We start from the raw sequence: 82,576 nt of genomic DNA on the forward strand, positions 1-82,576 counted from the left end.
CGGCCAAGGCGCTCCTTGCGCTTGCTGCTCTGCGGACTGCCTCCCGCCATCACGCCTCCTCGCCCGAGTGCATTCACTGTCAGTCTGCCGTGCCGTCGCGGCAAGAGATCTGCGAATCGCACTTTTCGGAGTCAGGGATATGCGATCCTGCCGCTATCAGCAATCAGACCGGTCTGAATTGCCCAGTGCGATCACTGGAGATCGCGCCATCGCGTGGAGGTCCTGATGCAGCGTCGGCTCCCGACACACCTCAGCGCGCCGCCACCGCACCGCACCCCTGGCCCAGGGGGCATCGCCGCAGCACCCGCGCGCAGCACGCCACCGGAAGGGGACCGTCTTCGCGGTGGCTCGCCCGCCCGCCCCGCTGACGGCAACGGCGCTCGGGAGGCCCGGCGATGACGGCGCCGGTTGCGCACCGCGAGCCGCTGCTGGCCCATGCCGCCGGCCACGCCCGGATGGTGGCGGCCCGCTCCTGGGACCGAGACGGCGTCGCCTGCGTGCGCGTGGGCGAGACGGTCGATGTCCTGCGGGTGAGCCGCGAGGTCTGCCGAAGCGTCGTGGCCGGCCTGCGCTGGCGGGCCGCCGCCTACCACGAGCCGCACACCCAGCTGTTCGTTCTCCTGCTGCCGCCGGGCTCGCTGGCCACCTGGGCCGCCAGCCCCGGCCTGCAGATCGCCGAACTGCATCCGCTGGTGTTGGCCCCCGAACCGGGGAGCGAGGTGTACCTGCCCGACCCGGCCCCGCGCGAGCACAGCCCGTGGCTGACCCCCGCACCGGTCCTCACCAACCCGACCGCGGCGCGGGCCCAGCTGCTGGCCGCACTCCGCCCGGCCGCCGAACTGCCCGGCGCCCTGGGGGCCTTGGCCGGCCGAGCCTATCGCCGGCACGCGCCGCAGCGCGCGGTCCGCGTCGCCCTGTATGCGCGCACCACCCCGTCCGGGCCGGTGGAGCACTACCTGGAGGACTGCCGCCGCCACGCAGCCGGCCACGGCTGGCGGGTGGCCGGCGAGTACGTCGACCGCATCCCGCACGGCTTGCTCGACCAGCCGCGCTTGAACGACGTACTGGCCCACATCGAGGCAGCGGGCTGCCACCGGGTGGACGGCCTGCTCACCTGCGACACCTGGGCGGTCACCGCCAGCCCGATCACCTGCGCCCGCATCCGGCACCGCATCACCGCCGCAGGCGCGTTCTGGAGCACCACCGCGAAAGTGGGGGAGCCGAGATGAGCCCCGCACTGCTGCCGCCGCGACCCTCCGCTGACACCCCGGGAGCCGGGAACGGCGAGCTGTGCACCCGATGCTGCGCCATGCCGGGCGAGGCGAACCCCGAGGCTGCCAGCAATTTCACCCTGGCCGCCTTGCACGGACGCCGCGGGAAGACGGCCGCAGCAACGGTCGCCGCGCTCCTGGCCCGGCACACCGCGCTGCGCCACCCCCACCGCCCCGCTCGCCTGGAGCTGGCCATCGGCGCGGACTTCGTGCGCATCACCATCGATGCCGCTCTGCCCGCGGCCACCACCGACCAGGCCGAACTGCGCCGCACGTTGACCGAGGCCGGCGAGCTTTCGCGACGGCTCGGCTACGCCGACAACAACACCACCCACCGCGCCCGCGTGTGGGCCGAGGTACGCATCGCCCGCCCCGCGCGCCGAGCACCGCACCCCCGCGCTGCCACGAGCGCCCCGAACTCCCCTGGATCGAGCCAGCCGTGAGCCTCCAGTTAGACGCCCACCACCCGGGAACCCCGCTGCGCAGCGTCCGGCTCATGGTCGACGCCGGGATCGTGGCGATCACCGGCCTGCGAACCATCCCCGAGGCCCACGCCTTCGCCGCCGAGGCGATGGCGGAATACGCCCCGATGCCGGTTGTCCCCGGGCCGACCGGGCCCCGCCCCCACCGGCGGTTCACGACCGCCGCGCCGCACCGCGCCAAGCCGCCCCAGCTGATGCTCCTGGCTCAACTGGGCATCGCAATGCAGCCCGCAGTCTTCGCGCTTGCCGATGCCCGCCGCGCCCTGCTGCACCTGAACTACCGCCAGCCGTGGTCTCTGGAGCTGCTGACCGACCCGGACCGCTGGCTCCGCCCTGACCTCGGCGGGCCCATCGTGACCGCGCCGGCGCACCAACGCGCCCTGCTGCGCCTTCCCGCCATGGCCCCGACCGATCTCACGCCGTCCGAGCGGGTGGTGCTCACCTGCCTGCGGCGTGAACTGGGTCGCCGCAAGCGCGCCCTCGCGCTGCCCCCGGGCCACGCCCTCTTGATCGACAACCACCGCTATCCGACCGCGACGGTCACCGGCCAGCTGGCCACCGTCGCGGTCGTTGCCGGCGACCGGAACGAGGACGGCATCGAACCCGGTTTCCCGTTCCCTTCCTCCCTCCTTCGCTCGACACCCACATCCCCCGGAGATCGTGATGAGCTCATTGATTGAGGACCACCAGCTGGCCCGCGGCCAGCACTTCGGCGCCCAGGCCGTCGAGCAGCTCCGGATCCACGGCCTGGTGACCGTGCCCCGCGTGCGCGGGCGCAGTGCGGAGATGCAGCGCCGACTGGCCGGCGCGGTGCTCACCTCGCTTTCCGGTCTGGGCGACCCGACCGAACTGGTGCCGATCGACCGGGGCGATCCGATCGGCCTGCGCAGCTACCAGGCTCACCTGCCGATACCGCCGCGGATTCTGGTCGTCACCCATGCCGCCAGGACCGAGGCGCCGATTGCCTGCCGCGTGCTGGACGGGGCCGCCCTGATAGCGCACCTGAAGCGCACCTGTCCCGGCGCAGCCAACTCCTTGGCCCGGCCCGGCAGCGCGAAGTTCCGCCACCTCCCGACCACGACGCCGTGCCGCACCGTGCTGACCTATCCGGGGCCGGCGCACTATTCGGCGATCATCACGCCGATGGCCTCCCGGCGTGCAGTGTTCCGCCTGGAGGAAGCAGCCCGGATGGACCTCAGCCCCGCTGTGCAGGGGCATCTGGCGGCGGTGGAGGACGCCATCTGCGAGGTGCAGGAGGACGTGGAGGTGATGCCCGGCCAATCGATGATCGTCGACAACCACCGCTGGGCCCTCGGACCCCTGGCCAAAGGGCTTGCGGTGCTCGCCGGTGTGCAGCGCACCCTCGGCGTCGGCGCGCTGCTGCCGTTCACGCCGTATCGGCCAAACTCCCTGGAGGCCCGGCGGTGAACCAACACCTGGCCGCTCGGGCGGTGAACTGGCGGGAGTTCCTGCGGTTGCTGCAGGCCGCCGACCGCAGCTACAGCACGAGCAGCGGGCTGGTGGCGCTGCGGGTGGGCGACGTCTTCAGCGGAGTCTCGCTGCCGGCCGAGTTCTTCCACCCAGTGATCAAGCGCTTGCAGGGGCGGCGCGAGCCCATCGGGCCCGTGCTCAACGACGCGGCCGCGCATGCCGTGGTGTTCTTGCTGGCGGCGCGCGCCGCCGAACGCCTGGCCTGGCCCGCAGCCGCCGGGGTCCGGGTCCTTGCCGCGAATGAGGTCGTGCTGTGCCCGCCGCCCGGGTTCACCGTGCGGGGCCGCGACTGGCTGGTGCCGCCTGGCGGCCTGTCGGCCACCGACCCGGCGGTGCTGCATCAGGTCCTGGCCGCCGTTGTCGGTGACCACCGGAGCCAGACGCCCGGCTGGCCCCAACCATGAGGCTCGCGACGCCAAGTCGCGGCGGTGAGTGCGACCACGATGCCCGTCTCGGCGGGGTGCCGAATGGGCTGGTCCACACGGGCTGCTCAGGTTTGGAGGAGTGCCCGGACGTGCTCGGCGCAGCCCCAGGACAGGGTGACGCCGGCGCCGCCGTGTCCGTAGTTGTGCACGATCTTGCCTTCGCGTTCGACGCGAACGGTGGGGCGGGTGGGGCGCAGCCCGATCCGATGCTCAAGGATCGGTGCCCCGGCCAGTCGGGGTTCGACGGCGATGCAACGCTCCAGGATGGCCTTGGCTGCCGCCGGATCGCCGGCGGTGTCGGCGCTGCCGTCGATGGCGGTGCCGCCCAGTACCACGGTGTCGCGGTGCGGGTAGATGCACAGCAGGTCGGGCGAGGTGCCGGTGTCCTCCTCGAAGAAGTCGATCAGGCCGGGGTTGGCGACCACGACGTGCTGGCCGCGGATCGGGCGCACGGTCGGGTCGTCGGCCAGCGTGCGGGCGCCCATCCCGGTGCAGTTGACGATCGACTCGGCCTGGGCGGCGGGGTCGGCGAGGCCGCTGACGGTGTCGCGGACCAGCACCGCGCCGGCATCGGCCGCTCGTTTGGCGAGGTAGCGCAGGTAGCGGGGCATATCGATCAGCGGTGTGGTGTAACGGTGCCCTCTGGCGAAGCCGGCGGGCAGTTCCTCGGTCCGAAGGGGCCGAAATCCGGGGAGCGTACGCGCCCAGGCGGGCGCGGTGGACACGCCGCGCGAGGCGTCCGTGCCGGAGGCCAGGCGTACTCCGCTGCCGGGAGCGGCGGTGGCCAGGTCGGTGAACACCGCAAGGGAGTGGCTGCTCCACCTGGCGACCTGGTCGGCGGGCTCGACCAGGTAGGGGCCCCAACTGGCCCCGGCCGCGGCCGAGGTGGCACCGGGAAACTTCGCGGCCACGACGGTGACGGGACGGCCGGCCTCGGCGAGCACGACGGCGGTGGTCAGGCCGATGACGCCGGCTCCGAGGACGATCACGCGGCTGGGGCTCATGCCGGGACGCTAACGCGCGGGATGCTGCCGGTGGTAGAGGTCGAGCGCGCGGCCGAGGCGGGGGGCGAAGTCGGCGGCGAACGGGTTGCGTGTGCGGCGGGTCAACTCGTTGTGCAGTTGGGCCAGCAGACTGGCGCTTCGGGGCGAGTTGACCCTCTCCAAGCGGGCGAGGGCACCTTCGGCGGTGGCGCACGCGGCCTCCAGCTCGCCGGCGGCCAGCTGGCCGAGTGCCAGCCACGCTCCTTCGTACAGGGCGCGCCGCTGGCCGTAGGTGGTGGGGCCGATGTTGTGGGCGCCGGTGGCCAGCAGTGCGGTACCTCGCCTGAGGGCGCGGCGGGCGGCCGCGGGCCGTGCTCCGTCGTGCAGTTGGGCCCGGCCGAGGCAGATCAGGGCGTAGCCGGTTTGGGCGTTGAGGTGGCTCGGGGACAGGTAGTACATCCACCGTGGCTCAACCTGCTGCTGCGGCGGCGCATCGAGCAGGGTGCGGGCCTGGTCGGCGGCGCGGGCGGATCGTTCGGCGGCGTCGTTCAGCGCGCGGGCGTCGGCGGCATGGTTGCGGCTGGCGGCCTGGAAGGCCAGGTCGGCAAGGATGTGGGCGGCCAGGGCGCGATCCGCGACGGCGTCGGCAGCGTGCAGCGCGGAGATGAAGTAGCGCTGGGCCAGTCCGTGCCGGTCGGCGTCGAAGGCCATCCATCCGGCGAGCTGGCCGATCTCGGCGAGGGCCTGGATGAGGCGGGTCTCGATGTGCGGTCGGTGACCGCCGTCTTTGATCAGCAGGGCGACGGCGCGCATCTGCGCGCCGACGTAGGGAAGGTGGCGGGCGCCGCCCTGCTCGTCATCCAGTTGCTGCAGCAGCGGCAGGGCGGCTTCGACCTGGTCCACCAGGGGGCCGGCGGCGGGCAGGTCGGGATGTGCCCCTGTTCGGCCGCGGGGGGCGGGCACGGTGGCGTCGAGGTAGACGGCGACGGCGGCCAGCAGGCCGGCACCGGTCGCGGCCAGCACGGTGTGCCGGTCGGTCAATGCCTCGGCCACCCAGGTCTCCACGATGTGGTCCAGCCCGTCTCGGGTGAACGGCTGCACCAGGCCGTCCGCAGCCTCCGGCAGCCGTCGGATCGCCTCGCGGTCGCGACCCCACAGGTCGCGTGCGAGCACCGTCCGGCCCAGGTGGTCGCCCAGCAGGCGCGCGGTCAGGTCCGGCAGCGGAGGGCGGGGGACGGCTCCGGCGTCGCGCCAGTGATAGGGGGCGGTCTCCGCAACGGTCCCGGCCCCCAGCACCGCATTGATCTTTCGGGCCAGTCGGCCGGGACTCCAACCGGCCTCGGCCAGCAGCTGCGCCAGCAGCAGGTTCGGCTCGCGCACGCGACGCGGCGCCATAGCGACCCCTTCCTGCTGAGGCTGCGTCAATGCCCCTCAGTCTGCCTGCGTGTTTCAGCCGAATGCGCAGGTTCGCGGGAAGTTGAGGAAGTTGAGCGATCCATCCCCTACAGGCCCGGCCGCAGCCCCGGTGGGCTTGCAGCCGTGAGCACAAGGCGTCGCACAGCACCCGCCCATGGACTTCCCCTCGGACCGGAGGGCCGGAAGCCGAACGGCCGGCACGATGCAGGCCAAGTCGGCGGGGTGAGCCTGCCGCATATGGAGGAAATGGCCGCGGAACTGGCCCTACGCATCGCAGCGGACGGTCAGCCGTCGCTCGTGGTCGGGGTGTTGCGCCATGGCATGGTTCCGGCCGTACTGATCGCTGACCGGCTGGCCGTCGCCGGGGTCCGAGCGTTCGACCCCGGGCAGCTGGACCCCACCACCCCTGAGGCCGATGAGCCTCCGGCCTACCGCGAACTACGCAACCTCGGCGCGGTGGGCCCCGTCCCGGACGCCGACGTCCTGGTCATCGCCTGGACCGATCCGGAGGGACACGCACTGGCTGCGGCCCGCCGCACCCTGGAGGCCGCCGGGGCGCGCCGCGTGCGCACCGCCGTATGCCTGGGGCCGCCCCCACCCGACAGTGTGGACATCGGTCCAGCGACTCCTGTCTCCCCGTCTTCCCCCACCGGTCTGGATCCGGCGCGATCCAGGCCGGGCGACCACGCCGCCGCCGACCGCAGCCCCGAAAGCGAGGAGGGGTGATGAACACCCGCCGATACTGCGCCTCCAACCGTCCCGATCCGATCGCCAACGCGCTGCGATGGCTTGCCGCCACCAGCACGCTGCCGGCCCTGGTGCTGGAGGACTTCGCCAACTCCGGCCAGTCCCCGCTGGTCGTCGGCACCCTGTTCGACGTCCTCAAGGTGCCCGCCCCGGTCGGGACGCGGGTGCTGGAGCAGCTGCAGCAGCGCGAGGCGGCCATGGGACCGCTCCTGGCCGACAGCGACACCGGCTCGGTCTACATCCTCATCCCACCCGGGACCGCCGGATCGTGGCAGGCGGGCGGCAGCGCCTACGACCGGGCGGCGGCCACCACCCTGCTGGTGCCGATACCCGGCACCACCCGCTCCGGCCGGCACTGGCTCAACCCACCAGACGGCAGCGGCGAACTGACCGACCCTGACCTGCTCGCCGAGATCGTCGCCGCGCTGCTCCAAGACGCCGAGCCCGCGGATCCCGGCGCCGCGCTGCCCGCCAGCATCCACCCGCTGGCCCGCGACACCGTGAAGGAGGCGTGATCGCCCATGGCCGCTCCAGATCTCGCTCCCGCCGCATGCGCACCGGACAGCCGGCCGGCCGTGGGCCGCTTCGCAGCCGGCCTGCTCCCGCATCGGGTTGGCGGCCGACCCCGATTCCAACATCCCCTTCGACAAGGACCTTTGATGGCGCCGACGAGACCCGCGCATCAGCCCGGCTCCGAGCAGCGGGTGCTGTTCGACCCGGCCGGCCCCGATGCGGCACTACGCGCGGCGCTGGCCGAAGCCGCCGTCGGACACTGGGTGCTGACGCGGGACCTGCTGGCCGCCACCGGAACCGACTGGGGACTGCGGGCCTCCCGCACTCAGGTGCTGGCCGCCGCCGCGCGCCGCACCGACCTGGTCGCCTCCTGGCTCGCCGAAGAACCCCACAACCCCGACGCGCAGGTGATGGCGATGCGGGTGGCCGCCGAGCGGGCCGTTTCCTTCCACCGGATGCAGCACATCGACGCCCCCCGGCTGCGCGCGGAGGCAGAGCAGGCCGCCTGGGCGATCGTGCAGCGCATGCCGAGTGATCCGCTGCCCTATATCTGCCTGCTCACGCTGGCCCAGCTCGATCCCGGGCAGCCCGAGCATCAGCATTCCGGCCCCGATCAGCTGCTGCCCGCAGGCCCCTGGCGGCTGCTGAACGAAGCGCACGCGCGGGACCCGTTCAACCGCGAGGCGTACATCAGGATGTTCCAGTTCTGGTCCAGCCGCTCCATGCCGGGTGCGGCCTACCAGTTCGCCCAATGGGCCGCCGAGGTTGCCCTGCCCGGAACGGCTCCGCTGGTCCTGCCCCTGTATGGGCATGTCGCCTCCGAACAGCACGGCTCCCGGCCCGGGGTGGCGGACCTGTCCCGCTCGCACTGGCGCGGCGCCTGGCAGGTGCGCGCGGATACCGACCGGGCCCTGAATCAGTGGTTCGCCTACGGCCGAACCCGGTCGATCGCGGACCTGTCGCACCTGGCCTACGCCCTGACCCGCGCCGACCGCCTGGCCGAGGCGGCGCGGGTGTTCGCCGCGATGGGGCCCTATGCGCACTCCCAGCCCTGGGCCCAGCTGGCTCCCCGCCCGGAACTGATCGCGGACGAGATCAGCCGAGCCCGCGAGCAGGCGTATAGCGCCGCCGAGGCCGCCGACGGGCAGCAGCAGTGGTGACCGGGCCTGGTGCCGCCCGCGGACCCCCGCTCAACGCCGGACCTCAGGCGCATCCCACGGCGCCATCTCTGTCCCCGCACGACTTTCTCCTGCACGGAGGTATCCGTTTCGATGTCCCGTCCCTACGAGTCCGCCTCGGCGAAGTCCGAGGAGCAGTACTTAAGAGAACTCGGCTACAAGCAGGTCCTCGACCGCCGGATGGGCGGCTTCGGGAACTTCGCCATCTCCTTCTCCGTGATCAGCGTCATCTCCGGCTGCATGCAGCTGTTCGGCTTCGGGCTGACCACCGGCGGCCCCGCGGTGATGATGTGGGGCTGGGTGCTGGTCGGCGCCATGGTCCTCACCATCGGCGCCTCCCTGGCCGAAGTCACATCCGCCTATCCCACCAGCGGCGGCCTGTACTACATGGCCGACCGACTCGGCGGCAAAGCCGCCGGCTGGTACACCGGCTGGCTCAACCTCCTCGGCCTGCTCGGCGGCATCGCCAGCATCGACTTCGGCGCCGCGACCTTCGTCAGCGCCTTCGCCCAGATCCAGTGGGACCTCACCCCCGCGCCGGGGCGCACCTTCGCGCTGTTCGCTGCCATCCTGCTGCTGCACGTCCTGATCAACCTGACCGGCATCCGTATCACGACGATCCTCAACAGCATCAGCGTGTGGTGGCACCTGTTCGGGGTCCTCATCATCGTCTTCCTGCTCGCCGTCATCCCCGCCCACCACCGCTCTCCCGGCTTCGTGTTCGCCCACACCGTCAACGGCACCGGCTGGCACAACAACCTCTACGTCGCCTGCTTGGGATTGCTCTTGGCGCAGTACACGTTCTGCGGCTACGACGCCTCCGCGCACCTGTCGGAGGAGACCACCAACGCCCGCCGCGAGGCCGCCCGCGGCATCGTCCGCAGCATCTGGGTCTCCTGGATCGCCGGGTTCGCGCTGCTGGCCGGGCTGTTGTTCGCCCTCCAGGACTACACCGGCACCGTGGGCAGCTCAACGGGGGTGCCGCCGGCGCAGATCTTCCTGGACGCACTCGGCGCCACCGGCGCGAAACTGCTGCTGCTCGTAGTGATCGCGGCCATGCTGTTCTGCGGGAACGCCGAGACCGCCGCCACCGCGAGGATGATCTTCGCGTTCTCGAGGGACGGCGCCCTACCGGGCAGCGGCTTCTGGCACCACGTCAGCCCGCGCACCAAGACCCCCACCCGGGCGGTCTGGCTGGGCTGCACCGTGGCCGCGGTGCTCGCCCTGCCTGCCCTGTGGTCGACGACCGCCTACGGCGCCGTGACCGCGATCAACGTGCTCGGTATGACACCGGCCTACATCATCCCCGTCATCCTGCGCCGGCGGGCAGGCCGCCGGTTCCAGGCGGGGCCGTGGTCGCTGGGCCGCTGGTCGGCGCCGATCAACATCATTGCGATCTGCTGGGTGGTGGTCGTCACCGTGCTGTTCTGCCTGCCGCAGAGCTCCCCGGTGACGCCGAAGTCGTTCAACTACGCGCCGATCGCCCTGGCCGCAGCCCTGCTGCTCGCGGTGGTGATGTGGCTGGTCACCGGCCGCCGCACCTACGCCCTGCCGGCCGCCAAGGCGGAGGATCCGATGGCTGTCGAGGAGGTCGTGTGATGGCCGAGTCCCCGCGCGCCCGCTACGGCGGCACCTTCGTGGAGGATCTGGACGCCCTGATCAGCAACGAACGCATCGACACGGTGCTGCTGGCCGTCCCGGACGTCTTCGGCCGGCTCAAGGGCAAGCTGTTCGACGCGACCGACTTCGCCGCCCACGAGTTCACGGGCACGGCCGAGGCCTGCGCGTATCTGCTGTCGACCGACCTGGACATGGCTCCGGGCCACGACGTGGCGTTCGCCTCCTGGAGCACCGGCTACGGCGACATGGTGCTGCGCGCGGACCGCGAAGCCGTCACCGCGCTGTCGTGGATGCCGCACACCGCGCTGGTGTTCGCCGACCCCGTGCGGGCCGATGGGTCGCTTCTGGAAGTGGCGCCGCGTCAGATCCTGCGCGAGCAGCTCGCGCTGCTCGCCGCTGAGCACGGCCTGATCCCCTCGGTCGGGTTGGAGATCGAGTTCACCTGCTACCGCGGCACCTACGAGCAGAACGCCGAGCACGGCTTCGGGCATCTGGTGCCGGCGGCCCGTCACAACCTGGACTATTCCCTCGACCACCCGCCGGAGATTTCGGCGTTCGTGCGTCGGCTGCGCCGGCATCTGGGCGACACCGGGCTGCCCTGGGAGTCACTCAAGACCGAGGCCGCACTGGGGCAGGTCGAGGTTGCCCTGCGGCACGGGGACGCAGTGGCGGCCTGTGATGCGCTGCTGCTGCTCAAGCACGCGGTGCGCACCCTAGGTCCCCAGCTCGGACTCAGCCCGACCTTCATGGCCGCGCCGCAGACCGGCGTCGGCTCCGGCCTGCACCTGCACCTGTCGCTGACCCGCCACGGCCAACCCGACCATCCCGTGCTCGCGGACACGGACGGGGAGCTGTCGGACCAGGCACTTCAGGCGATCACGGGTCTGCTGGAGATCCTGCCGGAGACCGGTCCGCTGTGGGCCCCAACCCCCAACTCCTACAAGCGCCTTGTCCCAGACAGCTTCGCCCCGACCGCCGCCTCGTGGGGAATGGACAACCGCACCTGCGCGATCCGCATCGCCGGGCACGGCCCGAACCGGCACCTGGAGATCCGCACCGCCGGCGCGGACGCCAACCCCTATCTCGCGCTCGCCGCCGTCCTGGCGGGCATCCGCTACGGGCTGATGGGTCCGGCCAAGCCGCCCCCGCCGGTCCAGGGCAACGCCTACACCGATGCCGCGCTCGCGCCGCTGCCCGGGAGCCTGGCGGAGGCGCTGGCGCGGATGCGCCAGGAGACGACGCCCCGGGACCTGCTCGGACGGCACGTGATCGGACACCTCGTCCAGGTCGCCCAGACCGAACTCGATGCCCTCACCGGCCAGGTGAGCGACGTGGAGCGGCTCCGGTACTTCGACCGCATCTGACCCACCACCAGACGGGGAGCCCGCCCCACCGCGGGCTCCCCCTCCAGACGGCGGTCCGTCGCCCTCGACCATCGACGGCCCGCCCCCTCGGGGCCGCCGGCCCCTTGCCGGTTCCATCACCGGCTCCCCCCACAGGGGCCGGCGGCCCCACTCCCACCAACCCTCACCGCACGACGACGACTTCGAAGGACGTTTCCCGATGAGCTGGCCTCCCTACGACCAACCCGCGATCACGCCGACCGACCTGCACACCGACCGGGCCCATCCGGCGCGGATCTACGACTACGTGATCGGCGGCAAGACCCACTTTGCCGCCGACCGCGCCGCCGCGGAGAAGATGCTTCAGGCCTGGCCGGCCCTGCGGTCCTCGATGCGCGCCAACCGGGCCTTCATGCACCGCGCCACCCGCTGGCTGGTCCGCCACGGCATCCACCAGCTGCTGGACATCGGCACCGGCATCCCCACCAGCCCCAACGTCCACGAAGTCGCCCAAACCCTGTACCCGAAGGCGCGGGTGGTCTACTCCGACAACGACCCCATCGTGCTGGCCCACGCCCGCGCCCTGCTGCGCGGCACGCCCGAGGGCCGCGTCGACTACGTCCAGGCCGACATGAGGCTCCTGCCGGAGCTGCTGGCCGCCCCCTCGGTCCGGCAGACCCTGGATCTGACCCGGCCGGTAGGGGTGCTGCTTCTCGCCGTGCTGCAGTTCGTGAACGAGCAACAGGCCCGCGACATCCTGCGCGGCCTGGTGCAGGCGCTACCACCCAAGAGCTACGTCGCCGTGACCCTGCCGACCGCCGACTCCGCCGGAGCCGCGGCCGATCGGGTGGCCGGCCACTACACCGAGGCCGGGATACCGGTGGTGATGCGCACCGCCGCCCAAGTCGCCGACCTGCTGACCCGATCGGGTCTGGACATCGCCCCACCCGGCATCAAGCTGGTGCACCGCTGGAACCCCGCCCCCGACGCCAACACGGCCGAGGCCGACGACGCCGTGGTGGCGATGTACGGAGGGGTCGGCCTCAAGCCGTAGCCGCTGATGATCTGCCACTACCTGTTCATGCGCGTGGTCGTGCCGGGTTTCTTCGCCGTCGCGATCCTCAACGCCCGCCGCCAGGCCCGCCGCGCCCAGGCCCACGACCCGGACGCTTCGCGCTCACCGGACGCGGCACGGCGCCACGCCACCCTCGGCTGCGCCGGCCTCGGCAGCCTGGCCGGGCTGCTGTGCATCCTCGCCGGCCTGATCACCCACCTGCCCTGATCTCCCCTCACGCCGAAAGAGCCTCATCCGATGACCCTCGTGCTGCTCACCGACCACCCCGGCTGGGACACGCCTGCCGAAGGGGATACCGAGCGTCTGCTCTTCTTCGACGGTCGGCTGCGGCTCTTGCAGTGGGACGGGGCGCACCTGCGCGACCGGATCTTGGACCAGACCCGGCAGAGCGATCCCCGCCTCAAGCCGACAGTCCCGCTGTTCCGCACCTCAGCGGCGCGGCTGCCCGCCCGTCTGCCGCAGCCCGTCCGCGACGCGCTCTCGGGACTCACCTGGGTGGTCCGGGTGCCCAACCCCAGCCTGTGGGACGCCATCACCGCTTCCCTGATCCGCACGGCCTGCCCGGCCCCCGTCACCGCCCGAGCGGCCTACCGCCTCTGGTGCCGCCTGTTCGGCGCGGTCCAGCTACCCGATGACACCCTCGCCCACTGCACCCCCGCGCCGGCCACCGTGCTACACCTGACGCCCCACGATGCGAACCGAGCCCGCCTTGAACGTCTCCTGGAACCGCTGCAGCTGGCAGCCCACCTCTACCTGCGCCGCGCCGGCTCGCTGGAGCGAATGACCGGCCACGCTCTGATCACCTGCCTGCGCCGCGACGGCGGGCTGGGCCACACCCCAGCGGCCTGGGCGGCCGCCGACTACAGCGGCGACCTGTCCGTCCACCCCCTCGACAGCCAACTGGCCGCCGCGATCCGCCGCCTTGACCCCACCTACGCCTGGCCGGCCGAGCCCCGTGCGCTCGCGACGGAGTGGACCGCCCTTGGCCCCACGCCGCGAGAGTTGAGTGCCCTGAACCTTTTTGCCCTCGCCGCCCACTCGACCGCAGGATCGGAGGGCACACCATGCGCGCACACCCCGAACCACCACTGACCGGGCCGCCCCCGGTCCACGCGCGGGTGCGTGCCGATCCGTGCGTGCGGTCGATGAACGACGTGGGCACCGCTCACCCGCTGTCGCCACCGGAGGCGGACGTTGATGCCCGCGCCGCCGCCGCGCACGGCCGGAGGATCTTGGCGGCGGGGCTGTCCTCGCACCCGTTGGGCCTTCGCTGCCGCATGCCCGGCTCTCCTCCTGGGGCGCCGCGTTGGGACGGGATTCTCGAGCGCAATGCCCTGGCCACGATGCAGCTCGCCTACGAACTGGGCGCCACCGTCCTTGACGTCGGCACCACCGCCGCCTCGCAGCGCCTGGCCGGCCACTTCCTCCGCAACGTCGTACGCGACCAGGTCGTGGTGGCCGCCACCATCCCCGCCACCCGAATGCTCAGCCCGGATGCGCACTGGGCACCCACCCCCTTCCGCCGCCGCCTCCACCGCTTCCTGACCACGCTGAACACCGACCACCTCGACATCCTCACCCTGAACGTCACCGACCTCGCCCACGCCGAACCCGCCCTGATCGGCGCCCAGTTGCAGGCCGTGCATCAGCAAGGGCTGTTCCAGCACCTCGCCCTCGCACTGCCCGAGTCCCCTCACCGACCGCCCCGGCCCAGCAGCCGCACGGCCATCCACGGACCCGCCCTGATCCACGCCTTGATCCACGCCGCGGCGCCCGCCTGCCTGGTCGCCGACTGCAACGCCCTCACCGCTCCCGGCCCGACCGGATGGGATCCGGTTGCCCTGGCGAGTGAGCACGGCCTCGCCCTCCTGGCCACTGATCCGCTGGCCCACGGCCTCCTGCTCGGCCGGGGCGCCCGTGCCCCGCAGACGGTGGTGACCGATGGCGGACACAAAGGAGTCCGGAGCGGCGGGCACGAGCGCGCGGAGACGATCAACCGCTACCTGCCGGCGATCCACCGCAGGTTCGGCATCTCCACCCAGGACCTGGCGCGCGCCTTCCTCCGCATGACGCTGCAGCGCCATCCGCGGGCCGTGGTGCTGTGCGACCTGACCGCCGACTGCGGGATGGAGTATGTCACCGACCTCGGCACCCCCCTCACCGACGACGACACCGCCTTCCTTGCCAGATGGAGCGCACGGCTGCGCCGCCGCCTGGCCGACCTGGGGCGCCCGACCACTACCGCGCCCTCGTGACCAGGTATGGGACCCCCGACCAAGGGGGAGCCGCTCCTGCCGGACGCCCCCGCACCGCGGTGGTCCCACCGAGACCTCGCACCCCCCCCGCCAACTGTGCCAAGGAGTAACCGCGATGACCGCGATCCCGCTGACCGTCGGCCAGCTGTACGCACACGTCTGCACTGAACGCGCCACTCGTCCCGTGCTGCTGATCGACACCTGCCTGTGGATGCGTGAAGAGGCAGACGACCGCTACTGGCCGACCGGCCCCGGCGCCGTGCCCACCGAGGGCGATGAAGACCACCACCAAGGTCCCCGCACCGGACTGCTGGTCATCGCCGCCAGCCAACACGCCGTCGGCGCCGAACGCACCGGCCTGGGCGCCTCCGTAGAGCTGCTCTTCCGGGACTTCGCGGAAGTGGCCCACACCCTGGTCGAAGAGATCCACCTTCACGATGAGGACCCGCCGGTGGAGGCCGCGCTGCTGGCGAGCCGACTCGGCCCGCGCCTGCACCTGGCCCTGCTGCACCCGGATGCGCTGGCCGACACCTGGCGTACCTACCGCGAGACCAGCGGCCCCGCGCTGCCCCCGCTCGCCGCCATACCGCCCAATGAGTCGGCCGCACTGGAGATCACCGACGGCACGCCGGCGGTGCTGCAGCCGATGGCGTTCGAGGTGGCGTGCCCGGACCATCCGTGGGGACCCCAGGCACCCCGGCTGGTGCTCTATCGCAACCGCGAGCACCAGGACCAGTGGGCGCTCGGTACTGCGGGTACGGGAGCAGCGTGGATGGAGCAGGTGTGGACCGGGAGGGAGTGGGTGCCGGCCAGCACTCCCTATCTGCAGTGGTGGTGGGCCAGCTACCAAGAAGTCTCCACCGAGGCAGCCCGTCTGGTCGGCGCCCCCGCCCGTTTGATGGGCCGCGGCACCCTGCCCGCTCCCCGTCGCCCGACCGCCCGTCGCGACGGCCTTCGGTGAGGACACCCGGAAGCTGTTGCGTATCGATCACCGCAGCCCGGGTGTTGGAGCACCCGTGACCACTCGCGCCCCCGAACCACCGCCGGTCCGCGGGTGCTGCCGCTATCGGGGTGGACGCCGAGCGGCGCCAGGCCGCCGACCGCGCCGGCATCGGTGCCCGCGCTCAGGCCGTCGCCGAGCTGACCGTCCACCTGGAGTCCGCCCATTCGCCCCACGAGCACCGCCGCCGATGGCACGAGGCGTCTGGTCACGGCGCCCCAGTGCATGGCGAAGCCACGGCTTGCCGCGAAGCGCCTGCGCCGGACCCGGACCATTCCACCGTGCGGTAGCCCGGCTGGATGGCCTGGCTGCTGCTAACGCACCGCCACACCTTGTGATGATGCGCCCAGGTGGCACGCGTCCGGGCCCGCCGAAGGCGGTGCGATGTCCGGCGCGTCCTCGTCCTGCTCCGCTGCCGAACCTTGCACCGATTCGGCGTGGGCCAGGAAGGCGCCTTCGGGCCCGTACAGCGCCGCGAGGACGATGGCAGCCGCCGCCGCGGCGGGCAGCTCCTCGAGCGTGCACCGCCCGACCACGCACTCCTGGATGATGCAGGTCAACTCCGGGCCCCATGGGCTGGTCGCGGGATCGCGCAGGGCGATGGCCTCCAGGCCGTCCAGCACCGCCTCGTGGTCCAACACAAACGGTGTGGTGCTGAGGGGATGGGCGATGGCCAACTGCCAGTTCGGAGGATTGCCGAGGGCCTCGGCGCGCCACTGCGTCTTCGGGTCAATGGCGGTGGGGCGCAGCCAGGGGAGGGCAGATACGCCGCGAGCAGCCATACGCTCGGTGGCGTTCGGGGTGAACATCACGAGGTCCTTTCGAGGGTGACGGTATCGGCGCAGATGGCGCCGTGGGCACGTTCGAAGTCCAGGAAGTAGCGGCGCGCGGTGCCCTCGCTCAGGTCGATGCGGTCGGCGAGTTCGCGCCGGGTCAAGAGCCGGTGGTTGCCCTGCCGCTCCAGGTACAGCTCCTCGGCGCGCTGCTTCTTGCTGCCCGGTCGGACCGCGCTCTCCTCGCCGTTGGCCGGCGGGGCGACGCGGGAGGCGTCGGCGGCCGCAGGGGATGGACCGGACGGTGGATGCGGCGCCCGCTCGGCGGTCTGGGCGCCGGCAGGGTCTGCGGCGCGGGGGAGCTGCTGCGGCGGCGCGCTCTCCTGCTCGATCGTCGGCAGCGGGTCGGCCGGGTTCTCGCAGGCGGGAGTGGAGTCGGGCTGCAGGAGCCCCAGGCGCAGCAGACGCAGCGGTCGCAGTTCGGCGACATCGGCGAGGTGCCTCCAGCGGCGGCCGTGGCGGTCGCGCAGTTCGGCGACGATCAGCGCGCGGCGCTGCTCGCGCTCGAGCGCGTCGGCGAGCGAGGTGATCTGCCACAACTGCATGCACCGCCAGATCCGCCAGGTCTGACGCGGCGCCAGCACCCAGCGGATCAGCCGGACCGCCTCGGGCCGGCCGGTGCCGCTGGCCGCCGCCAGGGCATGCCGTGCGGCCTCGACGACGATGACCGGGAGGATCGGCAGGACCGCGTGCATGGCGGTGCCGATGGGATCGGGCCAGTCCAGGGCGCCGTTGAGGACGACAGTGGCCACCGTCAGCAGCCAGGCGGTGTAGCGCAACGGCCGGTACGGCAGCTTCAGCCACGTCAAGACCACGTCCAGGCAGAGGATGACCGTCACCGCGACGTCCAGGGCCAGCGGATAGACCGTCGCGAACGCACCGAAGCCCTTCTGCACGGCCATGGCGCGCAGCGCGGTGTAGCTGCCGACCCCGCCGATCGCGGCGATGGCCAGCGCGCCGAGCCCCACCGTGGCCGCGGCGGCCGCCCGCCCGGCTCGCCAGCGGCCGGCTACGGTCGTGGCCGGCCGCGCCTGCGGGTCCTGGCGCCATGCGGTCACCGCCATCGGTCTGCACCTGCTTCCTGTTGCTGGGCCTTCACCCGCTACAGGTGTCGCCAACGCGCCCGGTGTGACATCGCAGCCCCAGGTTTTTTCTCCCGCCCCGTGCCGTGCCGCGACCTCGCGCCGCCTTCGCGCCCCCCTGGAGGGCCTGTTGGTCGGGCGGCGCTGGGCCCGTGGAGAAAGAAATCTGCGGCCCGGATGTCACACCGGACGCCTCCACGACACCTGTAGCGGACGAGAGCGCCGCACGCGCCGGCGCACCGACACAAGGAGAGCTCGATGAGCGCCCACTTGCACGATGCCGCCGCCGTCCTGCACATCCCGATTGGCGTCGACTACGACCTGGACCTGGTGCTGCCCCTGGCCGTTGGCACCGGCCACGTAGCGATCTCCGGCCTGGCCGCCAGCGGAAAGACCGAACTGGCCCGGCACTTCGATTTGGCTGCCCGCTCCATGGGGTGGGGCAGCACCGTCCTCGACGGCCTCGGAATGCGCCCAGCGGCCTTCCTCCAGGCCCTCGAGGCCCACCATTGCCCGAGCGAGCACCGCCCCCGGATGCTGGTGGTGGACCATGCAGAGCGCGTCCCGCTGGCTGGCAGCAGCATCCTTGCGGCCCTGACCCGCACCCGCGGGATGCACGTCGTACTGATCACCTCGCCCTTCGGCACCGACCCGGGCCGCAAGTTCGCCGATCGCATCTGGCTGGGCGCCCCGCCCCAGAGCCGCGATCTGCAGTCCTTCCTGCACGCCCACGAGGAGGCGCGCGTGGAGGAGTTGCACAGCTGGCGGGAGCCCGGCGACCACCCCCGCACCGCGGTGTGGCGCACCGCGGCCGGCTCCCTCAAGCCGTTCACGCCCTACCCGCCGCTGCCGGTGGCCGCGTGAGCGCCCCCGGGCCCCGCCGCCCCGAGCAGGACGTGCCGAAGGAGGCCTTCGCGGTGCCCTTCGATGGCGACACCGAGCGCCTGGCGGCCGAGCAGCGCCGGGTGGATGCCACCTTGGGCCGCTACCGCCAGGCCCTGCCCGCCGGGCGGGCGGATGATCCGCGCACGGTCGCCCGCCTCGGACGCGCCCCCCAGGCCACGGTCTTCGGCTGGTGGGTGTGGGACCTGTCCGGCCAGGCACCGCTCCTGGTCGAACTCGGCGTCCTGCCGCCGCAGCCGAGCCTGTGCGCCCGGGCGGCGCGGCGCTGGATGCGGCGCGGGCCGGCCACGCTGGTGCAACTGGCCGCCGGCGGACCGGCGATCAGCACCGGGCGCCTGGGCGCGCTCGGCCTGGCCGCCTACGCCGGTCTGACCGCGGTGGGCCTCGGCGCGCCCCTGCCGGTTGCCGCCGCGGCCGCGGCGGCCGCCGGCCTGCTGCCGGCCTCGGCGGTGCGCATCGCCGACCGGCTGGCTCGCCGGCGCGTGCGAACCCTCGCCCACCCGCCCGCCGTCCTTACGGCTCTGGCGGCCGGTCAGCGGGACCTGGTCCAGCTTGCCGCCGGCTGCCCGCAGGACGCCGAGCTGGGTGCCGTCGCCGATCTGGGGGCGCGCCTGCTGTGGGACGCGGCAGCGCTGGCCATCCGCACCGGCGAGGAACAGCCGCAGCCGGTCGGCGCCCGCCACCCGGTCACGGCCCGCCTGACGGCCTACCGGACGGAGATGGACGCGCTCGTCCGGCTCGCCCACGACCGGCTCGCCGCCCATCTCGAGCGCGAGGAGCTCTTGCACCGGCCGCTGGCCGAGGCTGCGGCCGAGCGCGTCCTGGACGCCGGCTACCTCGAGCCCGCAGTGCTCCGCCGCACCGCCGAGGACCTGGAGCGCGCCACCGCCGCCATCCGCCACGGCACCCGCCGCCTCCACACCAAGCCCTGATGGTCCGATGCCGACCCGTCGCCGAGAAAGGCCCGTGCCGATGACCACCACCGTGGCCCGCCATCTGCGCCCCGTCCCGGTCGACCCCGGCGACTGGCCGGCCCGACCCCATCCCGTCCCCGGCGGCTACGCCTTCGACCTGCCCACCCGCCACCTCCGGTTCCATCTCCACCTGCCCACGGGCCGCTTCACGATCGCGTGGCACCGCCTTGCCGCCGGGCAGCCGGCTGCGGAGGACTTCCCGCCGCCGGGGCCCGGCACCAGCGTCTGGGTGCCCGACGCGACCCTCACCGCCCCGCCCGAGCACTGCCCGAACATGGTGTGGCCGCTGGTCGGACACCGCACCGCCGACCAGGCGAACCACCTGATTCACCGTCTGGCGCCCACCGCCGCGCTGCTGCTGGCCACCCTGATCGACCTGCCGGGATGCCCCGCTGCCCTCGACTGGAGCTGCACCGCGGCCGCCGCCTGCGAGGCGATCGCCGAAGCCTGCCGACGCAAAGAGGCGGCCTCGGCCGACTTCGACCCGTGCGCCCACCATCCGGACCTGGTGGACTGCGCCGAGGCGATGGACGCAGCCCCCCACCTGATCGAGCCCGCCTGGCGCAGCGCCGGGACCGCGGAGCTGGACCGCGCCGCCCGCCAACTCGCCGCCCGACGGCTGGATCAACCGCTGGCCCGGGCCATGCAGCTGCGCTGCGGCAGGCCGGTGCGGCCCGGCGCGAGGCTTGTCGGAGCCCGCCGCTGGCTGCACGCCTACCGCGACGCCGCGCGGACCCGCGGCCCGGTGCCGATCGCCGCCACCACCTACTTCGCCGCCCGCCCCGAGCCCGGCGCCGCAGGCCTGCCGGCCGATGCGGACGACGTCGCGCTCGCCGCCCGGGCGGCCGCCGCCGAGCAGGCCGCCGCCGAAGGCGGCCACACCGTGCTGGATGCCACCGCCCATCTGCGCGCCGGGCGCGCCGCGGCCCGCGCGCGCATCCGCGCCCGCCTGGATACGGCCGCCGACGCATCGGCGGCGGCGCCGCGGCTGGCCCAAGTCGGCCTGGCCCTGCAGATCCTGGCGTGGAACGACCCGCAGGACGGCGCCGACGATGCCGAACGGATCGCCGGCGTCGCCCGCCGCGCCGGCCTGCAGCCTCAGATGCTGAGCGCCGTGCGCGCCCGCGCCCTGGCGCCGCCCACGACGTCCACCGCCTCCCGGCAGACGTAGCCGCGCCCGGGCCGGACCGCCCGTCCTGGTCGCGTCCGCGGTCGTGCAACAGGGGACACACCCATACCCCATGAGTTGCTAATACTCTCTTGGCTATGTATTGTGCTGCTCGTTGGGCGCTCCCGGCGACCGGGAGCCGCGTCCACGACCGACGCCCCCCATCCCCCCCGATCCCCGTTGTGGAGGCCTCCGTTGACCACGTCACCGCCACCCACCGACCACGGCCCGTTCGGACTGGTCGTGGCCGTCCCCGCCACCACCGCCGAGGCCCCGTTCAACGCCAACCTTCGCGAGATCCTCCTCGCCACCGTCCCCCTGGCCATCCGCCAACAGCCCGACCTGGGCCGCGCGGAAATGATGCGCACCGCCCAGAAGTTCGCCCGCCAGATCGGCTCCCACGGCGACGACCTCCAGTTCGGCGGCCGCCACCGCGGCGCCACCCTGAGCGCCCTGATCTCCGGCTTCGCGCTCTTGTCCCGCGCCGAAGGCGGCGTGACCGCGCTCGGCGTCCACGCATGCCGTGCCCCCCACGAGGGCTGTCCCGGCGCGCACTGACGTCCGCTGCCGAACACCCGGCCACAGGAAAGGACCGGCTACATGACGATCACCGTCCAGACCATGCCCCTGGACAGCAACGGACACCGTCTCAGCCACGGAACCACCATCAACGTCCATGCCCGCGACGCCGACGGCACGGTGGTCTGGCACACCGGCATCTCGGAGGCGTGCACCGTCTGCGACACCGCACCCCGCCTCGTCGCCGCCGACGGCCGCGTCCGCGCACAGGATCCGTGCGCCTACCCGGACGGATTCACCACGACCATCACTCTCGATGTCCCGTCGGGCCGGATCGCGGTCGCCGACGACCTCCGCGACGCCTTCCCGCGGGACCGCCGCGACGTCGCGGACTACAACACCCTCCTGGGGCAAGCCCAGGCCACCCTGGCGATGGCCGACCTCGGCTGCGCCTACGGCGCGATCGACGACACTTGCCCGGGGCTCTACCGCACCGGGCAGGACCGGTATGTCATCGCGACCCCCGCCTACGACGCGAGCGACAACCCGACACTGCCCGACACCGACCGGCTCGCCACCATCGTCACCGACCTGTGGGCCTACTCGGTCGCCGACGCTGACCTGTGGATGGCTCGCGGCGGCCGCATCGACCGGATCGGGCGCAGCGTCACCCTCGTCGACATCCCGCCGGGCCGCTACGAGTTCACCCTCCACACCGGCGAACGCGCCTTTCCCTGGGACACCGTCGACGAGGCCACCCTCGTCTACGCCGACATCAAACGCGTCACCCGATGACCGCCCGCCGCTTGCTGACCGAGACCGAGCGGAAGGTGCTGGCCATGGCCGCCCGCACGTTCCGCACCCCCGGCGCCCGCGAGGACGCCGTCCGCCGCGAACTCCGGATGTCGCCGACCCGGTATGCCCAGGTCCTCAACGCGCTCCTGGACCGCCGCGAAGCCCTGGAAGCCGCCCCCGTCCTGATCAACCGGCTGCGCGGCCGACGCGAACGGCTCCGCGCCCATCGCGGGGACTGACCCGCACCGCTGCGCCCACCTCGACACGCCAGCGGCATCGCACGAACCAGGCGCTCCTGACCCGACGCCAGGCCGCCGACACGACGCCCCACCTGAAACCCGCGCCGCCCTGACTAGCCGACCGTGGGCTACCCACCCCTGCCCTCCCGGATCGCAAAGGATCACGCCATGCCTACTCCCACCCCGGACTTCGCCTCGACCCTGGCTACCGCTCTTGGACCGCAGTGGATGACCACCGCCACCGGATCTCCCCACCTCCCGTACCTGTTCACCCACCCCGATGGCGAGACGATCGAATTCTGGACCCCCTTCGACAGCAACCGCTTCCTGTTCGACGGGCGACTGCCGAACGACCCGCACGACGCCCGCGTCGACCGCGACAGCCACGACCTGAGGTTCGAGTCGATCAGCGTGGCCGACACCCGGACCGCAAGCGCCATGGCCCGAGAGATCACGCGACGTCTCCTGCCCCCCTACCGCAAGGCCCTGGTCCAGTATCAGCTGCGACTCGCCCTTCAGCGGCAGGCCAACATGCAAATCGCCGAGGCGGCCGAGCAGATCGCCGACGCGATCGGCACTACCCCCAGCCAGCCCCAGATCACTCCCAACGGCCCACGATCCGTGCGCTTCAACGGCACCGCGCGCCCCGCCCCCGGCAGCCGCACCCACCCCTTCCACGCCTTCGCCCGCGCCACGATCGACGCCAACGAATATCACGGCACCGCTCTGGTCGATCTGGAAGCACGCGAGTTGACGCCCCGGCAGGCCGCGGCCGCCCTCCAGGCCATCGCCGCCGCCGACCAGCCCGCCCAAACCATCCCCGCGCCTCGCCCCGCCGCCGAGAACTAACCCCTGTCGACCCAGGCCGCACCCCTGCCCGCAGCGCGGTGACAACTACCTGCCCACCGAAATGACAGTAGGTCCGCTGTAGCGCCGGGCGGTGAGCGCCCCCCCAGGGCGCCCACCGCCCCGCACCCGACCGACACCCCGAGGGGAACCAGACCATTCACGGACTGCTGTGGTACGCCCAGATCGCCAAGTCGTCGGGCACGCGATGGGAGATCCACCTCAAGCCGATGTGCGCCCAGATCCGCGGCGATAGCACGCAGGCCCAGTGGGTGAACAACGCGACCCAGACCACCCTGGACACCGACGAGCTTCGGGCCGCGCTCAGCGACCCCGTCCATGTCTGCGTGTGCTGCCACGAGCTGACGCAGCACCAGTAGCGCGACCGGCTGCCCCGTTGACGCAGCGCCCGCCGTCCGCCATCGGCGCCTCGGCGCCCGACCCCTCAGAGGATGATCCGCGTGAATGCGAAGGGAATCCGCGCCGCCACCGCCAGCGCGCGCGCCGTCGCCCTGATCAGTGCCTATCGCAACCCGTTCACCAGCAGCGACGCCGAGGTCATCGCCGACATCATCGCCGACCTGGTCCTGTACGCCGACAGCGTCGGCCTGGACCCGAACGACCTCGTCGCCAACGCCATGGGCCACTTCGCGCACGAACGCGACGACGCCTGACCCAGGCGCGCGCCGCACCGACCCGAGGAGAGCTACCCTGCCCGATCACCGCACCACCGACCGCGCCCGGATCGAAGCCGCAGCGGACTTCGTCGAGTACTGGCAGCGCCTGCTGGTCGAGCTGGTCGACACCTACCACTGCTCCATGACTTGCACCGAGGCGGAAACGGCCGCTGACCTGCTTAGCGCCTTCGGCAAGGACCAGGCCGCCGAAGACCTCCTGATCGCCCACACGGAGCACGACGACCCCATTGCCGCCCGCTCCCACCGCACCGCTGAGCGGGACGCATGAGCACCGACTACGAGCGCCAGTCTGCGGCCCTCACCGGATCCCCGGCGACCAGATCCACGAGTTCGCCGAGCCCACCGATGTCCTCGACTCCCACTCCCTCCAGCTGCTCTGCGACCTGAACTGTTCGGGAGGCGTCCTGACCGGCACCAAGACAGAGCTGCGCACCCTCGCCCTGCAGCATCGACGCCCCGCCCGAGGACAGCCCCGACGGCACCGCCCAGACCCACATCGACCCGCGGAAGTTCCACCCCGGCAACGGGCTGCCCGCCGGCGGCGACGATCGCCGCCGCTAACCCCGACGGGCGCCGCGGCCACCGCGGCCGTGGCGGCCGGACCCTGACCCGCCCTCAGACCGCGAGGACACCATGCCTCACCTGCCCACTCTGCTCACCTACGGCCTCGGCGCCGACTCCACCGCGGTGCTGCTGGACTTCCTGGCCCGCCCGACCTTCCACGGGCTGCGCCCCGACCTGTCCGACCTGATCGTGGCCACCGCCATGACGGGCGATGAGTGGGACGACACCATCGCCGACGTCGAGCGCCACATCCTGCCGCGCCTGCGCCGCGCCGGCGTCCGCTACGTCCAACTCGCCCGCGGCGGACCCCGCGACGCCGACGGCATCCTGGTCCTGGACGACTCCCGCGCCCCCACCCGCCTGTACCCGGCCGGCCCCTGGCGCCTGTCGGACGAGCTCACCGCAGCCGGCACCGTTCCCATGGTCGCCAACGGTCATAGGACATGCTCGCTGAAGTTCAAGGGATGGCCGCTGGACAAGTGGGCCGGCCAGGAGTTCGGCGCCCGCCCCTACCGCCGCGCCATCGGCTACAACGCCGACGAGCGCGGCCGCGCAGAAAAGGACCGCCGGCTGACCGCGCAGGCCCGCACCGCCTGCACGCCCATCTACCCGCTGATTGAGATGGGGTGGGGCCGTGCGCGGGTCGAACAGATCCTGCACGAGCGGCTCGGCGTGATCCTCAACAAGAGCTACTGCGCGCAGTGTCCCTTTAGTGGCGTGGCCGCCTCCCGCGAGCGCCACGAGGCCCGGCTGCGCCGCTTTCCCGAGCACGCCGTTCAGGTGCTGGCCATGGAGTACACCGCCATGGCGCTGAACGAGAACTCCAGCCTGTACGCCACCGCCTCGCTGTACGGGCGGCTCGCCGAGGATCCCGCCAACGCCGTCATCCTCGACAAGTTCGACGCCCATCTGGACGCCGTTGACTGGGCGGTCTACGACGTCCGCCGGATCTACAACGCCAAGCGCACGCCCGGGTGCCGCGCCGAGCACGGCCCCACCTGCCGCACTCCGGCCCCCGGGTGCCGCGACGAGCACGCCAAGGGGCCCGCCTGGCGGGCCGTCACCACCCTCTACACCGGGCCGCGGGACACGGCCGAGCTGCTGGTCCGCAAGGTCGCCCACAAGCACCAGGCCCCGTTGCGCCGTGGGGAGACCAGCAGCATCGCGCGCGCCCACTACCTGGAGCACATCGCCGACACCTACCCTGCCGCCCACGGTTGCATCGTGGCCGCGCCCGCCGGCGCCAAGGACAAGCAACGGCCAGGATTCGCCCGGCGCTGGCGGCAGATCACCGGAGGCGTCGGACTGCCGTATCGACCGCGGGAAGCCGCCCACAACGCATCTTCGTAAGCGGAAGGTCGAGCGGCGCGCGGCGATCCGAGCGGAGAATGCCTTCCATCGCGCGGATCGCCGCGCCCGGAGCCCTGCGGGGCGCTACGGCTGACGCCTCAGCCGTCCCGTCAGGTGGCCGGCGAGCGGACGGAACCGGCCTCGCCTGAGTATCGCGGTCAGGTCGGGCACCGCCTCCGACGGGGCGATAGCTCTGCTCCAGTCGAAGGGCCGGCGCCGCAGCGCGAAGAACGGGTCGAACCCGGCGGCAGCGACCTTGCGGTCCTCGACGCGCAGCAGACCCCGGTGGTGGCTGTAGCGCAGGCACAGCGGGGCTGCCGGCGGGTGGTTGAGGTACTCGGCCCACCGGCAGCCGGTCGGGTGCGGGCAGGTGTCGATCCCGCTGTTGCACCGGTGGCACAGCAGGCCGCGGACTGCCCCGGCGAAGTGATCGTGGTCAACCTCGGTGCCCAACCGGGACCCGCACGCTCCGCACATCGGCCCGAACTCGCTTGTCAGTCGGGCGCGCAGCCGCCCGGCCTTGGTCGTGCTGGGCGGCGGCGGCCACTGGCCGCAGCGGACCTGGTGCGGGCAGCGCTCCCGCAGGGGAACCTCGATCGGATCCCGGACCCGGTCGGTCAGCGTCACCGTCCAACCGTGCGCGCGGACCCCGTCGTGTCCCGGCGCGGCGGCGGAGCCGCGCGGTGGCTGCAGGCGATAGCGGATGCCGTCGCCCCACCAGTGGCACCACTGGCGGTGCTCAAGAGGCCCAGCCGCGGGCCCGCCAGGGTCGCACAGCATCCGCGGCCCGGTCCGCAGATGGTAGCGGCCGTCGTCGCCCAGCACGGCCACCCGCGGCGTCACCGCCTCGGGTGTCAACTCCGCGTCGACGGGGCAGCGATACCGGCTCTGCTCACACACCAGCTCCTCGACCTCGGTGTAGTCGCAGCACCGAAGATGACGCCACAACAGGTTCTCCCTGCGCGGCTCCGGCAGGTCCTCCAACGCCTCCGCGGCCGACGGAGGAGGGCCGTGGCCGAGGCAGCCCTCGCCGCGGCCGGCCGACCGGTGATGCGGATCGTGCGACACCAGCGGCACCGGCGGCCGACGCCGGAACCAACCCTGCCGCGGGCGAGCGGAACGGGTCGTCATCCCGGTCACGCTAGGCCCGCCCACCGACACCTCCGAGGTGGCGGCGTGCGGATCCGCAGCCGCCTCCTACAAGCGCCCCCTGGGCGGGTCGCCGTCTCTCGCCCGGGATCAGTGTCAGTGGTGCGCGGCATAGTAGAGGGCATGCAGTGGTTCCCCGAACGCCAACACACCCGGCGCCGCGTCCCCTTGAGGCTCGACGTTCTGCCGCTGGCGGTCCTGCACGTGCTGCTGTGGATGTGCCTTGGCATTCGGCTCGCGTCATGCTCGGTATACCCACGCGCACTGCCGCGGCTCGAATCGCCGCTCGCCGCTGCCGCCTGCAGTTGAGATCCCTCTCCCGTTGCCCTGGGCGCGGGGAGGAACCACGCGTGCCCCCGTCCGGGAGGGCTTTCGGCGCCTCTCACGCCCCTCGACGGTCCTTCGAGGGAAGTCTCTATGCGCAACAAGATCAAGGCTGTCTTCCGGCGCGTCATCGACGCGCGACGCGATGAGCACGAGGCGGCAGTGCCCGACCCGGCCTCGGTGGCCGCACAGGAAACTCACAAGCCTGGGCTGCGCAGTTCCATCGCCCGAGGGCTTGCGGAGGGAGCCGCGCGCGAAGCGGTGCGCGAGATCATCGAATTGTTCTGGGGCAACTGACCACCCGGTGCCTGGGGCGATCCGCCGCCGCGGATCGCCCGGGGCCGCGTCACGGGACCGCGGCCAGAGGGGTGTTCGGCGCCAGCGGGCGCCGTGGCCGGACCCGTGCCTCGTTGAAGGAACGGCAGCTCCGGCCCGGCTCGGCATCTGCTCACGCGGCGCGCAGCCGCCCCAAGGAATCGCCGGCGTTGGCCTGCGAGCGTCGCGGCGGTGCTGCCGGCCCATCATGCCGAGGCGCGGCGACGGCCGTGCAGCAGCTCCTCCAGGAGTTCGACGGTTTCCTCCTGAGGGTCGACGCCCAGCTGTTCGTTGATGGCATTCAGCCTGAGCATCGCACGGTGGAGTCCTTCGCTGTCGCCGCTGGCTGCGTGGATGCGGAACAGGTCTTGGAAGAGCAGTTCTGCGTCCGGCAGGGCGCCGAGGCCCTTGGTAGCTGCCGCCGCGGCGGTGCGGTAGTCGCCGGCCTCCAGGCGGCGCACCGCCAGCTCGTGGGCGACATCCAGGACCGAGGAGACCATCTCCTGGATGACCGGTTCGGCCCAGGCGTAGCGGGCGGGGTCGATGCCTGCGAACGGCCGCCCTCGCACCAGCGCCAGGGCGCGGGCCAGTGCCAGGTCCTCGGCCTCGCCGCTGCGGTGCATGCCCTGCTGGTACAGCTCCTGAAAGAGCATCCAGTCGCAGGAGACCAGCGGCCCCAGGGCGTAGGCGCCGCCGGTGATGGGCGGCAGGTAAGGCTGGGCCGGCTGGTCGTCGGTGGCCTCGGTGGTGCCCAGCCAGCGGCGCAGCTTGGAGATCGTGGTGTTGCGGGTGCCGGCGGTGACGCGGCGGCCGGGGGAGACGGCCTCGTCCATGGCCTGGAAGGTCAGCCCGGGGTTGAGGACCATCCACGCGGCGGTCTCGGTCAGGGCCCGGGTGCGGCCGGGCTCCACGGTGCCGCGGGCACCGGCCACCTCCACCGGGCCGAGCAGCAGCACGGTGGGATGCGGGCTGTCGGGGACCGGCTGCTGGAGGGCAGTGAGGATGTGCCGCGCAGCGTCCTGATCCGCCTGCGGGACCGGGCTGTTGTGCGCGAGCGAGAGATGCGCAGCGCGGCCAATCGGCCCCTCGGGCTCGGCCTCGTCGGGTTGCTGCGAGACGGCTCCCGGCGACGCGGCGGCCTCCGCGTCTGCAGCATCGGGCAGGGTGGGCGCCGCGGGTGGGGAGACGGCGAAGCTGTCGTCGTCCTCGCCCTGCGAAGCGCTCGGAGCGTTCCGGGTATCCAGATCGCCAACGGGAATCGGGTCGATCCCGCCATTCCCTGCCTCCGCGCTCCCGTGGGGGAACGGCTGAGGGGCGGCGGGCCGGGCCGACTCGGGCTGCGCCCAGCTGGGCGCGGGCACGTCATCGGTGCGGGCCGCGGTCTCCAGCAGTGCCAGGAGCTTGGCGTAGGCGTCGGGCTCCAACCGCTGCAGGACCACCGGGATGTCCAGGCCCGGCAGGTCGAAGGCGGCGTCGGGCTCGGCCGGCAGGATCCAGGTCCCGGCCACCTGCAGCGCCGGATCGGCGGAGGCGACCACGGCGACCGCGCTGCGCGGCTGCTCGCTGACCATGGCGGCCAGCTGGGCAGCGTCGGTAGAACCGAGCGCGGCGCCGGACAGCAGCACAGTCGGGGTGAAGGCGTCGGCGCCGACAGCCTCCAGGCGGGCCTCGCGCAGGCTTGCGTGCGGGCTCGCGGCGAGGGCGTCGCGCTGGAAGGAGGCGTGCACGGCCAGTTCGGCGATCGCCGGGGCGGACGTCGCATAGTGCGTCAGGTGCGCGAACGGCTCCTGGAGTTCGCTGCCCGTACCGGTGACCACCACTCCGATCCCGTCGGTCAGCTGGCTGGCGGCCAGCTCGACCGCCAGCGCCAGCAGCACCTCGTGGACCTGGTCCTGGTCGCCGTCCAGCTGCAGGATGCCCAGGGCCTCGAGGTCGACCAGGACCGGGTCCCCGGTGTCCTCGGTGTGGCCGATGCTCACCAGAGCCGGATAGGGCGCGGGCAACTCCCGCGCCTCGGCCGCGGCGAGGATCTCGGTGCTGCGCGGGGGGCACAGCCAGTGCCCCAGGTCGCCGTCGACGGCGCGGAACGGCGGCAGCGGCGGCGCCGGTTCAGCCAGCCGCAGCTCGACGCCGTGGGCGGACAGCACGGCGGCGGCGATCTCGGGCAGCGGCCGTCCGGCCTGCTTGAGGTGGGCCGCCAGGGTGCGCAGCGCCCGGTCGACGAGCTCCACCTCCATCAGGGGCTGTTCCGCGACCCGCATCTGCTGCTCGAAGTCGCCGAGCGGTCCGTCGGGCATGGGAATGCGTTGCTTGTGGCGGCGGCGCCGCTGCTGGACCAGGCGACGGGAGCCGAGCAGCAGCAGCACGGAGGCGGCCAGCACGCCGCCGGCGGCCGCGGCTTCCACCACGCGTGTATCGGAGTGAGCTTTGACCTGCGCCCGCCCGGCAGCGGAGGGCGCCGGCGTGGCGGGGGACGCAGACTCGGCCGGTTGGCGCGGGTCGGCAGGCGGCCGGGAGGCGCTGCCTGGCGTGGCCGCGGGCGAGTGGGGAGCCAGACCGGCGCCCGCGTGGCCCGTGGTGTGCGGTGCCGGTGTGGTCGGGGCGGCGTGGTGCTGCGACGGTGCGGGGGTCGCTGCGGGGATGCGTGGGTCGGCCGGCCGCGACGTCGTGGGCGCGGGGGAGTGGGTGGTGAGTCCGCCGGCGCCCTGCTGCGCGGGCGAGGAGGCGTGCGGCCGGGAGGCGGCAGGACCGGGTGTGTGCGAGGGCGCCGGCGCCGTCTGGTGCGGTACGGGTGCGGTGGGCCGCGTCTGCCGGTGGGGGGCCTGGGCCGCCGGCGGCTTGGCGTGCGGCAGCTTCAGGATCCAGCCGGGCAGGATCAGGTTCGGGTTCTTCAGGTGGTTCAGGTGCGCGATCTGCGGATAGCGGGCCGGGTCGCCCAGGCGGGCCTTGGCGATGCTCCACAAGGAGTCGCCCTGGCGGACCGTCACCTGGGCGGCGGCCGGCGGCACCGGGACGGTGGCCGCAGTGACGTCGACGTGGTCCGCGCCCAGCATGCCCCCGGCGCCTGGTGTCGCGGCGGGGGCCGCCGACGGCGCGTGAGGGGGCGTCGGGAGTGCGGCGGGGGTGGTGGCCGTCGCGGAGGTTGCGGTGGTGGGCAGGGCCAGGACCCAGCCGGGCTGCAGAGCCTGACCCGCGTCGAAGACCTGACCGTCGGCCATGACCGCGCCTTCGTTGGCCTGCGCGATCTCCTTCCAGCGCTGGCCCGCGCCCAGGTGCTGCTCGGCGATGTCCCACAGCGTCTCGGTGCCCGCCACCGTGTGAGCCGGCCCCACCGTCGCGGCGGCGGGCACGGCGGGGGTCTGATGGGTGCGCGCGGCCCCCGTGCCGGCCTGCGGAAGCGCCGAAGCGGTCGCGGCCTGGGCCGGGTTGGCTGCCTGGGCCACCGGCGATCCGAAAAGGATCAGGGCGCCCAGCAGGGTGGAGGCCAGACGTCGCGAGCCGCCGAGCATCGGCAGCCGGCGGATCCGCACCCCGGCCAGAAGCGCAGCCAACTCCAAGACGGTGGACAGCGCAAAGACGGCCCAGGCGATCCACCCGACCAGGCTCAGGACGGTCAGCAGCACGCTGCCGTCGTCGATGGAGGTGAAGGAGGCGAGCAGCTGGGTGAAGGCCGGCCCGCTGGTGGGCAGGTGACCGAACCGCAGCAGGGCGTACGGCAGGCCGCCCAGGAGCGCGGCAAGCGCCACCAGCGCCCCAACGGCGGCCGGCAGCGCCCGAAGCCTGCGACGGCTACTGGGAAAACCCGGGTGGGTCACTGGCGTACTCCTCCGATGCCGTACACGAGCTCCGCCCGGCCCTGCCCAGACACCTGCCAGTTGATGCCGAGCATGCCGATCAGCTTGGGATGATAGGTGTCGTGCACGGCCACCGACAGGGTGCGGCCGCCGTCGGCGATCCCCACGGTGCCCTGGACCCCAGCGGAGGTCAGGTAGCGGCGCGCGGCGGCGGCAGCCTGGTCGCGATCGACCTGGACGGAACCGTCGGCGATCGCATCCGGCACATCCAACGCCTGCGCCCCGGCCCGGGCGGCCTCCTGGGCCAGCGACTTGGCGCGGTCGACGGCCTCGGCCTTGCCGGCGCCATCGACCGCCAGACCGATGATCGCGAACAGGCCGATGGCCGTCACCGCGAGCAGCAACGAGATCGCTCCTCGCTCACCGGCCAGCCGGGCCGCTGCTCGGCAGCGGGACAGCCGCTGGGTGAGCAGGTGACAGATCCTCATCAGCGCTCCCGGTAGGCATCGACGGGCGAGGAGAAGGTGGAGGCAAGCGTCACCGATCCCGGCAGCGGCACCCCGAACATCACATCGGAGAGGTTCTCGGTGCACCGCACGCCGGCCGTGACCATGCCCGAGGTGCCCAGCGGCGTGCTGAACCCGTTGACGTTGATGTTGACCCCGCTGTCGGCGCACTTCAGGTGCTGCTGGCCAAGGACCTGCACGGCCATCGCATGGCCCCGCGCCGAGGCGTCGCCGGCGGTCCGCGCGAGCGAGGCCTCGCGTGCTGCCGAGCGGGCCGCCAGGTCGACCGCGCTGCGGGCCAGAGCGACCCGGCCGGCCATGATGGCCAGCCCCAGAATCCCGAAGATCACCGGGGCGAGGATCGCCGCCTCCAGCGACAGGCTCCCGCGCGATCCCGCGCCGCGTCCGTGCCTGATCAGCCGCATGGCCATTCCCCCCGTCATCCGTTCTGCTTGCCGGTGAAGACCTCGCGCGGCCCGGACGCCGACTGGCTGATGTGCACCACCAGGCCCGGCACGATCGTCGGCATCGCGCCGGTGACCGTCACCCTGATCTGCCGACCGCCGCTGATCCCGATGTGATAAGTCGTCAGCCCACCCACCTGGGACAGGTACTGGCGGGCGGCGATCTCCCCCGCTCCCAGCGAGGCGCCGTCCAGGCGGGCCGCGTCCACGCCCTGCTGGGCCGCGTGCATGGCCACATCCCGGGAGTAGAACCACAGCGCTGCGTGGATGGTCATGAACAGCACCAGCAGCACCACCGGAACGACGACGGCCGCCTCGATGGACGCCGAACCCTGCTCCCTGCGCCCCACTGCGGGCACCAGACGCGCCGCAAGGCGGCGCACCGCAGCGGATGGCCGCGACGTGTCCAGGTGCTGGGCCACGGATGTAGTCCCTTCTGCGGGTCGGCCCGCACGGGGCGGGGAGACAAGGAGGCCGGGCTGTGTCGAGACGTGCGGCCTAGGGAATGGCGTCGGCCTTCGCGCGGGCCTTGGCGACCAAAATCCCGGCGACGATCCCCGCGATGACCACCAGCGTGGCGACGACGATGGCCAGTTCGGTCGAGATCGCCCCCTTCTCCCGCGCCGTGTCCCGTGCGAGTTGCGCGCGGCCCTTCAGCGCGGTCCAGGCGATCAGCAGTAGTGCGTTCATGAACCCCTCCAAGGATTCTGCGTGCGTCGGCGGAGAGACCGCCGAGTTCAGCTGTGGATCAGGGCGTTGGCCACCGGGTAGCCGATGTAGACGGTCATCAGCAGGACGAGCATCGTCACCGGGAAGATCATTTTCTCGCTGGCGCGGTTGGCCTCCGTCTCCTCCTGCGCCGCGGTGGCCACGCGCAGCGACCGGGCCTGGGCGTGCAGGGTCTGCTGGACCGCGGCCCCGTCGTCACCGGCCAGCGAGACGATGTCGGCGGCGTCCCGCAGCTCCGGCAGCGCCAGCTCCTCCGCCAGGTGCTGCAATGCCCGCCACGGGTGCACGCCCTGCAGAGTCGCCTGCGACAGGGTTTCCCGGATACGGGCGAAGACCCAGGAGTCGCCGGCGTTCGAGGCGCGCTCCAGGGCCTGGGCGGGACCGGCGTCCGCAGCGCGCTCGAGCGCCACCAGCTCCAGGAAAGCGGCGATCGCGTAGCGGAAGTCATTGCGGCCCTCGCTGGCCTGGCCGCGCGCGGACAGGTCGGGGATGAAGTAGAAGAGCACGGCCAGGCCGACCGCGACGAACCCGGGCACCGACCAGCCCAGGGACAGCCCGGCCACAGTGAGGACCGCATTGCCCAGCAGCGGCAGGAGCAACCCGTAGAGCCCCGCGGCGACCTGGGTCCCCAGGTGCCGCTCGGGAGTGCGGCCCAACAGCTTCAGGTCGCGGTCCGGGACGCGCACCCGCAGCCCGGTGTGCGCCAAGACCACGAGGCCGATCTTGTCGAGCATCCCCGCCGCGGTCTGCGGGCCCGGCCGCGCGGCGGCGATCGTCCCGCTGTGCTGGGCGGAGGCGTCCAGCCGGGCCAGCACGTCGCCCACATCGGGGCGGCTGGGCAGCAACTCCCGCAGCACCACCAGCAGGCCCAGCCCCACCAGTGCTCCGGTCACCATCGCGGGTACCGACCAACCCATCACCGACCCGCCTCCTCAAACCCCGCCTGCCGGTCCGCAGCGCTGTCGGTGCGCGTGGTCCGATCCAAGATCCTGGGAGCGGGCTTGAGCGCGGCCATCCGCCGCATCCAGCCCAAAACCGCAACAAAGGCGACCGCCAGACCCGCCATCACCGCCTGCCCCACCGGCGTCCGGTACGGGGTGATGTAGTGCGTGGCCAGGGACACCGCGAACACACCCAGGCACATCACGGTCAACCAGCGGGCATTGGCCCGCGGCTTCTCCCGATCCGCCTCGATCTTGCGGCGCATCTCCACCTGCTCAGCCGTCGACTTCGCCTGCCGCAGCAACGCCTGAGACAAGCCGGAGGAGTGATCGTTGGCATGCAGCCACAACAGCGCGCACACGCTGTCGGCCGCCGCATCATCCAGCTCATCAGCCAGCGCTCGATACGCATCCGCCGGCCGCCACCCGGCGGTCAACCGGCGCGCCAGTGTGGTGACCGGCTCGGCGATCGGCTCCGGCACGGTGTCCAGCGATCGGACGATCGCCTGCTCCAGGCTGATGCCGGCCTCGTGGATCGAGCCCAGACGCCGCACCCAGTGCTCCAGCGCCTCCAACCGCGCGATCGCCTTCGTCGCATTGCCGCCCGGACGCAGCAGCGCCGGCCCGAACAGCACCGTGATACCGACGATCACCCCGGCCACCGGGATCCCGGTCACCGCCCACACCACCACCATCGCCGCCAACGCCGCGACGCCCAGGGCCCGCAGCCGACGGGTGCCCGAAACGCTGCCGCCCTGCGTGGCCCGCAACCACAAGCGCACCGCTCGCCGCTCCAACGGGCCGCGGCGCCGCGCACTCTCCCGATCCGCCCAACCGACCAAGCCCGCGACGGCGGCGAACAACCCACCCAGCAACGCCGCCCCGCACAACGCGGTCAGCAGCATCTGCAGCGTCACATCGGCCCCCTGAAGTCCATCGCCCGCCAGCGGCCCACACCCGGCTGCGCAAGCAGGCGCCTGTCGAACCCGACCCGCTCCAAGTCGGCGAGGCAGTTGGGCGGCACATAGGGCACCGCCCGCGGATCGCGCTCCCCAGCCTTGAAGACGAACTGCGTCGCAGGCTGACCGGAATCGCCCAACCCCGTCACCTCCAGCACCTCCGAGACAAACCGGTGCCGACGCCCGCCGAGCGGCGTCTCATCGACCATCCGGAGGATGACGACGAAATCGATGGACTCCGCCAAGGCCCTGAAGGCGTTGTCGATGGTGGTGTTGGAAAACTGCGCGCACAGCCGCGCCAACCGAGGCAGAGCATTGCGGCCCGTGTTGATGTGCATGGTGGCCATCGAGCCACCCTCACCGGAGGTCATCGCCTCCACCATCTGCGGCGCCTCGGGGCCACGCACCTCGCCCACCATGGTCCGCTGATTGGTGTGCCGCAGGGCATGCCGAAACAACTGGTCGAGCGGCACCTCGCCGGCCTGCCGGCCGTCCGGCAGGAACTCGCCGTTGCCCTCGCGCGCCTCGAAGGAGATCACGTTCGTGCGGCCCTCGTCCTTGTGCAGCCACAGCTCCCGCTCGGTCTCCAGCGTCACCACCCGCTGCTCCATGGGGATCTGACGCGCCATCGCCCGCAGCAAAGTGGTCTTGCCGACCGCCTGGCTCCCGGCGATCACGACGTTCTTGCGGGCCAGCACCAGCGCCGCCAGGAACGCGGCCAGCGTCTCATCGATCGTCCCCCAGGCGACCAACTGCTCCAGGCCGTGGTGGAGGATGCGATGTCGACGGATGGTCACTTCGACCTGCTCGGTCACCCAAGCGGCCGCCGCCAACCGTGAGCCGTCCGGCAACCGCAGGTCCAGCGTGGGCCGCGCCGGCGTCCAGACCCGCTCCTGGCCGGCGCGCCGAGCCAGACCGCGAATCAGGTCGATGACCTCCTGCTCGCTGCCCGCGATCCGGCCGACCGGCTGGTGAGGCCGGTCGTAGTAGTCCACCGTCGCCTCGGTGCCGCGGATATAGATGTTCTCGATGTCCGGGTCCCGCAGCAATGGCTCCAGGCGTCCGGCCCGGAAGATGGAGTTGAAGACGGAATCGATCAGGTCCCGCTCCGCCTGCTCCGACAGAGCCCGTTTGCGCTGCGACTCCTCGGTGGCCCAGCGCGCGACCGCGTTGCGGATCAGGGCCCGGCCGCGCTGCTCCCGGTCCTCTTCCGACAAGGCAGCCCCGTCGTGATCCTTCTCCTCCGCGACCATCTGGTCCGAGACTTGGCGCTGCAACTCCCGCACCACGTCCGCGGTGAAGGGGCGCACCTCCGGCTCGACCACCGCGGCGGGCAGCGCCTGCGGCTCGGGCCGAGTGGACACACCGGCGAGCGCCGCCCGCACAGCGTTGTGAAGGTCCTGCGCCTGCCCCGCTGCCGGCGTCTGGCGGGCTGGCGGCGGGGGAGGAGCGACCGGCTGCGGCGGCAGGGGGTAGGCCGGGATCGGCAGCGCCGCCCCGGTGCCGGCCGACCCGTTCTTGTACGGATTGCGGTTGGCGCCTTGGGTGTGGCCGTTGGCTGCCTGAAGCGGCCAGCCGCGTGCGTCCTCCTCGGATTCAGCCACCGGACACCCCCCGGGCCTGTGCCAGTGCCGTGGCCACCTCGCGCGGCGAAAGCCCGACCGCCCGGCGGGCCGGCAACTGCACCGGTTGCTGCTGGCGGGCGTTGGCCACCGCGTTGCACATCGCCTGCCCCACCTGGGCCGCCGCCTTCATCAGCGGCGAGCGCTTCGGCGCGGGCGCGCGCCGACCGCGACCGAGCGAGAAGACCTTGGCGCGCTCTTCGTCCCACGGCAGCTGCAGCACCATGTTCCCGCCCAGGCCCAGATGCTGAGCCGCCTCTCCCGCAGTCACCGGGCCGTTGTCGAGCATCAGCAGGGCCGGCGGAAGCCCAGCTGGTGCGTGCTGCCGACGCGCAGCAGTCAGCGACGCCAGCACGGGCCGCGTCGCGGCAACCGACGGCAGATGCGACTGCGCCACCATCATCACCAGATCCGACCGGTAGACCACCGCGGCCGGATACTCCTCCGCCAGCTGCCCGGCACTTTGAATGACGCGCCCGGCATCCACCAGCACATCCAGTCCAGCGCTCTCCAACCCGGCGAAGACCGCAGACAGCGGCTCCCAGGTACGCACCAGCCCCTGCGCCTGCAGCGGATCCGTCAGCCCCGGAAGCAGCAGCCGCCCCTCCTCCAACGTAATCAGGTGGTTCTCAAAGGCCTCGGCCAGCCGCCCTGCACGATGCGCCTCCGCCAGATGGTGAAGCCCCCGCTCCACACCCAAGTCGCCCTCGAAGAACCCGGCGCGGATGGTGCCGCCAGCCGGGTCGGCCTCCACCAACAGCACCGGCCGCGGCCACGTGAAGGCCAGCGCGAGGGCGGTGGTCGAGGTCCCGTAGCTGCGGGCTGAAAGCAGGGTGATCACGCTCATGGTGCGTCAGCTCGCATCCGTGATCAGCGTGACACCGCTCGCCGCCTCGGACGCCACCTTCGGCCCATCACTGGGATCGACCGCCACGTCCACCACGCGCGCCCCGTTGGAATCGGCCGCGCCGACACGCAGCACCACGCCCTGGATCGACCCGGCACTGCCCGATGCCTTGCTTGACCCGCTCCCGCTGCTCGCGCCGTCCCCGGTGTTCCCGGACGCAACGATCAGCACGTGCGTGCCCGGAGCGGGGGCCTCGCCCGGAAGCTGACCAGGCTTCAACTGCAACCCAATGGTCTGCTTGCCGGCCGTCAGAGGATTCGTGCTGGTCGTCGAGGCCGGTGTCAGCAGGCTCCCGGCCGGGATGTCGACTGCGGCCAACTTGCCGATCACCGTCTTGGCCTGGGACAGCGGCACGGTCTTGACCGAGGGATCCGACGGCAGGTGAGCAATGCGCAGGTCCGCCTTGCTGATGGTCTGTCCCACGTGCACGGTGGTGGCCACCGCCAACACCTCGTCCCGATGCCCGGCCTGCGTGACCAGGGCAGTGCCCCCCAGCGCGCCCACGACCACCAGGGCCAGGCCGAGCGCGGTCACCCCGGGCCGGCGCCGCCGCCGCGGAGCGGGCGCGGGCGCCGCGGTGGGCGCGGCGCCCAGGAACTGCTGCGGCGGGACCTCCGCCGTCTTGTCAGCACGCACCTCGTAGACCTTCCTGCCAGGACGTTCTAGTTGTTGAGGGACTGGACTTCGGCGACCTTGGCCGCAGCTGCGGCGGTGCGGTTCTGGTCGTTCAGCTGGCCGGTCTCGCCCGTGGTCGCCGTCCAGGTCACCGACCAGTGCGTCGTCACCTGGACCCGGAAGTTGCCGGTCTGCTGGTAGCGGTAGCCGCACTGCGGCGACATCGCGTTGCCGTAGGACTTGCTGTAGGGCTCGCCCGGCTGCGTGCAGGGCACGCTGTCGCCGTCGCCCATGTCCCACAACGCTCTGGTCACCTTGGCGGTCACGGTCACCGAGATGCCGCCGGCTGCGGCGGTGCCTGTCTGCGGGCCCCACCCGGTGGGGCTGTCGTCGATCCACATCCACACTGGCATCCCCACGATTCCGGCCTTGCCGTTGTTTGGGGTGAAGTGGATGCCCGGGGCCGCGAGCTTCATCTTGTTGAAGGCCTGTTGCGCCAGCACTGCTGGGTCTGGAGGAGCAACCTTGCCGGGCGGATTCGCGAGCATCACGATGACGGACGACTGCTGAGTACCACCGGCGGAGTAGCAGGTCTTCAGGTAGGGGCTCGCCTTGGGATCCTTCTTCGGGAGGGTGACGCCACGCCCCTGGGCCGTGATGTCGGAGGCATTCGCCGGGCGGTAGTAGCACATGCCTACGGCGTCGCCCAGGTAGGGGTCCTTGCACGGCAGGTTGACGGCCTTCAACCCACATGAGCTCGTTGACGATGAGCTCTGTTGGTCGTGCTTCCCCGGCCTGGAGGGCGTTGGGCTGCCTGGCTTCCCCGGAGAGGTGGCTCCGTAACAAACGAAGCCCGAGCTAGAGCATCCGTGCGGCGCGGTGACCCCGTCATCACCTGTGGCATAGCTGGGGCCCATGTTGCAGGAGATCGCTAGGGCGAGCATGAGAATGGCCGCCGTCGAGCCACCCCGCCTTGTCAACATGATTGGTTCCGGTTCGCCAGGCGTTCCGCGACGACCCATTGGCCGGTTGTCGAGCGACGCATCGTAGCCTCGACGACGTACTTGAGTGGTTGCTGCGGGAGGGTTACTCGTTTCCCGGTCGACTTGAGCGTCGGATACCAATGCCGGCTGTCGAAGCACTGACGAACTGTCGCCTGCGGTGGCCGGTGCTTCATATCCACCGAAGAGACCTGCTCGTCGGTTACCACCGGTTGTCCCTGCCAGATCACACCATCGCGCTTGTCGGCAGCAAGCTGCTCCAGGATCGCGGTCAGGGCATCGCCTCCTGTGACCTGCATGAGGCGTGTGCCCTCTGGACTGTTGGTATGGAGCGTCGTGACCACGGAACTGGTGTAGTCGTCCAATGCTCCGGTGATCTTCGCGTCCTCGGAGGCTGAAGGCGAAGGACTGGGCGATGCAGATGCACTCGGCGTGCTGGAGTCCTTCGACGAGACCTTTGCACCGTTGCTGCTGCAGCCGGTCAGGCCGACCGCGACGCACAGGGCCCCGACCGCTGCCACGACGCGGATGTTCGTGGTGCGACTGGTTGACGTCACTGGTCCCCCTCGTGGGTGGGTGCAGGTCGGGCTGGCTGGCCGGCTGGTAGGGAAGCCGGTGCCGTGGGCTTGAAGTCGGTCGCTCGCGCCGACGGCGGCGGGCGGGTCATCTGAGCCTCTGGGGCATGGCGCTGGCGCGGCTGGGATCGGAGGCCGGCCCCCGGCCGCGGACGATGCGGATGGCCTGGTGCGCCGCGTAGACGGCCGGCGTCGTCACCTGGAAGGAGTCGCTGCTGAACAGGCCGGCGAGGGTGTCCGCGACGTCCGGCTGCAGGGCTACGCGGCCGAGTTCGAGCATCGGGTAGCCCTCGACATGCGGGACGACGTCGCTCTGCTCGAAGCCGGCGCGCAACCTCATCCACGACAGGTCGTGAACCGGCCGGTCCAGCAGATCGGTCGGCAGGACGCCGAGCTCGCGGGCGAGTGCGAATAGGCTTCGCGGCTCGGGAAGATGCCGGCCCATCTCGTAGCGGATGACGGCGTGACGGTCCTTGCCGATCCTCGCGCCGAGGGCGTGCTGGGACAGCTGCAGGGCGGTGCGGCGCTCGCGCAGCAGCTGCGCTGAGAAACCTCGGACTCCGCGCGACCCCATTTGGCTGTTCCCTCCCCGTGCCAGCCACGCCCAGGCACGCGCTTGCGCCGGGACGGACGTGTGCGCACTGCGGTGAAACTGGTCACCCCCGTGGCAAACAGTGGAGACACCGTTTCAGCCATCACGGTGTGCTGTCAATCATCTGCCCTCTGCATCAGCAGACGCACGTGCATTTGCAAGTGAACATTCAACGGCCCTGGTTGGACAGTGAGTTGACCCCTCATCACGAACACATGGTCGACAGCTTAGGGGTGGCTGGAACTCTCCAATGCGGGCGGCCGGTGCGGAGGCGGTTGACCGGCTGATGCCCCTTGTGCGGGCCCTCGGATCCGGAGCCCGGACAGCGCGAGCCGCCCAGGACCGGGCGGAGGGCGCGGTCCTGGGCGGCTTGGCGGGTCGGCTCAGCGGGTGATCTCGACGCACACGGCGATCGTGTCGGTGGGTGCCGCGTCGAGGCGGTCGTTGCACTCCTCGATGTAGGCGCTCGACTCCTCCTCGGTGCAGTTCACCCGATCGGTGAAGGCCGGGTCGATGCTCCAGTTGCCGTTCAGGTCGACCATCGCCGTGGCGGGGAGGGCACGGCGGGCATGCCGCTCGGCGAAGGCGTCGGTATCCAGTGCGAGCGCCGCGTCGAGGTCGACCAGCAGCCTGGGGTGCAGCGCTTTGCGTGCCTGGGCCGCCTGCGGCTGCTGGGTGAACTGCTGCTCCGCGCGGTGCAGCGGCAAGGCCTCCGGGGCGGCGCGGTGCCGGGTCAGGAAGCTGCGCCACGGGGCGCCGGTCGGCAGGTGCTGCGAGCGGGCGAGGAAGCCCGCGTGGCGGTTGGCGGCCCAGCGCCGGGCCTGTGCCCGCGCCTGGAGGAGGTCCAGGAGGTGGAGCGGGCCGCCTGCGACTGCGTCGCGGGCGGGCTGGGTGCGCAGCAGCCGCGGGTCGTCGAGGTTGGCGGCGGGGGGATGGAAGTGCCCGGCGTAGCGGCCGCCGGGGATCCAGTGCTCCCACTGGCCGATGCGGTCGGGATCCGCGCCGTCGTCGGCGAAGGGCTCTAGGGCGCTGGTGAGGGTGTCCGCGAGGGCGTCGGTCGGCGGCAGGAGGACGAGCGCGGAGAAGTGCGACATGGTCAGCTCCGTTGGATGTGGCGGTCGGTGAGCCCCGCTGACCGGCTCTCGACTGCGCGGGGCGGGGAGAGGTGGCACCGTTCGGCAGTCAGCGCGCGTCGCACGCTTGGCGGTCGAAGTTGCAGACGACGACCTCCACGGCCGGGCTGACGCCCTGCCAGTCGTCCCGGTAGGCCGTGGTGTCGATGCCGCAGTTGTGGTTCATGCGGATCCCGGTGCTGTGCTCGAACCGCTCGCAGTCGCGGTCGCGCTCCTGGAGGAACCGGTGCCGACCGCTGTAGCGGAACGGTGCGCTCTGCTGCGGGCTGACGAAGACGCCGCGCCGGGCGAGCCGGGACGCCGTGGCGATCGCGTGGTACTCAAAGCGGCGGCTGGAGCAGCCGGGAGCGTCCCGGATGCGCGGAATCGGTCCGAATGGGGGGTTGGCGATGGCGGTGTCGAACGGCCCCAGGTCGGTCCGGTCCACCAGGTCCAGGACGTCGCCGCAGATCCACTGTGCTTCCGGGAGGATGCGGCGGCCGACCTCGACGTAGGCAGGGTTGCGCTCGACGCACACGAACTCGCGCGGCGCGCGGCCCAACGAGCGGCGGCCCCAGGCGTCCTGGCAGGACCAGGCCAGTGCGCCGATCCCGGCGCACAGGTCGATGATCCGGTCGCCGGACACGTGCAGTGCCAGGTCGTTGGCGAGACCGAGCGGGGTGAAGAAGGCTCCGTCCAGGCCGTTGCGAGCCGTGGAGGAGGCCTGGAAGTCCGTGAGGACTTGTTCCTGCTCCTCGCGGTCCAACGGCTTGTCCGAGGCGATCAGGTCGCATGCTGCGGCGTGGCGGCGCTCCAGGTCCTTCGTCAGCTTGTTGGCCATGGGATGCGCCTCAGTCGGTCACGTCGAGCGGATAGCCGTCCTCGCCGAGCTTGCGGAGGTCGACCAGCGACCGCACGGTGCCGTCCGGTCGATCCTCAGGGAGCAGCTCGATAAGTGCGGCGAACCGGCGGACCATCGCCTGCAGTTCGGCCTTGGTGCCGAGGAACGTCGCGCCGAACTCGAAATCGACGGCGGACAGCGCATGGGTGAATGCGGGTTCCGCGACGCCGACGTCGAAGGCGTAGCCGGCCGGGATGGCTTCCGCGGTGTTCGTAGCGACGCTGGCGGCCATGTCCGTGATGGTGAATGCCATGAGTCCTCTCCCGAGGCAGGGGCATCGGCGGCAGCAAAGCGCGCCAGTGCAGCAGACGAGGAGCGGTGGGAGGCCGAGCCGCCTCCACCGAATGCTAACAATACATAGACTAGAAAGAATTAGCAACTATGTAGTTGTAGGGAACCGCGCAGAGCCGCAGGTCCGGGGCGGTCCAGGGGCGAAGCAGGGATCACCCGCCCGCAGCGACCGGGCGGGCCTGTCGCCGCGTCAGCTGCGCCTTATCTGGGGTGCGGTGCGGTGCGGTCTACGCGAAAGCGGGGTGCACGGGCTCAGGTGCGTCGGCCGTACCGGCCGGAGCCCGGGCGGGTGGTGGCGAACGCGTCGACGGTGCTGCGCAGCCACATCGCCTCGTGGACGCGCGGCCGCAGGTCGTCGCCGCGGGTCCGGTCCGGTGCCGGGATCTGGCCGCGGGAACGGTAGGAGTCCATGGTCTCGATGCCCAACGGCTCGCCCCGAGTGGCCAGTCCCAGGATGCGGCCGAAGTCGCGCAGGGTCAGCAGGTCGTCGGGGTCGCCGGCCGGCGGGGGGACGATCGCGGAGGTTCCGGCGCGGGCGCGTCGCGCGGCGCGGGGATGGCGGTCCGCTGCCCAGGCGTCGACTTCCTCCACCGACCAGGTGCCGTCTGAGCCCGGGGCGGGGAAGGCCGGTTTGTCGGCACCGGCGCGCTCGTCGTGCTCAGCGCGGGCGCGCATCCATGATTCGCCGCGCATGGTCCGGGCGGTGACGCCGTAGCGGCGCGCGAGCTGGGCTACCTGGGCGTCGCGGGGATGGTGCTCGGCCGCCCAGGCGTCGACCTCCTCCGCCGGCCAGGTGCCGTCGGCGTCCGGGGCGGGGAAGGCCCGCCGGGCGGCGCCGTCGCGCCGGTCGCGCGTGGTGCGTGCACCCGCCCAGTTGGGCCCGGCCGCGGTGCGCTCGGGCAGCCCGAACCGGGCGGCGAGGTCCGCCAACGTCAGCCTGGTGGCGTCGTCCCGCTCCGAGGCGGGCTCGGTCTGCGCCGGCGCGGCGGCGCGGGGCTTCGGTCCGTACTGCGGCCGGTTGACGCCGACCCAGGAATCGGCGGCCTCCACGGGCCACCAGCCCTCGGCCTCCGGGGCCGGGAACCCTGCTGTGCGCGCCCAGGCCTGGACGGTCGCCGGCCTGACGGCGTAGCGGCGCGCCAGACCGTCGACATCCAGGACGCCGGTCGTGGGCACGGGACGCTTCGGGGAAGCCGGGGCGGGAGCGGGGCGCTCGCCGGATGCGCGGCGCCGGCGGAACTCCCGCGGCCGCTCGATCTCCTTGTAGGCCGTGGCTCGGCGCCACATGGCCTGGGAGACCTGCGGCTCCAGGCCGTCTGCGCGGGTGCGGTCGGGCGGGGTGAAGTCGCCCTTGGAGACCGAGGAGCGCAAGGCGGTGACCTTCGGCGGCTCGACACCCAGCGCCTGGCCCATCAGCTCGGCGATCTGCGCCAGCGTCAGCAGGTCATCCGGTGCGCCGGCGGGCAGGCCGAGCGGGTTGTCGCCGGCCTGACCGACGGCCCAGAAGCCGGGGCGGTGCGTGCGCACCCAGGCGTTGACCGCCTCCGCCTCCCGCAGCTCGCTCCCGCCCGCCCCGGTGGCGATCGCCGGGGGGAAGTTGGCCTCCTTGGCCCACTGCCGGGCCGTCCACGGCGTGACGTGGTACCGCTCGGCGATCTCGGCGAGCGAGGTGCGCTCGCTCGAACCTGCGGGCAGCATGGCGCTCTCCGATCGGGCTGCTGGTTCTCGGCCGCGGCCGGGGACTGCAGTGAACCCGCAGGCCCCGACAATCAGCAAAGTACAGCCACCCGAGAGGATAGGCAACTGCAGGGGTGGGTGTCCCTACGCGCCGGCGGTCCAGCGCCGACAACCCGGCATACCCGGGGGCAGATTGGGGCCGCGGCGCCGCGAGACCGCCTGGGCGCAGCGGTGATGACGGCCGCGGGGCGCCGTCGGCGCCAGGCGGTGGATGCAGTCCTCGCAGCTGGTCCCGGGCAGGAGCGGCAAGCGGGTCGCCGGGTGCACGCCCCGGTCGAGCAGCATGCGGACGCTTCCGCGCCCGGGCGGGATCTCATGGTGTGCGGACATGCGGGGTCTCCTTCGGCGGGTGGAGGCGGCAGGCCCCCGGGCGGGGGTGCCGATGGGTCGTCAGATCGCGGCCGGGATGGGGCGGTCCGGGCCGCGGGGTGCGGTCAGCGGCTCGGGTGGGCGGCGTGTGCGACCGCCGGGTACAGGACGGGGCGGCGCGTCCGCGCCCGGAGCGCGGCCTCCGCCCGTGCGTGGACCTCGGCCTCGATGCCGTCGATGCCGTGAAGGGCGTTGGCGCAGGAGACCGTGACGTTCGGGCCGAGGCGCCAGAGCACGGCGTTGACCGCGCAGCATGCCGCGCTGATCGGGTCGAGGTCGTTGAGCCACCAGTGGAACTGCGCCGGGTCCAGGCCCTGATGACGCAGCGTCGCGGCGGCGGCCCGCACGATCGTGCCGGTGCCCGCGCACGGCTCCAGGAACCGGGCGCCGTAGGGCGGGGGAGGGGACAGGAGGATCTGGGCGTGGGCGTCGGCGGCGCGGGCCGGGGTGAAGAACGCCCCGCTCTGCTGGCGCTCGGCTCGGCTGCGGAAGCGCTGGAGCAGGAGCCCGAGCACGTCCTCGCTCTCGCACCGCCGGATGTCGCTGCAGTACTCCAGCAGCCCGGCGCGCACCAGGATCCGTGTGAAGTTGGCGAGCCCGGCCGTCTGCGTGCGGTCCGCGTCGGCCAGCCAGCGGTGCAGTGGGCGGGTGAGATCGGCCAGCGTCGGCGCGGCGAACCACAGCCCGTTCCACACCCTTAGCAGCACCGCGGCGACGCCGTCGTCGTCCAGCGGCAGCAGCGCCGAGCCATGGTCCGGGCCTTCGGCCGAGCGGGGCGCGGCGAGGGCGACGGCGGCAACCACACCTACCGCCGCGGCGGGCCCGCCGGCTCCGCCGTGGTGCTCGACCCACCATCCGTGGGCCTGCTCGACGATCTGGTGGGCGTGGGTGCCGCCGTCATCGGGGGCCAGGGCCCGGCGCAGCCCGGCGGGCGGGATCCCGTAGAGGGCCATCTGAACTCCAAGGGGGGAGAGAGGGAGGGTGCGGGAGTCCCTGGGGAGGCGGGCGGTCGCTCGACGCCGCCGACCCTGGGGTCCCGCTGCACGCGGGCGGCCGCGCAGGCGGCCTGCGCGCGGCGGGCGGGCTATCGCGGTGGGTGGGCCGGGAGCTTGACGAGGTTGACCGGGCCGCGTGAGACCCGGACCGGGCGCCCCTTGGGGCCGTTGACGTGCTTGGTGACGGTGACGTCGGCGTGCGTGCAGCCGCCGGTTGCGTGGGCCCGGGGGTTGAGGCACTTGTTCTGGCGGTAGGGGGGCACCGTCCACCGCTCCTCGGGCGTGGAGGCGGTTCGCCGCGCCGCGGTGGGCTGGTGGTCGGCCTCGGTGTCGACTGCCGGGGTGCGCGGCCGGTAGGTGCCCACCCGCACGTCCCCGTCACCGGTGATCCCGGCCCGCCGGTCGCGCTTGCGCTCGGCGCGATCGCGCTGCACGACGGCGGTCTCCACCTGCGCCTCGGAGCCGTCCCGGGTCATCAGCTCCCACAGGCGGTAGACGGTGCGGGTCCACATGCCGGTGGTGCCGGTCGGCGTTCCGGCCGGAGGAAACGGCAAACCCAGCGGCATGATCGTCTCGTTGTCCCACACCAGCCGGGGGCTCCCGGGGGCAGAGAGCTCGCGGACCAAAGCGCCTGCGGTGGTGGGTTGCCCTGAGGAGTCCAGTACGAGCGTGCCGGGGTCCATCGCCCGAAAGGCGGCGGTGCAGTCGGTGTAGAAGGTCAACCAGATGCCGCGGAATCCGGGCGGGAGCAGCAAGGTGCCGCCGACGGTGTTCGTCGACCACCGCACCCTGCTGTCGGCCGGGTCGGCCTGCCACAGCCCCCAGGAGACCGCGACGATCGGGGCGCGCAGCGGCGACCCACTGAAGGGGTTGTTCATCGGATAGGTGCCGATCGGGGTCTGAAAGACCATCAGGCCGTTGGGGGAGACCGGCCGGTCTGCGGTGATCACCTCCTCGGGGGGTGTGGCCGCGGCGGCGACGGCGGCCGCCGTGGTCTTGGCATCCACCAGGTACAGCCGCGCATCGGCCAGCCGCTCCGCCTCCTGGGCGCCCAGCACGGCGGCGGAGGCGAGGTCAGGGTTCGCCGCTCCGGCCACCAGCGGGTTGACCGAGTTCTGCCCGAGCGAGATCGCGGTCGCCAGGGGAATCCGGGCCTCCTCGGCGCGCTGGTACTCCTCCATGCGCTGCCGTAGTTCGACCAGCTCGCGCGGGGTGGGAGGAGTCCACAGGCAGGCGTCCGAGGCGGTCTCGGCGCGAGCGCCGGAGCCGACCTGGTGGGCGGGAGAGAAGGACTCGGGCATGCGGATGCACTCCTGACGGACGATCAGGCGGATTGCGGGCGTGCGGGCAGCGGCCCAGCAACGACAGGGGCCGGGACGCGGAACCTCCGGCGCCCCAACGATTAAACGAAACAATACAGCTGTGAACCTCGTGATGGCAAGAGGTGCATGTTCGACACACCCGATCGCAGCCTCATGTGATCGCCAAATCTCCAGCTCATGACGGCATTTGAAGCGGCTCGGCTCTGCGGCTCGGCGGAACGCCATTGACGAAGAAGTGCCATTATGGCAATCTCAAGTCTCGTCGGGGCCGCCGAACGGCCCGCCAACCCCCGCCCAATCCCAGGAGCTCCCATGCCCTCCACCAGCCCCCGCACGCCCGAAGCGCCCCTCAGCCCCGCCCAGACGGACCGGGCCGGCGGTGTCCTACTGGGTGCCGCCGCCGGTGACGCCCTCGGTGTGCCCTACGAGTTCGCACCCGCCCTCCGACCCCACCAGCAGCCGCAGATGGTGGGCGGGGGACTGGGCCCCTACGCCCCCGGCGAGTACAGCGACGACACCCAGATGCACGCCGTCATCGCCAAGACGACCGCGCGCGGCGTCGACCCGCGCACCGCCCTGGACGAGATCGCCCTGGGCTTCCACGCCTGGCAGCAGCACGGCGCCACCGACATCGGCGCCCAGACCAGCGCCGTTTTGACCGGCGCCCGCCGCCGCTCCGACCACCGGCGCCAGCCGGCCCGCGCCTTGATCGCGCACGCCATCGACCACACCCACCGCACCTCCCGCGCCGCAGGGAACGGCTCGCTGATGCGCACCGGCATCCTCGGCCTCACCCACCTGAACGACCCGGCCGCCACCGCGCGCACGGCGATCGCGGTCAGCAGCCTCACCCACCCCGACCCCGACTGCGTCGCCGCATGCATCCTGTGGAGCGAAGGCGTCCGGCAGGCCGTGCTCACCGGTTCCTTCCGCGGTGTGCGCGACGGCCTGGCGCTGCTGTCGCCGGAGCAGGCCCGCATCTGGAGCGCCCGGCTGGATGAGGCCGAAGGCCGCCCGCCGCACGCCTTCACCCCCAACGGCTGGGTCGTCACCGCACTGCAGGCCGCGTGGTCGGCCATCACCCGCACCCCGATCCCCCGCCACGACCCCGCCGCTGGCACCTTCCCCGCCCAGCACCTCCAGCAGGCCCTGGAGGCCGCCGTCCGCGCCGGGAACGACACCGACACCGTCGCCGCCATCGCCGGAATGCTGCTCGGCGCCCGCTGGGGCGCCTCGGCCGTCCCGCTCGCCTGGCAGCGCACCGTGCACGGCTGGCCGGGCCTTCGCGCCGCCGACCTCACGCGCATGGCCGTGCTGACCGCCCAGGGCGGCTGGGACGACAACTGCGGCTGGCCCACCGCCCGCCGCCTCGCCCCGGCCCCGTCCGAGCGGCAGCCCTGGACGGCAGCCCTGCCCGCCGACCCCGGGCTCGTGCTCGGCAACCTGGCCGCCACCTCCATGGACGGCCTCTCCGTCGATGCGGTGGTCTCCCTGTGCCGGGTCGGTACCGGCCCGATCCTCCCCAACTCCCCGAACGCCGAGCACATCCCGGTCTGGCTCACCGACCGGCCCGGCGCCGACGCCCACCCCGCCTACGTCCTGGACCAGGCCGCCCGCACCGTAAAGGCGCTGCGCCGCGAGGGCAAGCGGGTGCTGCTGCACTGCGCCGCCGGGCGCAGCCGCACCGCTGCCGTCGCCGCCCGCTACCTCGTCCTGACCGCCGAATTGACGCCCGATCAGGCCCTGGCCCAGGTCCGGGCCACCGTCCCCGTGCCGCTGCTGTTGCACCACAACCGCGACCTGTACGGCGCGCTGTTCCACCTGTCCGGGCACACGCCTCCGCTCCTGACCCAGGCCCTGCCCGCGCTCCCTACCCCAGCCGCGCGCCGCCGCCGGGTCTCCCGGCCCTCCTGGCTGCGCCGAACCACCGCCCGCTGACCCGCCCCCCTTCCAGCCCGGCGTCCGGCCGCTGCCCCAACCCAGCGGCCGGACGCCGCCCACCGCCGTCACAAGGAGCCACCGTGCCCACCACCAGCCCGACACCGATCGAGGCCATGCTCCGCCCGGTCACCGAAGCGGTCGAAAAGCAGCTCCCGTTCATGGCCATCGCCGAGCAGGAGATCGAGACCGCCTGCGCCCACGCGCCGGACGAGACGACCGCGAAGCGCCTGTGGAAGTCCTTCACACTGCTGCGCCCCATCGCAGGGCTGGAGCAGCCGCTGCTCTACCGAGTCCACTGCCGCGAGATCCTGGCCCGCTTGGCGACCGGGTGCGCGACTCACCCGGCCACCGACGCCGAGATCATGTCCGTCGTCGTCGCCGTCAGCAAGCAGGTACCGCTCCGAGCCTCCGCGATGTGCCTGCTCTTCCGGCTCGCCGAGCGCAGCGCGCCCGAGATCGCCGCCATCTGCAGCCAAGCCATGGACCTCGCGGCCTACGAGTCCGTCCACGGCTCCGAGGCCGATGCGCTGGAGGAGGACGCCCGCCGGCGCCTCAACCAGCCGTGGCGCGGCTGAGCGGACGCCATCCGCCGTGCGCTACCTGGCCACACCCTCCGGCCCCGAGGCCCGCGCCGCGATGAGCGCGGGCCTGCTGGGGTGCATGACCACCCCCGCCCAGGGCAACCGCATCCCCGAAGGCGCCCTCTACGCCTGCGACAACGGCAAGTTCGGCAAAGGCTGGCCCGGAGCGGACGCGTGGATGGCGTGGCTCGCCGCCACGGTCGACCACTACGGCGCCGAGCGCTGCCTGTGGGCCGTCGCCCCGGACGTCCCCATGGACGCCGAAGCCACCCTCGCCGAGTCGATCCCCTGGCTCGCACCGATCCGCGCCCTCGGCATCCCCGTGGCCTTCGCCGCCCAGGACGGCTCGGAAGCCGACGGCCTGATCCCCTGGGACGAGATCGACGTGCTCTTCCTGGCCGGTAGCACCGAGTGGAAGACCAGCCCTGCGGCATGGCATCTCGCGCACACGGCCAAGTCGTTGGGCCTCGCAGTCCACATAGGCCGCGTCAACAGCCTCCGCCGCATGCGCCTGGCCGAAGGATTCGGCTGCGACACCGTCGACGGCACGTTCCTGGCCTACGGCCCCGACACCAACCTCCCCCGTCTGCGGTCCTGGCTACACGCCCTCGACACGCAGCCGTCCCTGTTCGCGTCGCCACGGCCACAGAAGTCGCGCGAACGCCACGCGTAGGCGCCCAGACGGGGCGGCCCATCTCACATGTGTGTGTTCGCGGGGCGTCCGAGCGGCTGCAGCACGTCTACCATCCACTTCGGCTCCAGTCGGCGGCGCCGGTCGGACCAGTGCGCCATCGCAAGAGCTTCCTTCAAGATCAGACAGGCAGCGTCCGGGTCGCTGGCCGTCGCGACGAGATCCGGAACACGCTCAAGGACGTGCGGCCACAGCGCTGGGCCATGACTGTACTTCGCCTCGTCGACAGTGCAGGCCAGGACGGGAGTGGGGCGTTGCAGACCCGCGCGCAGCGTCCGACGGATCTCCTGCTGCGCACCCTTGCAGCAGCCCAGCACCAGCACGCGAGCGCCCAACTGGGGTATCGGCGTGTCCCTCCAACCCAGACCAACCCACCCGGGCTGCACCCAGCTGTGCGCATCGACCAGCAGAAAGGGACGCGGTGCTCGGAAAGCGGCCGCGAACGTATCCGGATCATCCGTCGACAGCTCTGTCACCGCGTACGGCTTGGCATCGAGGACTTTCCGCATCGCGTCGACGATGGGGCCGTTGATCTTGTCGCGTGCCGGGAAGAGGACCAACGGCCTGCCGACGGCCTCATTCCTGACAGCTCCCTCATCCGCCACACTGCGCGGCTGCCCGCTTCGGGTCGCTGTGTTCCCCACGCCCATTACCCCCGCTCAGGACACCAAGTCGCCGACTAAAGCCGGTTTGCTGATCCACCGTCATTTGATGCACGCTGGGCAAACCTTACCCGGGAGCAACCCTGAGCGATCCGGCGCCGCGGCCGCGGCGTCCGAAGCCACGACGCCAAGCCTCTCCTAGTCGGTGTGTCCTCGCCGCGGGCCACGCGGCCGCGAGCGTACGTGCCTCGCCACCGTCGACCAGGACCACATCGGGTCGATGACCGGCGGGGCCAGACCATCACCCGGAACGCGGTCAGGCGGCGGGATCTGACGGCGGCTCTGGTAGCTGCGCATGGTGTGGTAGCGGACCGGTTCAGCGCCCCAGGCCTCGCCCAACACCCGGCCGAACTCCAGCAGGTCCATCAGGACGCCGGCATCGCGATCAGGCAGGGCCGGAAGCCCGCTGCCGGCGACCGCCGGCCGGTGCTCGCGCACCCACGCCTCGACGTCCGCGCCCGGGTAGGTGGGTGAGGGGCGGCCGCGGCCGCGCCGTATGCCGTCGGGGGGCGGGAACTCGGGGTCGGCTGTCCAGGTCTGGACGCGCCGCAGGTCGACGCCGAGGTGCTCGGCGAGCTGCCGGGTCGTGACGCTTCCTTCCAGCCGGCGTGGTTGAGCGTGTGGCTCGACGGGCTGCGCGGCCGCGGAAGCGTCGTGGCCGGCGGCGTCCGCGCTGGCGGTGGCGGGTTCGACGGTCGGGGCGGGGGGCCGGGTTCCGGCAGTTTCGGCCGCGCGCGGCCGGTGGCGGCGCACCCAGGCATCGACCGCGTCGACCGGGTAGTACAGCGTGCGCGAGGACAGGGCACGCTGGGGCTGCGGCCAGTCCTCGGCCTGGGACCAGCCGTGCACCGTCTTGGGGCTGACGCCGTACCAGGCCGCCGTCGCGGCCACGGTGGTCAGTCCCGGGGGCAGGTCCGCGGTCGCTGGTGCCGGCGCCGGGTCGGATCCGGACCTGGATGTGTCGCGGAGCGCGGACGTCTGCGCCGCCTGGTGAGCGGTCAGGACTGCTGCAGAGGTGGTGGTGAAGGCCCGGGCCAGGGCGTCGGCGACCGGCGGGGCCAATCGTTTGGTCGACCCGGACTCGGCCATGCCGTAGCCGCGGCGGGTCAACCCCGCCGCGTCGGCGGCCTCCTGCTGGCTCAGGCCGGCCCGCGCCCGAAGGTCGGCGAGGGTGGGCGTGGGCCGGGTGCCGCCGGAGGTGAGCCGGGCCGGGTCCACGTCCAGCGCGTCCGCCAAGCGGGCCAGGCTGGCGCCATGGGGGGTCCGCTCCCCGCCTTCGTAGGCGCGGATCGCGCGGGCCTGCACGCCCGAGGCCGCGGCGAGCTGGGGGATCGTCAGGCCGTGCTGCTCGCGCAGCGTGCGCAGCGACGCGGCGACCTGGGACATGGCGGACTCACCTTCGACAGCGGACAGTGCAGACATTAACGCAATTATGTATCACGAAACCTTAGACTGCAACGGGGGCGGCGAGCCGGTCGAGGAGGCCCTGGGCCCGCTGGAACGCGACGGCCTTGTGTCCATAGGAGGGCCACCGCAGATGCATGAACTCGTGTGCCAGCACCTGGTCGGCCTCGCCGCAGGTGGGCACCAGTGCAAGGTTGACCGCCAGCAGCGGGACCGGCCGGCGCTGCTCCACCGGCCCCCAGTACACCTGGGCCGCGCAATTGTCGGCGAACGTGATGCCCGTGGCCGCCGCGTAGGCCTGCAGATCCACCATCAGTTCACAGTCCCGCTCGGCCACGTCGACGAAGTGCGCGACGCGTTGGCGCAGCCAGGGAAAGCCCAAAGGCAGGCGGGCCTGACTGGGGCTCAGCGGGCTGCGCAGTGCCCGGGTACGGGCCGTGGTGAGCGGGTGGCCGCGCAGCTGGCTCATGTCGGTCTCCTCAAGGTGTCACGGCGGGGCAGGGGCGGGATGGTGGGCAAGCAGGATCATGCGTAGCTTCCGTGCCAGGAGTCGGCGTCCAGCGCGGCCAGGGCCCGGCGTTCGGCTGCGGTGAGGCGGAAGGTGAAGCGGTCCCAGCGCTGGAGGCGGGCCAGTTCTTCGCCGGCGGCCGGTCCCACCGTGGCGACCTGTCCGGAGCGCAGGTGGAGCACGACGGTGTCGTCGACCACCTCGCCGGTGTCCCAGCCGAGGGATCGGCGTCGGACCAGGGAGAGGTTGAACACCGGCCCGTCCTTGAGTGTTTCGCTGCCGCCGAGCAGGGGCCGGATCCAGATCAGGTGGGGGTCCTCGTCATCGATGCGGTGGTGGCGGGCCAGGGCGGCGCGGAAGACCTCGGTGCCGTCCGGTTCGGCGACCGACATCTGGGCGCCGGCGTCGACCGGGTCGCCGCTGGCCGCGTGGTCGCCGGCGATCAGGACGGCCAGGCGCTCGAGCCAGGGCGGCCGGCCGGTGGTGGATGCGGTGGGGTCAGGCAAGGCGGAGAACCTCCTCGACGGGGCGGCTGCCCAGGTGTGTGATGCCGCGGTCGGCGAACTGGGCGAGGAGCTTGTCGCGTTCGCTCGCAGCGGAGCACATGATGCGGCTGGGGGCCTCGGCACCGAGCAGGTCGATGCCGTCGCGGAACATGATCTCGTTGCCGCTGTGGTGGTGCTGCGCGATCTGCAGCGGGTCCCGGGTCATGCCGTGGAGGGCCTTCGCCTTGCCCGGGCTGATGCCGTAGTTGTCCTCGTCGTAGGCGTAGTAGTCCGAGCGGCGCAGCAGCACGCTGGGATCGTCCCACACCAGCCGCCCCGCACCCAGGTGGGCGGGGGAGTGGCTGATGCGCAGGAAGACGCTGTTGGCGCCGCCGCTGTACTTGTCGCTCTGCTCCGACATGCCCACCTCGGTCTGGATCCCCATCGTGGCGCGGCGTTCGGTGGAGGCCAGTACCCCGGTCTTGAACAGGTCCGCGATGCCCAGCCCGCCGACGTCATGGAACAAGGCCTTGCCGGCGAACGCCTTCTGGAACGGCGCGGGATTGTGGGCGACGTCGAACCGAGACCAGGTCAGCCATCGGCCGGAGAGGTTTGGTGTGGGCTGGTAACCGGGGCTCGCCGCCAACTGCTGCCCGCTGCCGTGGCCGGTCGCCACCGCGACCGCCTCGCGCAGCACCTGCACCCGCTGCGGCAGGGAGCGGTGTGCCGCCTCCAGGTGGATGCGCTTGACCTCCTGGTGCAGCGTGTCCCCGTCCAAGCCGATCAGGCTGTCGGCCCGGGACTGGATCAGTTCCTGCACATGCATGTCCTCCAGACCCTGGGTGGTGGCGAACGCCTGGGCCATGCCGGGGGCGTCGCGCAGGTCCTGGGCGGTGACGTTGTTGGTCAGATAGGTCCACTCGCCCTCGGCGGCCGTCATGGGCTTGTTGATGAGGTTCAGCTGCTCCAGGCGGCCGACGAGCTCCTTGCCGTGGCCGGCACCGGGCGGGGCGTGCACCTCCAGCTGGCCGCGCATGCTGAACTCCGTGGTGCTCACGTCGTTGCCGCTGTAGGGGCGGTAGACCGCGCTCCATCCCTCACCCAGATCGATCGCGTACTCGGTGCCGTTCGCCGAGGAGCGCGCTTGGCCGTCCCAGCAGGCGTCGCCGCTCTCGGCCGACAGTTCGGCGTTGATGCGGCTGGCCTGCCGCTGCTGCGCGGCCAAGGTGTCCTCGGGAGCCGGTCCGGGGACCTGTTTGACGACCATCTGGGTGGTCTCGGTGGTGTAGGGGAAGAAGTGCGGCAGCGGCGCGCCCCCGGAGGCGATCTTCGCGCCGATCAGATCGACCTGGTCCTTGTAGTACTGGGCCATGGCCTGGTCCTGCTCGCTCAGCCCGGGGGTGTCCAGCACCGCTTGCACAGCTTTGGCCGCCTCCTGGTGCTTTTCCAGCGTGGACTGGGAGGCCGGGAGGCCGTAGTCGAGTTTGTGCTGCAGCGAGCTGGTGGCGGCCGTGACCTTCTCCGCCAACTGGTGCTGCTCGTCGAGCGGCACACGGGCCTGCACGGTCTCCTCGACCTCCGCCTCGACCATCTGGGGCACCGCCAGCGACTCCAGGAGCCGGCTCTCGGACTCCTCGTTGACGTGGGCCAGCAGCACCTCACGAGGGCCGTCGGGAGCGGCGTAGGCCATCAAGGTCGCCTGAGCGTTCACGAAGTCCGCCCCGCCCACCAGGATGGGAACCCCCGTCGGTGACCCGGCCGGCGGGGCATCGGGCACCGGCGTCAGCGGCGGATCCTGGTGATCCTCGGCCTCCTGCGTGCCCATCTCGGCTGCGGTCTCCGCAGGTGCGGACTCCTCGCCCAGATCGGGCGAAGCAGCTTCCTGCTCGGGCGGGTCAGGCTCTTCCAGCAGCTGCTCGAGGTCGGACAGCCCGGCAGGTTCGCCCTCATCCGTCTCACCCGCAGCCGCGTTGGCTCCTTCCAGGTCCGTCCCGCCGTCGCCCCCGCCGTCTGCTTCGGGGGCCGCCAGACCCGCCTCCGCCGCCGGCGCCGCGGCGGCCTCTGCTGCCGTCTCCTCGACGGCGTTGTCGAGGAGCCCAGGCTCGGTCAGCGCGTCGGCCGGCACGCCAGACGGCGGCGCGAGCGCCGGGGCGAGCGCGGTGGGGCTGATACCGTAGGCGCTGTGCGTGGTCTTGCCGTTGGTGCCCATGGCCTCCCCTAACCTCCGTACTTCAGCGACGCCGCGTGCGGCATCTGCAGCTCATCGACGTAGAAGGCCGCGAACTCCTGCCGCAGGCTGTTCTTCCGCTCCACCGCACAATCCAGGAAGGCCTCCGCGATCTGCTTCGAGGTCACCGTCGACTGGGCGATCTTGTGCTGCTTGGCGGCACGCGCCCGCATGGCCGGCACCCAGGCGGCGTTGCTGCCCGGCTTGGCGCCCTCATGGGCGGCGGTGTGCAGCACCGCGCGCACCTGGGCGTCCGGGATCTCCTCGAAGGACTTGATGACCGGGTGGGCGACGGCGGGGTTGACCTTCACCCCGGGAGCCAACTGGCCGTTGAGCGAGGCGTAATACAGCTTGTGGTGCAGCGGGTCCAGCGAACCCCCGCCCGAAGGGGCGTAGCCGAGCGCGAGCTTGTCACTGCCAGCGTGCTTGAACGCCTGGCCACGATCCACCCGCACGATCGCCCCACCTGGGGTCAGGAGCATGTTCGCGGCGTGCCCGTCGTGGTCGCCCACCAGATGGCTGGCGACGTGGTCGCGGACGATCGCATCGACCTGCGCCTGCGACCAACTGCCGGGCTTGGACGGGAACGGGGTAGCGCCAATCAGCAGCGGCTGGACGGTGCCGCTCTGCCCGCCGACCTCCTTGGCGTAGACGGGAACGACCGGAGTGCCGCCGAGCGAGAGCAGATGCGAGGCCGCGGCCTCGGCGCGCGCGGTCACTCCGCCGTGGTGATCGGACTTGAACAGCCACTTCGACCCGTCGGGCGCGGTGTGCAGGCTCTTGCCGTAGGTGCCGCCCAGGTGCGCGGCAGTGCCGGCATCGAGCGGCATGGCCTCGACCGCGGCGGTGTCGATCCGCGCTGGAACCTCCTTGGCGGCGGCCTTCGCATGCCCCAGGCTGGCCACCATCGCCTGGACTCTGGCCTGGAAGGAACCTGGCGGCGCCGGCTTGACCGGAGCCTTCAATGCCGGCTTCGCGGCCGGCACGGATGCCGGCGAGGAGACCGGTGCCGCTGCACCCGTGGCAGCCGGCGGCTGGCTCGGCGCGGCCGCGGAGGTCTTGCCGAGCATCTTCGCCGCGTTCTTCTTCGCGGCCGCAGACGCCTGAGCACCCGCGATGGCCGCGGCGGGGTCGATGTGCGGGTTGAAGTGGCTGGCCAGATAGTTCTGCACATGGGCCCGCGAGGCGTGCTGGGTGTCCGGCATCCCCATCTCGGCCGCGAGCGCACGAAGGTCCGACAGCTTCTGCGCCTTGCCCCACGCCTTGAACTCCACCGTCAGGGCCGCCGGATCGCCGAGCGCCTCCAGCGGAGCCAGACCGCCGGCGGAACCGAGTGACTTCGACGCCCACGGCAGCACGTGCTGCTGCAGTGGCCCGACGGTGCTGGCGGCCTCGAGCCATCCGGCTACCGTGGCTGTGGCCTCGGGGCCCGAGGCCAGATCGGGGAGGGCCAGGGGTGCGCTGCCGTCTTCCTTGCCGGCCTGGACGGCCGCAGTGGCCGCGGCCAGCTTGTCCAGGTCCTGTTGACGCTGCGCGGCGATCTCGGCGTAGGCCTCCGCTTCCTTCCCGGTCCCGCTCATCAGCGCCGTCAGTTGATACGGCGTCAGGGTGTTGAGCTCCGCCTCCGAGATCTCGCCGGCCTCCAGCGCGGCATCGGCCAGCGGCTTGACCGACGCCGGCGTCGCCCCTGCTGCCAGCGCATGATGGGTGACCATTTTCTTGCCCGCCTGGAGGCTCTCCAGTTCGAGGAGCCCCGGGCAGTGGGCGCTTGCCAAGGTGGCGTCGGCATCCAGGAGCGCCTTCAGCTGCTCCGGTGTGGTGGCCTCGCTGGCGGCGACGACGGCCTGCTGGGCCGCCTCATGCGCCTTGAGTGCCTGATCGACCTGGGCGACGCTCGCCGTCCAGGTGCCCTCGGGCGTTCCCACGGGGGGCGTCGTGCCTTCGAGTGTGTGGAGGTCGGCGAGTGTCATCCCGGCGACTGTCTGGCCGGCGACCAGTTGGTCGTAGCGGGTCAGGGCCGCCGCCTGGATCTTGTTCTTCGACGTGATGCCGGCGTCGTAGTACGGGTCCAGCCAGTGCACCAGCGGATGCTGGCCCGTGCCCGACAGGCCCACCAGCGCGGGGTGTTCGAAGCCCCGAGCGGCGGCGATCTCCCGCAGCTGGTCCGGGGTCAGCGTCGAGAGGTAGGCCAGTGAGGTCGCGCGCAGCTGGTCCAGGTGCGCCTGCACCACCTCGGGGGGAGCGCCGTCGGCCGCCATCTTCTCGATGGCTTCGCGCGCGGCCGCAATCTGCGCGGCGAACGCCTCGAACTGCTCGAGTGGGTCCTCGGGCACCTCCGGGTAGCCGCCGAGCGCGCCCTCACCGCCGGAGGCGATCGTCTCCAGGTCCTCCAGTGCCTGCGCCAGATCGGCCGGCACGCTCTCTTCAAGTACGGGGCCGGCCTCATCGGGCTGCGGCGAACCCGGCCCCGCGGAGGCATCGACGCTGTCCGAGCTGCTGCTGGGCTCGATGCTGTACGCGGCGTGGCTGGTCTTGCCGTTGGTGCCCATCACTCTCCAGGCCGCGGCGGCAGCGACGGGATCACCTCGGCCAGGAGCTCGTCGAGAACGAGCTCGGCGGCGTGCCGAAGGTCCAGGGATCCTTCCGGGACGGCAGCCTCGGCGACCTGGCAGACCCCATCCTCGCGGTCCCAGACGGCCACCTGCTCCAGGCTGACGCGCCCGGCCAGCCGCTCGCGCCACGGGGCCGCGGCCTTGTGGGTCTCGGGAACCCACACCACGACCTGGGCGGGATCGGCGCCGGCGGCGGTGTCGATGGCCAGGACGGCCACCGGGTCGATGGCCAGGCCGATGGCGGGGTGCCAGACGGTCAGGACCCGGATGGTCCACGTGCTGTGGTCGACGGGGGCGCCGGCGCTCGGTGTCGGCGAGAGGGGAGTAGTCATGTCAGTCAGTTCTCCTTCGTTGCTCTTCGTCCTCTACAGGTGTCGGGAAGGGTGGCTGTGTGACACCGCGGTGCCCACAAATTTCTCCGGCGCGGGCCACGGCCCCCGCGGTTGCGGTCGGGACGCGGCGGAGCGCTGCTAGGAGGAGTCGCTACGCTATTAGCGAAACATTACAGCAGTAAATCCTAAGCGGCAAGGAGGCGGTGCCCCGGACGCCCGAGCTCGAGAGCAGAGCTGATGACTGGTCAGTGTCGATGGGCAGTAACGCAGCGGCGGAGTGAATCGCCCGCCTTCGCGCCTCCGGAAACCCGGCCGTACAGCCCCAGAGACCAGCGCGAAGCCGCCAAGTGCGGCCTGAGCAACGCCGTGTACTGGGGCTTTCCCCCAGCGGCAAGGGTCTCGCTCCGGCCGCATGGCACCGCCGATGCTTTGGCGTGTTCCGGATGCACGTACATCACGAGGAGGCGGCCGCCATGCGCGGAGGATGGAAGACCAGGATCGGGGCCGTTGCCGTTGCCGTTGTGGCAGCGAGTGGAATCGCCGTCACCGCGGCAGCGCCCGCGAGCGCTGCGAGCGCCTGCACCAAGGGCGCGAACAACCGGTGGTGGTGCTACAACACCTACGGCGCCGAGGTCGTCGGCTACGACTCCAACTACATGCCCACGCCGTCGGCGCACGAGGGCAACATGTACTCCACCCACAGCTGGTTCCTCTGCCGCATCGACAGCGGCCCGTACGTCGGCGGACCGCACCCGCACCGCTGGCTGTGGACCCAGGGCGACACCTCCACCAAGCACGACGGGTGGGGCTGGGTACGCGACACCGCCATCTCCAGCGAGACCAACTCCCTGCCCGACTGCGGCCTCGGCTCGTAACCGCAGCACAACCCGGCGGGCGCGTGCCGGCACTACACTCCGTCCGCGCCCGCCGCTCAGATCAGCTGGATCCGGGTGAGCACGACGTGCGGCTCATCGGCATCCGCCATGATCACGTACTCGGCGACACCCAGCGCGCCGTCCTTGCCGATGCCCACCCGCCGCATCGCCGGCCACTCGGGATCGGCGGTGGCCTCCGGCAGCTCCCCGCGCAGTTCGTTGATGCGTACGGTCAATGCGATCACCTCGCTGAACAGCTGAGGCGGCACGCTCGGATCCGTGAGGATCTGCTGGACCTGCTTGGAGGGAATGCACGGCCAGCCCTCGTCGTCGATCCCGTCACTCAACAGGAAGCCCGAGCGCGCGCCGCTTGGCGATGACCTCGTCCCAGCTGGAGAGCGGGAGCGTGCCGTTGTCGACCTGGGCGCGGATGGCGTCGCGGGCGGGGTCGGTGTCCAGCATGGCCTCGGCCCACCAGCGGCGCACCACCGCCGGCGCGGTCTCGGCGGTGGCCAGACCCAGCTCGCGGTAGAAAGCCATGCGGCGGGCACCGGACAGCGCCTGGGCGATCCCGTCGACGGTGCGCGGAACCCGGTCGGCGCCGGTTGACGGCTCCAGCGGCTGTGCGGTCACTGCGGTGCTCCTCGTGCTGCCGAGCGGTGGAAAAGACCTGCCTCTACCGTAGCGGCCGCCGGCCCGCTCGGGATGCGACAGCACGAGAGCGAACCGCGCTGGCCCTTGCGGCGGATCTCAGCTGCGGCGGACATGCCGCTCCCAGCGTGCGGACTGTTCGTTCCAGATCACGCTGACCGTCTCGCTTCGGCGCCGCACCCAGGGCCTCCAGGTCGGTCTCGAGCAGGGCGCGCAGCGCGGCGTCGGGGACGTGGTCGGGCAGTTCGAAGTGAGCCTGTTCACCGTCCGCGTGCTCGACCCGGAGCCGCAGCCCGCCCGGGCCGGGATGGGTCTTGCGGTGCAGCAGCTCACGCGCCTTGTCGTAGGTCGTGGTGGCCGCGCGAGTGGCCAGGGCCTGTAGGAAGGGCCCCAGGGTCACCCCGGCGAGGAACATGCCTACCACGTCGACCGCCGGGGCTGGCGCTACCGGCACGGGTTGGGGCTCGCGAGGTCGCCTCATAGTCATCAGCCTCAGCGTCTCCGACGGTGCGATCCCGGGCCGATCCGGCCGGTGTCCAGGGCCAGCACCATCCACAACGTGGGCGGGCGTGGTAGGGCGGATCGCGCTCCAGCAGCCGCGCCGACGCGGCTGCTTCACGACGCGTCTACCCTCGCGGCTCCGACCGGGCACGTCGCCATCGCCCCAACGCCAGCAAAGGGGGCGGCGCGCGGCAGTGGTTGACCGGCCGTCCAGCCTGGTCCGCAGTTTCCGCTCACACGGCTCGGTCTGTGAGGAGGCGAAAGACGTTGGCCACGAGAGAGTCGAGCTGGTCGCCGAAGGCCACTGCTGAGCTGATGGCGGGTGCGGGCAGGGTGCCTGAGTCGTCGATGCCGGCGAAGTAGTCCACGTCGGCCCAGCCGCCTCGGAACAGCACCACGGACAGCTCCCTCCCAAGGCCTGTGAGGACGATTCCGACGGAGTCGGCATCCACGACTGCTGCCCGATCCAGCTTCAGATGCTGTGGCCACTCCTGGGTAGACTCCTCCGTCGTTCCACCTCAAGGACGGCTTCATCAAGATCGATAACTCGCTCCATGGGCTGATCATGCCGGAGAGACCGTCTATCGGTTCGGAGTTGGCTGGCATGAGAGCAGACCCAGGAACCCCCACATGGCCCGGCTATCGAAACGGGCAGTTGAACGACAAGCTCAGCGTGCGGGCAGCAAGGAGGCCATGTAGCGCACGGTCGCGGCGAACGCGTCGGGGATACGGGCGTGGATGTCCTCTCGCCCGTCCGGAGTCATGACCGCGCCGTGCAGGGCGTACTGGTGGGCGTTTTGGCTGACGACGGTCAGGCGGGTGCCGAACAGGGCGACGGCCTGGCTGATCCGCTCCGGGCGGGACAGGCCGGTCAGCACCACCGGCATGCTGGCGGGGAGGTTCTCTGCGAGCCAGCACAGCCCCGGCAGCGCCCAGGACTCCCAATTGGTGTTCTCCCGGACCGTCTGGAGGTTGACCGCGACCGCCGGCGGCGGCGCGTCGGCGATCCACTCGGTGTAGCGGACCAAGTCCTCCAGCCGGAACCAGTACAGGTTGGGCACGGCCATCACCCCGGCGTCGGCGAGTTCCTGGCAGATCAGCAGGCAGCGGCGCATGTTCAACAGGTGCTCGGCGCGCGGCCAGTTGCCGTAGACGGAGAAGTTGGGTGCCAGCACCACATCCCACTGCTGGGCGGCGATCTGCTCGATCAGGCGGTCGCGGCGCCGCCGGGTCCACAACGCCTCCACGAGCGGATCCTGGCCGTAGCCGACCAGGACGGCCTTCTGGCCGGCGTTCAGAGCCAGCACGTCGCGGGCGCTGCGGTCGGCGAAGCGCGGCAGGAGGGTGTGGGTGGTCTGGCTGAAGACGCGGCGCAGTCCGATCCCGTAGGCCGGCCACCGCAGGTCGCGGTCCAGCTCGGTGACCGCGGCGCCGTCGGTCATCGGAATGAACGAGGGCAGGGCCGGCAGCGTGCCGTCGATGGCGATGTCGTCGAAGGCCAGGGTGCCTTTGACGTCCGCCATCCAGGCGGCGATGTCGGTGCGCGAGCCGCAGCGGATCGGGCAGCTGGTGCAGGCTCCGCGCGGTGCGGCGCCCTCGGTGGCGGCGCAGCCGCAGTAGGAGCAGTCGGAGTTGGTGCCCGAGCACAGCGGCTCGACGGTGGCCGGCCCGCCGCGGCCGTCGGGGCCAGCCCAGAAAGCGCAGCGGGTGCAGTCGCACCCGCGGCCGGGAAGCGGGGCGCCGACGCCGGGCATGGGCAGGGGGATGGTGGTCATGCGGCTGGGAGCCCTTCGCGTTCGGGGGTGTCGGCGAGCGCGCTGTGCAGCTCGCGCACGGCCAGGTTGAGGGAGCCGCGGTCGTAACGGTCCAGGTGGCGGCCCGCGCGCAGCTGCGCGGCCAAGGCCTTGATCGCCTCCAGGGCGGCCTGCACGTGCGCGGCGTCGACGGCCTCGGTGACGTTGGTGGGTGGTTGCTCGCAGGAGGCGGGGCCGGCCGGGTCCGTGGAGCGCGCACTGCCGGCGGCGGTCTGCGGCCGAGCCGGGTGCGGGGAGGAATCCGCTGCGTGGTCGGGCTCGGGGGCCGGCTCCCGGTCGTCGCCGGCCGGCACCGGATCGTCGCGGCCCCTGTCGTCCTGGCTCTGGTCGGCCCGGCCGCCGCGGACGAGCTTGGCACGGCGGGCGGCGTTGGCCTGCTCCTGGCGGGCCTCGGCCTCCTGCACAACCTCGGCGGGCTCCATGCCGGGCTCCTGCAGCCCGACGGTCACCGCGATCGGCAGCAGCTCCAGGCGGCGGGAGTCCTTCAGCGCCGACCAGATCTCCGCAGCAGCCTCGGCCCGGCCCTGCTGCAGCCGGGCGAACCGGATGCGCGTGTTGAGGCGGATCGCCGCCTCGTCCATCTCCAGCGTCAACTCCCGCGGCAGCGCCGCGAAGGCGCGCACCAGCTCGGTGGCGCGCCGCTCGTCCAGCTGCAGACCCAGGCGAGTCAAGACCTCCGGCCACGGCGCGGCCAACTCCCGGTCGGTACCGCGGATCTTCTCCAGCGCATGGAACCGCTCGATCGGGTCGGCGATCGCATACACCTCGCGGGGGACCGGCCGTCCGGCCCTAAGCAGCTTGCCGACCAGCAGCGCGCACCGCTGGAACATCAGCGCGGCCGCCTGCTCGCCCGGCTTGAGCGGTTCGCGGGCAAGGTTTTCCACCAGCTGCCAGACCCGCCGCTCCTCCTCCGACAGCGGCCCCGGGCACACCACTGCCGGCACGGTCTGAAAGTGCGGGCTGTCGGTGTGCACCGCACCCCAGCGCATCGCCCGCAACCGCCGCTCGCCGGCCACCAGCCGCATCTGCGGCTCACGGCCCTCGCGGACGATCTCCTCCGCGAGCACCGGCTGCAGCAGGCCGACCTCGCCGATGGAAGAGATCAGATCCGCCAGGTCCGCGGGCGCGGTGGCATCGCCGGGCAGCCTGGGCTGCACCTCGGTGTGCACGGCGCCGGCGCCGCGCATCGGCAGCATCTCGAACCGGCGGTGCCGCAGCTTGTCGTAGCGCTGCATGACCTCGGCCAGGTGCACCATGCTGGCGCTGCCCGAGGCCTGGAGCGTTTCCGGGGGCGCACTCATCCGCCCTCCCCACCGGTCAGGAACAGGTCGCGCGCGGTGGTGTCGCTGCGCAGCAGCGGCGTGAAGATGGGCGCCCACGGGCCGGCGTCCTGAAGCCTGGTCAACGTGGTGGCCCCGATGAGCAGGTTCGGGGCCAGGCGCGCCAGCCGCGGCTGGGCGGCGGCCAGCGCAGCCAGGTCGCGGATCCGCCGCTCCAGGACCGGCTCGGCGGCGCCGGTGAAGACGACGACCAGCCGGGGGAAGGCGGGGTAGCGGTAGCGCCAGGCGGGCCGGGTGGAGGCCGCCGAGCGGCGCGGCCGGTCGCCGTAGCTGGGCACGTACTCGAAGTACCGGCCGTAGGCGTCGAGTTTCTCCGCGAGCCGGTGGGTGGCCATCGTGGCCCGGTCCAGCTCCAGGCACACCGTCAGCAGGCTGCGCCGACCCGAGGGCGCGATGTGGGTGCAGCGCAGCACCGCGTCGCTGATGACGTGGTCGCTGGCGAAGCGGGCCCGGCCATCGCGCAAGCGGTGGGCGACCTCGGGCACCCAGTCCAGGCTGCCGCACTCGTGCCCGAGACGGCGCGCATGGGTGGCGAAGGCGACCCCTGTGTCGTTGACGGCCAAGGTGTGCTGCTGCCGCGGGCCGCTGGCGGACTCCACGGTGACCTGGTGGGCGCGCTGCGCCTGCTCGGGTCCGCAGCCCAGCTCCGCGCCGGACTCGGTCAGAAACCACACGTACGGACGGGACTTGAGCGGGCCCGAACCGTGCGCCCGCACCGCATCGATCAACCCCGCATCCCGCAGCTCCGCCAGGATCCGGGGGACGTACGACCCTTTGCCGCGATGCGGAAAGAGCAGCGTCGACAGCTGCCGGGTGGTCATCATGCGGTGCTGGTAGAGCAGTTGCAGGGTGCCGGAGGCGAACTCCGAAAGCGAGGGCGCGAAGGCGGGCGGGGACGTGGTCATCAGGCCACCACCGAAGCGCCGGGGCCGTCGTCATCGGGCTTGTCCAAGGACACGCTGCGCCCGCTGGCCCGCATGGGAGCGGACTCGCCGGTCGTGGCATCGCCCTCGGCGGGCGGCGTGGTGTCCTCCTTGCCGGTCAGGAAGTCTGTGATGCGCTGGTCCAGGGTCTCCAACTGCTCCAGCGTGTCGCCGATCTTCTGGCGGCGAAGCTTACGGTCCACCGCCGCGTCCAGCGCCGGCAGGCCGTCGGGGTTGTGCTGGGCGGCGAACAGCTGCTCCAGGCTCCCTCCGTGGATCTTGAACGGTGCCGAGCGGCGCCCGTTCAGATCGAGGGTCACCAGGTAGCTGTAGCGCTCGATGCGGGTGAGGGTGTCGGCCGTGACCTCCTTGCCCATCCGCTTGACCACGGCGCTGGCCTCGTCGATGTCGGCCGCGGTCGAGATCAGCAGCGAGGAGTTCTGCAGCAGGGCCTGGCGGGTCGGCCCGCTCAGGCGCTGCAGCATCTGGGTCGCGGCCACCATCTTGACCTTGTACTTGCGCAACTGCTCGGTGATAGCTGCCAGAAAGCCCTTGCTCGCCCCGTCCAGGGCCGTCAACTCGTCCATGAACGTCCAGAACTCCTGGCGCTGCTCGGGCGCGAGGTTGCGGCGCGAGAGGCCGGCGCGCAGCACCTCGTACGTCAGCAGGCAGGTGACGATCCGGTCGCGGTCTCCGCCGCCCTCGGGGCACACGAACACCACTCGGCCCTCGTCCATCGCCCGGCGCACATCGAAGGCGGAGCGGGAGGAGCCCAGGAACGCCCGCAGCGCGATCGAGGAGTCCAGCCGCTCCAGGAAGTTGGTCACGACCGGCACGGCCTCGGTGGCGTAGCGGGGGAAGGACTTGGTCCAAAACTCCTGGAGGGTCCGCGGCAGCAGCGGCAGGACCTGCTCGCGCCATTCCTCGTCGTGCAGCAGGGTCCGCAGCTGGAACAGCGTCGGCATCAGGTCCGGCCGGCCCTCGCCGTTGACGTGGTGGCCCAGGTAGGCGAGGGTCTGCACCGCGCGGGTCAGGATGGACTTGGCCCGCCCGGCGCCGTCGCCCCACGACATGGCGGAGGCGACCGCCGAGACGATGTAGTCGGTGACGTCGGGGATCTCCCGCTCGGTGCGGCCCTCCATCGACAGCGGGTTCCAGGCGGTGGCGGTCGCCTCCGCGTCATGGACCGTCAGATCGATGACCCACAGCCGGCTCTGGATGTGCGGGTGGGCCAGATAGGGGCGGGCCCGCGCATAGGCGTCGCGGTGCGGGTCGACGAACAGCTCCCCGTGCCCGGCATGCGCCAGCGCGAGGGCCTGGACCAGGGCCAGTTCGGTCTTGCCGAAACCGGACTTGCCCAGCAGCATCCCGAACAGCACATCGGAGATCGGCGCGCCGACCAGCCGCCACCCTCCGCCGGATTCCTGCACCCAGCCCAGCGGCAGCAGATCGGCCTGCCCGGTGTAGGTGGGCAGCCCGACCGGCGCCGGGGGTACCTCGCCGCCGGAGCGGACGATGTTCGGGGCGGCGTTGTGGATCGTCGGCGGCTTGAGCAGCCCCATGATCTCCGGTCCGGTCACCCACCGGTCCCGGCGGGGGCGAAACGCCCCTGTTTCGCGGCGCCGATCGAAGGAGCGGCGGTGCCAGGGGGCATCCGCGCCCGCCAGCCGCGGGAAGCGGTCGCCGAGCGGCGCCAGGTAGTTCTGGTCCGCCCACGCCGACAGCGCTCCTTGCAGCTGACCGACCAGCATCTGGGCCCGGTCGGGATCGGGGGAAGCGGCGTACAGCAGGAGCTGGACACTGAAGACCGGCCCGACGCCGGGGACGAACTTGCCGACGGCGGCGCGCAGATCACTGCCCTTGGCCGTGCGGCGGCCGCGGGGCGCCGGCTGGCCGCGCAGGGCGGCGCTGGCCTCCGCGAGCACGCCCTCGAAGCGGCCGCCGCCGACCGGACCGTCCGAGCCGATCATCCCGGTTCCGGCGCCTCGGCGGGCGGAGGCGGCCAGGCGCCGGCGTCGGCTGCGCACCCGGCCCTCGCTGACCGGCACCAGGTCCAGGAGCAACTCGGCGCGCTCACCGTCCTCGTGACGCACCGAGGCCAGCGCCCGGGCGATGCCCTCCAGGGGGTCCGGCGAGAGGGGGACGGCACGCAGCGGAAGGTGGTCCGCCCGGGCCAGCGCCACCTCAGCGCGCGCTTCGAACAGCAGGGGAGCGGGATCGCCAGCGGGCTCGGCGGCGGTGAGCTGCGGGTCGGGGACCGCCGGGAAGGAGAGGGTCGGCGGCTCGTCGGCGGGGCGCAGGGTGATGGACATGAGGGCCTTTCAGCTGAAGTCGTCGGGGTCCGAAGGCGTGCCGGGGGCGGCCTCGAAGGCCAGGTGCACGGTCGGTGGGATCTGCCGTCCGTCCGCATCGAGGACCTCGACCTCGCAGCCGGGCAGGCCCTGGGCCGCCAGGGCTCGCGTGGCCGCGGCGGGCCCCTCGATGCGGAAGGCCATGCGGCCGTCGGTCGAGACCAGCGCGATGCGCATCGCGGCGCCCTCCCGGGCATCGAAGGCGGCACGCAGGGCGTGGCGGGAGCCCTGGGCGATCTGCTGTGCCACCCTCAGCGCCTCTTCCTCGCGCGGGTCGTAGCTGGTGCTGGGCCTAACCTCCAGAGCCACGCGATCGGCCAGCAGCCGGTGCACGGCCCGCCGCCGCAGCAGCGCGAAGCCGACGGCCGCCGCGGCCAGGACCACAAGCAGCCACCACCAGGAGGCGGCGAGCGCTCCAGCCCGGTGCGCCAGCTGGGGTCCGCCGTGGGCGAGCCAGTCGAGGGCGGGACCGATCAGGGGCAGGCCGTTCATCGCAGGCCCGCCCGGGTGCGGCCGGTCGCAGCAGGCATAGCTCCTCCTTCTTGGTCAGCCCCGGTCCCCGGGGCTCTCATCCGTTACAGGTGTCGCGGCGGCGCCCGGTGTGACATCGGGGCGGCAAGATCTTTTTGTTCGGAGGTTCCGGCTCAGGTGCCGAGCTGGTTGAAGCGGTAGGGCTGGTAGTTCTGACCGCCGAAGTCGTAGGGGTAGCGGATGGTGCGGTGCACGGCTCCGAGGGAGCCGGCCTCCTCGTACGCCCAGTAGCTGGTGTGGTCGGCATTCGCCCAGCGGTCGAAGATCGTGACGTGGCCGGCGCTGCCGGGCTGGGTGTTGAGCAGGACGTCTCCGGGCTGCAGTTGCCCGGCGCTGATGCGGTGGGATTGCTGGGGGAGGCTGACGGTTGTGAGCCCGGGCGTGCCCAGTCCCCAGGCCATGGAGACGAAGCCGGAGCAGTCGGTGCGGTAACCGTCGTGGTAGGCGCCCTGGCTGTAGGGGATGCGGGCGGACACCCAGGTGGCGGCGCGTTTGAGGATCTGCGCCCGCCCGCCGGTGGCGCCCGCGGCCGCGGCCTGCGGGCTGTCGCCGTACGGGTCGTACTGGTCGATCTTGGCGGTGACATCGCGGACGTAGGCCGCCGAATGGTTGTAGATCATGATGCGGCGGTCCAGGACCGTCTGGTCGGACAGATCGAGGGCGCTGGTGCCGCACAGGTAGGTGCCGGCGGTGGTGGCAGCGTCGAAGGCGTTGTTGGGGTCGGCGACGCCGTCGCCGTTCCCGTCCTGGCCCTCGGTGGCCCAGGTGCCGGGCAGGAACTGCATCGGGCCGACCGCGTGGTCGTAGCGGGTGTCGCCGTCGTAGCGGCCGTGGTCGGTGTCGCGGACCAGCTGGACGCCGTGGCCGTCCAGGACGGGGCCGATGATCGGCGGGTTGATCTGCCCGTTCGGCGCGGTGGTGCGGTGCTGGCCGGACTTCAGGCCCAACTGGGTTAGGCCGTGGTCGGACTCGATCGCGCCGAGGCCGGCCAGGATCTGCCAGCGCAGGCCGCGGCACGTGGGCCGCAGCCCGCTCGCGCGGGCCGCTCCCCGCTCGTACGCCTGGAGCATCACAGCGGGGATGCCGGGGACCGATGCGGGACCGCCGCCGGCGGTGGTCTGGGTGGTGTCCTTGGCGTGCTCGGCCGCGCCTTCGGCGGCCGAGGAGACCATCAGCAGCAGCACCAGCGCCAGGACGCCGATCGGGACCAGCACGGCGGCGGCGATCCCCACCTTCGCCGAGGTGTTCACGGCTGCCGCCTCGGCTGCTGGACGGCCCGCGGCAGCACCGGTGAGCTGTAGCTGGGCGGGGTGAGGTTGATGGGCCGGTAGCCGTGCCGGTGGTGCGCATCCAGCAGCGTGAACATCCGCGCCATCGCCGGGGTCTGCAGCGCCGCGGGCTTGGTCGTCGGCGGCCGGCGCAGTCGGCCCGGCAGCCGCTGGAGGGTGGGCTGGGCGCTCGGGCTGTTGCGGCGCGGCGGCCTGTTCAAATTCACCCGCGGCGCCGGCTGCTGCACCTGCGGCGGCGTGGGCCGCACCGCGGAGGCGAGGTGCTGGGCGGCCCACTGCGCGCCGGTGTTGTGGGCGTAGGTGCGTCCGTAGCCGGCGGCGCGGCGGGCCGCGGTGGCCAGGTGCTGCCGGGTGTGGTTGAGGTCCTGGCGCTGGCGGGCCGCCTCCCGCCGGGCCCGGGCCTTGACGTTCCGCACGGTTTGGGGGCCGGAGACCGGCAGGCCGATGGTGTGCCGCAGCACGCCGCGGCCGGTGGAGCCGGCCGCCTTGCCCAGGCGCGCCGTGGTGGGACTGTCGATGATCTTGCCGAGGCGGCGCACGATATTGCGGGGCGTCAGGGACCGTCCGGCCGCGGCGGCTGCGCGCCGGGCGACCAGGCCGCCGCCGGCGCCGACGGCCAGCAGGGCGGCGGTGCCCATCAGCCCGCCGCGGCTGCCGTAGCCGCCGCCGGCGCCCATCCCGGTCAGCCCGCGCACCGCGTTGGCCATCAGCCCGCCGCCGCGGCCCCCACCGCTGCCCCAGCCCCCGCCCCCGCCGTGCGCGGGGGAGCCGTTGGGCAGCACCGAGCCGGCGCTGCCGCCGATCCGGGCGTGCTCCAGCTTGGCGCGCACGTTCGCCCCGACCGCCTTCAGCCCCTGGGACAGGCGCTTGCGGTAGACGATGACGGCGATCGCGATGACGTCCAGCAGCAGGAAGCGCACCGCCAGACCGCCCGGCAGCGGCAGCTTGGTGGCGGACAGCACGTAGCGCATCAGCGTCAGCCCGATCGCCAGGTACAGCAGCGACAGCAGCAACGCCAGCAGCGCGGTGACCAGTTCGCTGATGCGCCGATACAGGAAGCCGCGGCCGCCGCCGGGCACGGTCCCGACCATCAGCGCCGGCTGCACCATCAGCGCCTCCAGACCGATCTTGATCTGGGCGATGACGAACATCCCACCGAGGATGACGATCAGCGCGCCGACGACCAGCAGGGCGATCAGGACGAAACTGGCCGCGCCGACCTTGTCCACGTTCGCCTTGTGCGCATCCTTGGCGCTGCCCGGTACGCACGCGGATTCGAAGGCGGCCGACGGCTGGGCGGCCCCGATCTGGCGGGCCTGCGACAGGGACAACTCGTTGAGCTTGTCGACCGTCCAGCCGATGGGGCCGGGGATGATGTTGCCGCTCTTGAGCCGGTCGCCGATGGTGGTGGCGGTCCGCTCCCACGCCGCCTGCTTGATGACCAGCTGGGAGTACTGGTCGGCACACCGGCCCTCGAACGTCGTCTCGTAGCCCAGCCACTGGCTGGTGCGCACCACGAACACCTCGGTGAGCGCGTTCGTCAGCGGCTTGGCGATGTCGGAGGTGTTCGTCTCGCGGCCGTTGACGACCATCGACGTGGCCTGCAGGGCCGCGGCGCGGGTACGGCCCAGCGCCCCGTCGTCATGGCCGGTGCCGACCAGGGTGGGGATCGGGGCGGCCAGCAGCGTCGTCGCGACCGCGGCGATCGTCGCCGAGACGAGCATCTCGCCGAACCCGCGCGAGCGGCTCTTGAACACCACGATCCACCCGGCGACGAAGCCGCCAAGGGTCAGGCAGAACGCGGCCAGCCCGAGCCGGCCCAGCATGTGGTTCAAGGTGGCGTAGACGTGCAGCAGCGGCGTGATGATGATCTTCACGACCGAGAAGTTCAGGATCTGGCTGAGCGCCCAGCACAAGAACCCCGTCAGCCACTTGATGGCCGAGAAGATCAGCATGGTGAGGAAGTTCGCCGTCTTGCTCTGCCAGTCGGTCCAGTCCCCGGTGTCCCCGCTGACGGTGTAGAGGGAGATGGGGATGCCGCGCTGGTCGCGGACGTCGAACGCGCTGATGGGCTTGGTGTTCCTCAGCGCCTTGAGGTTCTTGGCCATGGCGGCGTCGTTGGAGCTGCGCAGCTTGGCCACCTGCTGCTGCGACATGCCATACAGCGGGCTGTCGGTGGGCACATCGCTCAGCCCACTGCCGTCGCCGGCGCCCGCGCCCCCGGGCGCGGAGCTCGCCGACGGGGACGGCGCCGAGGGGGCCGGAGTGGCCGCGGGCGAGGCGCCGGCGCTCGGGCGGGCGGGGTTCAGCGGTGAGGTGGAGGCGGAGTGCAGCGGGTTCGGGTGCGGGTTGAGGTAGCTGGGGTGCGGGGCGGGCTGGCCGCCGTGCGGGTCGGCGGCCGCGGCCGCGACGCCGAAGGCCAGCAGGGCGCCGACGACGATCAGCACCCACTTCATCCGCATGGCGCGGTACTTGGGCATGCGGAGCATCAGGCGACTCCGGTTCCGGCCGGAGCCGTCTGCCTGGCGGCCGGCTCGTCGACCCCGTCGAGTTCGTCGGCGAACGTGTCCGTGTTCAGGCCCTGCTCGGCGGTGTCGATGCGGGGGGAGAGCTTGCCGGGGGTGGAGTGCAGTGCGGCCTGGACGGCCTCGTCCATCGGCGCGACGACCTTCATCGCCCCCACTCGGCGCCGCAGGTCCCGGTACAGGCACTCGCCGGCGCGCAGCACCCGCTCGGCCTCGGGCACATCCAGCGGCGACAGGTCCTCCGACACCAGCGTGAGCAGGTCCTCGTCCGCCGGGTCCAGGTCGAGGAACTCCAGCGCGCGGGCGGCCAGGGTGAGGTTGCGGTGGCGGAAGACCAGCCGGTGGGAGATCAGGCCGCGGATCTTGTCGCCGATCTCGCTGCGCGGGCCGATGTCGTAGGGGTCGGGGGAGCCCAGCAGGGCGCAGGCCTTGTGCTTGCGGCCGTCGGAGATCAGCTCCAGGAGCAGCTGGGTGCCCTCGGCGCTGGCAGTCAGCCACCAGCACTCGTCGGTGACCACCGCGCAGAACTCGTCCGGGTTGTAGATGGCGATCTCCCGCGCGAGCGCGGTGATCAGGTACATCAGGCGCCACCCGAACTTCTTCTCGATCTCCAGGGAGGCCAGGCGGTGCGGCTGCAGCTCCTCGCGGCTGGGCAGGCCCAGGCGGGAGACGGCAAAGACGATTGCGTCGGCGTCGGACACCTGGATGACCGGCAGGGCGGGATCGAAGACCGTGCGGCCGAGGTCCTTGTTGGCCAGGGCGCGCAACTGGCGGACGAGTTCGCTGGCCGCCGCCCTGATCCCGGAGTCGTTCGGCTCCTGGAGGTCCGGGGTGGCCGCGCGCCGGCGCAGCGTGTCGACCAGGGCGGTCATGGAGGGGGCCGGGCCCTGCTGGGTGGCGACGATGGCCTCGGACAGGGTGACGCCGGCGATGCTCATCGCCGACAGGTCCAGCAGCGGCGTCAGGAAGGACTCGGTGTAGCGGGCGGCGCGCGGGCCGGAAAAGACGCGCAGCGGGTCCAGGCTCAGCCGGGCGTTCTCGTCGACGGCGATGATCTGCGTGGTGCCGGGGCAGGCGGCGGCGAAGCGGGCCCACTCCTCCTGCGGGGTGCGGTCGATGGCCAGGATGCGGCCCCGCGATCCGGGCTCGTCGTGGCGACGGCCCGTCAGCAGCACGCCCAGCGCCATGCACTTGAGGGCGTAGGACTTGCCGCCGCCCAGCTCGCCGATGGCCGCCACCGACGCGGAGGCGTCGTGGCGGGGCCCGTTGGACAGATCCAGCAGCACCGGCCGGACCCCGCCGCCGGACAGCTGCAGCCCGAAGAGGTTGCCCGTGTCATCCCCCAGGTGGCTGCCGGAGAACGGCATCAGCATGGCGAAGTCGCGGGCGAGGAAGACCTGCTCGTAGTCGCCGCCGCGCACCACCCGCGGCACCTCGGCGCCGGGCAGCATGGCGTGGAAGAGCGGCACCTGCTCGCCGGAGGGCCGCTCCAGGGTGTACTCGCTGGCGCCGTAGGAGCGGGCCAGCAGCGAGGCCTTCTCCTCCACCTCGGCGGCGTCCGCACCCCACACGCACAGCACGATGGTGGCGCGGACCTCCACCTCGCTGGAGGAGGCGGTCAGCCGGTCGCGGTACTCGCGCATGGCCGCCGCGTCGCGGTCCAGGGAGTCGGGCGCACCGGCCGACTCGCCGGCGTACTGCTCGTACTGGGCCGCCAGTTCCCGCGACTGGCGGCGCGCCCGCGCCTCGGCCCTCGCTCCCGGTTCGATGCTCAGTCGCACCGCGTAGTCGATGGGGAAGGCCGTGGTGTCCAGGCTGGCGAAGACCTCGGCACCGGGGAACCGGTAGGCGTCGGGGATCTCCGCCAGCGTCAGGAACGCCTGGTAGGACGCCTGGTGAAGGTCGTGGCGGGTCGTGGCGCGCAGGTACTGGTGGGCGAACGGGTTGCCGGTGCGCCCGCGCCCGCGCCCGCCGGCCTGCTCGGCGAGGCGGCCGCCTTCCTCCAGCAAAACCTGGGTGTGGGCGGCGACCCGCCGGCCGCGGCCGATCAGGCGGGGTCCGGTGCCGGGTTCGGGCAGCAGCGGCTCGGCCAGGCCGCGGCGCGCACTGTGCCCGATGATCCACAGGATTTCCGCTTCGCTGGCCGGGCGCATCGCCACCCCGGGAGGCCAGCCGGCCGCCAGCGCCCGCGCCTGCGCCAGGCGTTCCTCCTCCTCGGCCACCGAAACCGGCTTGGGCGGCACGCCCAGGCGCATGCCGAGCTCGTGCAGGGCCGAGCCCTTGGCGGCGGCCGCGCCGCGGGCCTTGCTCGAGGGCAGCGGCACGCACAGGAAGTCCACCCGCCCCGACAGCTCGGCGACCTCCAGCTGCTCGCGCAGCGCAGCCTGCGCGGCGGTGAAGGCCGGCGAGGCGGCCAGGTCGATGCCGTCGGCGATGCGGGCCAGCAGCGCGCCGGGATCGATCCGCGGGCACAGGCTCAGCAGCAGCGCCTCCCCGGACAGGGCCTTCAGCAGGGCTTCCAGGGCCTTGAGGCGGGCGAGTTTGGAGGCGGCAGGGGCGTAGGTGTAGTTGGCGGTCTCCACCCGGAAGACGGCCCAGACCTGGGCGGAGGTGGTCCACAGCAGATGGCCGCTGAGGTGGCGAACAGGCAGACGCATCGGATGGTCCTTTGCATGCAGGGGCGGGGTCAGGTGCCGTCGTCGAGCTGGTCCAGGAGGGACTGCAGGCGGGTGCGCGCGGCCGGCGAGCGGGTTCCGGCCGCAACCTGCGAGGCCCGCGGGCGCCGTGGCGGACTTCCGGCCGGTGGCCGTACCGGGGTCGGCCGCCGCCCGCCGGCCAGCGCGGCGGGTGCCGGTGTCGGTGGGATGGGGGCGTGCTCGGCGACCGCCTTGGGCAGCACCATCACCTCCGCCCCTGCCAAGGCCGCAGCCGCGGGCGGCAGTTCGGCGGCGGGTGCCGACGCCGGCGGCGCGGGCCGGCCGGCCGCCTTGGTGGCGGGGCTGACCGGCTCAGTCCCGGTCGGCGCGGTGCTGCGGGCGGCCGCGACCAGACCACCGCGGCGCGGCCGCGGCTCCTTCGGCGGTGCGGGGGCCGGCTCGCCGACCGCGGGCGCCGCAGGGGCGGGGGAGGCCGCGGACTGCTGCGCGGCGGCCTGCTCGTCCGCGGTGCTGCGGACGTGCACGGTGCAGCTGCCGCGCAGCAGCACCCGCCGGGGCCGGCCGACTCCCCGGCCCGCAATCCGGCCTCCGACCGGCGTGCCCGCCCAGTTGAGCAGGGCCAGGCCGGCGCGCATCGGGTCGCGGCCATCGACGCGGGCGAAGCGCAGCAGCCACGCCGATCCCCAGGGGATGACGGCCATCAGCACCAGGTCGACGATCCCGAAGTGCCCCCACAGGCTCTGGGTGAGCGCCATGACGGCGGCCATGCCCGCCATGACCGCGACCTGGGTGAGGGTGTAGGGGCCGCCGGGGATCCGGCCGCCGCCCGGCACTTGGCCGATCACCGGAGGCCGGCGCCGCGCCCGAGTGTAGCAGCGGCCCACCAGCGCCTCGTCGGCGGTGCTCACGCCCGTCCCCCGTCAGCGATCGGGCCGGCGGGCGGGCGCGGGGCGTCGATGCGGACGAGCGCGGGGCCGGCGCCCTTGTTGAGCTCGTTGCCGACACGGTCGCGCAGCACGTTCAGGCTGTTGATGCCCCACAGCACCAGACCCGCCACCAGCAGACTGATGACGATGCTGGTCAGCGACGGGCTGCGGAAGTAGGAGCGGAGCACGTGGTAGATGCCGATCGCGGTCCCCGCGATGAGCAGCACCTTGACGATCAACTTCAGTTCGCTGCCCGCCCAGCCGATGATGTCGGTGGCGGCCAGCAGCTGCACGGTGGAGTGCATGGCAGTTCTCCCTAGCGGGTCGTGGGCGAAGAGGTGGTGGGGGCCGGGTCGAGGTCGGTGACCTCCCAGCGGCCCGCCCGGGCGGTCAGCGTCATCGCGTAGGTCAGCGACACCTGGTTGCCGGCCGCGTCCTTTGCCTGCACCTGCGCCAGTGCGTGGCGGCGGGTGCCGTCGGCCGGGACCGCGGTGGAGCTCAAGCTCGGGTCGCCGTCGTCGGCGACGCCCGTGACCTCCAAGCGCCGGTACGGCGCCGGATCGATCTTGGAGATGCGGGTGCCCGGCGAGGTGTAGCGCTCCGGCCCGGTCTCCCCGGCCACCAGATAGGCCGTCAGGAACTGGCCCGCAGTGGCGGCCACCGGGTCGCTCAGGTCCGGGATCTGCCGCTGGTAGATCAGGTTGGACGGCTTGAGGGTCTGGGGCGGGCCGACCTCGGCCGGCAGCGTGGTGGCCACAAACCCCGCGGGCGCGGCAGCGGTTCCGGCGCCGCTGGCGCTCGAGGCCTGCACCCCGACGCGGAAGTAGTGCACGCCCTGATCGGATCCGGACTTGGTGACGACGTCGGCGGCCACCGTCACCGACCAGTAGCCGGCCGCAACCTGCGTCAGCGCGGTGACCACCGTGGACTGCGCCCGCCGCGATCCCGGGTCGGTCGACAGCGTCACCTGCTGCCCGAGGAAGGGCGTCAGGGAGTCCTCGGTGCCCTGCCCGGCACTCAGGTAGGTCGACACGAACAGGTCGGCGAACCCCGACGGGCCCGCGGCCGCCGCCGATGTGCTCGCGGGCACGACCCGCGATGGCGCCGGCGCGCTGGGCGCCGCAGACGGGGTCAGGATCACCGCGGCCAGAGCCAGCGGGCCGCACGCCAGCACGCTGAACGCGGCCAGCCGCGCCAGCTTGCCGCCCAGGCCGATCGACGGGCGCACCTGCCAACCCGACTCCGCGCCCTCGCACCGATCGGCCACCGCACTCGGCGCGCCGGTAGCGGCGCGTGCGGCGGCGCGGCGCGGCGCAGGGCGCGCCGTCGTCCGGCCCTTCATCGCCCACCGCCTGACTGCGCGGCGCGCACGGCGGCGGCGCGCAGCAGCGCGCCGGTGCGCAACTGCAGCTCCTGCGGCGGCCGCTGGGTGCACCAGGCGTGGAACAGCGCGACGGCGCGGTGCGTGCCGGGTGCGGCGAGCAACTGCGCGAGGTCGGTCTGGACCGTGGCATCCAGCGGCGAGTCGACCAAGCGATGGGCCAGCTCCTGCACCGCCGCGCGAACCTGCGCGACAAGGCGCTCGTCCTGGCGGAGCGAGACGGACTCGGAAGGGGGCATGACGGTGAACCTCCGGGAATGGACACCAGCGACCGGGCGGCCGCCGGAACGTGAGGGGAAGTCAGAAAGGCCTACGCCGCGCTCTGCAGCTCCGCCTGGCGCGCGCGGCGCACAGCACGAAGGGCACGGCTGCGGCGCTGTCGCACCCGCGGCTCCTCGGCGCCGCCGTCCAGCCGCCAGGACGAGCGACCGGGCGCAGTCCCGTAGTAGGCAGCCAGCACCTGGGCATCGCGCCGGGACAGGACCTGGGTGTCGATGGCCCACACCAGCAGGTCCAGCACCTCCAGGCGGGCCTCCTCGGCCAGCGCCGGGCTCGCGGCCTCATGGCCGGACAGCAGGTGCAACTCCGCCGCACGGGCCAAGGCGAGCGCGAGCTCCACCTGACGCTCCGGCGCGGCCGCCGACTGCACAAGCACGATCCCCGCGCCCTCCTCCTCCAGGCGCGGCAAGGCATCCGAGGCAATCTCCTCGACCGCACCGCGACGCCCGTGCAGGATCCGCTTGGCCAGAGCGAGGGTGTCCAGCGCGAGGTTGGTGTAGACCCGGCGCGGCCGCGCAACGATCGGGTAGGTCCGCACCGTCTCGTAAAGGCAGGCCAGGAACATCGACGCGGTCTCCTCAAAACCCCAGGGGCTGCGGAACCGCCGGGCCATCTGCATGACCTTGGGCTGCAGGGCGCGCGCGACCACCTTCCACGCCACCTCGGCGCCGAAGCCGGTGCCAGCGGCCCGGTCGAGCAGCGCGAGCAGCACCTGGTCGTGAACGTCCCAGTGCTCGGCGCGGTAGAGGCTGCCGAGGGCCTCGATGACGTCGGCCGGGCCGGCGACACCCGCCAGCTCGGCGTGGTCGGCGGCCCAGCCGGCGACGACCTGCACGGCCCGACGGTCGGCGCCAAGCGCCTGCCAGTCGTCGTCCAGGCGCGCCAGGGTGCTACGCGAAGCCGCCATCGTGGCGGGGGGAGTGGCAGTCACGGCCGCGGTCCTTTCGTCGTCCGGCGAGACGACGACCACGCTCCTCACGCACCCTTGACCAGAGTCTTGACGGCCCTGCGACCTGCGCACTGTCAAGGGCAAACGCGGGAAAACTCATCCGTTGGGCCGACCGCGCGCGACGCCCCCGTCAAGGGTGTGCGGTGTGCCTTTCTCCCCCATGCCGGCGTCCGGAGTTGCTCACCGAGCCAGCGGAAGCGCCACGGGACTGGTGCCGGATCGTCAGGAAGCCACCGGACGCTTCCAGTCGCGGGGTGATGGCTCCGCACCCCGTCCGAGGCCGGACTGGATCCGCGTCCGGGACCGCACCGACGAGAGCCGGGCGGCACCCGGACCGCAGGGTTCGGATGCCAGGGGCGGGGAGTAGACCACACGGCCGCTGCCAAGGCGATTTGCCACCGCGGACTCGGTCGTCAAGGGGGTGGGCAAGGGGGCCGACAGGGGCTCGCAGGGCTCGTCAAGGGGGGAGGACTCTCGTCCAGGGGGGCGCACCGTGGCGGCGCGCTGCGGAGAACTGGGTGCGCGCCGCGCACGATCCTCACTGCGCCGCGCGCCGCGCTGCTACCACGCACGCGCACCGCGCCAGCTCTGTGCGCGCCGCGCGTCACCACGGCGCGCCGATCGGGTGCGGACCGCGCCGCGCCGCGCCGGACCGGCGCGGCCAGACGGCGCGCCGCTCCCCGGATGAGCGGCGCACGAATGAGCGCGCCGCTCCCCAAGTCGGCGCCGACGCGAGCCGGCGCGCCGCCACCGCCCGCCCCGCGACCGGCGCCGTGTCCCCGGGCGGGGGAGGTGTCCCAGGCACTCCCGCGAGCTCTTCGATGCGGGCCCTCGCTTGACCCGCGCCCGGCCACACAGCTCCGCGTTCCCGAGCGGGCACCCGATCTGACAGGCGCTCACGACCGCGTCGGGCTTGCTGCCTCCGGATCGAGACGTTCCGGCGGCCACAGCGGTCGTCAAGGGGGTCCGACGCCTCGTCAAGGGGTCCCCCGGACGGCCCGTCAAGGGGTAGAGATTCAGCCCTAGACATCCCGAAATCTGACACTTTCTGCCCCCTTGTCGGCCAAGCCTTGCGTCGGGCCCGCGGCCTCCGGGCCGGAGACACGCCGGCGGCCAGAGCGGTCGTCAAGGGGGTCCGGTGCCTCGTCAAGGGTGCCCCCGGATGGCCCGTCAAGGGGCGTCGATCTAACCCTAGACAGCCCTATATCTGACGATTTCAACCCTCCAGGGATGGGCCACGGACCCCATCCACGATCATCCGGGCCGACCTGCTCGCGCCGCGCCCACCGCGCCCGTTGCCGAGCAGCCCGCTCCACCCGAGACAACCGCGCCCCCACCCCACGGCGCGCCGCGCCCGCTCGCCCCTCCGGCGGCGCCCCCGCCATTTCGCGGGCCCGCATCGCACCACGGATGCGCGCCACGGCCGCCGCCCGGGCGCCGCGCGCCTGCGCCCGCTGCTGCGCCGCGGCGCGCTGCATCGCCGCATACCCGCGCCCCTGTTCATCCGCCGGCACCGCCGGAACGACCTCACCATGCTCAGGAAGACGCCGCACCAGGCGCCACAGCCGGAACCCCACCAAGCTCGCCAAGCTCCGCCCACTGCGCACCTGCGTCGACGCCTCCTCCACCACCGCCGTCGACGTGGTCCGACGCAGCGCCAGAGCAACGACCCGCGCCAAGCCCTCTGACTCCCCACCGGCCAACCCGGAGCCCCGCTGAGCCCGCCACAGCGGCTCACACCGCCTCAGCACCTCCCGGGCCTCCGCCAGTTCACGCCCGTCCGGCTCCGACCTCCGCAACCTCTGCGAATCTTGTCCCATTTCGTCGGAATCGATCACCCCTACCGGTACAGGTACTACGGACCTAGGGGAGGAAGCCCTCATAGAGAGAGGAGACGTCTGCAAGACGACCGGGCGCCGATGCTCCGCACTCAGCTCCTCGTGCGCCTCGCTCAGCCACCCCACCCGAGACCCCTCGGCATCCAACTCCGGCAGCAGCTCCTCGTCCCACAGCATCAACTCCCGCGCCAGATCCTCCGGAAGCCCGCTCGGAACCAGCCCCACCGGCAGCTGCAGCTCGTAGCAGGCCTGCTGCCCCGGCGCCGCCGGCTTGAGGATCCGGACCAGGCCCAGACCGACTGCCCGCGCCCGGTCGTGCCAGAACGTCCGCTCACTGACCCCGTGCGCACTGCGGTAGGCCGCAACCATCCCCGGCACATCCTCGATGCGCCCGTGGACGTCGGCGCACAGCGAGGCGAACTTCAACCAGCGCAACCCGGGCGCGGCGATCGCACCACGCGCGCGCAAGATCGACACGACGCGGAACCAGCAACGCCCCGTCAGCCGCGGGAACCGCAGGACGCGACCCTCATCCCAGTCAGACGCGCACGTGTCGGCGCGGAGGGCTACCGTAGACATCGTTACTCCCCGCAGCACGCCCAGTCCGCCGGCCAGCAGGTGGGTGCGCTGCCTCAGGGCCCCGCTCCGCCAACGCGGCAGCGGGGCCTTTGACGTGACGCGAGCGCGAATGCAACCCCGTCACCCCCTACAGGTGCGGGCGAACGGGCCGGTGTGACATCCCGACGCCGAAAACTTCAGACGATTTGAAGCCCGCGCCCCGCGCCCACCGCTCGCCGCCCGAGACGCGACGCTCCCGAGCGCACCCCCGTGATCTCTCCCCCCAGATGGGGAGAGAGACAACCCCTCACACCAAGCCGACGCCCTATCAGCCACCAGCGGCAATGAGCTCCTGGAGCACCTCCAACGCGTCAGCCTCGAAATCGTTCCGATCCGCATCAAACGCACGCAGCGCGAACTGCGAGCCGCAGCCTTCAGCGAGACCCTCGTTCTCCGACAGGAACCGCTCGTAGGCCGCGACAATGTCGCGCGCCTTCGCCCATGCCTGTGAGCGCTCGTCCAAGATGTCCTCCAATGCATAGGCCCGCGCACCACCCGATGGACCGAGAGGCGCAACGAGCTCGGGAGTGAGATGACCCCCCGTCAATGGGGGGTGATCTCACTCCCTATTCGGGCAGAGAGATCACCCTCCACGGTCAATGCGTCAGCGTGGCTGCGCCGCCCGGCCGTCCACCTCGGTGTCGGAGAAGACGGCGAGATCGACCCGCTCGTCCTGACGGCAAAAGCGCCACACGGCCTCGGACTCGTTGATCGCGTCCAGCTCCTCGTCATCGGGGCGGGGCGTGTAGACCTGGTAGAAGACGATGCCGTCGTCGGTCGGCGGGTCCACCTTCAGGATGTCCTGCCCGTCGTCGGTGCTCATGCCACGCCTCAGCTTGGTCGCGGGCAGCCGGTAGAACTCGGCGCTGATGTCTTCGGTGTCGGGCTCGGCGATGCGCTGGCTCACGGGGCCTCCTGGGGCGTGGAGCGGTTGGGTGGCGAAGGGAGGGGGGCCCGGCGCCCGTGGGCGCCGGGCGGGGCGGTACGCGGGGTCTCAGCGGTCGTGGGTGCGCCCCAGGGCGCCGTTGGGCTGTCCCAGCGGGCGCTGGGCTTGAGCGTGATCCCGACGGAGGCGAGTTAGGCGCGGGCGGCGGCGGTGACCTGGTTGCCCTGCCGGGCGGTGATCTTGAACCAGTGATGGTCAAGGGTCTGCCCCTGGTGATCACCCACGGGTCGCCGAGCGCCCGGGGGACGTTGGCGGCCTCGTCCTCGACATGCACGGTGCGCGGACGGTGAAGCCGTCCGGGGCCAGGGAGGCACGGACCTCGACGGGGGCGGGGGACGTGGACCTTGAGGGTCTCGAAGCTGGGCAGCCTGGTGTCGGCGCCAGGCTCCGAGGTGGACACTGAGGTGGACACTGAGGTGGACACTGAGGTGGACACTGAGGTGGACACTGAGGTGGACACTGCAAAGCCGCGCGACCGGGCTATCTGCCGAGGTCAGCGCATGTCGCTCAGGGGGTCGGCGCGCGCCGACTACTTCTCTCCCAAGGTGGGAGCGAAGGTCACAACTGGCTCGCACGCGTTCGGATGTTCCCTGGGGGCCGGCTGCGCCGGGGCGGCCGAGGGGCGCGGGCAGAGGGCACGGGGCGGGCTGGTGGGCCCGGAGTCACCCTCCGGGCCCACCCGTGCGGTCACTCCTCGGAAGCGTCGCCGTCGGTGGAGAGCTGGTCCTCCAACTCCAGCGCGGCGAGCTTCTCGCCAAGCTGCTTGATCCGCCACGGGCGAAGCTCGTTGGCCCACGCGGCACTGAGCATCGGCTGGTCGTCGCGCTCCATCCAGTGCTGGACGATCGCGCGAAGGATGTCGCCCAGCCGCTCGCGCAGCTGGTCCGGCGCCGGGACAGCCTCGCCGGTGGGGGTGAGGGAGACCTCAAGGTCGCGCAGGAACCAGCCCTTTTCGGGCGCGGGCCACTCGCCCGGGTTGATGTGCACCTCGCCGACGGCGTAGATCCCCTGGGGGTCGATGTTCGGGATGTTGGTGCGGTCCATGCGGTCGGTGCGCGAGCCGCTTCCGAACTGAATGGACACGACGCGGGGGTTGCTGATCAGGCGGGAGTCGGGGGTGACGACGAAGTCGCCCATCGGGAGGTCGCCGTCGTTCTTGGTCCGGCGCTTGGCGCTGTAGGTCACGGCGCCGTTCTCGTTGACGGTCTCGGTGACCACGATGGTGCGGTGGAGCGCCGGGGTGGTGAGCTCGATCATGGGTGACTCCCGTTCTCGGAGGGGCTTCCTGCCGTCCTTCTGGTAACTACAGTACACGCTCTAGAGAGGATTAGCAACACTCGTCATGACGGCAACGCCTGCAAACCCCAAAAGCTACACAGCACTAGACATGTGATGCATCTGCTGGCAGTATGGCTTTCGCACCGTCAGGGACCGACCGGGTAGCGGACTTTCGGTGGCGGCAGACGCCTACACTTGCCGTTGTATCCGGCGGATCGTGAGAGATGCGGCCGGTTCGGGTGACCACGCGTCAACCGGAGACCGCACCCGGCGGTTGGCGGGGGCCGGCCTCGGAGGGGGCGGGCACGAATCCCAGGCCTTACACGGTCAAGCAGCATGATGCACCTCCGCCGCCCCACTCCTAGCCAGCCATCAGGATTCGGAGCGGAGCGAGGAATCCGCCGTGCCGGAGGCGTGTGAAGCGGAGCGAAACACGGCGTAGGCCAAACCGCCCCGGAGGGGCGGTTTCTG

Annotated in this window: 81 protein-coding genes; 30 read left to right on the plus strand and 51 right to left on the minus strand. The window is 72.3% G+C overall.

Annotation, left to right across the window (positions count from 1 at the left end; genetic code table 11):
* Positions 1-395 precede the first annotated feature (395 nt).
* Genes BIV57_RS13485 through BIV57_RS13505 form a run of 5 tightly spaced genes read left to right on the plus strand, consistent with a single transcriptional unit; the run spans position 396 to position 3,648 of the window.
* Entirely contained in the window at positions 396-1,229 is an 834-nt protein-coding gene (locus tag BIV57_RS13485; RefSeq protein ID WP_071657018.1) for a recombinase family protein, read from the plus strand.
* Entirely contained in the window at positions 1,226-1,714 is a 489-nt protein-coding gene (locus BIV57_RS13490; protein ID WP_139275649.1) for a hypothetical protein, read from the plus strand. The genes BIV57_RS13485 and BIV57_RS13490 overlap by 4 nt, the downstream gene beginning before the upstream one ends.
* A gap of 53 nt (positions 1,715-1,767) precedes the next feature.
* A complete protein-coding gene (locus tag BIV57_RS13495; RefSeq protein WP_139275651.1) occupies positions 1,768-2,433 on the plus strand; it encodes a hypothetical protein in 666 nt (221 codons plus the stop codon).
* Positions 2,417-3,181 (plus strand): hypothetical protein, encoded by a 765-nt coding sequence (locus BIV57_RS13500; protein ID WP_139275652.1) that lies wholly within the window; start codon positions 2,417-2,419, stop codon positions 3,179-3,181. The genes BIV57_RS13495 and BIV57_RS13500 overlap by 17 nt, the downstream gene beginning before the upstream one ends.
* On the plus strand, positions 3,178-3,648 hold the full coding sequence (locus BIV57_RS13505) for a hypothetical protein (protein WP_071657022.1): 471 nt from the start codon (positions 3,178-3,180) through the stop codon (positions 3,646-3,648). Before BIV57_RS13500 ends, BIV57_RS13505 begins: the two co-directional genes overlap by 4 nt.
* Before the next feature lie 86 nt (positions 3,649-3,734).
* Here the strand turns inward: BIV57_RS13505 and BIV57_RS13510 are convergent, their stop codons facing one another.
* Both BIV57_RS13510 and BIV57_RS13515 read right to left on the minus strand, forming a co-directional pair.
* Positions 3,735-4,673, minus strand: coding sequence for an FAD-dependent oxidoreductase (locus BIV57_RS13510; RefSeq protein WP_071657023.1), 939 nt, complete (start codon positions 4,671-4,673; stop codon positions 3,735-3,737).
* Positions 4,674-4,682: 9 nt separating this feature from the next.
* Entirely contained in the window at positions 4,683-6,047 is a 1,365-nt protein-coding gene (locus BIV57_RS13515; RefSeq protein ID WP_071657024.1) for an NsdA family TPR-like regulatory protein, read from the minus strand.
* 258 nt (positions 6,048-6,305) lie between these two features.
* Between BIV57_RS13515 and BIV57_RS13520 the strand changes: the two genes are divergently transcribed.
* The 10 genes from BIV57_RS13520 to BIV57_RS13565 all read left to right on the plus strand — a co-directional run bounded on the left by BIV57_RS13520 (position 6,306) and on the right by BIV57_RS13565 (position 15,760).
* Positions 6,306-6,794, plus strand: coding sequence for a phosphoribosyltransferase (locus tag BIV57_RS13520; RefSeq protein WP_071657025.1), 489 nt, complete (start codon positions 6,306-6,308; stop codon positions 6,792-6,794).
* A complete protein-coding gene (locus BIV57_RS13525) occupies positions 6,794-7,330 on the plus strand; it encodes a hypothetical protein (protein ID WP_071657026.1) in 537 nt (178 codons plus the stop codon). The genes BIV57_RS13520 and BIV57_RS13525 overlap by 1 nt, the downstream gene beginning before the upstream one ends.
* A gap of 144 nt (positions 7,331-7,474) precedes the next feature.
* Positions 7,475-8,488 (plus strand): hypothetical protein, encoded by a 1,014-nt coding sequence (locus tag BIV57_RS13530; RefSeq protein WP_071657027.1) that lies wholly within the window; start codon positions 7,475-7,477, stop codon positions 8,486-8,488.
* Between the two features lie 111 nt (positions 8,489-8,599).
* Positions 8,600-10,105, plus strand: a complete 1,506-nt coding sequence (locus tag BIV57_RS13535; protein WP_071657028.1) for an amino acid permease — start codon at positions 8,600-8,602, stop codon at positions 10,103-10,105.
* Complete coding sequence (locus BIV57_RS13540; protein WP_071657029.1) at positions 10,105-11,490, plus strand: glutamine synthetase family protein; 1,386 nt, start codon at positions 10,105-10,107, stop codon at positions 11,488-11,490. The genes BIV57_RS13535 and BIV57_RS13540 overlap by 1 nt, the downstream gene beginning before the upstream one ends.
* Positions 11,491-11,689: 199 nt before the next feature.
* Positions 11,690-12,523, plus strand: a complete 834-nt coding sequence (locus tag BIV57_RS13545) for an SAM-dependent methyltransferase (RefSeq protein WP_071657030.1) — start codon at positions 11,690-11,692, stop codon at positions 12,521-12,523.
* Between the two features lie 6 nt (positions 12,524-12,529).
* Entirely contained in the window at positions 12,530-12,751 is a 222-nt protein-coding gene (locus BIV57_RS13550) for a hypothetical protein (RefSeq protein ID WP_071657031.1), read from the plus strand.
* A gap of 30 nt (positions 12,752-12,781) precedes the next feature.
* Complete coding sequence (locus BIV57_RS13555) at positions 12,782-13,636, plus strand: hypothetical protein (RefSeq protein WP_071657032.1); 855 nt, start codon at positions 12,782-12,784, stop codon at positions 13,634-13,636.
* A gap of 185 nt (positions 13,637-13,821) precedes the next feature.
* Entirely contained in the window at positions 13,822-14,799 is a 978-nt protein-coding gene (locus BIV57_RS13560; protein ID WP_265736993.1) for an aldo/keto reductase, read from the plus strand.
* Positions 14,800-14,914: 115 nt separating this feature from the next.
* The gene (locus tag BIV57_RS13565; RefSeq protein ID WP_071657034.1) at positions 14,915-15,760 is read left to right on the plus strand and encodes a hypothetical protein; all 846 of its coding nucleotides are present in this window, start codon (positions 14,915-14,917) and stop codon (positions 15,758-15,760) included.
* A 353-nt stretch (positions 15,761-16,113) separates the two neighbouring features.
* Here the strand turns inward: BIV57_RS13565 and BIV57_RS13570 are convergent, their stop codons facing one another.
* Complete coding sequence (locus BIV57_RS13570; protein ID WP_071657035.1) at positions 16,114-16,608, minus strand: hypothetical protein; 495 nt, start codon at positions 16,606-16,608, stop codon at positions 16,114-16,116.
* Positions 16,608-17,696 (minus strand): DUF2637 domain-containing protein, encoded by a 1,089-nt coding sequence (locus BIV57_RS13575; RefSeq protein ID WP_071657036.1) that lies wholly within the window; start codon positions 17,694-17,696, stop codon positions 16,608-16,610. The genes BIV57_RS13570 and BIV57_RS13575 overlap by 1 nt, the downstream gene beginning before the upstream one ends.
* Before the next feature lie 276 nt (positions 17,697-17,972).
* Here BIV57_RS13575 and BIV57_RS13580 point away from each other — a divergent pair, with 276 nt between their 5' ends.
* The 10 genes from BIV57_RS13580 (at position 17,973) to BIV57_RS13625 (ending at position 25,770) form a co-directional block, all read left to right on the plus strand.
* Positions 17,973-18,578 carry a nucleoside/nucleotide kinase family protein gene (locus BIV57_RS13580; protein WP_071657037.1) on the plus strand — a complete coding sequence of 202 codons (606 nt, stop codon included), beginning with the start codon at positions 17,973-17,975 and terminating at the stop codon, positions 18,576-18,578.
* On the plus strand, positions 18,575-19,549 hold the full coding sequence (locus tag BIV57_RS13585; RefSeq protein ID WP_071657038.1) for a hypothetical protein: 975 nt from the start codon (positions 18,575-18,577) through the stop codon (positions 19,547-19,549). Before BIV57_RS13580 ends, BIV57_RS13585 begins: the two co-directional genes overlap by 4 nt.
* Positions 19,550-19,589: 40 nt before the next feature.
* Positions 19,590-20,762 carry a hypothetical protein gene (locus tag BIV57_RS13590; RefSeq protein ID WP_071657039.1) on the plus strand — a complete coding sequence of 391 codons (1,173 nt, stop codon included), beginning with the start codon at positions 19,590-19,592 and terminating at the stop codon, positions 20,760-20,762.
* A gap of 192 nt (positions 20,763-20,954) precedes the next feature.
* On the plus strand, positions 20,955-21,317 hold the full coding sequence (locus BIV57_RS13595) for a hypothetical protein (protein ID WP_071657040.1): 363 nt from the start codon (positions 20,955-20,957) through the stop codon (positions 21,315-21,317).
* Between the two features lie 42 nt (positions 21,318-21,359).
* Entirely contained in the window at positions 21,360-22,073 is a 714-nt protein-coding gene (locus BIV57_RS13600) for a hypothetical protein (protein WP_071657041.1), read from the plus strand.
* 11 nt (positions 22,074-22,084) lie between these two features.
* Complete coding sequence (locus BIV57_RS13605; RefSeq protein WP_245797653.1) at positions 22,085-22,312, plus strand: DUF3263 domain-containing protein; 228 nt, start codon at positions 22,085-22,087, stop codon at positions 22,310-22,312.
* A 228-nt stretch (positions 22,313-22,540) separates the two neighbouring features.
* Positions 22,541-23,161 (plus strand): hypothetical protein, encoded by a 621-nt coding sequence (locus tag BIV57_RS13610; RefSeq protein WP_071657043.1) that lies wholly within the window; start codon positions 22,541-22,543, stop codon positions 23,159-23,161.
* A gap of 458 nt (positions 23,162-23,619) precedes the next feature.
* Positions 23,620-23,832, plus strand: a complete 213-nt coding sequence (locus tag BIV57_RS13615) for a hypothetical protein (protein WP_071657044.1) — start codon at positions 23,620-23,622, stop codon at positions 23,830-23,832.
* A gap of 145 nt (positions 23,833-23,977) precedes the next feature.
* Complete coding sequence (locus BIV57_RS25175; protein WP_175548751.1) at positions 23,978-24,124, plus strand: hypothetical protein; 147 nt, start codon at positions 23,978-23,980, stop codon at positions 24,122-24,124.
* Between the two features lie 365 nt (positions 24,125-24,489).
* A complete protein-coding gene (locus tag BIV57_RS13625) occupies positions 24,490-25,770 on the plus strand; it encodes a hypothetical protein (RefSeq protein ID WP_071657046.1) in 1,281 nt (426 codons plus the stop codon).
* An 84-nt stretch (positions 25,771-25,854) separates the two neighbouring features.
* Here the strand turns inward: BIV57_RS13625 and BIV57_RS13630 are convergent, their stop codons facing one another.
* Complete coding sequence (locus tag BIV57_RS13630; protein WP_139275654.1) at positions 25,855-26,901, minus strand: endonuclease domain-containing protein; 1,047 nt, start codon at positions 26,899-26,901, stop codon at positions 25,855-25,857.
* Between the two features lie 435 nt (positions 26,902-27,336).
* Between BIV57_RS13630 and BIV57_RS13635 the strand changes: the two genes are divergently transcribed.
* A complete protein-coding gene (locus BIV57_RS13635) occupies positions 27,337-27,540 on the plus strand; it encodes a hypothetical protein (RefSeq protein ID WP_071657048.1) in 204 nt (67 codons plus the stop codon).
* 224 nt (positions 27,541-27,764) lie between these two features.
* Here the strand turns inward: BIV57_RS13635 and BIV57_RS13640 are convergent, their stop codons facing one another.
* From BIV57_RS13640 to BIV57_RS13735, 19 genes are all read right to left on the minus strand, one after another.
* Positions 27,765-31,373, minus strand: coding sequence for a LysM peptidoglycan-binding domain-containing protein (locus tag BIV57_RS13640; protein ID WP_139275655.1), 3,609 nt, complete (start codon positions 31,371-31,373; stop codon positions 27,765-27,767).
* Complete coding sequence (locus BIV57_RS13645) at positions 31,370-31,840, minus strand: hypothetical protein (RefSeq protein WP_071657050.1); 471 nt, start codon at positions 31,838-31,840, stop codon at positions 31,370-31,372. The genes BIV57_RS13640 and BIV57_RS13645 overlap by 4 nt, the downstream gene beginning before the upstream one ends.
* Entirely contained in the window at positions 31,840-32,283 is a 444-nt protein-coding gene (locus tag BIV57_RS13650) for a TadE/TadG family type IV pilus assembly protein (protein WP_071657096.1), read from the minus strand. The genes BIV57_RS13645 and BIV57_RS13650 overlap by 1 nt, the downstream gene beginning before the upstream one ends.
* A gap of 14 nt (positions 32,284-32,297) precedes the next feature.
* Entirely contained in the window at positions 32,298-32,672 is a 375-nt protein-coding gene (locus BIV57_RS13655) for a TadE/TadG family type IV pilus assembly protein (protein WP_175548752.1), read from the minus strand.
* 148 nt (positions 32,673-32,820) lie between these two features.
* Positions 32,821-33,012, minus strand: a complete 192-nt coding sequence (locus BIV57_RS13660; protein WP_071657051.1) for a hypothetical protein — start codon at positions 33,010-33,012, stop codon at positions 32,821-32,823.
* A 47-nt stretch (positions 33,013-33,059) separates the two neighbouring features.
* Complete coding sequence (locus BIV57_RS13665) at positions 33,060-33,968, minus strand: type II secretion system F family protein (protein WP_071657052.1); 909 nt, start codon at positions 33,966-33,968, stop codon at positions 33,060-33,062.
* Positions 33,968-34,909, minus strand: coding sequence for a type II secretion system F family protein (locus BIV57_RS13670; protein ID WP_071657053.1), 942 nt, complete (start codon positions 34,907-34,909; stop codon positions 33,968-33,970). The genes BIV57_RS13665 and BIV57_RS13670 overlap by 1 nt, the downstream gene beginning before the upstream one ends.
* Entirely contained in the window at positions 34,906-36,555 is a 1,650-nt protein-coding gene (locus BIV57_RS13675) for a TadA family conjugal transfer-associated ATPase (RefSeq protein ID WP_139275656.1), read from the minus strand. Before BIV57_RS13675 ends, BIV57_RS13670 begins: the two co-directional genes overlap by 4 nt.
* Positions 36,548-37,420 carry a CpaE/TadZ family protein gene (locus BIV57_RS13680; RefSeq protein WP_071657054.1) on the minus strand — a complete coding sequence of 291 codons (873 nt, stop codon included), beginning with the start codon at positions 37,418-37,420 and terminating at the stop codon, positions 36,548-36,550. The genes BIV57_RS13675 and BIV57_RS13680 overlap by 8 nt, the downstream gene beginning before the upstream one ends.
* Before the next feature lie 6 nt (positions 37,421-37,426).
* Complete coding sequence (locus tag BIV57_RS13685; RefSeq protein ID WP_079170304.1) at positions 37,427-38,116, minus strand: SAF domain-containing protein; 690 nt, start codon at positions 38,114-38,116, stop codon at positions 37,427-37,429.
* A 26-nt stretch (positions 38,117-38,142) separates the two neighbouring features.
* The gene (locus BIV57_RS13690; RefSeq protein ID WP_079170305.1) at positions 38,143-38,841 is read right to left on the minus strand and encodes a hypothetical protein; all 699 of its coding nucleotides are present in this window, start codon (positions 38,839-38,841) and stop codon (positions 38,143-38,145) included.
* A 230-nt stretch (positions 38,842-39,071) separates the two neighbouring features.
* Positions 39,072-39,617 carry a hypothetical protein gene (locus tag BIV57_RS24600; RefSeq protein ID WP_139275658.1) on the minus strand — a complete coding sequence of 182 codons (546 nt, stop codon included), beginning with the start codon at positions 39,615-39,617 and terminating at the stop codon, positions 39,072-39,074.
* A 142-nt stretch (positions 39,618-39,759) separates the two neighbouring features.
* Entirely contained in the window at positions 39,760-40,245 is a 486-nt protein-coding gene (locus tag BIV57_RS13700; RefSeq protein WP_071657056.1) for a helix-turn-helix transcriptional regulator, read from the minus strand.
* A 401-nt stretch (positions 40,246-40,646) separates the two neighbouring features.
* On the minus strand, positions 40,647-41,357 hold the full coding sequence (locus BIV57_RS13705) for a hypothetical protein (protein WP_071657057.1): 711 nt from the start codon (positions 41,355-41,357) through the stop codon (positions 40,647-40,649).
* 88 nt (positions 41,358-41,445) lie between these two features.
* On the minus strand, positions 41,446-42,216 hold the full coding sequence (locus tag BIV57_RS13710) for a class I SAM-dependent methyltransferase (protein WP_071657058.1): 771 nt from the start codon (positions 42,214-42,216) through the stop codon (positions 41,446-41,448).
* A gap of 10 nt (positions 42,217-42,226) precedes the next feature.
* Complete coding sequence (locus BIV57_RS13715; RefSeq protein WP_071657059.1) at positions 42,227-42,529, minus strand: hypothetical protein; 303 nt, start codon at positions 42,527-42,529, stop codon at positions 42,227-42,229.
* A gap of 290 nt (positions 42,530-42,819) precedes the next feature.
* The gene (locus BIV57_RS13720) at positions 42,820-44,265 is read right to left on the minus strand and encodes a hypothetical protein (RefSeq protein ID WP_071657060.1); all 1,446 of its coding nucleotides are present in this window, start codon (positions 44,263-44,265) and stop codon (positions 42,820-42,822) included.
* 473 nt (positions 44,266-44,738) lie between these two features.
* Entirely contained in the window at positions 44,739-45,626 is an 888-nt protein-coding gene (locus BIV57_RS13730) for a DNA methyltransferase family protein (RefSeq protein ID WP_071657062.1), read from the minus strand.
* A gap of 131 nt (positions 45,627-45,757) precedes the next feature.
* Positions 45,758-46,969 (minus strand): hypothetical protein, encoded by a 1,212-nt coding sequence (locus BIV57_RS13735; protein WP_071657063.1) that lies wholly within the window; start codon positions 46,967-46,969, stop codon positions 45,758-45,760.
* 333 nt (positions 46,970-47,302) lie between these two features.
* On the opposite strand from BIV57_RS13735, the gene BIV57_RS13740 reads away from it, so the two are divergent.
* The 3 genes from BIV57_RS13740 (at position 47,303) to BIV57_RS13750 (ending at position 50,185) form a co-directional block, all read left to right on the plus strand.
* Positions 47,303-48,928: an ADP-ribosylglycohydrolase family protein gene (locus BIV57_RS13740; protein WP_071657064.1), complete on the plus strand. Its 1,626-nt coding sequence runs from the start codon at positions 47,303-47,305 to the stop codon at positions 48,926-48,928.
* A gap of 83 nt (positions 48,929-49,011) precedes the next feature.
* A complete protein-coding gene (locus BIV57_RS13745; protein ID WP_071657065.1) occupies positions 49,012-49,506 on the plus strand; it encodes a hypothetical protein in 495 nt (164 codons plus the stop codon).
* 16 nt (positions 49,507-49,522) lie between these two features.
* Positions 49,523-50,185, plus strand: coding sequence for a hypothetical protein (locus tag BIV57_RS13750; RefSeq protein WP_071657066.1), 663 nt, complete (start codon positions 49,523-49,525; stop codon positions 50,183-50,185).
* A 23-nt stretch (positions 50,186-50,208) separates the two neighbouring features.
* Here BIV57_RS13750 and BIV57_RS13755 read toward each other — a convergent pair whose 3' ends face one another.
* The 7 genes from BIV57_RS13755 to BIV57_RS13785 all read right to left on the minus strand — a co-directional run bounded on the left by BIV57_RS13755 (position 50,209) and on the right by BIV57_RS13785 (position 58,433).
* The gene (locus tag BIV57_RS13755) at positions 50,209-50,763 is read right to left on the minus strand and encodes a hypothetical protein (RefSeq protein WP_175548753.1); all 555 of its coding nucleotides are present in this window, start codon (positions 50,761-50,763) and stop codon (positions 50,209-50,211) included.
* 240 nt (positions 50,764-51,003) lie between these two features.
* On the minus strand, positions 51,004-52,251 hold the full coding sequence (locus BIV57_RS26430) for a helix-turn-helix domain-containing protein (protein ID WP_071657068.1): 1,248 nt from the start codon (positions 52,249-52,251) through the stop codon (positions 51,004-51,006).
* A 61-nt stretch (positions 52,252-52,312) separates the two neighbouring features.
* Complete coding sequence (locus BIV57_RS13765; RefSeq protein WP_071657069.1) at positions 52,313-52,738, minus strand: hypothetical protein; 426 nt, start codon at positions 52,736-52,738, stop codon at positions 52,313-52,315.
* Positions 52,739-52,794: 56 nt separating this feature from the next.
* On the minus strand, positions 52,795-53,283 hold the full coding sequence (locus BIV57_RS13770; RefSeq protein WP_071657070.1) for a hypothetical protein: 489 nt from the start codon (positions 53,281-53,283) through the stop codon (positions 52,795-52,797).
* Positions 53,276-55,471 (minus strand): hypothetical protein, encoded by a 2,196-nt coding sequence (locus BIV57_RS13775; protein ID WP_071657071.1) that lies wholly within the window; start codon positions 55,469-55,471, stop codon positions 53,276-53,278. The genes BIV57_RS13770 and BIV57_RS13775 overlap by 8 nt, the downstream gene beginning before the upstream one ends.
* 8 nt (positions 55,472-55,479) lie before the next feature.
* Entirely contained in the window at positions 55,480-58,038 is a 2,559-nt protein-coding gene (locus BIV57_RS13780) for a hypothetical protein (protein WP_071657072.1), read from the minus strand.
* Complete coding sequence (locus BIV57_RS13785; RefSeq protein WP_071657073.1) at positions 58,038-58,433, minus strand: hypothetical protein; 396 nt, start codon at positions 58,431-58,433, stop codon at positions 58,038-58,040. Before BIV57_RS13785 ends, BIV57_RS13780 begins: the two co-directional genes overlap by 1 nt.
* A gap of 521 nt (positions 58,434-58,954) precedes the next feature.
* Between BIV57_RS13785 and BIV57_RS13790 the strand changes: the two genes are divergently transcribed.
* Complete coding sequence (locus BIV57_RS13790) at positions 58,955-59,308, plus strand: hypothetical protein (RefSeq protein ID WP_079170307.1); 354 nt, start codon at positions 58,955-58,957, stop codon at positions 59,306-59,308.
* A gap of 56 nt (positions 59,309-59,364) precedes the next feature.
* Here BIV57_RS13790 and BIV57_RS13795 read toward each other — a convergent pair whose 3' ends face one another.
* The 20 genes from BIV57_RS13795 to BIV57_RS13895 all read right to left on the minus strand — a co-directional run bounded on the left by BIV57_RS13795 (position 59,365) and on the right by BIV57_RS13895 (position 82,084).
* Positions 59,365-59,655: a hypothetical protein gene (locus BIV57_RS13795; protein ID WP_071657075.1), complete on the minus strand. Its 291-nt coding sequence runs from the start codon at positions 59,653-59,655 to the stop codon at positions 59,365-59,367.
* Entirely contained in the window at positions 59,648-59,941 is a 294-nt protein-coding gene (locus BIV57_RS13800; protein ID WP_071657076.1) for a hypothetical protein, read from the minus strand. The genes BIV57_RS13795 and BIV57_RS13800 overlap by 8 nt, the downstream gene beginning before the upstream one ends.
* Before the next feature lie 43 nt (positions 59,942-59,984).
* Positions 59,985-60,374, minus strand: a complete 390-nt coding sequence (locus BIV57_RS13805; protein ID WP_071657077.1) for a hypothetical protein — start codon at positions 60,372-60,374, stop codon at positions 59,985-59,987.
* A gap of 319 nt (positions 60,375-60,693) precedes the next feature.
* Positions 60,694-60,858 carry a hypothetical protein gene (locus tag BIV57_RS25180; RefSeq protein WP_175548754.1) on the minus strand — a complete coding sequence of 55 codons (165 nt, stop codon included), beginning with the start codon at positions 60,856-60,858 and terminating at the stop codon, positions 60,694-60,696.
* Between the two features lie 270 nt (positions 60,859-61,128).
* A complete protein-coding gene (locus BIV57_RS13815; protein WP_071657079.1) occupies positions 61,129-62,235 on the minus strand; it encodes a DUF4417 domain-containing protein in 1,107 nt (368 codons plus the stop codon).
* Positions 62,232-63,575, minus strand: a complete 1,344-nt coding sequence (locus BIV57_RS13820; RefSeq protein WP_071657080.1) for a ParB/RepB/Spo0J family partition protein — start codon at positions 63,573-63,575, stop codon at positions 62,232-62,234. The genes BIV57_RS13815 and BIV57_RS13820 overlap by 4 nt, the downstream gene beginning before the upstream one ends.
* Complete coding sequence (locus BIV57_RS13825) at positions 63,572-64,519, minus strand: replication-relaxation family protein (protein WP_071657081.1); 948 nt, start codon at positions 64,517-64,519, stop codon at positions 63,572-63,574. Before BIV57_RS13825 ends, BIV57_RS13820 begins: the two co-directional genes overlap by 4 nt.
* Positions 64,519-66,849: a type IV secretory system conjugative DNA transfer family protein gene (locus BIV57_RS13830; RefSeq protein WP_071657082.1), complete on the minus strand. Its 2,331-nt coding sequence runs from the start codon at positions 66,847-66,849 to the stop codon at positions 64,519-64,521. The genes BIV57_RS13825 and BIV57_RS13830 overlap by 1 nt, the downstream gene beginning before the upstream one ends.
* A gap of 9 nt (positions 66,850-66,858) precedes the next feature.
* Positions 66,859-67,380 (minus strand): hypothetical protein, encoded by a 522-nt coding sequence (locus tag BIV57_RS13835; RefSeq protein ID WP_071657083.1) that lies wholly within the window; start codon positions 67,378-67,380, stop codon positions 66,859-66,861.
* 152 nt (positions 67,381-67,532) lie between these two features.
* Positions 67,533-68,669 (minus strand): lytic transglycosylase domain-containing protein, encoded by a 1,137-nt coding sequence (locus BIV57_RS13840; RefSeq protein WP_071657084.1) that lies wholly within the window; start codon positions 68,667-68,669, stop codon positions 67,533-67,535.
* On the minus strand, positions 68,666-71,197 hold the full coding sequence (locus BIV57_RS13845) for a hypothetical protein (protein WP_071657085.1): 2,532 nt from the start codon (positions 71,195-71,197) through the stop codon (positions 68,666-68,668). The genes BIV57_RS13840 and BIV57_RS13845 overlap by 4 nt, the downstream gene beginning before the upstream one ends.
* Positions 71,197-73,890, minus strand: coding sequence for an ATP-binding protein (locus BIV57_RS13850; RefSeq protein ID WP_071657086.1), 2,694 nt, complete (start codon positions 73,888-73,890; stop codon positions 71,197-71,199). Before BIV57_RS13850 ends, BIV57_RS13845 begins: the two co-directional genes overlap by 1 nt.
* 29 nt (positions 73,891-73,919) lie before the next feature.
* On the minus strand, positions 73,920-74,798 hold the full coding sequence (locus tag BIV57_RS13855; protein WP_071657087.1) for a hypothetical protein: 879 nt from the start codon (positions 74,796-74,798) through the stop codon (positions 73,920-73,922).
* Entirely contained in the window at positions 74,795-75,121 is a 327-nt protein-coding gene (locus BIV57_RS13860; protein WP_071657088.1) for a hypothetical protein, read from the minus strand. The genes BIV57_RS13855 and BIV57_RS13860 overlap by 4 nt, the downstream gene beginning before the upstream one ends.
* 11 nt (positions 75,122-75,132) lie before the next feature.
* Positions 75,133-76,044, minus strand: a complete 912-nt coding sequence (locus BIV57_RS13865) for a conjugal transfer protein (protein WP_071657089.1) — start codon at positions 76,042-76,044, stop codon at positions 75,133-75,135.
* 110 nt (positions 76,045-76,154) lie between these two features.
* Positions 76,155-76,436: a hypothetical protein gene (locus BIV57_RS13870; protein WP_071657090.1), complete on the minus strand. Its 282-nt coding sequence runs from the start codon at positions 76,434-76,436 to the stop codon at positions 76,155-76,157.
* 71 nt (positions 76,437-76,507) lie between these two features.
* Positions 76,508-77,407 carry a hypothetical protein gene (locus BIV57_RS13875; protein WP_139275660.1) on the minus strand — a complete coding sequence of 300 codons (900 nt, stop codon included), beginning with the start codon at positions 77,405-77,407 and terminating at the stop codon, positions 76,508-76,510.
* Positions 77,408-80,149: 2,742 nt separating this feature from the next.
* Positions 80,150-80,344 carry a hypothetical protein gene (locus BIV57_RS13885; RefSeq protein ID WP_139275661.1) on the minus strand — a complete coding sequence of 65 codons (195 nt, stop codon included), beginning with the start codon at positions 80,342-80,344 and terminating at the stop codon, positions 80,150-80,152.
* Between the two features lie 141 nt (positions 80,345-80,485).
* Complete coding sequence (locus tag BIV57_RS13890) at positions 80,486-80,788, minus strand: hypothetical protein (protein ID WP_071657094.1); 303 nt, start codon at positions 80,786-80,788, stop codon at positions 80,486-80,488.
* Positions 80,789-81,514: 726 nt separating this feature from the next.
* Positions 81,515-82,084, minus strand: a complete 570-nt coding sequence (locus BIV57_RS13895) for a hypothetical protein (RefSeq protein ID WP_071657095.1) — start codon at positions 82,082-82,084, stop codon at positions 81,515-81,517.
* Between the last annotated feature and the right edge of the window lie 492 nt (positions 82,085-82,576).

The organism is Mangrovactinospora gilvigrisea, assembly GCF_001879105.1.
GTDB lineage: Bacteria > Actinomycetota > Actinomycetes > Streptomycetales > Streptomycetaceae > Mangrovactinospora > Mangrovactinospora gilvigrisea.

What these genes read in the sequence shown, in the direction of transcription:
- BIV57_RS13485 (WP_071657018.1), top strand. Translation starts at nt 396, where the DNA reads ATGACGGCGCCGGTTGCGCACCGCGAGCCGCTGCTGGCCCATGCCGCC.
- BIV57_RS13490 (WP_139275649.1), top strand. Translation starts at nt 1,226, where the DNA reads ATGAGCCCCGCACTGCTGCCGCCGCGACCCTCCGCTGACACCCCGGGA.
- BIV57_RS13495 (WP_139275651.1), top strand. Translation starts at nt 1,768, where the DNA reads ATGGTCGACGCCGGGATCGTGGCGATCACCGGCCTGCGAACCATCCCC.
- BIV57_RS13500 (WP_139275652.1), top strand. Translation starts at nt 2,417, where the DNA reads ATGAGCTCATTGATTGAGGACCACCAGCTGGCCCGCGGCCAGCACTTC.
- BIV57_RS13510 (WP_071657023.1), bottom strand. Translation starts at nt 4,673, where the DNA reads ATGAGCCCCAGCCGCGTGATCGTCCTCGGAGCCGGCGTCATCGGCCTG.
- BIV57_RS13515 (WP_071657024.1), bottom strand. Translation starts at nt 6,047, where the DNA reads ATGGCGCCGCGTCGCGTGCGCGAGCCGAACCTGCTGCTGGCGCAGCTG.
- BIV57_RS13520 (WP_071657025.1), top strand. Translation starts at nt 6,306, where the DNA reads ATGGAGGAAATGGCCGCGGAACTGGCCCTACGCATCGCAGCGGACGGT.
- BIV57_RS13525 (WP_071657026.1), top strand. Translation starts at nt 6,794, where the DNA reads ATGAACACCCGCCGATACTGCGCCTCCAACCGTCCCGATCCGATCGCC.
- BIV57_RS13530 (WP_071657027.1), top strand. Translation starts at nt 7,475, where the DNA reads ATGGCGCCGACGAGACCCGCGCATCAGCCCGGCTCCGAGCAGCGGGTG.
- BIV57_RS13535 (WP_071657028.1), top strand. Translation starts at nt 8,600, where the DNA reads ATGTCCCGTCCCTACGAGTCCGCCTCGGCGAAGTCCGAGGAGCAGTAC.
- BIV57_RS13540 (WP_071657029.1), top strand. Translation starts at nt 10,105, where the DNA reads ATGGCCGAGTCCCCGCGCGCCCGCTACGGCGGCACCTTCGTGGAGGAT.
- BIV57_RS13545 (WP_071657030.1), top strand. Translation starts at nt 11,690, where the DNA reads ATGAGCTGGCCTCCCTACGACCAACCCGCGATCACGCCGACCGACCTG.
- BIV57_RS13550 (WP_071657031.1), top strand. Translation starts at nt 12,530, where the DNA reads ATGATCTGCCACTACCTGTTCATGCGCGTGGTCGTGCCGGGTTTCTTC.
- BIV57_RS13555 (WP_071657032.1), top strand. Translation starts at nt 12,782, where the DNA reads ATGACCCTCGTGCTGCTCACCGACCACCCCGGCTGGGACACGCCTGCC.
- BIV57_RS13560 (WP_265736993.1), top strand. Translation starts at nt 13,822, where the DNA reads ATGCCCGGCTCTCCTCCTGGGGCGCCGCGTTGGGACGGGATTCTCGAG.
- BIV57_RS13565 (WP_071657034.1), top strand. Translation starts at nt 14,915, where the DNA reads ATGACCGCGATCCCGCTGACCGTCGGCCAGCTGTACGCACACGTCTGC.
- BIV57_RS13570 (WP_071657035.1), bottom strand. Translation starts at nt 16,608, where the DNA reads ATGTTCACCCCGAACGCCACCGAGCGTATGGCTGCTCGCGGCGTATCT.
- BIV57_RS13575 (WP_071657036.1), bottom strand. Translation starts at nt 17,696, where the DNA reads ATGGCGGTGACCGCATGGCGCCAGGACCCGCAGGCGCGGCCGGCCACG.
- BIV57_RS13580 (WP_071657037.1), top strand. Translation starts at nt 17,973, where the DNA reads ATGAGCGCCCACTTGCACGATGCCGCCGCCGTCCTGCACATCCCGATT.
- BIV57_RS13590 (WP_071657039.1), top strand. Translation starts at nt 19,590, where the DNA reads ATGACCACCACCGTGGCCCGCCATCTGCGCCCCGTCCCGGTCGACCCC.
- BIV57_RS13600 (WP_071657041.1), top strand. Translation starts at nt 21,360, where the DNA reads ATGACGATCACCGTCCAGACCATGCCCCTGGACAGCAACGGACACCGT.
- BIV57_RS13610 (WP_071657043.1), top strand. Translation starts at nt 22,541, where the DNA reads ATGACCACCGCCACCGGATCTCCCCACCTCCCGTACCTGTTCACCCAC.
- BIV57_RS25175 (WP_175548751.1), top strand. Translation starts at nt 23,978, where the DNA reads ATGACTTGCACCGAGGCGGAAACGGCCGCTGACCTGCTTAGCGCCTTC.
- BIV57_RS13625 (WP_071657046.1), top strand. Translation starts at nt 24,490, where the DNA reads ATGCCTCACCTGCCCACTCTGCTCACCTACGGCCTCGGCGCCGACTCC.
- BIV57_RS13630 (WP_139275654.1), bottom strand. Translation starts at nt 26,901, where the DNA reads ATGACGACCCGTTCCGCTCGCCCGCGGCAGGGTTGGTTCCGGCGTCGG.
- BIV57_RS13635 (WP_071657048.1), top strand. Translation starts at nt 27,337, where the DNA reads ATGCGCAACAAGATCAAGGCTGTCTTCCGGCGCGTCATCGACGCGCGA.
- BIV57_RS13645 (WP_071657050.1), bottom strand. Translation starts at nt 31,840, where the DNA reads ATGAGGATCTGTCACCTGCTCACCCAGCGGCTGTCCCGCTGCCGAGCA.
- BIV57_RS13650 (WP_071657096.1), bottom strand. Translation starts at nt 32,283, where the DNA reads ATGCGGCTGATCAGGCACGGACGCGGCGCGGGATCGCGCGGGAGCCTG.
- BIV57_RS13660 (WP_071657051.1), bottom strand. Translation starts at nt 33,012, where the DNA reads ATGAACGCACTACTGCTGATCGCCTGGACCGCGCTGAAGGGCCGCGCG.
- BIV57_RS13665 (WP_071657052.1), bottom strand. Translation starts at nt 33,968, where the DNA reads ATGGGTTGGTCGGTACCCGCGATGGTGACCGGAGCACTGGTGGGGCTG.
- BIV57_RS13680 (WP_071657054.1), bottom strand. Translation starts at nt 37,420, where the DNA reads ATGAGCGTGATCACCCTGCTTTCAGCCCGCAGCTACGGGACCTCGACC.
- BIV57_RS13700 (WP_071657056.1), bottom strand. Translation starts at nt 40,245, where the DNA reads ATGGGGTCGCGCGGAGTCCGAGGTTTCTCAGCGCAGCTGCTGCGCGAG.
- BIV57_RS13705 (WP_071657057.1), bottom strand. Translation starts at nt 41,357, where the DNA reads ATGTCGCACTTCTCCGCGCTCGTCCTCCTGCCGCCGACCGACGCCCTC.
- BIV57_RS13710 (WP_071657058.1), bottom strand. Translation starts at nt 42,216, where the DNA reads ATGGCCAACAAGCTGACGAAGGACCTGGAGCGCCGCCACGCCGCAGCA.
- BIV57_RS13715 (WP_071657059.1), bottom strand. Translation starts at nt 42,529, where the DNA reads ATGGCATTCACCATCACGGACATGGCCGCCAGCGTCGCTACGAACACC.
- BIV57_RS13720 (WP_071657060.1), bottom strand. Translation starts at nt 44,265, where the DNA reads ATGCTGCCCGCAGGTTCGAGCGAGCGCACCTCGCTCGCCGAGATCGCC.
- BIV57_RS13730 (WP_071657062.1), bottom strand. Translation starts at nt 45,626, where the DNA reads ATGGCCCTCTACGGGATCCCGCCCGCCGGGCTGCGCCGGGCCCTGGCC.
- BIV57_RS13735 (WP_071657063.1), bottom strand. Translation starts at nt 46,969, where the DNA reads ATGCCCGAGTCCTTCTCTCCCGCCCACCAGGTCGGCTCCGGCGCTCGC.
- BIV57_RS13740 (WP_071657064.1), top strand. Translation starts at nt 47,303, where the DNA reads ATGCCCTCCACCAGCCCCCGCACGCCCGAAGCGCCCCTCAGCCCCGCC.
- BIV57_RS26430 (WP_071657068.1), bottom strand. Translation starts at nt 52,251, where the DNA reads ATGTCCCAGGTCGCCGCGTCGCTGCGCACGCTGCGCGAGCAGCACGGC.
- BIV57_RS13765 (WP_071657069.1), bottom strand. Translation starts at nt 52,738, where the DNA reads ATGAGCCAGCTGCGCGGCCACCCGCTCACCACGGCCCGTACCCGGGCA.
- BIV57_RS13775 (WP_071657071.1), bottom strand. Translation starts at nt 55,471, where the DNA reads ATGGGCACCAACGGCAAGACCACGCACAGCGCCTACGGTATCAGCCCC.
- BIV57_RS13780 (WP_071657072.1), bottom strand. Translation starts at nt 58,038, where the DNA reads ATGGGCACCAACGGCAAGACCAGCCACGCCGCGTACAGCATCGAGCCC.
- BIV57_RS13785 (WP_071657073.1), bottom strand. Translation starts at nt 58,433, where the DNA reads ATGACTACTCCCCTCTCGCCGACACCGAGCGCCGGCGCCCCCGTCGAC.
- BIV57_RS13805 (WP_071657077.1), bottom strand. Translation starts at nt 60,374, where the DNA reads ATGTTCCTCGCCGGGGTGACCCTGGGGCCCTTCCTACAGGCCCTGGCC.
- BIV57_RS13815 (WP_071657079.1), bottom strand. Translation starts at nt 62,235, where the DNA reads ATGACCACCATCCCCCTGCCCATGCCCGGCGTCGGCGCCCCGCTTCCC.
- BIV57_RS13820 (WP_071657080.1), bottom strand. Translation starts at nt 63,575, where the DNA reads ATGAGTGCGCCCCCGGAAACGCTCCAGGCCTCGGGCAGCGCCAGCATG.
- BIV57_RS13825 (WP_071657081.1), bottom strand. Translation starts at nt 64,519, where the DNA reads ATGACCACGTCCCCGCCCGCCTTCGCGCCCTCGCTTTCGGAGTTCGCC.
- BIV57_RS13830 (WP_071657082.1), bottom strand. Translation starts at nt 66,849, where the DNA reads ATGTCCATCACCCTGCGCCCCGCCGACGAGCCGCCGACCCTCTCCTTC.
- BIV57_RS13835 (WP_071657083.1), bottom strand. Translation starts at nt 67,380, where the DNA reads ATGAACGGCCTGCCCCTGATCGGTCCCGCCCTCGACTGGCTCGCCCAC.
- BIV57_RS13845 (WP_071657085.1), bottom strand. Translation starts at nt 71,197, where the DNA reads ATGCTCCGCATGCCCAAGTACCGCGCCATGCGGATGAAGTGGGTGCTG.
- BIV57_RS13850 (WP_071657086.1), bottom strand. Translation starts at nt 73,890, where the DNA reads ATGCGTCTGCCTGTTCGCCACCTCAGCGGCCATCTGCTGTGGACCACC.
- BIV57_RS13860 (WP_071657088.1), bottom strand. Translation starts at nt 75,121, where the DNA reads ATGCACTCCACCGTGCAGCTGCTGGCCGCCACCGACATCATCGGCTGG.
- BIV57_RS13870 (WP_071657090.1), bottom strand. Translation starts at nt 76,436, where the DNA reads ATGCCCCCTTCCGAGTCCGTCTCGCTCCGCCAGGACGAGCGCCTTGTC.
- BIV57_RS13895 (WP_071657095.1), bottom strand. Translation starts at nt 82,084, where the DNA reads ATGATCGAGCTCACCACCCCGGCGCTCCACCGCACCATCGTGGTCACC.